The 115,343-nt window shown below is 62.3% G+C and carries 99 protein-coding genes, 5 tRNA genes, 6 pseudogenes and 1 other annotated feature (2 of these 111 only partly in view); of the genes and pseudogenes, 73 read left to right on the forward strand and 37 right to left on the reverse strand.

Going from position 1 to position 115,343, the window contains the following annotated elements:
* From ACSU1L_RS10320 to ACSU1L_RS10330, 3 genes are all read right to left on the reverse strand, one after another.
* Positions 1–908, reverse strand: partial view of a threonine/serine ThrE exporter family protein gene (locus ACSU1L_RS10320; protein ID WP_439255714.1) — the 5' portion only. Its footprint begins 493 nt before the window's first position; 908 of the gene's 1,401 nt are visible here — the first part of the coding sequence; the start codon lies at positions 906–908; the stop codon falls past the left edge of the window.
* A gap of 31 nt (positions 909–939) precedes the next feature.
* Positions 940–1,269, reverse strand: coding sequence for a hypothetical protein (locus ACSU1L_RS10325; RefSeq protein WP_438252988.1), 330 nt, complete (start codon positions 1,267–1,269; stop codon positions 940–942).
* Between the two features lie 75 nt (positions 1,270–1,344).
* Positions 1,345–2,151 carry a class II glutamine amidotransferase gene (locus ACSU1L_RS10330; RefSeq protein ID WP_439255715.1) on the reverse strand — a complete coding sequence of 269 codons (807 nt, stop codon included), beginning with the start codon at positions 2,149–2,151 and terminating at the stop codon, positions 1,345–1,347.
* A gap of 130 nt (positions 2,152–2,281) precedes the next feature.
* Between ACSU1L_RS10330 and ACSU1L_RS10335 the strand changes: the two genes are divergently transcribed.
* Positions 2,282–3,427 carry a carboxylate-amine ligase gene (locus ACSU1L_RS10335; protein WP_439255716.1) on the forward strand — a complete coding sequence of 382 codons (1,146 nt, stop codon included), beginning with the start codon at positions 2,282–2,284 and terminating at the stop codon, positions 3,425–3,427.
* Positions 3,428–3,605: 178 nt separating this feature from the next.
* Here the strand turns inward: ACSU1L_RS10335 and ACSU1L_RS10340 are convergent, their stop codons facing one another.
* Positions 3,606–4,277, reverse strand: coding sequence for a hypothetical protein (locus ACSU1L_RS10340; protein ID WP_439255717.1), 672 nt, complete (start codon positions 4,275–4,277; stop codon positions 3,606–3,608).
* A 63-nt stretch (positions 4,278–4,340) separates the two neighbouring features.
* On the opposite strand from ACSU1L_RS10340, the gene ACSU1L_RS10345 reads away from it, so the two are divergent.
* Together ACSU1L_RS10345 and ACSU1L_RS10350 are read left to right on the forward strand one after the other, a co-directional pair.
* Positions 4,341–4,562 carry a helix-turn-helix domain-containing protein gene (locus ACSU1L_RS10345; RefSeq protein ID WP_439255718.1) on the forward strand — a complete coding sequence of 74 codons (222 nt, stop codon included), beginning with the start codon at positions 4,341–4,343 and terminating at the stop codon, positions 4,560–4,562.
* Positions 4,552–5,835 (forward strand): HipA domain-containing protein, encoded by a 1,284-nt coding sequence (locus ACSU1L_RS10350; protein WP_439255719.1) that lies wholly within the window; start codon positions 4,552–4,554, stop codon positions 5,833–5,835. Before ACSU1L_RS10345 ends, ACSU1L_RS10350 begins: the two co-directional genes overlap by 11 nt.
* A 115-nt stretch (positions 5,836–5,950) precedes the next feature.
* Here the strand turns inward: ACSU1L_RS10350 and ACSU1L_RS10355 are convergent.
* The 3 genes from ACSU1L_RS10355 to ACSU1L_RS10365 all read right to left on the reverse strand — a co-directional run bounded on the left by ACSU1L_RS10355 (position 5,951) and on the right by ACSU1L_RS10365 (position 6,265).
* Positions 5,951–6,023 (reverse strand) — tRNA-Phe (locus ACSU1L_RS10355).
* Between the two features lie 72 nt (positions 6,024–6,095).
* Positions 6,096–6,169 (reverse strand) — tRNA-Asp (locus tag ACSU1L_RS10360).
* A 23-nt stretch (positions 6,170–6,192) separates the two neighbouring features.
* Positions 6,193–6,265: transfer RNA gene (locus ACSU1L_RS10365), tRNA-Glu, on the reverse strand.
* A 206-nt stretch (positions 6,266–6,471) separates the two neighbouring features.
* Here ACSU1L_RS10365 and ACSU1L_RS10370 point away from each other — a divergent pair.
* A complete protein-coding gene (locus ACSU1L_RS10370; RefSeq protein ID WP_439255720.1) occupies positions 6,472–7,911 on the forward strand; it encodes a M23 family metallopeptidase in 1,440 nt (479 codons plus the stop codon).
* Positions 7,912–7,982: 71 nt separating this feature from the next.
* Here the strand turns inward: ACSU1L_RS10370 and ACSU1L_RS10375 are convergent, their stop codons facing one another.
* Both ACSU1L_RS10375 and ACSU1L_RS10380 read right to left on the reverse strand, forming a co-directional pair.
* Positions 7,983–8,474 (reverse strand): inorganic diphosphatase, encoded by a 492-nt coding sequence (locus ACSU1L_RS10375; RefSeq protein ID WP_439255721.1) that lies wholly within the window; start codon positions 8,472–8,474, stop codon positions 7,983–7,985.
* Between the two features lie 44 nt (positions 8,475–8,518).
* The gene (locus ACSU1L_RS10380; protein WP_439255722.1) at positions 8,519–9,151 is read right to left on the reverse strand and encodes a TMEM175 family protein; all 633 of its coding nucleotides are present in this window, start codon (positions 9,149–9,151) and stop codon (positions 8,519–8,521) included.
* A gap of 64 nt (positions 9,152–9,215) precedes the next feature.
* Here ACSU1L_RS10380 and tilS point away from each other — a divergent pair, with 64 nt between their 5' ends.
* Positions 9,216–10,214, forward strand: coding sequence for a tRNA lysidine(34) synthetase TilS (gene tilS, locus ACSU1L_RS10385; RefSeq protein WP_439255723.1), 999 nt, complete (start codon positions 9,216–9,218; stop codon positions 10,212–10,214).
* Between the two features lie 5 nt (positions 10,215–10,219).
* Here tilS and ACSU1L_RS10390 read toward each other — a convergent pair whose 3' ends face one another.
* On the reverse strand, positions 10,220–10,795 hold the full coding sequence (locus ACSU1L_RS10390) for a DUF937 domain-containing protein (protein WP_438252999.1): 576 nt from the start codon (positions 10,793–10,795) through the stop codon (positions 10,220–10,222).
* Positions 10,796–10,882: 87 nt separating this feature from the next.
* On the opposite strand from ACSU1L_RS10390, the gene hpt reads away from it, so the two are divergent.
* The 10 genes from hpt to ACSU1L_RS10440 all read left to right on the forward strand — a co-directional run bounded on the left by hpt (position 10,883) and on the right by ACSU1L_RS10440 (position 19,328).
* The gene (hpt, locus tag ACSU1L_RS10395) at positions 10,883–11,434 is read left to right on the forward strand and encodes a hypoxanthine phosphoribosyltransferase (protein WP_439255724.1); all 552 of its coding nucleotides are present in this window, start codon (positions 10,883–10,885) and stop codon (positions 11,432–11,434) included.
* 104 nt (positions 11,435–11,538) lie between these two features.
* Positions 11,539–13,554 (forward strand): ATP-dependent zinc metalloprotease FtsH, encoded by a 2,016-nt coding sequence (ftsH, locus tag ACSU1L_RS10400; RefSeq protein ID WP_438253001.1) that lies wholly within the window; start codon positions 11,539–11,541, stop codon positions 13,552–13,554.
* Between the two features lie 2 nt (positions 13,555–13,556).
* Positions 13,557–14,165, forward strand: coding sequence for a GTP cyclohydrolase I (folE, locus tag ACSU1L_RS10405; RefSeq protein WP_438253002.1), 609 nt, complete (start codon positions 13,557–13,559; stop codon positions 14,163–14,165).
* Positions 14,162–14,962: a dihydropteroate synthase gene (gene folP / locus ACSU1L_RS10410; protein ID WP_439255725.1), complete on the forward strand. Its 801-nt coding sequence runs from the start codon at positions 14,162–14,164 to the stop codon at positions 14,960–14,962. The genes folE and folP overlap by 4 nt, the downstream gene beginning before the upstream one ends.
* 2 nt (positions 14,963–14,964) lie before the next feature.
* On the forward strand, positions 14,965–15,339 hold the full coding sequence (gene folB / locus ACSU1L_RS10415) for a dihydroneopterin aldolase (protein ID WP_439255849.1): 375 nt from the start codon (positions 14,965–14,967) through the stop codon (positions 15,337–15,339).
* Positions 15,339–15,890, forward strand: coding sequence for a 2-amino-4-hydroxy-6-hydroxymethyldihydropteridine diphosphokinase (gene folK / locus ACSU1L_RS10420; RefSeq protein ID WP_439255726.1), 552 nt, complete (start codon positions 15,339–15,341; stop codon positions 15,888–15,890). The genes folB and folK overlap by 1 nt, the downstream gene beginning before the upstream one ends.
* Positions 15,887–16,369: a DUF3180 domain-containing protein gene (locus ACSU1L_RS10425; protein WP_438253005.1), complete on the forward strand. Its 483-nt coding sequence runs from the start codon at positions 15,887–15,889 to the stop codon at positions 16,367–16,369. Before folK ends, ACSU1L_RS10425 begins: the two co-directional genes overlap by 4 nt.
* Positions 16,326–16,916 carry a PH domain-containing protein gene (locus tag ACSU1L_RS10430; RefSeq protein ID WP_438253006.1) on the forward strand — a complete coding sequence of 197 codons (591 nt, stop codon included), beginning with the start codon at positions 16,326–16,328 and terminating at the stop codon, positions 16,914–16,916. The genes ACSU1L_RS10425 and ACSU1L_RS10430 overlap by 44 nt, the downstream gene beginning before the upstream one ends.
* Positions 16,913–18,649 (forward strand): PH domain-containing protein, encoded by a 1,737-nt coding sequence (locus ACSU1L_RS10435; RefSeq protein ID WP_439255727.1) that lies wholly within the window; start codon positions 16,913–16,915, stop codon positions 18,647–18,649. The genes ACSU1L_RS10430 and ACSU1L_RS10435 overlap by 4 nt, the downstream gene beginning before the upstream one ends.
* Positions 18,639–19,328 carry a DUF2520 domain-containing protein gene (locus ACSU1L_RS10440; protein WP_439255728.1) on the forward strand — a complete coding sequence of 230 codons (690 nt, stop codon included), beginning with the start codon at positions 18,639–18,641 and terminating at the stop codon, positions 19,326–19,328. Before ACSU1L_RS10435 ends, ACSU1L_RS10440 begins: the two co-directional genes overlap by 11 nt.
* Positions 19,329–19,339: 11 nt before the next feature.
* Here ACSU1L_RS10440 and ACSU1L_RS10445 read toward each other — a convergent pair whose 3' ends face one another.
* Positions 19,340–21,151 (reverse strand): DUF2207 domain-containing protein, encoded by a 1,812-nt coding sequence (locus tag ACSU1L_RS10445; RefSeq protein WP_439255729.1) that lies wholly within the window; start codon positions 21,149–21,151, stop codon positions 19,340–19,342.
* Between the two features lie 105 nt (positions 21,152–21,256).
* Here ACSU1L_RS10445 and lysS point away from each other — a divergent pair, with 105 nt between their 5' ends.
* On the forward strand, positions 21,257–22,786 hold the full coding sequence (gene lysS / locus ACSU1L_RS10450) for a lysine--tRNA ligase (protein ID WP_439255730.1): 1,530 nt from the start codon (positions 21,257–21,259) through the stop codon (positions 22,784–22,786).
* Between the two features lie 16 nt (positions 22,787–22,802).
* Here lysS and ACSU1L_RS10455 read toward each other — a convergent pair whose 3' ends face one another.
* On the reverse strand, positions 22,803–23,912 hold the full coding sequence (locus ACSU1L_RS10455) for a DUF4192 family protein (RefSeq protein WP_439255731.1): 1,110 nt from the start codon (positions 23,910–23,912) through the stop codon (positions 22,803–22,805).
* A gap of 119 nt (positions 23,913–24,031) precedes the next feature.
* Between ACSU1L_RS10455 and ACSU1L_RS10460 the strand changes: the two genes are divergently transcribed.
* From ACSU1L_RS10460 to ACSU1L_RS10470, 3 genes are all read left to right on the forward strand, one after another.
* Positions 24,032–24,205 (forward strand): hypothetical protein, encoded by a 174-nt coding sequence (locus ACSU1L_RS10460; protein WP_438253013.1) that lies wholly within the window; start codon positions 24,032–24,034, stop codon positions 24,203–24,205.
* An 84-nt stretch (positions 24,206–24,289) separates the two neighbouring features.
* The gene (cls, locus tag ACSU1L_RS10465) at positions 24,290–25,744 is read left to right on the forward strand and encodes a cardiolipin synthase (protein WP_438253015.1); all 1,455 of its coding nucleotides are present in this window, start codon (positions 24,290–24,292) and stop codon (positions 25,742–25,744) included.
* A gap of 63 nt (positions 25,745–25,807) precedes the next feature.
* A complete protein-coding gene (locus ACSU1L_RS10470; RefSeq protein ID WP_439255732.1) occupies positions 25,808–26,566 on the forward strand; it encodes a hypothetical protein in 759 nt (252 codons plus the stop codon).
* Between the two features lie 18 nt (positions 26,567–26,584).
* Here the strand turns inward: ACSU1L_RS10470 and ACSU1L_RS10475 are convergent, their stop codons facing one another.
* On the reverse strand, positions 26,585–27,583 hold the full coding sequence (locus ACSU1L_RS10475) for a diacylglycerol/lipid kinase family protein (protein ID WP_439255733.1): 999 nt from the start codon (positions 27,581–27,583) through the stop codon (positions 26,585–26,587).
* Positions 27,584–27,641: 58 nt separating this feature from the next.
* On the opposite strand from ACSU1L_RS10475, the gene serS reads away from it, so the two are divergent.
* The 4 genes from serS (at position 27,642) to ACSU1L_RS10495 (ending at position 31,159) form a co-directional block, all read left to right on the forward strand.
* Positions 27,642–28,925: a serine--tRNA ligase gene (serS, locus tag ACSU1L_RS10480; RefSeq protein ID WP_439255734.1), complete on the forward strand. Its 1,284-nt coding sequence runs from the start codon at positions 27,642–27,644 to the stop codon at positions 28,923–28,925.
* Entirely contained in the window at positions 28,922–29,752 is an 831-nt protein-coding gene (locus tag ACSU1L_RS10485; RefSeq protein WP_439255735.1) for an HAD family hydrolase, read from the forward strand. The genes serS and ACSU1L_RS10485 overlap by 4 nt, the downstream gene beginning before the upstream one ends.
* A 44-nt stretch (positions 29,753–29,796) precedes the next feature.
* Positions 29,797–29,881: transfer RNA gene (locus ACSU1L_RS10490), tRNA-Ser, on the forward strand.
* Between the two features lie 54 nt (positions 29,882–29,935).
* Positions 29,936–31,159 carry an LCP family protein gene (locus ACSU1L_RS10495; RefSeq protein ID WP_439255736.1) on the forward strand — a complete coding sequence of 408 codons (1,224 nt, stop codon included), beginning with the start codon at positions 29,936–29,938 and terminating at the stop codon, positions 31,157–31,159.
* An 8-nt stretch (positions 31,160–31,167) separates the two neighbouring features.
* Here the strand turns inward: ACSU1L_RS10495 and ACSU1L_RS10500 are convergent, their stop codons facing one another.
* Positions 31,168–32,175 (reverse strand): LacI family DNA-binding transcriptional regulator, encoded by a 1,008-nt coding sequence (locus ACSU1L_RS10500; protein ID WP_439255737.1) that lies wholly within the window; start codon positions 32,173–32,175, stop codon positions 31,168–31,170.
* A gap of 153 nt (positions 32,176–32,328) precedes the next feature.
* On the opposite strand from ACSU1L_RS10500, the gene ACSU1L_RS10505 reads away from it, so the two are divergent.
* Genes ACSU1L_RS10505 through rhaS form a run of 4 tightly spaced genes read left to right on the forward strand, consistent with a single transcriptional unit; the run spans position 32,329 to position 37,029 of the window.
* Positions 32,329–33,858 (forward strand): sugar ABC transporter ATP-binding protein, encoded by a 1,530-nt coding sequence (locus tag ACSU1L_RS10505; RefSeq protein WP_439255738.1) that lies wholly within the window; start codon positions 32,329–32,331, stop codon positions 33,856–33,858.
* Complete coding sequence (locus tag ACSU1L_RS10510) at positions 33,855–34,877, forward strand: ABC transporter permease (protein ID WP_439255739.1); 1,023 nt, start codon at positions 33,855–33,857, stop codon at positions 34,875–34,877. The genes ACSU1L_RS10505 and ACSU1L_RS10510 overlap by 4 nt, the downstream gene beginning before the upstream one ends.
* Positions 34,874–35,926 carry an ABC transporter permease gene (locus ACSU1L_RS10515; RefSeq protein WP_438253025.1) on the forward strand — a complete coding sequence of 351 codons (1,053 nt, stop codon included), beginning with the start codon at positions 34,874–34,876 and terminating at the stop codon, positions 35,924–35,926. Before ACSU1L_RS10510 ends, ACSU1L_RS10515 begins: the two co-directional genes overlap by 4 nt.
* A gap of 53 nt (positions 35,927–35,979) precedes the next feature.
* Entirely contained in the window at positions 35,980–37,029 is a 1,050-nt protein-coding gene (gene rhaS / locus ACSU1L_RS10520; RefSeq protein ID WP_439255740.1) for a rhamnose ABC transporter substrate-binding protein, read from the forward strand.
* 123 nt (positions 37,030–37,152) lie between these two features.
* On the opposite strand, the gene ACSU1L_RS10525 is transcribed toward rhaS, so the two are convergent.
* The 5 genes from ACSU1L_RS10525 to ACSU1L_RS10545 are packed head-to-tail and all read right to left on the reverse strand — an operon-like array spanning position 37,153 to position 43,059.
* The gene (locus tag ACSU1L_RS10525; protein WP_439255741.1) at positions 37,153–38,580 is read right to left on the reverse strand and encodes a rhamnulokinase; all 1,428 of its coding nucleotides are present in this window, start codon (positions 38,578–38,580) and stop codon (positions 37,153–37,155) included.
* Entirely contained in the window at positions 38,577–40,613 is a 2,037-nt protein-coding gene (locus tag ACSU1L_RS10530; protein WP_439255742.1) for a bifunctional aldolase/short-chain dehydrogenase, read from the reverse strand. Before ACSU1L_RS10530 ends, ACSU1L_RS10525 begins: the two co-directional genes overlap by 4 nt.
* Before the next feature lie 37 nt (positions 40,614–40,650).
* Complete coding sequence (locus ACSU1L_RS10535) at positions 40,651–41,523, reverse strand: alpha/beta hydrolase fold domain-containing protein (protein WP_439255743.1); 873 nt, start codon at positions 41,521–41,523, stop codon at positions 40,651–40,653.
* A gap of 4 nt (positions 41,524–41,527) precedes the next feature.
* Positions 41,528–42,691, reverse strand: coding sequence for an L-rhamnose isomerase (gene rhaI / locus ACSU1L_RS10540; RefSeq protein WP_439255744.1), 1,164 nt, complete (start codon positions 42,689–42,691; stop codon positions 41,528–41,530).
* Positions 42,688–43,059, reverse strand: coding sequence for an L-rhamnose mutarotase (locus ACSU1L_RS10545; protein WP_438253041.1), 372 nt, complete (start codon positions 43,057–43,059; stop codon positions 42,688–42,690). Before ACSU1L_RS10545 ends, rhaI begins: the two co-directional genes overlap by 4 nt.
* 117 nt (positions 43,060–43,176) lie before the next feature.
* Here ACSU1L_RS10545 and ACSU1L_RS10550 point away from each other — a divergent pair, with 117 nt between their 5' ends.
* The gene (locus ACSU1L_RS10550) at positions 43,177–44,184 is read left to right on the forward strand and encodes a LacI family DNA-binding transcriptional regulator (protein ID WP_439255745.1); all 1,008 of its coding nucleotides are present in this window, start codon (positions 43,177–43,179) and stop codon (positions 44,182–44,184) included.
* A gap of 109 nt (positions 44,185–44,293) precedes the next feature.
* A tRNA-Ser gene (locus ACSU1L_RS10555) sits at positions 44,294–44,384 on the forward strand.
* A 563-nt stretch (positions 44,385–44,947) separates the two neighbouring features.
* On the opposite strand, the gene ACSU1L_RS10560 is transcribed toward ACSU1L_RS10555, so the two are convergent.
* From ACSU1L_RS10560 to ACSU1L_RS10575, 4 genes are all read right to left on the reverse strand, one after another.
* Positions 44,948–45,472 carry a MaoC/PaaZ C-terminal domain-containing protein gene (locus ACSU1L_RS10560; protein WP_439255746.1) on the reverse strand — a complete coding sequence of 175 codons (525 nt, stop codon included), beginning with the start codon at positions 45,470–45,472 and terminating at the stop codon, positions 44,948–44,950.
* Entirely contained in the window at positions 45,469–46,068 is a 600-nt protein-coding gene (locus tag ACSU1L_RS10565) for an FAS1-like dehydratase domain-containing protein (protein WP_439255747.1), read from the reverse strand. Before ACSU1L_RS10565 ends, ACSU1L_RS10560 begins: the two co-directional genes overlap by 4 nt.
* Positions 46,065–48,566 carry a CoA transferase gene (locus tag ACSU1L_RS10570; protein WP_439255749.1) on the reverse strand — a complete coding sequence of 834 codons (2,502 nt, stop codon included), beginning with the start codon at positions 48,564–48,566 and terminating at the stop codon, positions 46,065–46,067. The genes ACSU1L_RS10565 and ACSU1L_RS10570 overlap by 4 nt, the downstream gene beginning before the upstream one ends.
* Before the next feature lie 314 nt (positions 48,567–48,880).
* A complete protein-coding gene (locus ACSU1L_RS10575) occupies positions 48,881–49,504 on the reverse strand; it encodes a TetR/AcrR family transcriptional regulator (RefSeq protein WP_439255750.1) in 624 nt (207 codons plus the stop codon).
* Positions 49,505–50,161: 657 nt separating this feature from the next.
* On the opposite strand from ACSU1L_RS10575, the gene ACSU1L_RS10580 reads away from it, so the two are divergent.
* The 6 genes and pseudogenes from ACSU1L_RS10580 (at position 50,162) to istB (ending at position 57,676) form a co-directional block, all read left to right on the forward strand.
* Positions 50,162–51,703, forward strand: a complete 1,542-nt coding sequence (locus ACSU1L_RS10580; RefSeq protein ID WP_439255751.1) for an ABC transporter substrate-binding protein — start codon at positions 50,162–50,164, stop codon at positions 51,701–51,703.
* A gap of 24 nt (positions 51,704–51,727) precedes the next feature.
* On the forward strand, positions 51,728–52,669 hold the full coding sequence (locus tag ACSU1L_RS10585) for an ABC transporter permease (RefSeq protein WP_439255752.1): 942 nt from the start codon (positions 51,728–51,730) through the stop codon (positions 52,667–52,669).
* Positions 52,666–54,564: a dipeptide/oligopeptide/nickel ABC transporter permease/ATP-binding protein gene (locus ACSU1L_RS10590; RefSeq protein WP_439255753.1), complete on the forward strand. Its 1,899-nt coding sequence runs from the start codon at positions 52,666–52,668 to the stop codon at positions 54,562–54,564. Before ACSU1L_RS10585 ends, ACSU1L_RS10590 begins: the two co-directional genes overlap by 4 nt.
* Positions 54,561–55,394 (forward strand): ATP-binding cassette domain-containing protein, encoded by an 834-nt coding sequence (locus ACSU1L_RS10595; RefSeq protein WP_439255754.1) that lies wholly within the window; start codon positions 54,561–54,563, stop codon positions 55,392–55,394. Before ACSU1L_RS10590 ends, ACSU1L_RS10595 begins: the two co-directional genes overlap by 4 nt.
* A 240-nt stretch (positions 55,395–55,634) precedes the next feature.
* A pseudogene (istA, locus tag ACSU1L_RS10600) lies at positions 55,635–56,894 on the forward strand (IS21 family transposase).
* Positions 56,891–57,676: an IS21-like element helper ATPase IstB gene (gene istB / locus ACSU1L_RS10605; RefSeq protein WP_439255755.1), complete on the forward strand. Its 786-nt coding sequence runs from the start codon at positions 56,891–56,893 to the stop codon at positions 57,674–57,676. The pseudogene istA and the gene istB overlap by 4 nt, the downstream one beginning before the upstream one ends.
* Before the next feature lie 69 nt (positions 57,677–57,745).
* Here istB and ACSU1L_RS10610 read toward each other — a convergent pair.
* The 3 genes and pseudogenes from ACSU1L_RS10610 to ACSU1L_RS10620 form a co-directional block, all read right to left on the reverse strand.
* Positions 57,746–58,387: pseudogene (locus tag ACSU1L_RS10610) on the reverse strand (transposase); the annotation flags it as partial.
* Positions 57,954–58,088, reverse strand: a sequence feature (AL1L pseudoknot). Its footprint overlaps the pseudogene before it by 135 nt.
* A 62-nt stretch (positions 58,388–58,449) precedes the next feature.
* Entirely contained in the window at positions 58,450–59,337 is an 888-nt protein-coding gene (locus tag ACSU1L_RS10615) for an SDR family NAD(P)-dependent oxidoreductase (RefSeq protein WP_439255756.1), read from the reverse strand.
* The gene (locus tag ACSU1L_RS10620) at positions 59,249–59,914 is read right to left on the reverse strand and encodes a hypothetical protein (protein WP_439255757.1); all 666 of its coding nucleotides are present in this window, start codon (positions 59,912–59,914) and stop codon (positions 59,249–59,251) included. Before ACSU1L_RS10620 ends, ACSU1L_RS10615 begins: the two co-directional genes overlap by 89 nt.
* Before the next feature lie 62 nt (positions 59,915–59,976).
* On the opposite strand from ACSU1L_RS10620, the gene ACSU1L_RS10625 reads away from it, so the two are divergent.
* From ACSU1L_RS10625 to ACSU1L_RS10645, 5 genes are all read left to right on the forward strand, one after another.
* Positions 59,977–60,879, forward strand: coding sequence for a fumarylacetoacetate hydrolase family protein (locus tag ACSU1L_RS10625; RefSeq protein WP_439255758.1), 903 nt, complete (start codon positions 59,977–59,979; stop codon positions 60,877–60,879).
* Between the two features lie 82 nt (positions 60,880–60,961).
* Positions 60,962–62,173, forward strand: coding sequence for an FAD-dependent oxidoreductase (locus tag ACSU1L_RS10630; protein WP_439255759.1), 1,212 nt, complete (start codon positions 60,962–60,964; stop codon positions 62,171–62,173).
* Positions 62,174–62,251: 78 nt separating this feature from the next.
* Entirely contained in the window at positions 62,252–64,069 is a 1,818-nt protein-coding gene (locus tag ACSU1L_RS10635) for a thiamine pyrophosphate-binding protein (RefSeq protein WP_439255760.1), read from the forward strand.
* Positions 64,066–65,652: a GMC family oxidoreductase gene (locus tag ACSU1L_RS10640; RefSeq protein WP_439255761.1), complete on the forward strand. Its 1,587-nt coding sequence runs from the start codon at positions 64,066–64,068 to the stop codon at positions 65,650–65,652. Before ACSU1L_RS10635 ends, ACSU1L_RS10640 begins: the two co-directional genes overlap by 4 nt.
* A complete protein-coding gene (locus ACSU1L_RS10645; RefSeq protein ID WP_439255762.1) occupies positions 65,649–66,542 on the forward strand; it encodes a sugar phosphate isomerase/epimerase family protein in 894 nt (297 codons plus the stop codon). Before ACSU1L_RS10640 ends, ACSU1L_RS10645 begins: the two co-directional genes overlap by 4 nt.
* Here ACSU1L_RS10645 and ACSU1L_RS10650 read toward each other — a convergent pair.
* Positions 66,533–67,111, reverse strand: a complete 579-nt coding sequence (locus ACSU1L_RS10650; RefSeq protein ID WP_439255763.1) for a MarR family winged helix-turn-helix transcriptional regulator — start codon at positions 67,109–67,111, stop codon at positions 66,533–66,535. The genes ACSU1L_RS10645 and ACSU1L_RS10650 overlap by 10 nt on opposite strands.
* A gap of 926 nt (positions 67,112–68,037) precedes the next feature.
* On the opposite strand from ACSU1L_RS10650, the pseudogene ACSU1L_RS10655 reads away from it, so the two are divergent.
* The 11 genes and pseudogenes from ACSU1L_RS10655 to ACSU1L_RS10705 all read left to right on the forward strand — a co-directional run.
* Positions 68,038–68,157: pseudogene (locus ACSU1L_RS10655) on the forward strand (CoA transferase); the annotation flags it as partial.
* A 29-nt stretch (positions 68,158–68,186) separates the two neighbouring features.
* Positions 68,187–68,543, forward strand: a complete 357-nt coding sequence (locus ACSU1L_RS10660) for a CoA transferase (protein ID WP_439255764.1) — start codon at positions 68,187–68,189, stop codon at positions 68,541–68,543.
* Positions 68,544–69,135: 592 nt separating this feature from the next.
* The gene (locus tag ACSU1L_RS10665) at positions 69,136–69,954 is read left to right on the forward strand and encodes an SDR family NAD(P)-dependent oxidoreductase (protein ID WP_439255765.1); all 819 of its coding nucleotides are present in this window, start codon (positions 69,136–69,138) and stop codon (positions 69,952–69,954) included.
* A gap of 368 nt (positions 69,955–70,322) precedes the next feature.
* Positions 70,323–71,156: a mycofactocin-coupled SDR family oxidoreductase gene (locus ACSU1L_RS10670; RefSeq protein ID WP_439255766.1), complete on the forward strand. Its 834-nt coding sequence runs from the start codon at positions 70,323–70,325 to the stop codon at positions 71,154–71,156.
* Between the two features lie 138 nt (positions 71,157–71,294).
* Positions 71,295–71,768, forward strand: a pseudogene (locus ACSU1L_RS10675) (FAD-binding oxidoreductase); the annotation flags it as partial.
* Between the two features lie 111 nt (positions 71,769–71,879).
* Positions 71,880–72,722, forward strand: a complete 843-nt coding sequence (locus ACSU1L_RS10680; protein ID WP_439255850.1) for a BBE domain-containing protein — start codon at positions 71,880–71,882, stop codon at positions 72,720–72,722.
* A gap of 447 nt (positions 72,723–73,169) precedes the next feature.
* Positions 73,170–73,964 (forward strand): crotonase/enoyl-CoA hydratase family protein, encoded by a 795-nt coding sequence (locus ACSU1L_RS10685; protein WP_439255767.1) that lies wholly within the window; start codon positions 73,170–73,172, stop codon positions 73,962–73,964.
* A gap of 14 nt (positions 73,965–73,978) precedes the next feature.
* Entirely contained in the window at positions 73,979–76,123 is a 2,145-nt protein-coding gene (locus ACSU1L_RS10690) for an acetate--CoA ligase family protein (RefSeq protein WP_439255768.1), read from the forward strand.
* Positions 76,120–77,493, forward strand: a complete 1,374-nt coding sequence (locus ACSU1L_RS10695) for a 3-hydroxyacyl-CoA dehydrogenase NAD-binding domain-containing protein (RefSeq protein ID WP_439255769.1) — start codon at positions 76,120–76,122, stop codon at positions 77,491–77,493. The genes ACSU1L_RS10690 and ACSU1L_RS10695 overlap by 4 nt, the downstream gene beginning before the upstream one ends.
* Positions 77,490–78,368: an amidohydrolase family protein gene (locus tag ACSU1L_RS10700; protein WP_439255770.1), complete on the forward strand. Its 879-nt coding sequence runs from the start codon at positions 77,490–77,492 to the stop codon at positions 78,366–78,368. The genes ACSU1L_RS10695 and ACSU1L_RS10700 overlap by 4 nt, the downstream gene beginning before the upstream one ends.
* 33 nt (positions 78,369–78,401) lie before the next feature.
* Positions 78,402–79,556 carry an acyl-CoA dehydrogenase family protein gene (locus ACSU1L_RS10705; protein ID WP_439255771.1) on the forward strand — a complete coding sequence of 385 codons (1,155 nt, stop codon included), beginning with the start codon at positions 78,402–78,404 and terminating at the stop codon, positions 79,554–79,556.
* A 77-nt stretch (positions 79,557–79,633) separates the two neighbouring features.
* Here ACSU1L_RS10705 and ACSU1L_RS10710 read toward each other — a convergent pair whose 3' ends face one another.
* Together ACSU1L_RS10710 and ACSU1L_RS10715 are read right to left on the reverse strand one after the other, a co-directional pair.
* On the reverse strand, positions 79,634–79,996 hold the full coding sequence (locus ACSU1L_RS10710; RefSeq protein ID WP_439255851.1) for an integrase core domain-containing protein: 363 nt from the start codon (positions 79,994–79,996) through the stop codon (positions 79,634–79,636).
* Positions 79,997–80,009: 13 nt separating this feature from the next.
* Positions 80,010–81,038, reverse strand: a pseudogene (locus ACSU1L_RS10715) (IS110 family transposase); the annotation flags it as partial.
* A gap of 427 nt (positions 81,039–81,465) precedes the next feature.
* Here ACSU1L_RS10715 and ACSU1L_RS10720 point away from each other — a divergent pair.
* Positions 81,466–82,842 carry an IS30 family transposase gene (locus tag ACSU1L_RS10720; protein WP_439255772.1) on the forward strand — a complete coding sequence of 459 codons (1,377 nt, stop codon included), beginning with the start codon at positions 81,466–81,468 and terminating at the stop codon, positions 82,840–82,842.
* Here the strand turns inward: ACSU1L_RS10720 and ACSU1L_RS10725 are convergent.
* The 4 genes from ACSU1L_RS10725 to ACSU1L_RS10740 form a co-directional block, all read right to left on the reverse strand.
* Positions 82,801–83,175: an IS3 family transposase gene (locus ACSU1L_RS10725; RefSeq protein ID WP_439255773.1), complete on the reverse strand. Its 375-nt coding sequence runs from the start codon at positions 83,173–83,175 to the stop codon at positions 82,801–82,803. The two genes, ACSU1L_RS10720 and ACSU1L_RS10725, sit on opposite strands and share 42 nt — an antisense overlap.
* A gap of 137 nt (positions 83,176–83,312) precedes the next feature.
* Positions 83,313–83,624, reverse strand: coding sequence for a transposase (locus ACSU1L_RS10730; RefSeq protein WP_439255774.1), 312 nt, complete (start codon positions 83,622–83,624; stop codon positions 83,313–83,315).
* Positions 83,625–83,692: 68 nt separating this feature from the next.
* Entirely contained in the window at positions 83,693–84,964 is a 1,272-nt protein-coding gene (locus tag ACSU1L_RS10735) for an NAD(P)/FAD-dependent oxidoreductase (protein ID WP_439255775.1), read from the reverse strand.
* Entirely contained in the window at positions 84,928–85,125 is a 198-nt protein-coding gene (locus tag ACSU1L_RS10740; protein WP_439255776.1) for a ferredoxin, read from the reverse strand. The genes ACSU1L_RS10735 and ACSU1L_RS10740 overlap by 37 nt, the downstream gene beginning before the upstream one ends.
* 303 nt (positions 85,126–85,428) lie before the next feature.
* Here ACSU1L_RS10740 and ACSU1L_RS10745 point away from each other — a divergent pair, with 303 nt between their 5' ends.
* From ACSU1L_RS10745 to ACSU1L_RS10815, 15 genes and pseudogenes are all read left to right on the forward strand, one after another.
* A complete protein-coding gene (locus ACSU1L_RS10745; protein ID WP_439255777.1) occupies positions 85,429–86,511 on the forward strand; it encodes a cytochrome P450 in 1,083 nt (360 codons plus the stop codon).
* Between the two features lie 15 nt (positions 86,512–86,526).
* On the forward strand, positions 86,527–87,066 hold the full coding sequence (locus ACSU1L_RS10750) for a VOC family protein (protein ID WP_439255778.1): 540 nt from the start codon (positions 86,527–86,529) through the stop codon (positions 87,064–87,066).
* A gap of 84 nt (positions 87,067–87,150) precedes the next feature.
* Positions 87,151–88,119, forward strand: coding sequence for a cupin domain-containing protein (locus ACSU1L_RS10755; RefSeq protein WP_439255779.1), 969 nt, complete (start codon positions 87,151–87,153; stop codon positions 88,117–88,119).
* A gap of 264 nt (positions 88,120–88,383) precedes the next feature.
* A pseudogene (locus ACSU1L_RS10760) lies at positions 88,384–88,572 on the forward strand (hypothetical protein); the annotation flags it as partial.
* 473 nt (positions 88,573–89,045) lie between these two features.
* Positions 89,046–90,818, forward strand: a complete 1,773-nt coding sequence (locus ACSU1L_RS10765) for an ABC transporter permease (protein WP_439255780.1) — start codon at positions 89,046–89,048, stop codon at positions 90,816–90,818.
* A gap of 3 nt (positions 90,819–90,821) precedes the next feature.
* Complete coding sequence (locus ACSU1L_RS10770; protein ID WP_439255781.1) at positions 90,822–91,910, forward strand: ABC transporter ATP-binding protein; 1,089 nt, start codon at positions 90,822–90,824, stop codon at positions 91,908–91,910.
* An 80-nt stretch (positions 91,911–91,990) separates the two neighbouring features.
* Complete coding sequence (locus ACSU1L_RS10775; RefSeq protein ID WP_439255782.1) at positions 91,991–93,070, forward strand: ABC transporter substrate-binding protein; 1,080 nt, start codon at positions 91,991–91,993, stop codon at positions 93,068–93,070.
* A 63-nt stretch (positions 93,071–93,133) separates the two neighbouring features.
* Positions 93,134–94,402 (forward strand): acyl-CoA dehydrogenase family protein, encoded by a 1,269-nt coding sequence (locus tag ACSU1L_RS10780; protein ID WP_439255852.1) that lies wholly within the window; start codon positions 93,134–93,136, stop codon positions 94,400–94,402.
* Entirely contained in the window at positions 94,399–95,496 is a 1,098-nt protein-coding gene (locus ACSU1L_RS10785; protein ID WP_439255783.1) for an acyl-CoA dehydrogenase family protein, read from the forward strand. Before ACSU1L_RS10780 ends, ACSU1L_RS10785 begins: the two co-directional genes overlap by 4 nt.
* A 20-nt stretch (positions 95,497–95,516) precedes the next feature.
* Complete coding sequence (locus ACSU1L_RS10790) at positions 95,517–96,551, forward strand: CoA transferase (protein ID WP_439255853.1); 1,035 nt, start codon at positions 95,517–95,519, stop codon at positions 96,549–96,551.
* Between the two features lie 624 nt (positions 96,552–97,175).
* Positions 97,176–98,054 carry a MaoC/PaaZ C-terminal domain-containing protein gene (locus ACSU1L_RS10795; protein WP_439255784.1) on the forward strand — a complete coding sequence of 293 codons (879 nt, stop codon included), beginning with the start codon at positions 97,176–97,178 and terminating at the stop codon, positions 98,052–98,054.
* A 36-nt stretch (positions 98,055–98,090) separates the two neighbouring features.
* Positions 98,091–99,002: an SDR family NAD(P)-dependent oxidoreductase gene (locus tag ACSU1L_RS10800; RefSeq protein ID WP_439255785.1), complete on the forward strand. Its 912-nt coding sequence runs from the start codon at positions 98,091–98,093 to the stop codon at positions 99,000–99,002.
* A gap of 171 nt (positions 99,003–99,173) precedes the next feature.
* The gene (locus ACSU1L_RS10805; protein WP_439255786.1) at positions 99,174–101,498 is read left to right on the forward strand and encodes a CoA transferase; all 2,325 of its coding nucleotides are present in this window, start codon (positions 99,174–99,176) and stop codon (positions 101,496–101,498) included.
* A gap of 44 nt (positions 101,499–101,542) precedes the next feature.
* Positions 101,543–101,950 carry a Zn-ribbon domain-containing OB-fold protein gene (locus ACSU1L_RS10810; protein ID WP_439255787.1) on the forward strand — a complete coding sequence of 136 codons (408 nt, stop codon included), beginning with the start codon at positions 101,543–101,545 and terminating at the stop codon, positions 101,948–101,950.
* Positions 101,947–103,086 (forward strand): thiolase C-terminal domain-containing protein, encoded by a 1,140-nt coding sequence (locus ACSU1L_RS10815; protein ID WP_439255788.1) that lies wholly within the window; start codon positions 101,947–101,949, stop codon positions 103,084–103,086. The genes ACSU1L_RS10810 and ACSU1L_RS10815 overlap by 4 nt, the downstream gene beginning before the upstream one ends.
* 176 nt (positions 103,087–103,262) lie before the next feature.
* Here the strand turns inward: ACSU1L_RS10815 and ACSU1L_RS10820 are convergent, their stop codons facing one another.
* Positions 103,263–104,486 (reverse strand): IS256 family transposase, encoded by a 1,224-nt coding sequence (locus ACSU1L_RS10820; protein WP_439255789.1) that lies wholly within the window; start codon positions 104,484–104,486, stop codon positions 103,263–103,265.
* 327 nt (positions 104,487–104,813) lie between these two features.
* Here ACSU1L_RS10820 and ACSU1L_RS10825 point away from each other — a divergent pair, with 327 nt between their 5' ends.
* The gene (locus tag ACSU1L_RS10825; protein WP_439255790.1) at positions 104,814–106,091 is read left to right on the forward strand and encodes an IS110 family transposase; all 1,278 of its coding nucleotides are present in this window, start codon (positions 104,814–104,816) and stop codon (positions 106,089–106,091) included.
* 407 nt (positions 106,092–106,498) lie between these two features.
* Here ACSU1L_RS10825 and ACSU1L_RS10830 read toward each other — a convergent pair whose 3' ends face one another.
* Entirely contained in the window at positions 106,499–107,593 is a 1,095-nt protein-coding gene (locus ACSU1L_RS10830; protein ID WP_439255791.1) for a PQQ-dependent sugar dehydrogenase, read from the reverse strand.
* 198 nt (positions 107,594–107,791) lie between these two features.
* Here ACSU1L_RS10830 and ACSU1L_RS10835 point away from each other — a divergent pair, with 198 nt between their 5' ends.
* The 4 genes from ACSU1L_RS10835 to ACSU1L_RS10850 are packed head-to-tail and all read left to right on the forward strand — an operon-like array spanning position 107,792 to position 111,970.
* Positions 107,792–108,340, forward strand: a complete 549-nt coding sequence (locus tag ACSU1L_RS10835; protein ID WP_439255792.1) for a TetR/AcrR family transcriptional regulator — start codon at positions 107,792–107,794, stop codon at positions 108,338–108,340.
* Positions 108,337–109,923: an MDR family MFS transporter gene (locus tag ACSU1L_RS10840; RefSeq protein ID WP_439255793.1), complete on the forward strand. Its 1,587-nt coding sequence runs from the start codon at positions 108,337–108,339 to the stop codon at positions 109,921–109,923. The genes ACSU1L_RS10835 and ACSU1L_RS10840 overlap by 4 nt, the downstream gene beginning before the upstream one ends.
* Positions 109,924–109,965: 42 nt before the next feature.
* Positions 109,966–110,973, forward strand: coding sequence for an SDR family oxidoreductase (locus tag ACSU1L_RS10845; RefSeq protein ID WP_439255794.1), 1,008 nt, complete (start codon positions 109,966–109,968; stop codon positions 110,971–110,973).
* A gap of 10 nt (positions 110,974–110,983) precedes the next feature.
* The gene (locus tag ACSU1L_RS10850; RefSeq protein WP_439255795.1) at positions 110,984–111,970 is read left to right on the forward strand and encodes an aldo/keto reductase; all 987 of its coding nucleotides are present in this window, start codon (positions 110,984–110,986) and stop codon (positions 111,968–111,970) included.
* A gap of 22 nt (positions 111,971–111,992) precedes the next feature.
* Here the strand turns inward: ACSU1L_RS10850 and ACSU1L_RS10855 are convergent, their stop codons facing one another.
* Positions 111,993–112,967, reverse strand: a complete 975-nt coding sequence (locus tag ACSU1L_RS10855) for a serine hydrolase domain-containing protein (protein ID WP_439255796.1) — start codon at positions 112,965–112,967, stop codon at positions 111,993–111,995.
* Entirely contained in the window at positions 112,967–114,727 is a 1,761-nt protein-coding gene (locus tag ACSU1L_RS10860; protein WP_439255797.1) for a glycoside hydrolase family 35 protein, read from the reverse strand. The genes ACSU1L_RS10855 and ACSU1L_RS10860 overlap by 1 nt, the downstream gene beginning before the upstream one ends.
* Before the next feature lie 75 nt (positions 114,728–114,802).
* Between ACSU1L_RS10860 and ACSU1L_RS10865 the strand changes: the two genes are divergently transcribed.
* Positions 114,803–115,343, forward strand: partial view of an ABC transporter ATP-binding protein gene (locus tag ACSU1L_RS10865; protein ID WP_439255798.1) — the 5' portion only. Its footprint extends 1,235 nt past the window's final position; only the first 541 of its 1,776 coding nucleotides appear in the window; the start codon lies at positions 114,803–114,805; the stop codon falls past the right edge of the window.

Below are 115,343 nucleotides of genomic sequence, written 5' to 3' on the forward strand. Positions count from 1 at the left end.
TCGGTGGGCAAGGCCATGCTGAAACCGACGAGGCGGGCGAGTTCCAGTCCGATCAAGATGCCGAGCACGACCCCCAGGGTCTGCATCGTGAGGTCGAGGATCCGGCCGACCGCCGTTACCGCGAACCCGTCGATAGCATCCTGAGCGGCACCGACGACGGTGAGTCCGGAGAGCATCAGGACGATGCCCGATGCGACCATGATCGACGGTTGCACGTCAGCGAACGGCGTGATGTTCGCAGCGCCCAACGCTGACACGATGGTCGCGACGACGGTGATGACGAATGCGCCGGCAGTCTGGCTGAAGAACGACGGCACCTGAATGCGTGCCAGCCCCGCCTGGGTGAACGCGGCCCCGAGTGCTGCGATGAAGGTCAGCAGCATCATCAGCGGTGAGGCGCTGAACAGGAACGCGACGCCGACGGTGAGCAGTGCGCGCGAAACGATCACGACAATCGGGCGGTACAGGAATGGCGTGCGGCGGATGACACGGAATGCCAGGCGTGCTTCGCCGAGCTCCATCCCCTCGCTGATGTCGACCAGGAGCGCTTGCAGGCGCTGCAGTTTTGCGTGGTCGGGTGACGCGGCTTTGACCACGCGCAACAGGGTCGTGGGCCAGTCCTCCTCACCGCGGTGGTACGAGACGTTGACCGAGTTATAGGTGACGTCAACGTGCACACCGGTCAGGCCGTACACCTGGGCGACGCGGACGATGGCGAAGGTCACGTCGTGCGCGGAGGCACCGACCGTGAACATCGACTCACCGATCCGCAGCGCGAGGTCGAGGATCTTGACGACAACAGTCTCGTTGAGCACCGGATACGCCTCGGTGAGCGCGACCTCGGACGGATCGGACCGGATCACACGGCGCACGGTGCTCAGCAGCCGCCAGGGGTGTTCGCGAGGCATGTACCCATTCTCTCCGCGCGACGGCTGAACGTCACCCTTGCGGGACAGAGTCTGCGTTCTGGTTCGGATGAAGACGGATTCGACCACGGAGGAACGGCAGCGTCGGCGCCCGGTATTCCAGCGCCGGCCGGTCGTGCGGTTCGAGGGTAAAGTCCGCCTGTCCGAAGCGCCAGAGCCGGTTGAAGAGAAACACGCCCACTGTCACCGTTCGGTCGGACGGCACCTGCCACGTGCCCAGGCCCCACTGCGTCGGCTGTCCGCGGCCTTCGATGATCAGTGTTGGTCTGACGCCGGCGTACAGAGCGAACCAGGGCTTGTGTAAGGTCAGCTCGATGCGGCGACTCTCGTTGTCAGCGTTCACCTTTGCATCGACTCCCGGGGGTTGGATTGCGATCAGCTTAGCTGTGGCGCGGGGAGTCGCTCGTCCGTGCTCCGACTACGAGAGTGGCACGGGATGCAGCCTCGTCACCTCGCGAGTCGCGAGGTCGATCATCACTGCGCTGTCTTCGGGGACCGGTGTCCATCCTTCTGCATCGAGGCCGCTGGAGATCACGTGAACGGCGTCGACCGTGATGCGGTAGTTCATGGCGTAGTACTCGGTCGCGTGGCTGGCGGGCATCGCCTCGTCGGACTCGAAGAGCTCGCGTAGGGATTCGACGGGCGAATCGACACGGCTGTTGATATGAATCGCGAACAGCTTGCTCGGGGTCAGGAGAAGGGCGTTGAGGCTCGAGTTGGGGAACTCGCGAACCAGGATCTCAAGCGCACGAGTGACACCCTCTGCTTCATCGCCTGCAGCTTCATCGATGCATTGCATGACGAGACGGAAGTAGCGCTCGCTGTCGGTGTCGCCGATGAGTTTGTCTTGTGACGCCGTGCTGAGCTGTGATTCGAGGTGAGAGATCGGAGAGATATGTCCGTTGTGCGCGAATGCGTAGCCGTCATCGGTGAAGGGGTGCGTGTTCTCGGGCGACACGGGCAGCCCGCCGGTCGCCCAGCGCAGGTGCACGAGCCCGCAGCATCCGAGTTCCTGTTCTGACAGTGCCGTGTAATGCGGGTCGAGGGAAGCGTTGAGCGCGGACGATACCGCTTCGGTGTCGCCACCGAGCGCGCGATGCCATGCCATGCCCCACCCATCGCCGTGCACCTCGGTGAGCGCGGTGAACGTCTCGAAATCGTCGTGTCCGAGAACATCGACGATCGACGTCGGACGGGTGGTGACGTAGCCAAGCAGTCGGCACATGGGGCTGTTCTCCTCTCGTTGCAAGGCTGAGTTTCCCCTCTTCGACGCGTGCAGGCAACCCCGGCTCATCGGTTCCGCTCTCCGCGCAACCGCTTCTGCCGTTATCGAGTCGACCTGACACACTGGGCGCATGCGCACAGTCGGAGTTGAAGAAGAACTGCTGCTCGTAGACGCGGAGACGGGCCGGCCACGATCGGTTGCTGCGCGCACGCTGAGGTATGCCGAAGAAGTCGCGAACCCTGTCGAGCCTCCCAGCGGCGGCGCATCGGACGGCTTCGAGGAACCACCAGGCGGTTCGCTCGAGCATGAGTTGCAGCAGCAGCAGGTCGAGACGGACACGATTCCACACACCGACATGGTCGCGCTTGGTGATGATGTTCGGGCGTGGCGTGATCATGCGATCACCGCGGCACGCCGTGCGGGTGCTCGCGTGATCGCCTCAGGAACATCGCCACTTCGGGTCGAAGCTGCGATCGTCGGCAAGCCCCGTTACCTGCAGATGGTGGAGCACTTCGGGCTGACCACAACCGAGCAGCTCACGGGAGCATGTCACGTGCACGTCTCGGTCGAATCGGACGATGAAGGCGTGGGTGTGCTCGACCGCATTCGAGGCTGGTTGCCTGTGCTGCTCGCGCTGAGCGCGAACTCGCCGTTCTGGCAGGGGGAGGACACGAAGTACGCGAGTTTCCGCTCGCAGGCGATGGTGCGCTGGCCCACGGCCGGTCCCACTGAGACATTCGGGTCTGCGGAGAACTATCGCGAACTCGTCCGCTCGATGATCGCATCCGGTGCCATTCTCGATGAGGGCATGGTCTATTTCGACGCCAGGTTGTCGCACCACTATCCGACGGTCGAGATCCGTGTCGCCGATGTTTGCCCGGATGCGGCAGACACGGTGCTCATTGCAGCCCTGTGCCGGGGTCTCGTGGATACGGCTGCTGCGGCGTGGCGAGCGGGGGAGGAGCCGCTGCCCCTCTCTGTCTCGATGCTCCGGCTCATGAGCTGGCAGGCGGGACGATTCGGCATCGAAGGTGACCTGATCGATCCGGAAACGCTCAAGCCGCGGGCTGCGCGTGAGATCGTCACTGATCTCGTCGACCACATTCGCGCAGCACTGCGCGCGAACGGCGACGAGTCACTTGTCGACGAGCAGATCGAGCAGATCTTCACGCGAGGTAACGGCGCGATGCGCCAGCGCGCGATGCTCGAGAAGACCGGTCAGCTGAGCGATGTTGTTGCGGATCTCGCCCGCCGTACCGCTGATCTCGCCGGCTGATTCAGGCCGCGGGGAGCCAGCGAATTACGCGGTCGTTGAAATACTCCGGGCGTTGTAGAAGGATGCCATGGCCGCAGCCGTCGATAATCGAGAGTTCGCTGCCGGGTAGTACTGCGTGGATGATGCCGGCCGAATCGCGCATCAGGCTTGCGCCGCCGCGCTGGAGGACCCCCGCGTCTTAGCGCAGCACCGCGCGCGCAACCTCGAGTGCAGCGTTGCCGTCAAGTGCGGGCATCCCTTCCCAGCGACCGCCTCCGACTGCTACCTCAAAATCTGGCGTCCACACCACCGACTGGAGTGCGGCTACCGTTCCGGTACCCATCTCGACGACGTACGCGACACCGCCGAGTTCTGCGATCCACTTGTCCGTGATCTCGGCGGTTTCGGGAAAGACCTGTTGCAGTCCTGGAATGTCGGGCCTGGTCGACGCGTCGTAAACCGGTGTGACGCCGAGTGAGACCTCGCGGGCATTTGCCCAGTCAGTATTCTCTTCCGGCATCGTCCAGGTACAGCTCACGCCCCACTCGTTGACGCTGTTTCCTTCCATCTGAGTGAGTCCATCGATGTACGGCGCCATCGTTGATTCCAGGTCATCACATGATGAAATGTGGTCGATCGACAGTGTTTTGGGCACCGGCGGTACTGAGTCTGAAACATCGTTGCCCGGCGAGACGGTCTGGCCAGTGTCCTGAACGGGTTCGGGAGAAATTGAAGCCGCGCAGCCCAACAACATCACAGAGGAGACAGCCAATATGACAACAGACACCTGAGTTTTCACGCGTAGTAGCTTACCAAGCGACACCTGTTCGCCTCGTCGCTCGGCGGCAAAGGAGTGTGCGTTATAAGTCACTTTCTCTTGTGTGCGTTATAAGTCACATGTAGGGTTGTGCGTTATAAGTCACGGGAGGTGGAGATGGAAGTACGCGCTGCATCCGACTTCGGGGCACTCGTTGCGGAGCGCCGCGAAGGTCTGAGTATGTCTCAAGCTGAGCTCGCGCGCCGCGCCGGCGTCACTCGCGAGTGGGTCGTGCGGCTGGAGAACGGGTCCACAACCGTCACGCTCTTCCGGCTCATGCGCGTTCTCCGAGAGCTCGGCCTCGTCGTCGACGTCAGTGAGGTCGACGATGTCGAGTGAACTGTTCGCGTATCTCGATGGCGAAGCGATCGGCGTCGTCGAGCAGTCGGCTGGCGGCGCCTTGTCATTCACCTACGACGCTGACTACCGGTCTCGGCGCGATGCGACCCCGCTCTCACTCTCCATGCCGCTTGTGCGCTCCGGGCACAAGAACAAGCACGTGCGCGCTTTTCTGCAGGGGTTGCTTCCCGACAGTCCGGGCAGGCTCGCGGAGCTTGGACGCGAGTATCGTGTCAGCCCCAGTAGTCCTTTCGCTCTGCTTTCGCACATTGGTCGTGATGCGGCCGGTGCGGTGCAACTGCTTCCGCCTGGTGAGGCGAGCGCTGACGCAGCCGAACGTCACGGTGATGTGAGAGAACTCACCGACACCGACTTCGCGGAGCTCGTGGCGGATCTTGTCCGCAACGGTGATACCTGGGGGAGGCGTACGGATGACGCGCGCTGGAGTCTTCCCGGTGCGCAGCCCAAAGTCGCTCTGTTTCGTACCGAGAAGGGGCGATGGGCGGTGCCGCAGGATTCGACACCGACCACGCACATACTGAAGCCAGCGGTCGCGCCCTATCCGGACCATCACATCAACGAGTTCATGACGATGGCCGCGGCGCGTGAGTTGCGGCTTCACGTCGCTGACGATTTCTTGGTGACCACCGAGCGTGGACACGCGGTGTTCGTTTCCACGCGCTACGACCGCCGGCTCGAAGACGGGCGTTGGCATCGGCTCCATCAGGAAGACCTCTGTCAGGCGCTGAGCGTGTCGCCGGACATGAAGTATCAGCCCGAGGGCGGACCAGGCATCGCCGCGATTGCCCGCCTCATCAACTCCCTGCCTGACGCCGAAGACCGGCGAGGCAACGCAAGGCAGTTCTACGAGGCCCTTGTATTCTCGGTGGCGTCTCTCGGCACCGACGCGCACGCGAAGAACTACTCGCTTTTGCTGCAGCGTGATCGTGCCAAGCTTGCCCCGCTCTATGACCTCGGCAGCTACGCACCGTACCTCGCCGCCGACGGCGGTAACCCGAAGCTCGCCATGTCGATCGAGGGGGAGTACAGCGCCGGACGGATCAGCCTCGATTCGCTGGTCAGGGTGGCGGCGCGGGTCGGCCTCGACCGCGATTGGGCTGAGGTGCGCGCCCATGAGATCACGGACGGCATCGTGATCGCCTACGCTGCGGCGGCGGATGCTGCGCGAGCGCAGCTCGGCGACGACCCGTTCGTCGGGCGGATGGTCGACAGCATCCATGAGTATGCGTCGTCGCGTGGTTGGAACGCGTGACGACCGGCACAAAACCGGCACAAGCTCCCGGAGAGGGCGCATCAGGGCAAAGCAAAACCCCCGCCATGTAGAAGCTAGGCGAGGGTTTCTAGGATCACTGTAATGATGACCCCTGTGGCTCCGACGGGCGTCGATCCCGTGACCTCACGATTTTCAGTCGTGCGCTCTACCAACTGAGCTACAGAGCCATGCGGCACATCATAAATCTGCCGCATCCTAGACGAAAGGCCCTTACCGAAATAAGGGCCCGTCGCTTAGAGCGACCCTGACGGGACTTGAACCCGCGACCTCCGCCGTGACAGGGCGGCACGCTAACCAACTGCGCTACAGGGCCATGCATATTAAATTATATCGGAGTGACCCCAACGGGATTCGAACCCGTGCTACCGCCGTGAAAGGGCGGCGTCCTAGGCCGCTAAACGATGGGGCCGAGGCTGTCCCGGGGGACTTCCTTGCCGACGCTCAAGCATAAGCGATCTTTTGGGCAAAAAGCTAATCGAGGGCGCGTCCGCCGAACGCCCGGGCGTTTCGGGGAGAGGATGGCTCATATCCATGGCCTCCTGGCGCCCCGCGTGCTGTTGCGGATGTTAAAGATGTTGTTACTGTGGCATAAGTGAATTGGGTGGAAGGGGCCGTGTGAACGACGAGCAGTCCTTGATGGATGCTGCGCTCGACGCAGGGGACTCCTGTGGTTGCGCGCCCAGCATCGATGAGCGCCGCACCTTCTGGCAGAAGAACGTCCTCACCCGGCGCAACGCCCTCGGTCTTGGCGCACTCAGCGCCGTCGCGCTCAGCGCGTTCGGTATCGGCTCCGGTGTCAACGCTGCTTATGCCGCCAGCTACCCCACGTGGGAAGACGTCGAACGTGCGCGAAACAATGAAGCAGCCAAAGCCGGCGAGATCACCCGCATCGAGGGCTTGATCCAATCCCTCACCCAGCGCGTCGCTGAGACACAGGCGGCCGCAGAGGCAGCCGGCAATGAGTTCTTCGAGGCTCAGCAGGAATATTTCGCAGCGATCGCCGAAGCCGAGGCGCTTCAGTCGCAGGCTGACGCTCAGGCGAAGATCGCCGATGAGTCGGCCCGCAAAGCCGGCCAGGTCGCCGCACAGCTTTACCGCAACGGTGGCGACGACACCGCACTGGAACTCTTCTTCGCCGGTTCTGCGGCGAACGCGGATCAGCTGCTGTCCCGCCTGGGCACGATGGACAAGCTCCTGCAGTACAACCAGTCCGTTTACGACGACGCCGTCGCGGCTCGAAACTCCGCGCAATCGCTCAGCGATCAGGCCGTGGTGGCACGCGATGAGCGCGACCGTCTGCAGAAGGTCGCGGAAGAGAAGATGCGCGCAGCGCAGGACGCCGCAGCGGCCGCCCAAGCCGCTCTCGCAGAGCAGGCCGAACACCGAATCACGCTCGAAGCACAGCTGCAAGCCCTCAAGGGCGAAACTGCGAAGACCGTCGCCGACTACCAGGCGGGCGTTGCTGAAGCCAAGCGCATTGCCGAAGAGAAGCGCAAGGCTGAAGAAGCCGCACGCCGCGCAGCCGAAGAGGAAGCGCGACGCCGCGCTGAAGAAGAACGGCGACGTCGTGAAGAAGAAGCAGCCGCCGGTGGCGGTGGCGGTGGCGGTGGCGGCGGCGGAGAGAGTCCCGCTGCAGTCGGCAGCGGCGGCTGGGTTCGCCCGCACGGAGGCTGGCGCTCATCGGGCTACGGCCCGCGCACTGTGCAGTGCGGCAGCAGCTACTGCTCGAGCGGATTCCACTACGGCGTCGACCTCGCCAACGGCTGCGGCACACCGATCTTCGCGGCGCAGTCAGGAACCGTCGACTACGCCGGCTGGAACGGCGGCTACGGCAACTACGTCCGCATTCAGCACGGCGGCGGTGTGGGCACCGGCTATGCGCACATCAACTCCTTCGCCGTCAGCTGGGGCCAGTGGGTCAACGCCGGCCAGATCATCGCCTACGCGGGCAACACCGGCAACTCCTTCGGCTGCCACCTGCACTACGAGGTGTATATCAACGGTGGCTACACGAACCCGATCAACTTCATGGCGGCGCACGGAATCTCCGTCTGACGCCTCCCGCACACGAAGAAGCCCTCGGCCGCAATACAGCGGATCCGAGGGCTTCTACATAGGGGAACGGTTCAGTGACCGTTCTCGCCGAAGCGCACGATGGCTTCGTCGAGGATGCGCTGCGCCTCGGCAGCGTCACCCCACGCATCGACCTTGACCCACTTGTTGGGCTCGAGGTCCTTGTAGTGCTCGAAGAAGTGCGTGATCTCCTTCTTCGTGTACTCGGCGATGTCGTCGATGTCCTGGATGTGCGCCCAACGCGGGTCTTTCGACAGCACGGCGACGAGCTTGTCATCGCCGCCGGCCTCGTCGCTCATCTTCAGAACGGCGACGGGGCGGACCTCGACGACGACACCGGGGAAGAGCGCGTGGTCCAGGAGAAGCAGCACGTCCAGCGGGTCGCCATCCTCGCCGAGCGTGTTGTCGAAGTAGCCGTAATCGGCCGGATAGCCGAACGTCGTGTAGAGCACGCGGTCGAGGTGGACTCGTCCGGTTTCGTGGTCGACTTCGTACTTCACGCGGCTGCCGCGCGGGATCTCAATGACGGCGTCGTGTGCGCCCATGCGTGTACTCCTCAAGAAAGACGGTTGGGATGCCGCGGACTAGCCTACCCGCGCAGTCGCTCAAGCAACTTCTCCAGGGGTGTTGAGAAGACCAACAGCAGCAGAGCGAAGTAGCCGACCTCATGCACCCAGGCCGCGATCGGCAACGCGATGCAGAACAGGGCGATAGCTGCGATGTCGCCGATCGCCCCGTGCCATAGCCGTTGCGCCGTGAAGCCGGAAAGGGACGGATGCCGGATCAAATACAGCTTGCCGGCGAGGGTGGCGGCCTGCGTGAGGATCAGCGTGCCGATGTAGACCAGCGCCTGCAGCGGGTCGGTCTCCATCTGACCGAGCATCGCCGTCGGCACGGGCAGCCACACGATCGTCAGCATCCACGCGACGTTGATCCAGACGAGCGGCATCGTGACACGAAACACCTGATCGTACTGTCGGTGATGCTCCATCCAGAACATCGCGATCAGCAGAAAGCTGAGGATGAAGCTGATCAGCTGGCCCCGATGCGAGACCAAGAATTCCCACGTAGTAGCGCCGGTTCCGGCCTCATCGGAGATCGATTCGAGTAGCGGCAGGATCAACAGCGTCATCGCTATGGCAACGACCGCATCCACGAACGCCTTCAGCCTCTCCGGCGCCATTGTGACCGCTTCCTCGGCCGACTCCGACGATTGCGTCACGGGCCCAGAATATGACCGAGACGGATGCCGCGGTAGGGGCTCTTCGGTGTCGTACCGTTGTCGTGTGCCCTCTCTGTCACCCGCTATCGCTGAGCTTCGCCGCGCCGTGCGCACCGCCCTTCTCGACCTGCCCGACGACTCGACCGTCGTCGTCGCGCTCTCGGGTGGTGCAGATTCTCTGGCGCTCGCTGCTGCGACCGCCTTCGAAGCGCGCGCGCGGAGCATCCAGGTGGTGAGCGTCACGATCGACCACGGTCTGCAAGAACGATCGGCGGAGGTTGCGGCTTCGGCCGTCGCGAAGGCAGAAGGCCTCGGCATCCGTGCACTCAGCGAGCGCGTGCACGTCGCATGCAGCGGAACGGGGACCGGCGGGCCAGAGGCCGCGGCCCGCGACGCACGCTACGCGGCGCTGCGTCGAATCGCGATCGAGCTGCGCGCCCGCGCAGTGCTGCTGGGACACACGCTCGACGACCAGGCCGAAACGGTGCTGCTCGGGCTCGCCCGCGGCTCCGGAGCCGCCAGCCTCATGGGAATGGCGCCAGCACGCACCGACGACGAGGGCGTCGCATGGCTCCGACCGATGCTGGCAGTGCGGCGTGAAGTGACCCGCGCGTTCTGCGCAGCATCCGATCTCACACCCTGGGATGATCCGCACAATCTCCAAGACCGGTTCGCACGAGTCCGCGTGCGCGAACGCGTGCTTCCGGTCCTGGAAACAGAACTCGGCCCCGGCATCGCCGAAGCGCTCGCGCGAACAGCCGAGCAGCTGCGCGAAGACGCCGAAGCGTTCGACGAGATGATCCACGAGACGATCGAAGACATCGTCGAGCATGCCGAGGCCGGGATCTCTGTCAGCGTCGCGGCGCTCGCGGCGAACCCGGCTGCCCTTCGCAACCGCATCATCCGCCTCGTCGCGGACAGCGAGTTCGGGGCGAGCCTGACCCGCACGCAGACCGTCGAAGTCGCTCGACTGGTGACCGACTGGTCAGGTCAGGGCCCGATCGATCTGCCCGGGTGCACGGCCGCGCGGCAGGGTGGGCGGATCGTCTTCACCGCTCGATAAGCGGGCTACTTCTTCCCGCCGAAGAGTCCGCCCAGCAGGTCGCCGATGCCCCCACCGCCGGAATTATTGCCGCCGCCGAGAAGACCGCCGAGCAGGTCGCCGATGCCGCCGCCCGAGCTGTTCCCGCCGCCGAGGAGCCCGCCGATGACATCGCCGAGTCCGCCACCGGATTCTGCGTTGTTCGATGAAGACTTGTCCTTCGTCGCATTCGCGATCAGGCCCATGACGATCGGCGCGAGGATCGGCAGCAGCTTTCCGAAGTCGATTCCGGCGGTCTTCTCCGACGAGTTCAGCTTCGCGGTGACGTCCTTCTCAGACTCACCCAGCACGTGCTTGACGATCTTGCCGCCATCGGCCTGGTCGATGTCATCGAGCGAGGATGCCCCCGATGCGCCCTGGTGCTTCTTGAGCGCGTTCTGGATCGCCGCCGAGCCTTCGCTGCTCTGTGCATTCTTGGCCAGACCGCTCAGCAGAACGGCGCCGCCCTGCTCGACAGCCGACTTCGCGACGTCCGGGGAGACACCGAGCTTTGCCGCGATGTCATCGAGTGGTAGCTGCTTGAGGATGTCGTCGAGAGCCATGAGAAGTCCTTCCATCTGAGGGCGAACGCCCGCTTGATCATCACAGTAGCGGGGCACCCACAGCATCCGTCACCTAAAATGCAATACATGCGTGCGGCTGAAATTCAAGAAGACCTTGCAGACATCCTCGTCACAGAGGAGGAGATCATCGCCAAACTCGATGAGCTCGCAGCCCGAGTCACCGAAGACTATGCCGGCAAAGACCTGCTGCTGGTCGGCGTTCTCAAGGGCGCGGTGATGGTGATGGCCGACTTCGCCCGGGCGCTGCCCATGCACGCACCGATGGACTGGATGGCGGTGTCCAGCTACGGATCCAGCACGAAATCAAGCGGTGTTGTGCAGATCCGCAAGGACCTCGACACCGATCTGCACGGCAAGCACGTGCTGATCGTCGAAGACATCATCGACTCGGGGCTCACCCTCAGCTGGCTGCTGGAGAACTTCGAGTCGCGCGGACCCGAGTCGATTGAAGTGCTGGCGCTGCTGCGCAAACCCGAAGCGGCCAAGGTCGAAATCGACTGCAAGTACGTCGGCTTCGACATTCCCACCGACTTCGTCGTCGGCTACGGCCTCGACTATGACGAGCGCTACCGCAACCTGCGCGATGTCGCGGTGCTCGCGCCGCACGTGTACTCCTAAGTCGCGCGCCGCCCGGACGCTTTAACAAGCTCAGCGGTCGAAAGCGTACGCCGTGGGCGAATCACAGGGGACCACTAACCGAGGCGCGATACGCTGATCGCATCATGAACGTGAAGAAGATCACCCGGAATCCGCTGGTGTATGTGGCGCTGATCGGTATTTTGCTGTTCGGCGGGTTTTTGCTGATCTCGAACCTCGGCGCTCCGAAGACGATCACGACGCAGGAGGGCCTCGACCTTCTCTCCGGCGAGACCGTCACCGAGGTCACGAACACCGACGGTGATCAGCGTGTCGATATGACGCTGTCGAAGGCGTTCGAAGACTCCAAGAAGGTCCAGTTCTACTACGTGGATGCCCGCGCGGACGAGGTCGTCACCGCCATCACCCAGGCAGACCCGAAGGACGGCTTCAACGACGTCGTGCCGCGCGCGACCTGGTTTGACGGCTTCCTCTCTCTTCTTCTTCCGCTCGTCCTGCTGGGTCTGCTGTTCTGGTGGCTGCTGTCCTCGATGCAGGGCGGTGGCGGCAAAGTCATGCAGTTCGGCAAGTCCAAGGCGAAGCTGGTCAGCAAGGAGACGCCGACGGTCACCTTCGCCGATGTCGCCGGGGCCGATGAGGCGATCGAGGAGCTCGAGGAGATCAAGGATTTCCTCCAGGATCCCGCGCGGTTCCAGGCGATCGGCGCTCGCATCCCGAAGGGCGTGCTGCTGTACGGCCCTCCCGGAACCGGCAAGACCCTGCTCGCCCGCGCTGTCGCCGGCGAAGCGGGTGCCCCGTTCTACTCGATTTCGGGTTCTGACTTCGTCGAGATGTTCGTCGGTGTCGGCGCATCCCGAGTGCGTGACCTGTTCAACCAGGCCAAGGAGAACTCTCCCGCCATCATCTTCATCGATGAGATCGACGCCGTCGGACGTCACCGCGGTGCCGGCATGGGTGGCGGCAACGACGAGCGTGAGCAGACGCTGAACCAGATGCTCGTCGAGATGGACGGCTTCGACCCGAACGCGAACGTCATCGTGATCGCGGCGACGAACCGCCCCGACATCCTCGACCCGGCTCTGTTGCGCCCGGGTCGTTTCGACCGCCAGATCGGGGTGGATGCTCCGGACCTCAAGGGCCGACTGCACATTCTGCAGGTGCACGCCAAGGGCAAGCCGCTCGCTGAGAGCGTCGACCTCGAAGTCGTCGCACGCAAGACCCCGGGCTTCACCGGTGCAGATCTTGCCAACGTGCTCAATGAGGCTGCGCTGCTGACCGCGCGCTCGAACGCGCAGCTGGTCGACAACCGTGCGCTGGACGAAGCCATCGACCGCGTGATCGCCGGCCCGCAGCGTCGCACGCGCGTCATGAAGGATCGTGAGCGGCTCATCACCGCGTACCACGAGGGTGGACACGCACTGGCTGCGGCGGCGATGAACTACACCGATCCCGTCACCAAGATCACGATCCTGCCTCGTGGCAAGGCCCTCGGCTACACGATGGTGATGCCGCTGGATGACAAGTACTCGGTCACGCGCAACGAACTGCAGGACCAGCTGACCTACGCGATGGGTGGCCGCGTCGCGGAGGAGCTCATCTTCCACGACCCGACCACCGGTGCGTCCAACGACATCGAGAAGGCGACCAGCATCGCCCGCAAGATGGTCATCGAGTACGGCATGACGACCGATCTCGGCCCGATCAAGCTCGGCTCCGAGGGCGGCGAGCCCTTCGCTGGTCGCGACATGGGCCGCGGGCGCGAGTACTCCGAATCGGTGGCCGAACGCGTCGACAATCAGGTGCGACAGCTCATCGAGCAGGCGCACGATGAGGCCTACCAGGTGATCAGCGACAACCGTGACGTCCTCGACCGCCTCGCCCTGGCCCTCCTCGAGGAGGAGACCCTCGACCACAACCGGATCGCCGAGATCTTCAGCGATGTGCGCAAGCTTCCCGAGCGCCCGCTGTGGCTGTCGAGCAACGAGCGCCCGGTGTCGGAGCGTCCCCCGATCGAGGTGCCCAAGCGCGTGATTCCGGCGGATGCTGCAGCTTCCGTCGAGGGCGCGGCGGATGCTTCGGCATCTCTCGGTGCGACCGACGGCGCGCCGGCATCCGGACAGGCACGCCCGGCGACGGCCTGATCGTGGCCGTCGACAGGGAGCGTGTCGAGCGGCTGACTCGCGAGCTTCTCGAAGCGATCGGAGAGGATCCGGAGCGCCCAGGACTCAAGCAGACGCCGGCGCGGATGGCCGATCTGTACGCGGAGTTCTTCGCCGGAGTCGGTGAGGATGCTGCGGAGCCGCTGGCTCGTACGATCAGCGTTTCTCGCGGTCCGGCGCCCGAGACGCTGCCGTCAGGCGCTGTGATGCTGCGTGACATCCGTTTCCGCTCGGTGTGCGAGCACCACCTGCTGCCCTTCGCCGGCCGTGCGCACATCGCCTATCTGCCGGGTGAGCAGGTCGTCGGCCTCGGAGCGCTCGTCCGTGTTGTCGAGACTCTCGCCGCCCGCCCGCAGGTGCAGGAACGGCTCGGTGAGCAGATCGCCGACACCATCGCCGAGCACCTCGATACTCGCGGCGTGCTGGTGGTGCTGGATGCCACGCACGGGTGCGTGACGATGCGCGGCGGCCGCCAGAGTGAAGCCTCCACGCTGACGATCGCTGCGCGCGGTGACTACAGCGAGCCGATCGCACGGCAGGAACTGATCGCACTGATCGGTACCCTTCGACCGGCTCAGGGACCGGATCAATGACCGGCATCTGGGGCATCGTCAACGTCACACCGGACTCCTTCAGCGACGGCGGGCAGTTCATCGACCCTCAGCGTGCGATCGCCCACGGACTCGCACTGCGAGATGCCGGTGCATCCGTACTCGATGTCGGCGGCGAATCGACCCGTCCTGGCTCCGAACGCGTCGATCCGGCCGTCGAAGAGCAGCGAGTGCTGCCGGTTGTCGAAGCCTTCGCCGCCCGCGGCATTCCGGTGAGCATCGACACCATGAACGCCTCGACAGCCGCAGCGGCAGTTCGAGCCGGCGCCCGCATCGTCAATGACGTCTCCGGCGGTCTCGCCGACCCCGGCATGCTGGCAGCCGTCGCCTCATCCGGCGCCGACTTTGCGATCGGACACTGGCGGGGTCCTTCAGACGACATGTATGCGCACGCCGACTACCGTCGGGCGTCACGCGAGGTCGCCAGCGAACTGCGATCGCGCGTGGGGGCGGCGGCCGCCGCCGGCATCGCACCGGCACGCATCATCGTCGACCCGGGCATCGGATTCGCCAAGGCGGGGGAGCAGAACTGGGATGTGCTGCGCGGGATCGCCGATATCAAGGCGCTCGGGCATCGGGTGCTCATCGGTACCTCGCGCAAACGATTCCTGTCCGAGACGCTCAGTGGCACTCCCGCGGACGTCGACATCGAACGCCGCGATCTTGCCACCGCGGTCACCAGCGCTCTCGCAGCCCGTCACGGTATCTGGGCCGTGCGGGTGCACAACGTCGCAGCGACCCGGGATGCCCTCGCGGTCGCGCACGCCTGGGAGGGATGACGATGTCGACCGATGTGATTCAGCTCACCGGGCTCACGGTTTTCGGCCGACACGGCGTCTTCGAGCACGAACGCGAGAGCGGCCAGGAGTTCGTGATCGACCTCAGCCTGCATCTTCCGCTGACGGATGCCGCGGCATCCGATGATGTCACCGACACCGTCCACTACGGCGAGCTCGCCGAGAGCGTGGCGGCCGTTGTCGCCGGTGAGCCGGTCAACCTCATCGAGACGCTCGCCCAGCGCATCGCCGACGTCGCACTCGCGGACCGGCGTGTTCAGCAGGTGACCGTTACCGTCCACAAGCCGCATGCTCCGATCGCCCTGACTTTCTCGGACGTGTCGGTGCAGATTACGCGCACGCAGGCGGGGGAGGGCTGATGACGAGGATGCCCCCGTTGACCGCCCCGAACGCACGGTCCGGTCGCGAAAGCGTGAACGCGGTGGTCGCCATCGGGGCGAATCTCGGCGACCGCGAAGAGACGATCCGCCGTGCGGTCGAGCGCATCTCCCGGCTGCCGCTCGTCGAGGACGTGCGGCTGTCGCCGCTGTACGAGACGGTGGCGGTGCGCCTGGATGGACCGGACCCGGATGCTCCGACCTATGTGAACGCCGTCGTCGTGTTCGCCACCCGGCTCGCGCCCGAAGTCCTGCTCGGGCTGCTGCACGCCATCGAGGACGAGCACGGTCGGGTGCGACGGGAACGCTGGGGCGACCGCACCCTCGACCTCGACCTGATCACCTATGCAGACGTGACCTCGGACGATCCACAGCTGCTGTTGCCGCATCCGCGCGCCGCCGAGCGGCTGTTCGTCTTGGAGCCGTGGCTGAGCCTCGATCCGGATGCCGAAATCCCCGGAGTCGGACGGATTGATCGTCTGGTCGAGGATCTGCGAACGGATGCCGCGGGCAGCAGCCAGGGGCATCCGTGAAGCGCACATCTGCGGTCGCGCTGATCCTGCTCGCGCTGGTCGGCGGCGGAGCGGGGTATCTGCTCGACCATCTGCTGACGGTATCGGGACGCGCAACTTTCGCCCCATCAGGTTTCTTGCCCGTCCTCCTGCTGCTGATCGCGGCCGCCGTGCTCGCGCTCGCGTGGCCGGTACGGCGCAGCGTGCAGGGGCGCACGGCCGGACGCATCGATCCGTTCCGCGCAATCCGTGCGGCGACGCTCGCGCGGGCATCGAGCCTTCTGGGCGCGCTCATGGCGGGTTTCGGTGCCGGGTTAGGAGTGTTTCTCCTCTCGCGGCCGGTGACCGCACAGGTAGGGTCGATTGTGGCGATGGCCGCGCTCGTGGTGAGTTCGCTCGTCCTCGTTGCCGCAGCACTCGTCGCTGAACACTTCTGCACTCTTCCGAAGGAACCTGATGACCGACAGCCAGATCACACCGCCGGAGCCGACGGGCGCTGACCGATCACCGGCTGCGCAACCGGTGCTCGATGAGGGCACCTACGAGCAGATCCGCGAGCCTCGCGGGGCCGGACGACTGGCGCTTGATGGGCACTGGCACCAGATCTCGCCGCGCTACGTCGTCTCGCAGTTCGTGCAGGAGGGGCTGCTGCTCGCCCTGGTGATCATCGCGGCGCTTGTCGTCGGACTGGTCTTCGACCAGAAGTGGGTGTGGATTCCCGCCGGGATCATCACCGTGGTGATTCTGTTCACCCTGGTGATCCTGCCCCGCCAGGCGAAGGCTGTCGGCTACATGCTGCGTGCGGATGACATCGTGTTCCGCAAGGGCATTCTGTGGCAGCGCGTCATCGCCGTTCCCTACGGGCGCATGCAGCTGGTCGACATCACGCACGGGCCGCTCGACCGCGCCTTCGGCGTATCTCAGCTGAAGCTGGTCACTGCCGCGGCGACGACGGGTGTGCAGATTCCGGGACTGACCCAGGCCGCTGCCGAAGCACTTCGCGACACCCTCATCGAGGTCGCCGAGACCCGTCGGACCGGCCTGTGAGCACCCCTGCCGAGAGCACGCCAGCACAGAACGTTCCCGTGCCGAGCGCATCGCTCGCAGACGGTGAATGGCATCGGCTGCACCCGCTGACCCCGCTGTTCAAGGGCGGCCTGGTGCTCATCATCGTCGCCGGTGTTGTGCTGAATAACTTCCGCGATCGCATCATCTTCTGGGCGATCAACCTCTTCGCCCCAGAAGAGGTACATGTCGACGAGTACTACGGCGCCGGTGACCCCGTGGACTGGGTGATGGCGAACAACCTCATTCTGGTCGCACTGCTCGCCGTGCTCGGCGTTCTCATCGTGCTGATTCTGCTCTTCTGGATGGTCTGGCGGTTCCAGGAATTCCGCATCTCCGACGAACACGTCGAGGTGCGAAAAGGCATCATCTTCCGGTCGCAGCGTCGGGCGCCCCTGGACCGTGTGCAGGGCGTCAACCTGACGCGGCCCTTCCCCGCACGCCTGATCGGGCTGGCCAAACTCGAGGTCGTCGGTGCGGGAACCGACGCGAACGTGCCTCTGGAGTACCTCTCCACGTCCAAGGCCGAGGGTGTGCGCTCAGACATCCTCCGCCTCGCATCCGGAGCACGCGCGATGCGTCGTGGCGAGACCCCCGGTGCGCAGCCGGCAACAGCGTCGGCGACGATGCGCTCGCAGCTGGTCGGTTCGATGAACCACGGGGTCAATGACCTCATCGGCGGCGTTGACCTGGCAGACGTCGAGCCGGAAAGTGTTGTGAAGATCCCCACCGGCCGACTCGTCGGCTCGCATCTGCTGACCGGGGTTCTCTGGTTCCTGTTCTTCCTGGTGATCTATGCGGTCTCGCTCGGATTCACGATCCCCGTGATCCTCTCCGACGGTGACCCGGATGCCTGGATCGGCGTGGTGGCGATCATCTTCGGTATGGGGATTCCGTTCATCATTGCGACAGTCGCCATCACCTGGGGCCAGATCTCCAAGTCGCTGCGCTACTCGATCGCTCCCACCCCCGACGGTGTGCGCATCACCTACGGCCTGTTCACTACGGTGACCGAGACGATTCCGCCCGGCCGCATCTTCGCGGCTGAAGTGACGCAGTCATTGCTATGGCGGCCCTTCGGCTGGTGGGCGATCAAGATCAACCGCATGTCGGGAAAGAGCGCCTCACAGCAGCAATCCAGCTCGGCGCAGCAGTTCAACGTGGTGCTCCCGGTCGGCACCCGCGCCGACGTGGAGCGCGTGCTCGCGCTGATCCTCCCGAACCTGCCGGCGGAGGATCTGCCGCTGGTCTGGGAGCACGGCATCCTGGGCCCGCAGGCTGAGGATCCGTACACCTCACTGGAGCGGCGAGCATGGTGGCGCCGACCGGTGTCGTGGAAGAGGCATGGACTCGCCGTCACGGACTTCGCACTGCTGATGCGTCGCGGCCAGGTATGGCGCAAGCTCGCTGTTGTCCCGCTGGCTCGGCTGCAGGGCATCTCCGTCTCGCAGGGGCCCATCGACCGCGTCCAGCGGGTGGCCTGGATGAAGGCGCACAGCGTCGCCGGGCCGATCCTCGGCGAGGTCGTCGGAATCGACAGCGTCACAATGATGGCGACGATGCACGATATCGCGCAGAAAACCTACGCCGCGACTGGGCGGGATCAGAGCCACCGGTGGGCGCAGCACGTTCACGTGGTGGAGAATGCTGCGGGCGGGGGCCCTTCGACAGGCTCAGCGGCCGCGGACGCAGACGGGGAACCGCGTGAAGCGTGACGGACGCCTCGGTGTCGGCATCGTCGGCGCCGGACGAGTCGGGCCGGTGATCGGTGCTGCGCTCGCCGGAGCGGGGCATGCGATCACGGGGATCACGAGCGGGTCCGACGACGATCGCGTCGCCGGGATCCTTCCGGATGTTCCGGTGCTTGACGCCGCCGAAGTGCTGCGGCGCAGTGAGCTGGTGATCCTGGCCGTGCCGCATGAGGAACTGCCGGGCCTCGTCCACGGTCTCGCCGAGGTCGGTGCTTGGCAACCCGGACAGCTCGTGCTGCACACCGACCCGGCGTATGGGATCGGTGTGCTCGAGCCCGCGCAGCGTTCGGGCGCGATCCCCCTGGCGGTGCACCCGGCGATCTCATTCACCGGAACCTCGATTGATCTGCGCCAACTGCAGGTGAGCTTCGCTGCTGTCACAGCCCCCGCTCCGGTGCTGCCGATCGCGCAGGCGCTCGCCGTTGAACTGGGGTGCGAGCCGGTCGTCGTCGATGAAGACAACCGTGCGGCCTACGCGGAGGCGATTGCGACGGCATCCGAATTCTCTCGAGCGATCATCGGACAGTCGACGTCGTTGCTGCGGGGAATCGGCGTGGAGAACCCGGGCGGGTACCTCTCTGCGCTCGTGCAGTCGACCGTCGAACGGGCGCTGCGCGAGGCATCCGACCCGCTCCTACCCTGACGCCCTGGCCGTCAGCGTCCGCCGGAGAACCCGCCGCCGCCTCCGCCGCCGGAGAAGCCTCCACCCATCGACCCGCCGGCGCTCGATGAACCGCTGCTCGGGGCTGTGTAGGTGGACGACGTCTGGGTGACCGACGAGAAGATCAGCATGCGGGTGACCAGGCCGTAGTGGGAACCGTTGACCCATTCCGGGTCTTGCTGCGCGGCGCCGTAGGCGACTTCGAGCACCTTGCCCCATTCGCGCTCCTGGCCGAACAAGATCGCATAGGGGAGCAGCTTCTCGTAGACGTGGATCACATCGATGCTGCCGTCGCTGCGCCGCTCTGCGCCGGTGTACGACTGCAACATCTGTAGCCGGTCGGCTTCGGCGACGCGAATGAATTCGCGCACGCCCTCCAGATACTCCAACTGCAATGCACCTTCCCTGGTGAGGACGGTGTGCTTTTTGAAGGCCACGACGCTGGAGATGAGCACGGCGATGCCGCACAGCAGCGTCACGAAGAAGACCGGGCCCGCCGACGCGCGTCCGGTGAACATGCCCCAGCCCAGCAGAAGCAGCATGCCGGCGAACACCACCAGAGCGAGGGTCTGGATGATGCGCGCCAGCGTGCTGCGGGCCTTCGTCGTGAATCCGCGCTTGTCCGCTTCCTTCGGCGCCGCCGCGAGCAGCTTCTGAATCCGTGCCGCAAATGACGAGCTGTTCTTCGGCATCTTCATGACGACGCCCAATTCGGTGCTGCCGAACAGTGCCTTCAGTGACCGTTCATCGAGCGGATCGGGAATCGGTGCCTCGAGTCGGCGCAGGCGTGGCCGACGCTTCTTCTGACCTTCCTCCGGGAGTTCCTCCACGCGGAGCAGGCCCTGCACGGCGAGGTGGATGATCTGGGCGCTGAGAGCGTCCTTCGCCTTCGGGACGATCGCACTCGCCAGCAGAGGCGGCATGGAACCGGGCACGTCGTACTGTGCGACGATGATGCCGGTTCCGCGTCGGCGGGAGCGAATCATGGATCGAGTGGCGAACCACCCGCCGAGCGAGAGCAGAAGAGCACCGCCGCCCACGGCGTACGGCAGTACGTCGGTGGCAGCGTTGGGCTGGCGCGCGGACGGCTGAGTCACCGTGCCCGAATCGAGGCCGATCGCGACAGTAAGGCCTTCGCCCGCAGGGACATCACGCGCGGCGACGCTGAACGCCGCGCCGTCGATGGTGATGTCGCACGTGGCGGTGGAATCCTGCTCTCCCTGGTAGCAGGAGGAGGCGCTGCCGGTGAGATGTTCGGCCAGCTGATCATCAAAGCGGATCTCCGCGTGGAAGGATGCAATGTCCTGAGTGCTGTCCAGGGGCAGAAGGTTCCAATAGAACTCGTCGAGCCCGCTCTCGGTCGCCGCGAGGATCACATCGCGCATCTCGTACTCGATGACGTACGTCGTCGGGCCGTGCACATAGTCGTCGTTGCCCGTGAGTACATACAGGAAACCGTCGTCGTCATCGGTCTCGTAGGGGACGTCGTCGCCGTTCTCATCGCGCACGGAGAGGATCCTCGTGTCGATGCTGGCGCCCTCGAAAGAAGTCGGGTAGCCGGCGACGATTCCGCGGTTTTGGTCGAAGTCGGGGAACCCCGCAACGCGGGTCTCCTCGACGTGCATCTTCGCTCGTCCCTCGTCATCGAGGCTGATCTCGAACGTGGAATCCCACGACGAGAAGTCGAAGTCGTTGACGTTCGTCGACGCGGCAACAGCCGCTGTTGCGGGCGCCGACCCGAACAGCACCGCCCCCACCGCCGCGGCGAGAAGAGCGAGAATACGGGGAAGGCGACTCGGAGTCATGCTTCGAGCGTAGCCACGCGTGCTGCGGCTACCTGGACGAAGCCCCCAGGGGAAGGGGGCGCGTGCCCAGCCCGGTAAACTGGGACAGACTTTCAAGGAGCCGCTATGACCCCCGCGCCTGACGCGCCTGCATCAACCCCCGACGACGCCTCCGCCGAGGACATTCACGAGCAGAAGGCCGTGCGTCTCGCCAAGCGAGAGCGGCTGATCGAACAGCGAGCGGATGCCGCGGGCGGGGCGTTCCCGGTCGCTGTTCCCGTGACGCACACCATCCCCGCGCTGCGCGCCGAATACGGCGACCTCGATGCCGGGGCCGAGACCGGCGTCGTTGTCGGTGTCGCCGGTCGTGTGGTGTTCAGCCGCAACACCGGCAAGCTCTGCTTCGCCACCCTGCAGGCCGGCGATGGCTCTCGCATCCAGGCGATGGTCTCACTGGCAGAGGTCGGCGATGAATCGCTTGCGGGCTGGAAGGAGTTCGTCGACCTCGGCGACCACGTCTTCGTGCACGGCCAGGTCATCTCCAGCCGCCGCGGCGAGCTGTCGATCATGGCAGATGACTGGACGATCGCATCGAAAGCGATCCTGCCGCTGCCGAACGCCTACGCCGACCTGAGCGATGAGAGCCGCGTGCGCAGCCGTTACCTCGACCTCATCCTCCGCGAGCAGGCGCGCGTTACCGTGCGTGCACGGGCCGCGGTCAACGCGAGCCTTCGTGCGACGTTCTCCTCGCACGAATACCTTGAGGTGGAGACGCCGATGCTGCAGGTGCAGCACGGCGGGGCATCCGCTCGTCCGTTCATCACGCACTCCAACGCCTTCGATACCGAGCTGTACCTGCGCATCGCGCCCGAGCTCTACCTGAAGCGCGCGGTCGTCGGCGGTCTCGAGCGGGTGTTCGAGATCAACCGCAACTTCCGCAACGAAGGTGCGGACTCGACGCACAGCCCGGAGTTCGCCATGCTTGAGGCCTACCAGGCCTACGGCGACTACAACCAGATGGCGGAGCTGACCCAAGAACTCGTGCAGAAGGCGGCCATCGCCGTTTCTGGTTCGACGACGGTGACGTGGGCTGACGGCACCGAGTACGACCTCGGTGGCCAGTGGGATCGCGTGTCGATGTACGACTCGCTGTCCGAGGCGACCTCGCGCACATTCACGACCGAGGATGCCGTCGAAGACCTCATCGCCTTCGCAGAGAAGCACGGTGTGGATGTGCCGCCGCACGCCACGCACGGCAAGCTCATCGAAGAACTGTGGGAGCACTTCGTCAAGGGTGATCTGACCCGCCCGACCTTCGTGATGGACTTCCCCGTCGACACCTCGCCGCTGGTGCGCGAGCACCGCTCGATTCCGGGCGTCGTGGAGAAGTGGGACCTGTACATTCGCGGGTTCGAACTGGCCACCGGCTATTCCGAGCTCGTCGATCCGGTCATCCAGCGGGAGCGTTTCGTCGAGCAGGCGAAGCTTGCCTCCCGCGGAGACGTCGAGGCGATGCGAGTCGATGAGGAGTTCCTCCGTGCCCTGGAGCACGGTATGCCGCCATCGGGCGGTATGGGGATGGGCATCGACCGGCTGCTCATGGCGATCACCGGCCTGGGCATCCGCGAGACGATTCTGTTCCCGCTCGTCAAGTGACCATCAGCGCGGGGGCTTATGCGCCCCCGCGCTGGAAAACCCACTCGGGCAGCACAGCAGCGCTCGTCATGACATCGATCAACCGTGCCATCGAGTACGCCGGGTCGATCTCGGCGACGGCGTCGAGATAGCGGGCGGTATGGGTTGAGCGACCCAGCGCCCACGACAGCCAAGCTGCGAGAGTGAGGGGCGCCGGACGCGCGGCGCGTGGTGCTCGCGCGGCAAGGTGCTGCGTCAGGGCCAGCGCTGCCTTGAGCCGTTCAGGATCCGGCGCGATGCCGCGACCGAGCAGTACCATTCCGAGCTCATCCGAGATGGTCTCCGCCTCGTGCGCATAGGCCAGCTGCGCCGCCAATGCGCGAACGCCGGTAGGCAGATCCGTCGCCCATTGCAGCAGCGCGGAGTCGCGGAACGGCGGCAGGTTCAGACACCACAGCAGCCCGGCCGCGGCGTACGGCGGCATATTCTCGGGGTCGTCGAGAGCGTCTTCGAAGAACTGCGGCAGATCGTCGAGCATTCCGGATGCTTCGATGGCCTGCGGATTGATGCGCTGGTTGCGCGGCTCCTCATCGGCGGAGAGGAATGCGGTCAGATCACGCAGAGCCCGGGCGACTCGTTCCTGCTCGAACACGCCGATCTTCGGCAGCTCCGCTCCGGCATCCTGATCGGTGTCGACGTCGAGTTCCGGGGGCGCTGCGGGTTCGGGAATGACGTCGAGCGGCTGCAGGACCGGGTCGTCATCCAGATAGCTCGACCACCCCTCCGGGGTCACGCAGAGGGCATCCACGATGCGCAGCCCCAGATCATCGACCACCTCGAGGAGATTGTCGACCAGCACGCACGATGGCAGAACGATGCCGTCGGGGGTGTGCTGCGGGTACTCATCGGTGTAGACCACGACAGCGATAGCGTTCATCCCATCGACCCGAGTGATCAGCTCTACAGCGGTGTCGACGTAGGTGTTCAGGTCAACGTCGGGGCGGGGCAGATCGATGCGCATGGCGCCGTGAGTGCGGGAATCGTGAAAGGGGAGCAGGACGACGCTCTGTCGGGGTCTGAACCCGGCAAGGGTGGGCACGATGCCGAGGAACTCGGCGGAATCGGTGGCTCGAAGGACTGTGTTCATGTCGAAAGTGTGCCGCGGTTCGAGCATCCGAAACCGAACTCACAGGCACATCTGTCAGCACCTCGATTGTGGAGGACAAGTCGTGCCGCACCCCAGGGTCGACAGCGTACGATGGAGGGATGGACAACTTCTGGGTCGCTGCGGCGTGGTCGCTCCTGCCGACCCTTGCTGTCGCGTTCGTGTTTTTCTTCGTGCTGCGCGCGATCTTGCGCTCCGATCGCACGGAACGCAACGCTCGTGCCAGGGTAGAAGCCGAAGAGCGAGCCGTACGCGGTTTGCCACCGCGCCCCTGACGGGCGATTTCGACTTACCGGCTACTCTGATCTCAGACGCCGAATTCGGCAGGTTCTGACAGGTTCTTACCGGGGGTGATGGGCGTGGTTGGATGGCCGTGGTGGATTCTTGCGATCGCCGCCGTCATCGACATCACGATCCGTGTGATCGCGATCATCGTGATCCCGCGCAACCGCCGGCCTACATCCGCGATGGCCTGGCTGCTGGCAGTGTTCTTCATCCCGTACGTGGGCGTGCTCCTTTTCCTCGTCATCGGCAACCCGAGGCTGCCGCGTGCCCGTCGGCGTAAACAAGACCAGATCAACGCGTACATCAAAGAGGCCAGCGATCAGCTGCACTTCGGCACGCTGCGCCCGAACGCCCCGGAGTGGTTCCCCTCGCTGGTGGCGATGAACCAGAACCTCGGGGCTCTGCCGATCTCCGGTGATAACGGCGCGCATCTGATCAGCGACTATCAGGAATCGTTGGACGCGATGGCGGAGACGATTCGCACGGCGACGGACTACGTCCACGTGGAGTTCTACATCCTGCAGTCCGACGACTCCACTGACAACTTCTTCCGCGCTCTCGAAGAGGTCGCCGCGCGCGGGGTCGAGGTGCGCGTGCTGCTGGATCACTGGGCGAACCGCTGGAAGCCGCGTTATCGCAAGACCATCAAGCGGCTCGATGCGATGGGGGCCGACTGGCACCTGATGCTGCCCATGCAGCCTTTGAAGGGGCGGATGCAGCGCCCTGACCTGCGCAACCACCGCAAGCTTCTCGTGGTCGACGGCAACGTCGGTTACCTGGGTTCGCAGAACATCACCGATTCCACCTACAACCTGCCCAAGAACATCAAGCGCGGGCTGCACTGGGTTGACCTGATGGCACGCGTCGACGGTCCGATCGTGCTGAGCCTGAACGCGATCTTCCTCAGCGACTGGTACAGCGAGACCGACGAGATCCTTTCCGAGATCGACATCACCCAGGCGGAGATCGGCAGCGCGGACCTGGACTGTCAGATCATCCCCTCCGGCCCCGGGTTCGAGGTCGAGAACAACCTGCGGCTGTTCCTCGCGCTGCTGTACGCCGCCCGCGAGAAGGTCATGATCGTCAGCCCGTACTTCGTGCCGGACGAAGCTCTGCTGTTTGCCGTCAGTGCCGCCTGCGACCGCGGCGTGCATGTCGAGCTTTTCGTCTCGGAGGAGGGCGATCAGGCGGTCGTCTACCACGCACAGCGAAGCTATTACGAGGCGCTGCTGCGGGCCGGTGTCCGCATCTGGATGTACCGCAAGCCGTACATTCTGCACACGAAGAGCCTGACGATCGATGACGAGATTGCGGTCATTGGTTCGAGCAACATGGACATGCGCTCGTTCGGTCTCAACCTCGAGATCTCGATGCTCGTGCGCGGCGAGGAGTTTGTCGCCGAGATGAGAGCAGTGGAAGACAAGTATCGCTCATTGAGTCGCGAGCTCACGCTCGAGGAGTGGATGCAGCAGCCGCTGCGCTCCACTGTCCTCGATAACCTTGCTCGGCTTACCTCTGCACTGCAGTAACGACTGCGTCAATATCGGCAGGGCTCTCTGCCGCTGACGCGCGTCGAGCGATACTCTGAGCGCATGACTTCCTCTTTGCGTCTTGTGATGTCGGCAGCGGCTGTGCTCGCCACTGCTCTGCTCGTTGCCGGTTGCACGACTTCGCCGGGATCGTCCACACCGAGCACGTCGAGCGCCCCGACTCCGGATGACTCCGGATCGTCGACGGTGCCGGTAGCTGAAGATGACTTTGAAGCGGCATGGCTCGACGATGGGCGTCTGTTCGCCATCGTGACCTGGGGCTCTTCGATGTGCGTTCCGGTTGTCGATGAGGTCACCGCGAGCGGGCAGACGGTCACGGTCGCTCTCGTCGGTGCACCCAGCGCAGACGGTGCGGAGACGGCCTGCACTGACGACCTCGTTCCTCGCGCGAGCATCGGTGGAGTTCCTGAGGGCGTTGATCCGAAACAGGACGTCGAGTTCATCGTCACCGTCGGTGACGTCACAGACGATATCGATCTTGACGGGAACGCCGCCCTTGCCGGCGCCCCGGGTGAACCGTCTGACTTCCTGCCCAGCGCGGGCTGGTTCGACGACGAAGGCGTCGTGCTGCTCACCTGGGGATCGTCGACTTGCCCTCCGGTCGTGGAAAATATCGAGGAACAGCCGGGCGGTGCGACGGTGACATTCAAGCCTCATGACGGAATTTGCACCATGGACATGGCGCCTCGAGCGACGATGCTCGGATTCAGCGATGACAGCGATGACAGCGACGAGGATGACTTCATTCTGACCCTCGTCGGTGACAACCTCGACGGCACAGTCACCGTGATCGGGAGCTGAGTGATCGAGGGTTGATCCTCAGAGCGCGTCGGTGCGATGGCCCTCGGGCAACGTCACCAGCAGGGCGCCGGGGTCGACCCGGCACTCGATGCGCACGGCCAGACCGAACCCGTCGCCATCCAGTTCGATCGGGGTAGGTGCGACGGCAGCTGCTTCAATGCTCTGTGCGCGCAGATAGCGCACCGAAGCATCCTTGCCGCGCCGCTGCAGAACCAACCGTCCGGCGCGGAACCGGCGCAGCACCGAGTTGTCCCACCAGATCTTGCGCCATACCCCGAGCCAGCCGAGCGGTCCGGTTGGCTGGATGATCGCGATATCCATTTCGCCGTCGGTGATGGATGCCGAGGGGATGAGGGAGATTCCCGCCGGCAGCGTGCCGCAGTTCGCGAAGAGCACGCTGTGCACCTTCGTGGAGTGCAGGCGAGATTCGTCCGCCTGGTAGACGATGCGAAAGGGCTTGGCATTGGGCAGTGAGCGTGCCGCGCCGTCGACATACGCCACCCAGCCCACTGATTTCTTCAGATCCGGCCGCGTGTTCGCGATCATGTCGGCATCCAGGCCCATGCCGGCCAGCACCACGAACGCATGCTCTCCGGTTTCGCCGTTGGCACGGGTCAGCTTCGCCCAGCCGATATCGATGGGATGCCGGAACCCGCGCAGCGCCGCGCGAATCATTGCGTCCGGATCCAGCAGGGGAAGACCGAGGTTGCGAGCGAGCAGATTGCCGGTACCGCTGGGCACGATCGATAGCGGCACCCCGGTGCCGGCCATCTCCTCGGCCACCGCGCGCACCGTGCCATCGCCGCCGGCGACGAGCACGACGTCCACGCCGCGATCCAGGGCCTCGCGCGTCATGCCTTGCCCAGCATCCATGACCGTTGTGGGGTAGAAGGCGGGGTGCGCCCAACCAGCGGTCCTCGACAGTTCACGGACGGTAGCACGCAGGCGCTTCTCGTCGACCTTGATCGGGTTGTAGATGAGAGCGGCCTGGCGGTGCTGCGAGCTGCTCTGCGTCATGCCGATCACTCTACGGCCAGCATCCGCTCGCGCGTGTCACGCCAACTAGACTTGTCGAATGATCGACCTTGCTCTTCTTCGCGACCAGCCCGACCTCGTCCGTCGCTCGCAGGCAGCCCGTGGCAACGACGAAGCCACTGTTGATGCGGCTATCGAGGCCGATCGTTCCCGTCGTTCGGCGCTGACCGCGTTCGAGGATCTGCGTGCCGAACAGAACGCTTTCGGCAAGCAGGTGGCGAAAGCCCCCAAGGACGAGAAAGCGGCTCTTGTCGCGCAGGTGAAAGAACTCGCTGAGCGGGTCAAGCAGGCGCAGCAGGCATCGAACGAGGCATCGGATGCCGCGGCATCCGCTCTCGGGCGCATCGAGAACGTGATCATCGACGGCGTCCCTGCCGGCGGCGAAGCGGACTTCGTTGAACTGCGCCGCGTCGGCGAAGCGCCGACATTCGACTTCGAAGCCCGCGACCACCTCGAGATCGGTGAGATCCTCGGCGCCATCGACATGGAGCGCGGGGCGAAGGTGTCGGGCTCGCGGTTCTACTTCCTGCGCGGCATCGGCGCCCGCCTCGAGATCGCACTGATGAACATGGCGCTCGATAAGGCTCTGCAAAACGGCTTCGTGCCGATGATCACCCCGACGCTGGTGCGCCCGGAAATCATGCAGGGAACCGGATTCCTCGGCGAGCACGCCGACGAGGTCTACCACCTCGACAAGGAAGACGACCTGTATCTCGTGGGCACGAGCGAAGTTGCGCTCGCCGGATACCACAAGGATGAGATCGTCGACCTGTCCGATGGTGCCCTGCGCTACGCCGGCTGGTCGACCTGCTACCGCCGTGAGGCCGGGTCGTACGGCAAAGACACCCGCGGAATCATCCGCGTGCACCAGTTCAACAAGCTGGAGATGTTCGTCTACACGACCCTGGAAGACGCCGAAGCGGAACACCTGCGCCTCGTCGCCCTGCAGGAGGAAATGCTGACCTCGCTTGGGCTGTCGTACCGGGTGATCGACGTCGCGGCGGGGGATCTCGGATCCAGCGCTGCGCGCAAATTCGACATCGAGGCCTGGGTTCCGACGCAGGGTGCGTTCCGCGAGCTGACTTCGACCTCGAACTGCACCACGTTCCAGGCTCGCCGACTCGACGTTCGCCACCGCCCGGCAACGGAGGATGACGCGCCCGCCAAGACGCAGCATGTCGCCACCCTGAATGGCACGCTGGCGACGACGCGCTGGATCGTCGCGCTGCTGGAGACCCATCAGCAGGCGGACGGCTCGGTGATCGTTCCTGAGGCGCTGCGGCCGTATCTGGGCGGGTTGGAAGTTCTGGAGCCGCAGGCATGACCGCCGCTTGGCTTGTCGGCCTCGACGTCGACGGAACGATTATCCTCCAGGACGAGACGATGAGTCCCGGCGTGCCCGAGGCCGTGGCCCGGGTCCGAGATGCCGGAAACATCGTCACGATCGCCACGGGGCGCAGTTGGATGGCCACCGAGCGCTGGGTCGACGAGCTGGAGCTCACTCCTGAATTCGTGGTCTGCTCGAACGGTGCGGTCACCATGCGCCGGGTGGGCGACAGTTGGGAGCGGTGGAACGTCGAACTGTTCGACCCGACAACCGTGCTGGCGCTGCTCACCGAGCGGCTCCCCGAGGCCCACTACATGGTCGAGTTGGAATCCGGGCAACGGCTGTTCACCGGTGAGGTCGATGACTGGACGCTCGCCGGCGGTCGCCAGGTCACGCTGGACGAGTTGGGTTCGCGTCCCGTCTCGCGCGTGGTGGTCGTCTCGCCCGGGCACGACGAGGAAGACTTCCACCGACTGGTTGTGGATGCCGGACTCAACGAGGTTTCCTACGCGATCGGCTGGACGGCCTGGCTCGACATCGCTCCGCACGGTGTCGACAAGGGCACCGCGCTCGCACGCGTTCATTCCGAACTGGGCATCGACGGCGGCAACGTATTCGTCGCCGGTGATGGCCGCAACGACATCGGCATGTTCGAGTGGTCGCTACGCATCGGCGGACGAGCCGTTGCGATGGGACAGGCGCCGCCCGAGGTGAAGGAAGCCGCGGGCGAGGTCACCGCTGACGTCGAAGACGGTGGGCTCGCGCTCGCGTTGGATACCCTGGTGAACCATCCAGCGGCTCCTCAGGTCGAAGCGCGAGAATGAAAGCGACTAGACTCGACCACTGATCAGCAGATTCATCTGTTGATGGAGGGTTGTCCGAGTGGCCGATGGAGCTGGTCTTGAAAACCAGTGGGCAGAAATGTCTCGTGGGTTCGAATCCCACACCCTCCGCAGAAAACTGACTGCGGTACTTCGTAGCACTGCAGTCAGAGTGAAAGGCATCGAGTGAGCGAGAAGATCCGCCGCCGCAGAACCGTCGCGCGCCATGGTCAGTTGCGATCGCCGGGACCTGTCGCGCAGCTGCTCAAAATGCTCGGCGTCGGGCTGACCGTCGTGCTGGTGAGCGCGCTGAGCATCGGTGCTTTCGTGGTGACCGACCTCAGTAACACCGTCAGCGCGAACGCAGTCGAACTCGAGGGGCAGGAGGCTGCTCCGCCGAACATCAGCGAGTATGAGGGCGGGTTCGACCTGCTGCTGGTGGGCACTGACTCGTGCGAAGTGGAGTACGCGCATCTGTTCGGCGACCGGTGCGCGGGGCCTGATTCCGAAGGCAACCTCAACGACGTCAACATCCTGCTGCACGTGTCGGAGGAGCCGCGCCGGCTCACCGCGGTGAGTTTTCCCCGTGACCTGATGCTCCCCATCCCGTCGTGCACGACGGAAAGCGGCGGCACCACTTCGGCGATGAGCAAGCAGCCCCTCAACAGCGCCTACATGTACGGCGGTTTGAACTGCGTCGCCAAGACGATCACTGAGCTCACGGGCCAGGACATCGAGTTCGCGGCATCCGTGACCTTCGGCGGTGTGATCGAGATCACAGACGCGATCGGCGGCGTCGATGTCTGCCTCGCGACCCCGATCAAGGACCACCACACGGGTCTTGACCTGCCGGCTGGTATACACACTGTCCAGGGGATTCAGGCACTGCAGTTTCTGCGCACCCGGCACGGCGTCGGCGACGGCAGCGACCTCGGTCGTATCGGAAACCAGCAGCAGTACATGTCGAGCCTGGCGCGCAAGCTCATCAGCGATGAAGTGCTGGGCAACGTGCCCACGATGCTGCGACTGGCGAACACCGCACTCACCAACCTCGAGGCATCCACGTCGTTGACCAACCCGATGACGATCGCGCAGATCGGGCTCGCGGTCAAGGACGTACCGTTCGAGGACATCGTGTTCCTGCAGTACCCGACCTTCGGTGACCCAGCCGACGTGAACAAGGTCGTCTCCAACACGGCGGACGCTCAGCTGATGTGGGACGCGATCAATGCGAACCAGCAGCTGCAGGTGACCCATGTGAACACCGACAATGAGGGTGTCATCGTGGAAGAGCCGGCGGCCCCGGTCGACCCGGAAGCGGTGCCGGATCCCAGCGTGTACGCGCTGCCCGACGCCATCAAGGGCAACTCGGCGGCTCAGGCGACATGCTCGAACGGCAACGTTCGGTAGAGCAGGCCTCAGCCGGTCGTCGACCTGCGGATGACGAGCTCGGGCGGGAACACCGTCTGACGCGGGATGCTGGATGAATCCGCTGCTTCTTCCAGCAGAACCCGCAGCGCGGTGCGCCCGATCATGCGGCTCGGCTGGCGGATGGACGACAGCGGAACAGCCGCCGCGGCAGCGAACGGGTTGTCGTCGAAACCGATAATGGCGATCTCGTCCGGGACGAGCATCCGCCCATCGATGACCAGGGACTGCAACAGGCCGAGCGCCAGCAGATCGTTGGCGGCGAAGATCGCGTCCGGCCAGTCCCGTCGTGAACGCCCCAGCACGCGAGTGCCGGCGGCAGCGCCCTCCTCCACCGTCATGGCGGCCGTGGCGATGACCTCGAGATCGACGGGGACGGCGGCGTTCTCTGCGGCAGCACGCGCGCCTGCGAGGCGGTCGGTGACCTGGCGCATCTCGAACGGGCCGCCGACGAAGGCGATTCGGCGTCGTCCCGCCTCGATCAGGTGATCGATTGCGAGCCGTCCGCCTGCGACGCTGTCGACCGAGACGGATGAGAACCCGCTGTCGGCGCTGAAACGGTCGACGAGAACAGTCGCGATGCCACTGGAGCGGAATCGACGCAACTGCGTCATCACATCGCCGTACGGTGCGATGAGGAGTCCGCGAACCTGCTGTTCGCGAAAAAGGTCGAGGTACACCTTCTCCCGGGAGGGATCCTCATCGGTGTTCCCGTACAGGATCGCGATTCCGTGGCGGGTGGCCTCGTCCTCCGCTCCGCGGACGACGTCGTTGTAGAACGGGTTCTGGCCGTCGAGCACGACGAACCCGACCGTCGAGCTGACCCCGCCGCGCAGTTTTCTGGCCGCGTCATTGCGCACGTAGCCGAGCTCTTCGATGGCCTGTCCGACTCGTTCGACCGACTCTGCAGACACTTCGTCGGGACGGTTGAGCACATTCGAAACGGTGCCGACGGAGACGCCGGCACGCTGGGCGACATCGCGGATACTCACCGACATTCTGCATTCCTTTTGATTGATCGGGTCACGATTAGGTCACCGTGGGGTTGACGTCCTCGGGTTGTTTCATACACTAGCCTGAACGCTCATGAATCGATTCATGTAGTTTCAAAACGAAGCATCCGGATTCACCTCAACGGAGAGGACGCGCCAATGGCCGTCGAAGACGACAATCCCCGTTTGCGCAGCCCCGCGCTGGAGCTGCATCGTGTCGTGAAGTCTTTCGGGCCGGTCATAGCGCTGCGCTCGGGCAGTCTCACGCTGCGGCCGAACTCGATCCACGCGCTCATCGGCGAGAACGGGGCGGGTAAATCGACGCTCGTGAAGATCATGGCGGGCCTGTACCGCCGCGACTCCGGCGAGTTCCGATTGCACGGTGAAGCGGTCGATTTCTCTAGCACCGCACAGTCCAAGGCTTCCGGAATCGCCGTGATCTACCAGGAGCCCACGCTGTTTCCTGATCTCTCGGTCACCGAGAACATCTTCATGGGGCGCCAGCCCACGAACCGGTTCGGGCGCATCGATCGCAAGGCGATGCGCCGAGAGGTCGAGCAGATTTTCGATCGCCTCGGCGTCGCCCTCGATCCCGACCGTCTCACCGAAGGCCTGTCGATCGCGGACCAGCAGATCATCGAGATCGCCAAGGCAATCTCCTTGGATGCCAGTGTGCTCATCATGGATGAGCCGACTGCTGCGCTCAGCGGCGTCGAGGTCGACCGGCTCTTCGCCGTGGCCCGAAGCCTGCGAGATGAGGGCCGTGCCGTCCTGTTCATCTCCCATCGGTTCGATGAGGTGTTCGCCCTGTGCGACACCGTCACCGTGATGCGCGACGGCGCGTACATCAGCACGACGCCGATCGCTGAGACCACCTCCGACGAGCTCGTACGGCAGATGGTCGGGCGCGATGTCACCGAGTTGTTTCCCAAGCAGATCGTTCCCGTCGGGGACCCACTTCTCGAAGTCTCGGGCCTGACGAGCGCAGGCATCTTCCACGACATCTCGTTCACCGTGCGTGCCGGTGAGATCGTCGCGCTCGCCGGACTCGTCGGCGCTGGTCGCAGCGAGGTCGCTCGAGCCGTCTTCGGCGTCGACCCCTACCGAGAGGGCGAGGTACGGATGCTGGGAAAGACGGTGCCGCACCGTAGCCCCACGGACGCGATGCGGGCAGGCCTCGCCCTGGTTCCCGAAGACCGGCGCAAGCAGGGGCTGGTGATCGAATCCGGGGTGGGCAGCAACATCACCCTGGCGATCCGCGGCCGGCTGGCGAAGCTCGGCCTACTCACAACCGGCATCGAGAACCGCGCTGCAAAGGAATGGGCCAGCCGCCTCGAGGTCAAGACGCATGCGCTCGACTCAGTGGCATCGACTCTGTCCGGCGGCAACCAGCAGAAGGTGGTCCTCGCGAAGTGGCTGGCGACGAAGCCTCGCGTGCTCATCATCGACGAGCCGACGCGAGGCATCGATGTCGGCACGAAGTCTGAGGTGCACCGCCTGCTCTCGCAGCTTGCCAGCGAGGGGATGGGCATTCTCATGATCTCCTCCGAACTTCCTGAAGTGCTGGGCATGGCCGACCGCGTGCTCGTCATGCGGGAGGGGCGTATCACCGCCGAGATCGACCGCGCCGAAGCCACCAGTGAGAACGTCATGTTCGCCGCGACGCACGCAACGGAGATCCACTCGTGACCACCATTTCGGCTCCGCGCGCAGGGCTGCGCAAGTCATTCGGCGGCGTCGGCAAGGCGCGAGAGGTCGGCATCCTGATCGCCCTCGCTCTCGTGGTGATCGCCGCAACCGTGAAGAACCCGAACTTCTTGTTCAGCGCTGACGGGTGGCGCGACCTGCTGCTCACGCCGTCCATCCTCATGCTGGTGGCAGTCGGACAGGCGATCGTCATCATCACCCGTAACGTCGATCTCTCGGTCGGGTCGGTGATGGGCCTGACCGCCTACCTGACCGGGCGACTGTTCATCGACATTCCCGGTATCCCGATCATTCTTGTCGTCCTTGCCGCGGTCATCTTCGGCGGACTGCTCGGGCTGATCAACGGCGCGATCGTGGCTCTTGCCAAGGTCCCGGCCATGGTGATCACCCTCGGCACGCTATATGCCTATCGAGGAATCAACGTGCTGTGGGCCGGGAGCGACAGGGTCAACGCATCCGACATGCCGAGGGACTTTCTCGCGCTCGGAACAGCCCAGGTGATCGGGATTCCCGTGCTTGCCATCGTCGCTCTGATCGTTCTGGCCGTCGCCGCCTGGTACATGCGCAACACCCGGGGCGGTCGTGAGTACTACGCGATCGGCTCAGATCCCGCTGCGGCAGAGCTCTACGGGCTCAAGGTCACGCGGCGCGTGCTCTCGGCTTTCGTCCTGTCCGGTGCTCTCGCGGGGCTCGCTGGTGTCTTCTATGCGGCCCGCTACGGCTCGGTCAGCTCACAGGCCGGTGCGGGATGGGAACTGGATGCGGTGGGTGCCGCCGTCATCGGAGGAATCGCCATCATGGGCGGCGTCGGCTCTGTCTGGGGCGCGGCGATCGGCGCGATGCTGCTGATGACCATCAACCGCGCCCTGCCGATTCTGGGGATACCGGACTTCTGGCAGCGGGCCGTCGTTGGCGCGCTCATCATCGGAGCCATCGTGCTTGACCGCGTACTTGCCGTCAGACAGAGACAGCAACTGATCGAGGCGAGGGATCAATCATGACGATGACAACAACCACGGGCTCGATCCGTGTGATCCGTGACCATGATCGTTCCCTCTGGCGCAGGATTCTGCTGACCAGAGAGGTCGCGATCATCGCACTCCTCGTCCTGGTCATGATCGTCGCTGCCACGTCGGTGAAGGGCTTTGCTCAGCCGATCACCGTGAACTACCTGCTGCTCGATGTCGCACCGATTCTGCTCATCGCCCTCCCGATGGCCCTGGTCATCGTCACCGGCGAGATCGATCTGTCCGTGGGCAGCATGGTCGGCCTCGCCAGCGTGGTGACCGGCGTACTCACGCAGGCCGGTGCTCCGTTCGAGGTCGCGGCGCTCGCGGCGCTCGCCGTCGGTGTGATCGGCGGCGCGGTCAACGGATTCCTCGTCACGGTCGTCGGGCTTCCTTCGCTTGCCGTGACGATCGGCACACTTGCGCTGTTCCGCGGCCTCGCCGTCGGCCTGCTCGGAACCACCGCCGTTACGGACTTCCCCGAGCAGTGGACGGCTCTGGCTAAGGCGAAGATCGCCGGGACGACGATCCCATACATCGTGATTCCGTTCCTCATCCTGCTGGTGATCTTCGTCGTGCTGCTGCACTTCACGCCATTCGGTCGTGGGATTTACGCGATCGGCCTGTCGAAAGAAGCAGCTCGATTCTCCGGGGTGCACGTTGAACGGACGAAGTTCATTCTGTTCGTGCTCTCCGGTGTCGTGGCGGCGTTCGCCGGGATCTTCTTCACCCTGCGCTTCGGGAGTGCGCGTGGCGATAATGCCACCGGACTTGAGCTGCAGGTCATTGCCGCTGTCGTGCTCGGAGGCGTCTCGGTGTTCGGTGGACGCGGACAGCTGCACGGTGTCGTCGCCGCGGTGCTGCTGATCGGAGTGCTTTCCAGTGCTCTGCGCCTGGCCAACGTGACCTCTGACGTGATCAACATCATCACCGGCGGACTGCTCGTCCTGTCTGTGGTGGCGGCAAGCCTCCTCAGCTGGGCGCACCGGGTTCGAGCCAGGCCGACTCCAGCGCTTCGACGAGCGGTCACCTCGACCAGCTGAGATCTCCGTGCCGCCGGCATCCGTCTGCGGCAGCCCCAACGAAAGGAAGAACAATGAAGTTTGCACGCAAGCGTGTCACAGCATTCGCCGCTGTCGCCGTTGCCGCAGCCCTCGCCCTGACCGGCTGCGCTGACACCAGTGGTTCGACGGGTGGCGGCGACGCCGGAGGGTCGGATGGCGGATCATCGGACAATCTGTCGATCACGTTCCTGCCCAAGAACCTCGGAAACCCGTACTTCGACACCTCCAGCACGGGCGGCAAAGCCGCTGTTGAAGAGCTCGGCGGCACGTTCGCCGAGGTCGGACCGGCCGAGGCTACCCCTGACGCCCAGGTGAGCTACATCAACACCGCCACGCAGCAGGGCGTCGGTGCGCTCGTCGTCTCGGCGAACGACCCGAAGGCGATCTGCGATGCACTCAACGAGGCTCGCGACGCCGGAGTGAAGGTCGTCACCTTCGACTCCGACACCAACCCCGAGTGCCGCGACCTGTTCATCAACCAGGCCGATGCTGCCGGTATTGCCAAGGTGCAGGTCGACCTCATCGCCGAGCAGCTCGGCGGTGCGGGTGAGATCGCGGTGCTGTCGGCCTCTGCCAACGCCACCAACCAGAACGCGTGGATCGATCTGATGAAGGAGTACCTCGCCAGCGACTTCCCCGACATCACTCTCGTCGAGACTGTGTACGGCGACGATGATGACCAGACGTCGTTCGACAAGACGGCGGCACTGCTGCAGACGCACCCCGAGCTGAAGGGCATTGTTTCGCCCACAACGGTCGGCATCGCGGCTGCTGCGCGCTACCTGTCGACCTCGGACTACAAGGGCACGGTTGCGATCACCGGTCTCGGCACGCCGAACCAGATGCGCGAGTACGTCGAGGACGGCACTGTCACCGCGTTCGCGCTGTGGAACCCGGAAGACCTCGGCTACCTCTCGGCATTCGCTGCGGCGGCGCTGATCTCCGGTGACATCACCGGCGCTGAGGGCGACACGTTCGACGCCGGCGACCTGGGCGAGTTCGAGGTCGGTGCTGACGGCACCGTTCTGCTCGGCGAGCCGTTCGTGTTCGACGCAGAGAACATCGGTGAATTCGACTTCTGAGTCGACTCGCCCGGTTCGCAAGAACGCACGAACCTCGCAGGAATCTCAGGATTCTCTGCGAGGTTCGTGCGTTTCTGCGTAGTTTGTGCGCGGCGGCGTGCCGACCTGCAGACGAGGCTGCGCTCAGCGCGGGGCGTAGCGCTCAGGCTCATGCGTACGTGCGACGAGCGCGCGCAGCTCCTCGAGCGTTGCGGGCGCTGCTCCCAGCGCACGGGCCTGGACGAGTACGTTGCCCAGGGCTGTCGCCTCGACGGGGCCGGCGAGCACCGGCAGACCGGTGCGGTCGGCTGTGGCCTGGCAGAGGAGCCGGTTCAGTGAGCCGCCTCCGACGAGATGGATGCTGTCGAGCTCACGCCCCGACAGCACAGCAGCCGTCTGCACCGCGGTGGCGAACGCGGCGGCGATCGACTCCACGATCGTCCGCGTGAAGGCCGCACGATCCTCCGGAACCGGAGAGCCGTGCGCGCGAAGGACCGCGGCGATCCGGGCTGGCATGTCGCCGGGAGCGCTGAGCGAAGGATCGTTGGCATCGAACACCACGATGTCTCCCGCGACAGCGGCCGCGGCATCCAGCAGCTCGGGCAGATCGATCGGTGCGTCGTCCTCTGCTTCCCACGCCCGCACGGTCTCGCTCAGCAGCCAGAGTCCGGTGACATTGTGCAGGAAGCGGTAGCGGCCGTCGACACCGAGCTCATGCGTGAAGTTCGCTTCGCGCGCGGCATCGGTGAGCACCGGCTCGGTTAGTTCTACGCCCACCAAGCCCCACGTGCCGCAGGAGATGTACGCCGCATCGGGCGAACTCAGAGGTGCGCCGACAACAGCGGATGCCGTGTCGTGCGAGCCGACCGCGATCACGGGAAGCTCCTTGCCGATGCGTGCGGCGAGTTCTGGGCGCAGCATTCCGATCACCGTGCCGGGGTCGACGAGCTCGGGCAGAAGCGTCGTCGGGATGCTGAGACGTTCGGCCAGCTCCGTGTCCCACTCGCCCGTTCGCACGTCCAACAGCCCGGTTGTCGAGGCGTTCGTCCGCTCAGCGACCCGCGCACCCGTAAGCAGATGGGCGATGAGGTCGGGGATCAGCAGTGCGCTGTCGGCATCCGGCATCCGTCCATCGACGCGGTACTGATAGAGCGTGTTGAACGGCAGGAACTGCAGGCCGTTGCGTTCATACAGCTCCGCGAACGGAACGATCTCGTGCACCTCGGTGACGCCGCGCTCAGAGCGTGAATCGCGGTAGTGGAACGGTTCGGCGAGCAGCTCTCCGTCCCGCAGCAGGCCGTAGTCGACCGCCCAGGAGTCGATGCCGATGCTCTCGATCGCAGGTTCCCGGCGCACGGCCTCGGCAAGTCCATCGACGATGTTCGTGTACAGCGCGTCGAAGTCCCAGTGCAGGCCGTCGGGACCCTCGACCGGGCCGTTCGGAAAGCGAGTGACGAGTTCGAGTTCGAGCGTGTCCTCGCCTACTCGTCCGATCATGACCCGCCCACTGGTCGCGCCGAGATCGACGGCGGCGACGGTGCGGGTCGGACCCTGAGCCTGTCGAAGGGTCATCGCAGGAACGCCGCGGCGACGCCCGAGTCGACGGGGATGTGCAGGCCGGTGGTGCGGCTGAGCTCCGGACCAGTCAGCACGTACACGGCATCCGCGACGTTCTCAGGCACGACCTCGCGCTTGAGGATCGTACGGTTCGCGTAGAACTGGCCGAGATCCTCTTCGTTGACGCCGTAGGTGGCCGCACGGTTCGCGCCCCAGCCGGAGGCGAAGATGCCCGAGCCGCGCACGACGCCGTCGGGGTTGATGCCGTTGACGCGGATGCCGTACTCGCCAAGCTCCACAGCCAGCAGTCGCACCTGGTGCGCCTGGTCGGCCTTCGTTGCCGAGTAGGCGATGTTGTTCGGGCCGGCGAAGACGGAGTTCTTCGACGAGATGTAGATGACGTCGCCGCCGAGCTTCTGGTCGATGAGCACGCGGGCTGCGGCCTGGGAGACGAGGAACGAGCCCTTCGCCATGACGTCGTGCTGCAGATCCCAGTCCTTCTCGGTGGTCTCCAGCAGCGGCTTGGAAAGCGAGAGGCCAGCGTTGTTGACGACGAGGTCGACACCGCCGAAGGCAAGGACGGCTTCGTTCATCGCGGCTTGGACTGCTTCGGCATCCGCCACGTTGGCGGCGATGCCGATCGCGACGTCGGTGCCTCCGAGCTCGGCCGCTGCGGCCTGTGCCTTCTCGCGGTCAAGATCCGCGACGACGACGCATGCACCCTCGGCCGCGAGACGGGTGGCGATGGCCTTGCCGATTCCGGATGCGGCGCCCGTGACGAAGGCGATACGGCCCTGGTGAGACTTCGGCTTCGGCATGCGCTGAAGCTTCGCCTCTTCCAGTGCCCAGTACTCGATGTTGAACTTCTCAGCGTCTGAGATGGGGGAGTAAGTGGAGAGCGCCTCCGCGCCGCGCATGACATTGATCGCGTTGACGTAGAACTCGCCGGCGACGCGGGCGGTCTGTTTGTTCGCGCCGTAGCTGAACATGCCGACGCCGGGGATCAGGACGATGAGCGGATCCGCGCCGCGGATCGCCGGGCTTTCCGCGGTCGCATGCGCGTCGTAGTACGCCTGGTAGTCGGTGCGGTACTCGGCGTGCAGCTCGTGCAGGCGAGCGATCTGCTCCTCGGCCGACGCCGTTGCGGGCAGGTCGAGGATCAGGGGCTTAACCTTGGTGCGCAGGAAGTGGTCGGGGCAGCTCGTGCCGAGAGCAGCGAGCGCGGGAGCCTTCTCGGATGCCAGGAAATCGAGCACCACGTCAGAGTCAGTGAAGTGGCCGACCATGGGCTTGTCGGTGGATGCGATGCCGCGGACCGTGCCGGCAAGAGCCGCTGCGCGCTCACGCCGCTCGGTCGGGGCAAGGGCTTCGAGACCGGAGCGCACGCCGCCGAAGGGCTGTGCCTTACCGTTCGCCTCGATGTAGGCCGCGGCCGTGTCGATGATCCACAGCGAGTTCGTCTCGGACTCTTCCGAGGTGTCGCCCCAGGCAGTGATGCCGTGGCCACCGAGGATGCATCCGATCGCCTGCGGGTTCTGCTTCTTGATCTCGGCGATGTCCAGGCCCAGCTGGAACCCGGGGCGCCGCCACGGCACCCAGACAACCTTGTCGCCGAAGATCGTGGAGGTCAGCTCTTCGCCGTCAGCGGCGGTCGCGATGGCGATGCCGGAATCGGGATGCAGGTGGTCGACGTGCGCAGCATCCACCAGGCCATGCATGGCAGTGTCGATCGACGGGGCGGCGCCACCCTTGCCATGCAGGCAGTAATCGAAAGCGGCGACCATCTCGTCTTCGCGGTCGATGCCCGGGTAGACGTTCACGAGCGCGCGCATGCGGTCCAGACGCAGCACCGCCAGGCCCTGCTCCTTGAGCGTGCCGAGGTCGCCGCCGGATCCCTTGACCCACATCAACTCGACCGGCTGACCGGTGACCGGGTCGGTCTCGGTGCCCTTGGCGGAGGTGTTGCCGCCGGCATAGTTCGTGTTCTTCGGGTCGGCGCCGAGACGGTTCGATCGTTCGATGAGAGATGCTGCGGTGGGGTTGGTCATGGGGATTCCTTGTATCAGTGGATGCATGAAAGCAAGATCACTCGCGCGCGGCGAGAGAAGGGGTGGACAGTCGGTGGATGCGTGCGGCGAAGCGGTCGATGGATGCCGCTGCTGCTGGTTCTTCCGGGCGGTTCAGATGACCGTGCGTGGTGCCGGGCTCAGTGGACACGTCGATGTCGACTCCGGCTTCTGCCAGAGCACGGGCGAAGAACTCGCCGGAGACACGGAGCTCATCGGACTCGCCGTTGATCATGATGGTCGCCGGGAAGCCGGCGAGCTGGTCGGGTGCCGCGGTCCCGGGGAGCGCGTAGACGTCGGCTTCAGAAGCCGGACCGCCGAGGTAGTTCTCGTACATCCCCAGCACCGTCTCCGGGCGGAAGCGATCGGCGGTCGGGTCCGCATCGAGCAGCGCGCGCAGCGCGGCATCCGGAGCATCCTGCACGGCCTGCAGCGTCGGATAGGCGAGTACCGCGAGGTCAGGAACGGTGCCGCCGTCATGCGTGAGCCGTAACGCGGCTCCGGTGGCGAGGTTGGCGCCTGCACTTGCTCCGCCGAGCGCCCACGCTCCGTCTGTGAGGCCGGATGTCGCGGCCCAGCGGAAGGCGAAGATCACCTCGTCGTGGGGGACGGGATAGTGGACGCCGCTGCTGCGGTCGTCGGAAGCCTGTGCCCCCTCCAATGGTGCCGGCGCGAGGCGGTAGTCGACCGAGACGACGAGGATGCCGCGCTGTGCGAAGGCGCGGCTGACCCAGTCGGCCTCGGGCATGTCGAGGTCGCCGCCCGCGAATCCGCCACCGTGCACCCATACCAGTCCGTGACCCGAGGGATCGGACGGTGTGTAGGTGCGAACGGTGAGCGGACCGTGCGGTCCATCCAGGACCGTATCGGCGACCTCGACAGGGAGACTCATGCGCTCAGGCGCCCCAACCAGCCTGGACGCCGCCGACTCGGTCGGCAGCGATCTGCTGCTGATATCCAGATGCTGCATACGCTGCCATCGGGTCGGCGGTGAGGCCGCGGGACTCCCGCCACTCGGCAAGTGCCGGGCGGACGTCGGTGTAGAAGGCATCCATCATCACGGCATTGGCCGCGAGAACGTCGCCGGAGCGCTGGGCTGCGGTGAGGGCATCCGTGTTGACGAGCAGCGCGCGGGCGGTCATCTCCTGGACGTTCAGCACCGAGCGGATCTGACCGGGGATCTTGTCCTCGACGTTGTGGCACTGGTCGAGCATGAAGGCCACATCGGGGTTGTTGAGCCCGCCGCCGCGGACGACCTCGAAGAGGATGCGGAACAGCTGGAACGGGTCGGCAGCGCCGACGATCAGGTCATCGTCAGCGTAGAAGCGCGAGTTGAAGTCGAACGACCCGAGCTTGCCGAGGCGCAACAGCTGCATGACGATGAACTCGATGTTCGTGCCGGGGGCGTGGTGACCGGTGTCGAGGCAGACAAGTGCCTTGTCGCCGAGCGCGCTCACCTGCGCGTACGAGGTACCCCAGTCCGGAACGTCCATGTGGTAAAAAGCGGGCTCGAAGAACTTGTATTCCAACACCAGACGCTGGTTCTCGCCGAGGCGCGCGTAGATCTGCTGCAGTGACTCCTGGAGGCGGTCCTGACGGCCGCGCATGTCGGCCTGGCCCGGGTAGTTCGAGCCCTCCGCCAGCCAGATCTTCAAGTCGCGGCTGCCCGTGGCATCCATCACGTCGATGCACGCGAGGTGGTGATCGATGGCCTTTCGGCGCACGGCAGCATCCTCGTGGGTCAGGGCACCGAACTTGTAATCGTCATCCTGGAAGGTGTTCGAGTTCACGGTGCCGAGGGCAACGCCGTGATCTTCGGCATGCTTGCGCAGATCATCGAAATCGCACATGTCCCACGGAATGTGCAGGGCGACGACAGGAGCGAGCGCGGTGTACTTGTGCACCTGCGCGGCATCCGCGATCTTCTCGAACGGGTCGCGGGGCGTGCCGGGGGTGCCGAACACCTTGAAGCGGGTCCCGGAGTTTCCGAACGCCCAGGACGGGAGTTCGATCGACTGCTTCTCGAGCTCGGTCAGCTGATCGGGGGAGAGGATGCTCATGTTGCACTGCTTTCGTTGTCGGATGCTGCGGCGGAGAGCTGCTCCGCCAGGTTGAAGACTTCGGTGAGTGGTGTCGCGGCCTGATCAGGACGGCCGTCGAGGCCGACGAAGAACCGAGCCATTTCGGATTCCCAGCGCGTGGCGACTGCGGACTGCGCGAGATACGCCTGAGCGGCAGCGTCGTCGTCGGTCTCGTAATAGCCGATCAGGCGACCGCTCTCGCCCAGGAAGAGTGAATAGTTGCGCCTGCCGGATGCTGCGATCTCGGCCAGCATCTCGGGCCAGACGGGGCTGTGCCGCTCAAGGTACTCTTCGAGCAGCTCGGGGCGGATTTGAAGCTGGAAGCAGTAGCGGGTGGCGCTGGTCATCGTCGTCCGTTCATGAATCGTTTCAACACACAATGCTACGGAGTTTTCACGGGTCACGTCAAGTGCGAGAGCTGTTCCCGGATACACTCGCGTCAGCATGGATGCGAGGAGTTTCGAATGACGGTTAGCGTACGAGATGTCGCAATAGCGGCAGGTGTATCGGTCGGCACGGTCTCGAACGTGATGAATCGTCCGGATAAAGTCGCACCGGCCACCGTGGCGCGCGTTGTCGCAGCCATCGAGGAGCTCGGGTTCGTCAGGAATGATGCCGCTCGACAGCTACGGGCCGGGCGAAGCCGCAGCATCGGCATGATCGTGCTCGATGCGAGCAACCCCTTCTTTGCTGCGGTCGCGCGCGGCGCCGAGGCGCGTGCCGAGGAGGACCGGTTGTCGGTGCTGCTGGGAAACAGCGACGAGGATCCCGCTCGAGAAGAGGCGTACATCGACCTGTTTCGGGAGCAGCGGGTGAATGGTGTGCTCATCACTCCGACATCGACTGCTACCGAGATGCTCGCGCGTTTGCGTGACGCCGGTGTTCCCGTCGTGCTCGTCGACCATGAAATGCCGAACAGCCAGTTCTGCTCGGTGTCGGTCGATGACGTTGAGGGGGGCCAGCTGGCAACAGAACATCTGTTGCAGCAGGGGCGGCGGAGGCTCGCTTTTGTTGGCGGGCCAGCCTCGATCCCACAGGTTGAGCATCGTCTCGAAGGCGCCCGGCGCGCGGTCGCCGAGGTGCCTGGAGCATCGCTCGAAGTGATTGAGATGCCAGCGCTGACGGTGCTCAACGGGCGAACTGCCGGAGAGGTCATCTCGCGACGCGAGCCTGCGCAACGACCGGACGGTGTGTTCGCGGCGAACGATCTGCTCGCCGTCGGCCTGCTGCAGGGACTCTCGATATTCGGCGGCATGCGAGTGCCCGAAGATATCGCCTTGATCGGATACGACGACATCGACTTCGCTGAGGCGACGGTGGTGCCGCTGAGCTCCGTGCGTCAGCCCGCGCAGAAGATTGGGCACACTGCAGTGGAACTGCTGCTCAAAGTCATCGAGAACCCGGACGGCGAGTACGAACGACGCGTGCGCTTTCGGCCTGAGCTGGTGGTTCGTCGCTCGTCTGGCGGCTGAGCTGGGGGCCAAATCGGGCTGCCGACGAGTGCGGTTCGAGCTCGGTTCGTCGCTGGTGTGGGAACCAGTTATGATGGACGAGCGCATCCGAGTTTTGGCCTGGATGCCTGGAGACGTCGCATAGTGGCCTAGTGCACCACCCTGCTAAGGTGGAGTCCTCTCTAAGGGGACCGAGGGTTCAAATCCCTCCGTCTCCGCCATGCCTCATGGCCCGCGATCCTTTGTAAACACTGGGATCTCGGGCCATAGCTTTTCGTAGAATCCGGTTTTGCGTAAGAATTGCGTAAAACCGTGCGAAACAGGGCCGAGCGGCTCGTTGGAAGCGCCTCTAGAGATTGCCACTTGCGCGGGGTGGTTCAGTCGGCGAAGAGCTCGCGTGCGAGGCAGGCAAGTGGGCTGCCTCAGCTGATCAGAGGGATTTCGTGTTCCCCGTCGGGCTTGGTGGAAGGTGAATCGAATCAGCGGTCTCATTCAACGAACGTGCACGAGCGGCCGATGCCGCTTTGTTGAGAGCAGCAGAAACCTCGTCCAGATCGGTGTCGAATAGGTCGGAGTACACGTCGAGTGTCATGGCAGCCGACGTGTGCCCTAGCATCCGCTGGATAAACGCCAGCGCCTGCGACGACTTCCGCCGCCGGGTCCACCTGACCAACTGTTCCCGCTCTTCCTCGGACAAAATCAGAGCAGCCTTGGGACGTCCAGTCCGAGCCATACTCCATTCTACAACTTATTGAATGAATTTACGGCGCGCTACCATAGCTACTTAGGGGGCAGGTAGACGTGGCTCTTCTTCTTGCGGGGGAGTTGGACGCCTCGAATTGGGTTGGAGCTGAGACGTCGGTCTCGCACAGCGTCCGTCGTGAAGTCGCACTTCGACGACCCCCGGCCCGACGGTGATGCCGTGGTCGTCAGTGGTCGACACCTCGATGACCACTGTGCCGTCGCTCGTAATATCAGCAACTAGGGCGTTCACCGTCACGGTCGATCCGACGAGATTGAAGCGCTGCATCCGAAAGCGGCGAATCGCGGTGATCCGTCCTCGAGGCCCCATCCAGTCCCGAACGGCGCGCTCCCACATTCCCATCAGGAACATCGTGTTAGCGTACATCTCGGGCGCACCAGTTGCCCTCGCGTACTCGGTGTTGTGGTGAATAGAGTTGAAATCTCGGCTCGCCCCGGCCCACATCACCAACCGGTACAAACTAAGCGGAAACTTCACCAGCGGCAGCTCGTCGCCTACCTGCACCTCGTCGAAGTGCAGGTCTCTCCGGTCATCGGTATTCGTCATCGTGCCGCTCTGTCCCTCATGATGGGGTCGTACACGAAGATACTGCTCTTCATCCGCGCCACCACGTCACCCCGGTCGGACACGATCTCGCTCTCGTACTGTAGAAACGCTCCGTGCCCCACAGACGTCTCCTTGAGGTCGCAGGCGATGAGCTTGCGCCCACGCCTTCCCATGCGTTCTCCGACGGTGACGGGGCGCACGAAGTCGATCTCGAGGTCGGTCGCGAAGAAGCCCTTCACTGGTGGCAACGGACCGGAGTTCTCGTTCTGGATGGGACTTCGCACCGGCTGACTGTCCCTGGCAGCGTCGACGAACAACGGCGGCTCGCCCGGCGCCCACATCGCAGGTATCGTGTACGACATCACCGCCGTCGCCGGGGCAATGATGTCGTCGTACCCAAGCGAACGTGCGACATCTCCATCGTGGTGGATCGGGCTGTCGATCTCCAACGGTTCGACGTATCTCCGGATCGTCGCTGGTTCGACGATGTCAATTCCCCAACGAATCTCCGCATCAGCGAAATCGGTGCCAACCGCGCCCTCCATGGGCGCCCACTTCTCCCTCCAGTCGGACACACTCTCCTGCTGGATGCTCATCTCAACACTCCTTCGTTTGTTAGGGGGTCGATCTCCGCCTGTTGGTATTCGAGGATTTGGGCCAGAACCAGTTCATTGTCGCGACCCAGCGTGGGGGCCGCCCGCTCCGGGGCCCCGGGGGTCGCCGATAGGACATAGCGGGGTCCCTCCACGGTGACGCTGCCGAGCACTTCATGTTCAAGCTCGACCAGGTGTCCGCGGTGTAGCAATTGCTCATCGGTGCAGAAGTCATGGCTGTTCGCAGAGACGTGGGCCGGCACACCGCGAGCCTGCAACTCCCGTTCCACCTGTACCGCTGACATCGAGCGGACGGCGTTGCCGATGATGTCGTCCAGATTGGCCTGCCGCGCCCTGCGTCCGCCGGCGGTCGCGAGGGAGTCGTTATTCGCGAGATCCTGGCGACCGAGCCATTCGGCTAGCCTCAGCCATTGATCGTCCGTTGTGACCGCAATTGCAACATAGCGTGCTGGGTCATCGGTGTTGGACGAGTCGTCCTGTGTTCGGTAGACGCCGTGCGGGGCATACTCTAGGTCGGCATTCCCGCGACGTTGGGCAACGACTCCCTCCGAGAAGTAGGCGACCATCTCCGGCGCCTGGAAGTAGACGCCCGCCTCGGTCTGCGAAATGTCGATGTACCCGCCTTCGCCGGTTCGGCTCCTGTGGTCGATTGCGGCAAGAAGGATGGGCAGCGCCAATCGCGGCGCAACGAAGTCTGTGTATGGGCCGTTAGGCCCAAGCGGTGGACGATCGGCAACGCCGACGATCTCCTGGAAACCGGAGAGTGCGGAGCCGACGTTCCCGAAGCCTGCGAGTTGTGAGACTGGCCCGGTTTGTCCGTTGAGTGAGCTGCTCACCATGATCAGGCTCGGGTTCTCCGCGGAGAGCGACTCGTAATCGAGCCCCCATTTTTCCATCGTGCCGGGGGAGAACGCCTCAAGCACCACGTCCGCCCACTGGGCGAGTTGGCGAACGATCTGTCGTCCGCGTTCGTCCTGGAGATTTATCGTCATGCCGAGCTTGCCGGCGTTCCAGGTTGCATACAGGGCAGACGATTCCACGGAGACGTTTCCTCCAACGAATGGAGGCATGAGCCGGGCAGTCTCCACACGCGTTGACGATTCAATACGCACCACCGTCGCACCGAAGTCTGCGAGCGCCCGGGTGACCACCGGCCCGGCGACAACCCAACTGAGATCGACAACTTTCAGACCGGACAGCGGCTTGAGGACTGCTCCCCCGTTCAAGATCGGGGGAGCAGTCCAAGGCTCGGAGGAACTCCACTGCTCGAGAACCTCGGCGGTGTGCTCACCGAGCTCTGGTGCCGGACGCGTTAGAGCGAACGCGTCTATCGAGGTCTTCGCTGGCAGACCGGGAATCACATCCTGATGACTTCCGTTCGACAGAGTGTGATACAGGTTGCGGGCGTTCAATTGCGCGCTTTCCGCGAGATCAGCCGAGGTGTAGATCGGAACGGCCACCAACCGGTTCTTCACGGCCGCCGTCAGCACTTCCTGCTTGGTCTTGCGGCTAAGAAAATCACCGATCACCGTCCGAACTTCCTCGATTTCTTCGTCGGTAAACGCTCCCGATTTGATCAGGGCGGGGACGGTGCGCCAGTCGATATCGACGTATTTCTGTACAGGTTCTCCCTCGGAGAGCATCCAGCGGAAGAAATTTTGAGTAAATCTCCCCGAGGCGGGACCGAGGCCAATATGGTATTCGATCAAACCATCCTTGGCCCGCCACTTCTTGGAATCCGGTGGCGAACCTGCGCCGCTTCCCGATTGGTCGACCCGCTTTCTGGGCGCAAGCTGCAGCCCATCGCCGAAGGCTCGTGGCTGATCTCCGACCGCGTATGCGAGCACGCTGCCGATCGTGGAGATTCCGAGCGCAGCCTGCACCGAGACGTCGACGAGCTGACCACGACCGATCTTGTCACGCGCCAGGAGCGCAATGATCGCTCCGGCGGCTGCATCGGCGGATGCTTGACGGTATGCTTGCGGCACGGAAGGCCGCACTGGAGGAAGCCCACGGTCGCGGTGCGGATCCAACGGGCCACCAGCTGCCCAGAGGACGAGGTCCGAATCGGCGTAGTCGGCCTTCGGTCCCGTGCGCCCGAACGGTGTGATGGAGACATACGTCAGGTGCGGGTGCCGCTGTGTGAGCTGTTCCCAATCGACTCCGAGCGCGGTCATCACCTTTGGGCCACTGCTCTCGATCAGCACGTCCGCGCGCGCGAGCAGATCGTCGAACTGGGTTGCACCTTCATCGGTCTCCAGATCGAGGACGATGCCACGCTTATTCGCGGCGTAGGCTCGCCAAAGGTAGGAGGAAGAGCCGGCGCCCGCATCCTCCAGGGGAGTCCGCCTCCGCGCATCGGAGCCTTTGGGAGGCTCGACTTGTACGACATCGGCACCGAGATCAGAGAGGATCCGGCCAGCCATCAGCCCCCGTCCGTCAGAGAGGTCAAGGACTCGGTATTTAGAGAGATAAGCCACGGAAAGCTCCTCGGTAGGACGTATTTGTTGGGTTGCACGTCCACACGTCTTATTCGGACTTAACCGGGACTGTCACGAAGTCGTGCGTCCTGGAAGTGCGAGTTCAACGGAGGATGTGAGTCACGCTCTTTGTGATCAAGCGAGCCTCGCTAAAGAGCCGCACTTAGAGCACCGTTCAGGGGTCCAATTCATTGCACTGTACATATAATCTGGTCCGGAAACAACTGTTCTACGTGCCCCAGTCCCGACCCGATGTCGGTGGTCAATCGCGCTGGCGGACGTTGACCCCGACGCGCAGCTGGAATTCGCCGCGATCAGCGCGATCGCGCAAGTGTGCGAACGACGCCGATGTAATAGTCTGCAAGAAGCTCTGCCTGCTTTGCATCGTCGGTTCTGGCGATTTCGTCAGCACATTCCCTCAACAACGCGAGTATCACTCGTGACGAGGTGTCCGGCGTCGGCGGGGCACCCACAACTAGCCCGCGCGCGCCACGCATGAGTCGCGAGCTGATCTCTTTCTGCTGATCTACGTAGCTCACGGGCTGATTGTTGCCGATGAGAGTCCTGCTGAAGTCGCGATGTGTCCAGTTATTGAGCAGATATGCGCGCGCACCCGCTAGGAACAATTTGACTTCGTCACTCACACCGGCATCCCTGGCGTTGGCGACCGCGTCACGCGAGGCGCGTGCATTTTCCAGGGAGATGACGCGCGCGATCTCGTTGAAGATCTCGGCTTTGCCGCCGATGTGGTGATAGATGCTTCCAACGCTCACGCCCGAGCGTGTGACGATTTCGCTGATGCTCGTGTCTTGATAGCCCTGCTCACTAAACAGGTCGCGTGCAGAGTCGAGAATCTGTTGGTGAATCACCTTTGATGACGGCCAGACGCGAGATGCCTGTCGGGAACCGGTTCGTGTCGTTGCGGGGATTCGGGCCATCTCGTCAGTCCTTCCTGTGGTTCATTGTATCGTCACGGTGCGGTGCCTCGCCTGTTGCGAGCGCGGGGCTCGCGGTTCATTCGGTCGGTTGAGTCGACGGATCGACGCTTGGGACTGCTGCACCGGTAGGTGACAGTTCTTGTCACGACGCAAGTGTGGCGGTCGTGTTCATGATGGCTTCGAACTCCATGGGCGTCAAACGGCCGAGTGCGGCTTGCCGCCGGCAGCGGTGGTAACTTCACTCGATCCAGGTCGCAATCGCGATGCGTGGGTGCTCGCGCGTAGTCCAGGAACTGCGGTCAACGACGTTCTTTGCGACGCCCACCAAGGTGGCGTTGGGTGGCGCCCCATCCAGTTCCTCCCCGCAACCTCCTCAGGGACCCGATCCTCATTCAAGTTCGACGCTTCCCGGGGCACGTCCAACAGTTGATTCCGGGTCAGATTATATGTATAGTGCAAGGAATAACGACACCCGAACGGCATTCTAAGTGCGGCTCGCTAGCGGGGCATGCTTGACCACAATGAGTGTGGCTTGCATCCTCGGTTGAATCGACACTTCCGAGATCGCAGGGCTTTCGTCAAAGATCCCGGTAATGGCTGAGTATGGCCAGGTGGACACATAGCCCAAACAACGACGTTTACGGAGAGGTACCACGAATGTTTCAAGGAAGACGAATCAGCACAGCACTGGCGGCGGCCAGCCTCAGTGTGTTGCTACTCGCAGGATGCGCGGGTCCGGCTGAGCCTCAGCCGGACGGATCCGGGGAAGGCGCGGCGAGGGCTGATCGGCTCACCCTCGTCAGTTCATACCAGATCCTCAGCTTGGACATCGCGGCAGGAGTCACGCCGACCACAAAGCATCTGTTCGAGCCAACCTTCGACACGCTGATAAAGATCGGAGCGTCAGGTGATTACGAGCCGATGTTGGCAACAGCATGGGAGCTCAATGACGACCGTACCGAGGTGACACTCTCACTGCGCGATGACGTGTCGTTCACGGATGGGGAAAAATTCGACGCCACTGCACTAGTGGAGAGCCTCGAGCGTTACCGTGATGGCACCTCGCTAACTGCAGCTGCCGTGAGCGAACAGGAGTACGCCGTGCTCGACGAGTACACAGTGACGATCACGGTGCCCGCCCCGGATCCGAATGTTCTCCAATCCCTCACGAATGCGTACATCGCGTCTCCGGAATCGTTCGACGACCCAGATGTCGGCACCAATCCGATCGGTACCGGACCTTATATCCTTGACGATTCGAGCGTAGTCGGCACGACCTACAACTACACGGCGAACCCTGACTACTGGAATCCGGATGCTATCTACTACGACAATCTCACGATTAAAGTAATTCCCGACCGCGTCGCTGCGCTGAACGCGATGACGGCGGGCGAGGCCAACGTGGGGCGTTTGGATGACGCTGAGATGCGCATCGGGGCGGAAGCGGCGGGCTGGACCGTAGAGACGTTGGATATGAGGTGGCAAGGCCTCAGCATGGTGGCGGCTGTCGATGGACCGGCGTCGCCACTGTCAGATGTGCGCGTGCGGCGCGCCATCAACATGGCGTTTGACCGGGAAGCACTCGCCGCAGCGACCAACCCGGGCGTCAACGAACCGATTAGTCAGTTGTTTGTCCCGTCCAGCGTGGGCTACCTCGAAGACCTTGAGGATGCCTACCCATACGACCCCGACGCGGCGAAGGCGCTCCTCGCGGACGCAGGCTATGCGGACGGGTTCTCCCTCGACCTCCCGAACGCCCCCATCTTTAAGGCTCCGCTCGAGCTTGTTCGCCAGCAACTAGCCGACATTGGTATCACCGTGAATATCGTCGATCCGGGCCCGGGGGGCTTCGTGGCTGCACTCACGACCGGACAATTCCCCACGTTCCTTGCTCCCGTTGGCGAAGCCACAAGCTGGGAAGCCCTCCTAAGCAACGTTTCTCCGGAAGCACCTTTGAACTCGACCAGCACCCAGGACGATAAGGTCGATGCGCTTATGGAGATCGTGCGAGTTGGGTCAGAGGAAGAAGCAAAAGCTGCGTTCGAAGAACTCAACACCTACCTCGTGGAGCAGGCGTGGTTCGCACCTCTGTATACCACCCCTGGCGTGTTGGGGCTCGATCCCCAGACTGAAATCACGCATTGGGTCTTCACTGGAGCGACGTACCCGTCGATCCTTGCAATCAAACCCAAGAACTGACACGACCGGAAAGATAAGTCATTCATGCTCGGCTTTATTGTTCGCCGGTTGCTTTCGGGTGTCGTGGTCGTGGTGGTGATCTCCTTCATCGTGTTTAGCCTGCTCTATCTCGGTGGGGGGGACACTGCGCGAACGATCATGGGCGAGCATGCTACCGCGGAGCAAGTTGCACAGAAGGCGCAGGAACTAGGCCTAGATCATCCGTTCATGGAACGGTACTGGAACTGGCTGGTGGCGGCATTCAGGGGAGACCTCGGAAGCAGCTGGTATACTAGTCAGGCCGTGGCTTCAGCGTTGTCCTCGCGGATAGGGGTGACGCTGTCGTTGGTGATTGGCACGGTCATCGTTTCGGCGATTGTGTCGGTCGTGCTCGGAGTTCTGGCCGCCCGAAACGGTGGCGCCATCGACGGGAGCATCCAGGTGCTGACGTTGCTGGGTCTCGCGATCCCCGGCTTCGTGCTGGCGCTTTATCTCGTTCTCATATTCGCCATCAACCTCGGCTGGTTCAGAGCTACAGGGTACACGCCGATGTCGACATCGTTTGCAGGATGGGCGTCGTCTGTGACGCTGCCCATCATCGCTCTATCGACGAGCGTCATTGCGACCGTGGCGCAACAGATCCGGGGCGCGGTGATGGATGCGATGACGAAAGACTTTGTGCGCACGCTAATAGCGCGCGGGTTGCCGACGAGGTCGGTGGTGTACAAGCATGTGCTGCGCAACGCGGGAGCTCCAGCGCTCGCAGTATTGGCGGTGCAGTTTGTTGGATTGCTCGGGGGCACGGTCATCGTTGAACAGATCTTCGCTATCCCGGGCCTTGGCCAAATGACCGTCCTCGCGACCGTGCAGGGCGACATCCCGTCGGTGATGGGCGTAGTGATCGTCTTCGCGGTTCTCGTGGTGGCTGTCAACATTGTTTTCGACATCGCACAGGCCGCTTTGAACCCGAAGGTGCAGATGCAATGACCGATCTTTATGCTCCTGTCGACGTGTCGACGGCGCCGGTACGTGTGGCCTTGATGCGTCGCGTGTTACGACGACCGTTGGCCGTTCTCGCGCTCGGCTTGTTGGCGATCGTCACGATCGTCGCGATCATCGGTCCAGCAATAGCTCCACACGATCCGAACTATAAAGACATCCGGGCGATTCTTCTTCCGCCAGGCCCTGAGCACATTCTCGGCACGGACGGTTTGGGTTATGACGTGTTCTCACGCCTTCTCGCCTCGACACAGACGAGCGTCGCGGCGGCTTTGGTCGCGCTCGTGGTCGCTTTCGTCCTCGGGGTCACCGGGGGACTCATCGCTGGTTATTATCAGGGGCGGTTCAACTCGGTTGCAGCATGGGTGACTGATCTGAATATGGCGCTTCCCGGAATTGTTCTGCTACTCGCGGCGCGTGCCGTAATCGGGCCATCGATCTGGATCGCAATGGCGATATTCGGCGTACTGCTTGCTCCCTCATTTTACCGGCTCGTGTACGCGTCCGTGACTGCGGTCCGGGCCGAGTTATACGTAGATGCGGCGCGGGTCTCAGGGTTGGGAGACGCTCGCATCATAAGCCGACACGTGCTCACGGTCGTGCGCGCGCCAATCATCATCCAGACAGCGATCATCATTGGAATCACGTTGGCGGTCCAGTCTGGCCTCGAGTTTCTTGGACTTGGCGAGTCCGACAACCCCACGTGGGGGTCGATGCTCAGCGACGGGTTCCGTTATGTGAATCAACAACCATTGCTTCTGCTCTGGCCGTCCCTCGTGCTCGCCTTGAGCTGTATCTCCCTCGCGCTTTTGGCTAACGTGATGCGAGATGAACTGGAACGTAGCACGACCAAGGCTCGTCGCAGGGCAACCACGCGCCGGACAGTGGTGACAACCGACCGCGGCGGCGTTGTCGCGGTCACGACCGCGGTACGCACGCACGGGGGGCGCACCAAGAAACGACTCACGAACCGGGCCGTCGCGACACCGACACCGCCCTTAACTGAATCAAGTCCAACCACGATTATCCATCCCGACTCATCCGCTGACTCGTCGGTCATTCTTGAAGTGAAAAACCTTCATGTTGGGTACGATCAGCCGGACAGCTCACATATAGAGGTTGTGAAGGATGTTTCGCTGGGGGTTCGTAGTGGTGAGATACACGGTCTGATAGGAGAATCTGGATCAGGGAAGACACAAACAGCCTTCGCTATTCTCGGACTGCTGCCCAAGGGCGGACATGTAACTGGCGGAGCCATCCTTTACGAGGGGACATCCCTCGCTGGGGCTTCAGCGAAGGTCTACGCCTCCGTGCGTGGTAAGAAGATCGGGTACATACCTCAGGAGCCCATGAGCAACCTGGACCCTTCGTTCACGATTGGATATCACCTCACGGAGCCCCTCCGTTGGCATCTTCAACTCTCTGTGAAAGCAGCCAAAGAACGCGCGCTGGAACTCTTGGCTCGGGTGGGCATTCCCGACCCGGCGCGGACTTTCGACGCGTATCCGCACGAGATTTCAGGCGGCATGGCGCAGCGCGTTCTGATTGCAGGTGCTGTCTCTCTCGACCCGGACCTCATCATCGCAGATGAGCCAACGACCGCGCTCGATGTGACTGTGCAAGCCGAGATCCTCGACCTGTTGCGAGAACTGCAGAAAGAGCGAGGCCTCGCGATGCTGCTTGTGACGCATAACTTCGGCGTAGTTGCGGATCTATGCGACCGCGTCACGGTGATGCAAAATGGTCGATTTGTCGAGCAGGGCCCGGTGCGCGCAATCTTCCACGATGCTCAACATCCCTACACTCGCGCGCTACTAGGTGCGATTCTTGAGGGTGGTCCGGCCAGGCCAAAACTGGGAAGCCCTACGGAGGCTACATCATGAACGCTCCCGTACTGGAGGTTAGCGACCTGGTTGTCGAATACCCGGGCAAGGGATTCCGGAAGCATTCATTCCAGGCGCTAACGGGCGTATCCCTGGATATTAAGCCCGGGGAGACCGTGGGGCTGGTCGGAGAGTCGGGATCCGGAAAGACCACATTAGGGCGTGCGATACTCGGGCTCGCGCCCGTAGCGGGCGGTACTGTCCGATTCGACGGGCGTGAAATTACGCACCTGTCACGTCGACGACGCAGGAAGATGAGTGGCGACATCCAGGTTGTGTTCCAGGACCCGTACTCATCGCTCAATCCGTCAATGACCATCGAGCAGACCCTCACGGAACCCCTCACAGCCACCGGGACTGCTAAAGAAATAGCGAAGGCACGCGTGAGAGAGTTGCTCGATCTCGTGGGGTTGCCTTCAGACTCACGGGAGCGTCTCCCACGTGAGTTCTCGGGTGGGCAACGCCAGCGTGTGGCAATCGCACGCGCGCTGGCCCTGGAGCCTCGCCTTATCATCTGCGATGAGCCCGTTTCCGCGCTTGATTTATCCACCCAAGCTCGCGTGCTCGACCTGTTCATTGACATTCAAAAGATGACCGGCGTTTCCTACCTCTTTGTCACCCATGACCTGGCTGTCGTCCGTCACATTAGTCATCGCGTGGCGGTCATGTATCGCGGTGAGATTGTCGAAACTGGTGATGCTGATGACGTCACGTCTCGGCCTGAGCACCTGTATACGAAGCGATTGCTCATGGCAGCACCAATGCCCGATCCAGACAAGCAAATCGAGCGTCGTAACGCACGGAAGATTTTCCTGGCATCTGCTGGATGAAACATTCACACGTCGATTCCAAGTGGAATCGAGCTTTTGACAGCTCGTCGATAATCGGTGACACAGAGCCGGTTCGGGGCGGCCGCGGTGAACTCCCGGTTGACGAGATCCGGGTGCCGCGCGGCGGCCGGATCAGACCTCGTCGTCTTGACACGCTTGCTGCGTGTCATGTGTCGACGACGCGTGAATACTGACCCCTGAGCGTCGGGGAATTTTGACCCCCTCCGACACTCTTGAAGGGTGATCAATTTGGAGCAGTGGGCAGAGATCAGGCGGTTGCATCGGGCGGAGGGCGTGCCGATCAAAGAGATCGTGCGTCGTTTGGGCGTGGCGAGAAATACGGTGAGGTCGGCGTTGGCGTCAGAGGCGCCGCCGTCGTATCAGCGGGCCGGGAAGGGGTCGCTGGTCGATGCGGCCGAGCCCGAGATCCGCAAGCTGTTGGTGGTGGACGCACGGATGCCCGCGACGGTGATCGCGGAACGGATCGGGTGGGAGCACTCGCTCACGATCTTGAAGGACCGAATCCGGATGATCCGGCCGGAGTATGCCGGGGTGGATCCCGCGGATCGGCTCGTGCACCGGCCGGGCGAGAGCGCGCAGATGGACTTGTGGTTCCCGGAGCCGCGGATCCCTGTCGGGCATGCGCAGGCGTTAATGCTGCCGGTGTTGGTGATGACGTTGACGTTTTCGAAGTTTCTGTCGGCGGTCATGATCCCGTCGCGGCAGGCGGGTGACATTCTCGCGGGCATGTGGCAGCTGATCGCCGGTGTCGGCATGGTGTCGAAGACGCTCGTCTGGGATCGGGAGGCTGCCATTGGTGGGAAGGGCACGGTCACGCAGGCAGCGGCCGCGTTCGCGGGGAGCCTTGCGACGAGGATCATGCTTGCTCCTGCGCGGGATCCGGAGTTTAAGGGGATGACGGAACGCAACAACGGGTTCCTGGAGACGTCGTTCCTGCCGGGGCGGGCGTTCGCGTCACCGGGCAGCTTCAACAGCCAGCCGGGCGAGTGGCTGCCGAAGGCGAACAGCCGCACGATCCGATCCCTCGGCGCACGCCCCATCGATGTCCTGGGGCAGGATCTGGCCGCGATGACGATGCTGCCACCAGTCCCGGCAGCGACGGGGCTGCAGACCCGGGTCCGGTTGGCGCGGGACTACTACGTCCGTGTCGACGGCAACGACTATTCCGTTGACCCGCGGATGATCGGACGCCTGGTGGACGTGACAGCCACCCTGACCCGCGTGATCGTGATCTGCGACGGGCGCACGGCCGCTGATCATGAACGCTGTTGAGCGAAGCACGCGACGATCATCGATCCCGGTCATGTCGAGATCGCGCGAGGGCTGCGCTCCACGTTCAGAGCCGCGAAACGTGACCGGGAACGTCAACCCCGCGCGAGCGCTCTGGGCGGAGGCGTGATGTTTCGGGAGTTGCCCGAGTACGACGAATTGTTCGGCGTCGACTTCCCCGTCGATCCCCGCACCGGAGAAGTGCTGTGAACGCGCCCGGCAGTGAGACCGCTGGGACGATGGGCTACCTCGCCCGAGCGTTGAAGACCCCCACGATCGGACGCGTCTGGGAGGCTCTGGGCACGCAAGCACGTGAGGAGGGATGGTCGCACGAGGAATACCTCACCGCGGTCCTGCAACGACAGGTCGCGGATCGCGAAGTCAACGGCACCAGCCTGCGCATCGCCGGCGCTCACTTCCCTGCGGTGAAGACCCTGGACGACTTCAACGTTGATCACCAGCCGTCGCTGCGCCGCGACGTCCTCGCTCACCTGGCGACCACGACGTTCATCCCGAAGGCAGAGAACGTGATCCTCCTCGGCCCGCCCGGGGTCGGAAAAACACACCTCGCGATCGGGTTGGGCATCAAAGCCGCTCACGCCGGCTTCCCGGTCCTTTTCGACACCGCGACAGGCTGGGCCACCCGGCTACAGACCGCGCACACGGCCGGACGGCTACAGCACGAGCTGAAACGCTTGCGCCGCTACCTGCTACTGATCATCGATGAAGTCGGCTACCTGCCCTTCGATGCCGACGCCGCGAACCTGTTCTTCCAACTCATCGCGTCCCGTTACGAACAAGGCTCGATCGTGCTCACCAGCAACATGCCCTTCGGACGTTGGGGCGAGATCTTCTCCGACGACATCGTCGCCGCAGCAATGATCGACCGCCTCGTCCACCACGCGGAAGTCCTCACCCTCAGCGGGGACTCTTACCGCACGAGAGCCCGACGCGAGCTCCTCAAGACCCCCGCGACAGGCGCGGGCAAGTAACAAAACCGACCCCGAGGGGGTCAATATTCAACGACGATAAGGGGTCAAATATTCGGCCGACGTTGACATCGCGCCCTCGATGCCCGCAGCACGCATAAGCCGGCCGGTCTGATCCCGGCCGATGCCTATGCCGGCACGACGGGCGGTCTTCCAGAGCTTGCGGACCCCATCGACGCAGTAGTTGTCCTGCCAGAGCCTGACCAGCGTCGGAGTGAGGGCCGCGTCGCTGACAGCCCGCGCTGACGGGGGCACGGTCTTTCGCGGCGTAGTAGGTACTCGGAGCCACCTGCAAAAGACTGCAGATGGGCTCGACTCCGAGCGGGCGACCCTCGACGACGTCGTTCTTGTTCGCGTCGATGAAAGCGATTACTTCCGGTGTTGGCGGTCGAGCTCCGCCCCGAAGAAACTCGCAGCCCTCTTCAAGATCTCATTGGCCCGACGCAGCTCCTGGACCTCCTGCTCAAGCTCCCGCACCCGACGCGTCTCCGCGGTCGTCACCCCGGCGACGTTCCCGTCGTCGACATCGGCTTGCTTGACCCACATCCGCACCGACTCGACCCCGTAACCGAGTTGTGTCGCGACGCGATGGACTGTCCCATGCTCGGTCCCCAGCTCGGCGCGCAGCGTTCGCACCATCCGGACTGCTGCAGACTTCTCCTCCGGCGAATACCGACGCGTCGTCGGCTTCCCAGATCCCTGATTCAACACCATGATTCCATTCTCGTTTCCAAGATCAGGAGTCTCCAACAAACTCAGGGCGCTTCATTGAGTCATTACTCGCCAGCTGGTCTCGTTCTGCCACGGCGGGAAGCGTTGATCGCAGTCATGCCAAGCACGGCCTGCTGATTCAAAAATGTCTCGTCGAAAGCCTTTACGACCGCGTCGTACGTCCATTCATCTGACGAAGAAGGCTCCGGTGCCAAGAGGGTCGGATGCATCATGAGAGACAGGTCGTCTCCATCGATCCGAACTACCTGACCGTTTAGGTTCGAGCTACGATCAGACATGAGATAGCCTGCCACAGGAGCGCAAGATTCGGGCGTGAAGCGGGGCGTGCCGGCTGAAGCCGGCTGGTTTCCTAGGCCACGAACGAAGTCGGTATGAATAACAGACATCGCGGTTTGTGCGCGCGGCGACATTGCGTTGACTCGAACTCCATACTTGAACAATTCCATGGCCCAGGTACGGGTTAGCGAGACGAGGGCGGCTTTGCTCGCCCCATACGCACCCATATCGGCTTGTCCTAGGTGTGCACCCGAAACAACGTTCACAATCGATCCTGTCCGTCGGTCTGACATGTAGTGCGCAGCCCGTTGCGCGCAGTACGATGCCCCAAAAACGTTTACTTGGAACGTCTTCTCGAGTTCAGATACTTTCATTTCGGTAAGTGATGCCGGGGTATAAATCCCTGCATTATTGAGCAGGCCATCGATGTGGCCGTAGGAATGGACCGCTCGGTCAATGAGCTTCGCGGCATTTGCGGCATCGGAGATATCCGAAACGGCGGCGATTGCTTCCCCGCCCGCGCGCACGATCTCGTCAACAACCTCTCCGGCGCGCTCGTCGCTTACATCATTGATCACAATCGCGGCTCCACTGCTGGAAAACAACCGCGCGCAGGCGGCTCCGATACCTTGTCCAGCACCGGTGATTACGATCACCTTTCCAGCTAGCTCCATCGCTGTGCTCATGTTGAACCTCCGATACGTCGTGAAATCTTTGTCGGACATTGCCGCGACTATCTGACGCGCGGCTTTTGGATTCACAAGCACCGTCATCGAAACTTGCGAGCAAACTCACCGATCCTATTCGACCGTAGCACCCGGGTAAAGATGTTGATGAAACGCTATCGCTTGCCTCGACTGCTTTTCTTCGCGAGTCTTCTTGCTTGAGCGCGTCGGTTTCGGCTACGTCGATGCGGATGAGTTGGGTCTGAATGCCGGTCATGCGGCGGGTGAGCCCGGCCAGGTTGGTCGCTTCGAAGATGGCGTCTAGGCGACTTCGTTTCTCGTCGGTGAGGATGCCGCCGAGGTCGTAAATCGCGTGGATCGCCGCGAGCGCCCACTGAACGTCCAGGCCCAGATCGATCTCGCAGAACCCCGTTCGCTGCTCGTGCTCGTTGCTGGCTTCGCGGACCTGGATCGCGTTGCGCTGCAACGGGCCGGGTGTAGCACCGCACGCCTCTACACGCGTGGTTCTGGCGAGGGGTGGCGCCAATTGGATATATGTATGCAGCACGCGTATAGTGTATGTATTGCGACGGTCGACGCTGCGACCGACCCGACGGATGGGATCAAAGTATGAAGTTAGTCAGTTATGCCGACTACCGCATCGGTGCGGTGACCACTGGCGGGATTGTCGATCTTTCCTCGGTCCTCCCGGACAGTGTGAGGTTTACACCCTGGGGCATGAACTGGCTCATCGAGAACTTTGAGGAAGTCGGTGACCAAGCTCGAGACATAGAGAACACAGAGACTGCGGGTTCCTCGTTGGAGGAGGTCTACTTACGTTCACCCGTCCCCAGGCCGACTAACGTATTCGCGGCACCAATGAACTACGAGGATCATGTGGACGAAACGGTCGCGACTGGGCGTTTACGAACTGAAGATGTCCGACGAACTGTCGATGACCTAGGATTCTTCTTGAAATCAAGTAGTTCGGTGATCGGACAGTCGGACACGATCTTGCTGCCGCAGATCGAGGATCGAGCATTTCACCACGAGCCGGAACTGGGTCTTGTGTTGCGCACGACCAAGGCACCTGTTGCTCCTGCTGATTGGCGAGATGCGGTCTTTGGATACACGTGCATTCTCGATATAACGCTTCGAAACACACTGACCCATACACTGGATCGGTCGTTGCGAAAGTCTTTTGGAACATTCACTCCGGTTGGCCCCGTGATCGTGACTTCCGATGAGATTCCCGATCCCGGAAATCTTGACGTTCGGCTGTGGGTCGATGACCAACTCAGGCAACACGCAAATACGAAAGACCTCATCGTCGGTATTCCGGAACTAACGTCGTTTATTACGCGCGTGGCATCCGTACAGTCGGGCGATCTCGTGGCGACTGGTACGCCGGGCGGTGTAGGGCCCATCGTCCCAGGAAACCAGCTAACGATGGAAGTTGCTGGCGTCGGAAAGTTGTCTCTTCCGGTGGGCTCGCGACCGTGGTTCGCGCCGGCGGGCGGGCGTCTCGTCTAACCATGCGTGGTCAATCTGAAAAGAACAACGTCAATGCGAGCTTTGACTCCGTACGTCGCCGTTTTGCGAGAAGGAACTAAACATGGAATTTGATCGTGACGTCGTGATTGTGGGCGCTGGTCCGGTCGGCATGTCCTTGGGGCTGTTGCTCTCAAAGTTTGGTGTGTCAAGCTACATACTGGAGCGAGAGCCGGATCATAAAAAGGACTACAGAGCTTCGACGTTTCATGCCGCGACATTGCAGCTTCTTGAGGGCACTGGAATAACCGAGGCGCTGCTGGATATGGGGATTAAGTCACCAGTGATGCAGTACCGCGGTTGGGGGGAGGGAGTCGTTGCCGAGTTGGACCACGCCGTGATCGCGGACGCGACGAGTTTCCCGTTTCGGCTCCATTGTGAGCAGTACAAGCTCTCGCAATGGTTGCGTAGCGAGATTTCAAAGACCACGAATTGCTCGATCGAGTTTGGAGCGACTGTCGTTGATGTCGATCAACGGGATGGCATGGCCTGGGCACAGGCCGAATCTGCAGCATCCGACTCACGGTTAACAACGTACCGTGGGCGGTACGTTGTCGGCGCGGATGGAGCCTCATCCGTTGTTCGTAAGACACAGAACATTCAGTTCGAGGGGTACACGTATCCCCAACGGATCCTAGTAATGGGTACGCAGCATGATCTCCGAGAAGAGATTCCCGACCTTGCGAACATCAGCTATGTCTCGGATGGACAGAACTCTGCTCACATCATAAGAATCCCTGATCTCTGGCGGATGAGCCTGCCGCTGGATGATACCGTTTCCGATGAACTTGCGCTTAGCGATGAATACATCCATTCTCGCTATTCTCAAGTTCTACCAGATCTACCGATCGAATCCGTCGAGGTTCGAGGTGTCTACAGGGTGCACCAAAGACTGGCTAGTACCTTCCAGAACAAACAGGTGTTTCTTGTCGGCGACGCAGCCCATGTGAATAATCCTAAAGGTGGGTTTGGCTTGAATTCGGGCCTCCATGATGCCGTGTGGCTTTCGCACAGTATTGCTGAGAAGATCACTGGTCGTCCCTCAGCGTGGAAACTCGAAGAGTATAGTACCAAGCGCCGCAACATGGTTGACGAGGGTGTGCTCGCGCATACTGCAGCAACCGCGGAGGGCTTGCAACTCCAGGATGAAGATCAAAGGCAGAAACTCTTCGATGAATGGAGGACGATGGCGAGCGACAAAAACCTCGTACGTGAGCATCTCCTGCGAACGTCGATGATAGGCATCTTGACGGAGGGTGGGATGCTCACCCAATGAGTGGTTATTTGACAGCCAAGACCGAGCATAAAACTATCGGCATTGTCGAGCTCATGCCGCTGCATAAGGAGTACAGAAATGAATGAAGTCAAGAACGTACCACAGGAAACCAAAGACGTGCAGACGCGAGACGGTGCGGCAGCGATTGCCGAATCACTGAAGAATTGTGGAGTTGAGTACACGTTCGGCGTGACGGGGGGAGGAACCACCTATCTCCTTAAGTCTTTGCTTGACGAAGGCATCTCTACTATCGCCGCGCGGACGGAGATCGGTGCAGGCTGGATGTCGTACGGGTACAACCGTGTAAAGGGGCGTTTGGCATCGTCGACGCTCTTCCACGTGGTTGGTGCGCTGCATGCTAGCCCCGTAATGCTGGCAGCAAAAAAAGACTCTACTCCCTACCTGTCTGTCACTATCAATTTGGCATCGGCACTGGATTACCGTGAAGCCCTACAAGACGGGCGCGAACTCTTCGCTTCTTTGGAGCCGCTCACAAAATATGCTAGCCGTGTCACGAGCGCCGAGGACGTCCCCCTCGCTGTTCGTCAGGCGGTCAGCGCTGCGAACACGCCCCGGTTTGGGTCGAGTCTTCTTGATGTTGCATATCAAGTCCTCGGCGAGGAAACGAGCTGTCCGCCCATGTCTTATACACCTCCCGCGGCGCCCGCGGCTGATGCGGAGACGATTGCGCGCGTCCTTGAGGCCTTGAAGCAGAGTAAGCGACCATGCATTGTCGCCGGCGCGGGAGTGCATCTTTCCCAGGCCGGCGATGAGTTCGTGGAACTCGTTGACGCGCTCGGCATTCCCGTCGTTTCGACTGTCTGGGGTGGACGAGGGATCTTGCCCGATGATCATCCGCTGTATGCCGGCCCCATCGGCTCCTTCGGTTGGACATCTGCGAACCAGGTTGTTCAGGACTCAGATCTTTGGATCGTGCTGGGTGCATCACTTTCGCAAATGTCAACAGCCGCATGGACCCTGGATCTTCCGGAAACTATTGTCCACGTTGACATCGAGGCTGAGCAGCTCGGCAAGATTGTGGAGCCGACCATTGGTGTCTGGTCTGACGCGAAGGCTTTCTCAACCGGCCTCGCGCGCTTGCTCGACGAAGACGTCACCTATTCTGCGGAGAGGTGGGAAGACGTTGTTCATTCCGCCCAGGCTGAGAAGGAGAAGTGGCTAGACCAAGTCCAGGAATTGACCGACGGAACTGAAGTTCCGATTAGTCAGCATCACCTCATCAATGTCCTTAACGAGCTGACGCCGGATGATGCCATCATGGTCACGGACTCAGGTTCGCATGCCTTTATGACGTACAGAGGCTACAAGTATAAGACCGCGTCAGCCATAAAGGCGCAAGGTTCGCGCTACCAGTCCCTGGGCTCTGGTATCCCGATCGCTATTGGCGCCAAACTCGCAGCGCCGGAGCGGGAAGTTGTGTGTGTTCATGGCGACGGCGGGCTTTACTACGACCTTAACGAGCTTGCCACTCTGAGTCGCGAAGGCATCAAGATTATCCTCGTGATCGACGACAACGGCTTCTTGGTGTCGAATAGAGCCGGTGCGCGACGGCTCTTGGGAATGGATACGCCCTGGGTGGAGAACCCCAAGGGGACAGACTTTGTTGAATTGGGCAAGTCACTCGGTATCGCTGGCGAGCGGGTAGAGGACCCCAGTATGCTCAGCGCCGCGTATGCGAGGGCTCTGGAGTCTGACACAACGTATCTGATCGATGTCATCACTGACCCGGACACAAGGCTCAAGCGGTCGGTGAAGGACGTCATCCCGATCCACTCGGATCGGCACCCCGCTCAGCTGACCTCGCGCGCAACGGCTACGACTAACCACTACGGATTCCCGTTGGATGGAGTTTGGCCCCGACGCGGGAAGCAGTGATCGCATTGTCGAGCGACGGGGAACCCACATCTTTTGACGTCATTGTCTTAGGAGCTGGTGCGGGAGGATGCGCGGCCGCGGCTCGGCTGTCGGATGCGGGATTGAAAACTCTGCTTATCGAACGCGGTGACGTCCCCTCCGGGGCGCAGATGATTCCGCGGGATGTTCTCGATCCATCGAGCATCGCAATGCTTTCTGCCGACAGCCGCTACAACGCTCCGGTCGGCGGGCAGCTTTTTGACGGTCGGAAGATCTCGGTCGCCCAGGGTAATTACCTGGGCGGCTCGACCGCCATTAATGGCGCCTACTTCGCGCGATACACTAAGACTGACTTCGCGCGATGGTCCAGGGACGGACTTTCCGGGTGGTTGTACGAGGATGTCCTTCCGTATTACTCGCGCAGCGAAACAGATTTGCAGTTTGGCGCAATGCCTGGACACGGGGCGAGCGGCCCGGTCGGCGTCGGCCGAGTGGGCAAAGAACAGTTCCATGAAGTGTCGGACGCCTTCATGAATGCCGCTTTGAAAATGGGCTTCCCCGAACACGTCGACATCAATGATGGCAAAGATGAAGGTGTCGGGCCTTTACCCGGCAATATCGTGAACGGCATCAGGCAGAATATGGGCCTGGCATACATCCTTCCGCGTACGAACGTTGGTTCCGGACTTACCGTGTGGGGCAATACCTCAGCGGTGAAGCTGCATCTGGTCAATAAGCAGGTCGCCGGCGTCGACGTGATTCGAAACGGACAGGAGCTGCGTATCACATCGTCGACAGTCGTCGTGAGTTTAGGTGCGTTTTGGACGCCCAGACTTCTTATGGCGTCCGGGATCGGACCTAAGGAGGTGCTGGACCGCCTGAATGTGCGACCGAGCGCTGTCTTGAACGCCGTTGGTCGCGGTCTAACGGATCACCCCCGTGTGCGAATTCCGTACACGTCGGAGGCTCCGCCACGGTCGGAGACAGGTTGGCCACGTTACGAGACTGCGCTCCATTTTTGTTTGCATTCTGGCGAAGACGATTACCCTGACCTGCTGGAGCTCATGCCGTCTTCCTTCCCGGTGTCACCACAGGCTCAGCATCGCGCGGACAGCAACCTCGATTATTCGCTTGTACTCACAATCATGCGCTCGGCCGAATCGGGCAGTGTGACGATTCGCCCAGACGACGTGGGTCGCCCGGAAGTTAATTGGAACTTGTTCAGGTCAGCGAGTGTCCTGACGCAACTCCGGGAGGGCGTTCGGATAACGATGGATTTGATGTCACAATCGTCGGTGACGTCTTCTCGTCCCCCGCTGAAGGGCTTAACTGCGCGAGTTGCTCTGGATGATTCTGCTCTCAACGATTGGATCTTGTCTAATGTGTTCAATCCAACGCACGCCAGCTCAACCTGCCGGATGGGCACCAGTCCGCTAGACAGCGTGGTAGATGAGCATGGACAGGTGTGGGGAGTGGACGGCTTATTCCTTGCCGATGCGTCGGTGCTGCCACCCTTCAGCTCACGGGGGCCGTCAGCGACGACAGTGATGGTCGGCGAGAAAATCGGTGAAAGTCTTGCCTCTCGTCTGTCGAGGTCATCATGATGGCGGAAGTATTGGCTGACAATGGGCGCAAGAATCCGATTTCGTTCACCACGATAAGCACTCCCTACAATTCGTGGAAGCAGGACATCCAGCAGGCTGCTGCCGCGGGCGCAAACGGAGTCGGTGTTTGGATGAAGAAGTGGCAGGGGGTTCCTGCGGACCAAGCATCCGAAAGTATTGCGGAAGCGGGATTGCACGTTACTTCGGTTCTTCCGGAGGTGTTCAGCCTGACTGCCCGTGCCGGTTCTGCCTTTTCTGGGCCGAGCGCGCCCTCGGAACGAGCAAATGAGATCGTCAAGGCTATTCCTTATGCCCGCGACCTAGGCGCGCAGTATTTGCTCGTTGCGCTGGGTACGCATCCGCATGGCGAAGATTCTGCGCCGCTACGTCAGCTATCGGCTGGGCTTCTCGACAATATTTGTGCCGTGGCGGCGGATTATGGCGTACATGTGGGCGTGGAACTAATGGCGAAGAGACGCGGTTCGTTTACGCCGACGTTAGATTCGATGGTCAGTTTTCTGGACTCTTTAAAACATGAGAATATCGGTATCGTCGTCGACACGTACCACAGTTTTGACGACGTGACGTTTGAGGCCAGTGTGAAACGTCACGTGCATCGAATCGTGGCCGCGCAGGTCTGCGATGTCCCCGATCTCCATGCCGGACCGTATGACCGAGTGTTGCCAGGCGGGGGACTATCTGTCGCCCCGCAGTTCGTCCACCAACTTCTCGATGCGGGCTACCGGGGCTGGCTGGAGCTGGAATTGCTTTCAGATGACGGGATACTCAGCTCCCCGGTGCCGAATTCTCTGTGGGCATCGATGTCCCATGAATCAATGTTAGCTCAGGGCGTTGCGGGCCTGCGGTCTATTGTGGACGCCTACCGTTGAAGTGCAGTCGGTCGTGTCCGAACTTGCCGCCAAAAGCTGTCCAGCATTGAGTTCATGAGGTCGACGAATGCGTGGAGCTCGTCCCCACTCCAGTGCTGAGTGAGTTCACCGAGGAGAATGCGTCGCTCGGATGTCGCGCGCTCCAGGCAGCGCTGACCGGTAACGGTGAGTTTCAACTGCATCCGCCTTCTATCTTGCGCGGAAGGAGTCCGTTGTAGCAGACCGAGCTCGACGGTTCGATTGACCATCCGGCTTGCGGTCGACGGGTCAATCCCGAGTGCATCAGCGATTGTCCCCACGGCGGGAAGAGCTTCGTCCGCTCTTTCCACAGCACGAAGGACACGAAGGGTCCCCAGTTCGATGGCATCGTCCAGGGCTCCGAGCAATCGATCGCGATAGTAGGGGTGCTGTAGCATTCGACGCAATTGAGCGAGTGAAGAATCCAAGTCTTCAACATCTCGTTGAACGTAGCTCGGGGAAGCGGATGTTGCTGATTTCGTGGAATCGGCCATTCTCTTACCTCTTAAGTCGTCGCGGAGCATAACCTGGCAGGGTATGCTTTCTGGCATAAAGTGTACTCTACATATAGTCTCAGTCTTGTAACCGCAACCAATTTCCACCAGCGATCTGCCACTTAGCCCCCGTCGATCGCGTCACGAAATGGACTGAGATCGCGGACGCTTTTGCGGCTGCTGACGCCAGCGATCGCGTGCAAGTGGCGTGCCATCACCAGGGTGGTGAACGCTAATCGTAAGATGTGCTTGGATCGAGTCGTGCACGTGGTGAAACATCTGCCTCGGCAGCAGTTCAGGCTCGCCATCCGGAACGATGCTTCTCCTTGGCGCAACGAGTGGTGAGTCTCGGCGACCTCGCGTCCGTAAAGGCGAAGGGACGGGGCGCTGGAGACGTGGTCTTTCAAGCCGACGACGTGGGGCGCGGTCCACGAGCGTCTCGAAGTGGTGGTGACGGCGCTCAGCGAGATTCCCCAGTTCTGCTCACCGAAAGTCCCCTGTTATGTCTCAGGACATCACGTCACCGAAAGCCCCCAGGTCGCGTGGTCAGGTTAGCGCAGATTCGTGCCGGTGGTGACGCGGCGTAGTTCCTCAACGGCGGTGGCGTGGTGAAGGAGCCGGTTGGACCCTCCGTCGACGGTGATCACGACGGAGCGGTGCAGGAGTGTGAGCGACTCTGACTCACTGCCGTGTGTGATCGACTGTTTATAGGCCTGTCACGGCCGTCAAGAATGCCCATGCGCTCATGCCCAGAATCCCCGCGACCGCGACCGCGACCGCGACCGCGACCGCGACCGTTGACCGACTCCTTTACCACACACACAACTGCCAAACCACGGGCGGGTGCAGGTTCGACGACACTGAGAAGACGCGCTTCTCGTAGGCCGCATCAACGAGCCGGTAGAGGCCTTCGGCGGCATCGGCGCCCACTTCGAGCAGCCCGATATCGTCGACGACGATGAGGCTGGGTACTCGGTCGGCATCGTCTGGCGTATTCCGACCTGGCCAGGATCAACCCGCGCCTTATCATGATGTCCACCTCGATCAACGGTCAGAGCGGACCCCGCGCGTCGTTCTCGGGCTTTGGCACCGACCTGGTGGCCACGTCGGGTTTCGGGGGCAGTCGCGACCCGTGCCGGCAACGGCCCCGTCCACCCACCGCACGGCGTCTACCGCTGCGCCGACCGCGCGGGGGCTCCACGGTGGGTGGCTATCACAGTGGAGGGCGACGAGCGGTGGTGCGCGCGAGGCCCGCTTCACTCACGGTGATCACCGTAGAGCCCACGTGGAAGAGCTGGATGCCGCCCTCGCTGACTGGACTTCCAGCCGCACCGCGGAAGAGGTCGTCTCGGCACTTCAGCCGAGCGTGCCGGCGGCGGTCGTACAGGACGCTGCTGATCTGCACGAAGATCCCCGGATGGCTCATCGTGAGCATTTCGTCGACCGCGAGCACACCGTGATGGGGCGTTCGACGTGCGAGAGCTCGTAGGTGATTCTGTCGTTGACGCCCCCGCACCCCCGCAAGGCGGCACCGAAGCTCGGCGAGGACACGGATCGCGTGCTGGGTGAGTTCCTCGGTTACGACGCGACCGAGATCGCGGAGCTGATCGGCGCGGTCGAGCGCGCTGCACCTGATTGTCACTCGGGCCGCCTTGCGCGATTTCGGTCTGGGGCACCGCAACGCGGGCGCGGGTACGTGAATCTCGTCGCAGGCCGTCTTCTCGAGACCGAGCACACTCCGCCATAAATCACGCACGTCGTTCTCCTGACCCTGGATTCTGATGCCTTCGACAGCTCGGAATCTATACACGCAGCGGCGTGTTACCCGCTCAGATCAGTCAGGAGCGCCGCGAACCAGGGGAATTTCAGCTAGCGCCGTCAGTGGACGACTCCTCGCTCATGTGCGTTCTCTTCGGTGCCTATCAGCCACTTCGACTCGAGAGCGTCCGTACGGCCCTGAGCGAAGTGCTCGAACAGGTCGTAGAGGGCCTTCAAAGCAACCTTACTGGGATAGCATGTACGATACATATAGTCTGATTTTCGCCTTCACGTCGCTACCTAGTTCTAGAAAGCCGAGTCATATGAACGATGCGCTATCACGAGAAACCGGGCCCTACGACTATTTGTCACGGGGGCGACTTGATGGGAAGCGAGTGCTTGTCATCGGTGCCGGAGATGGTATCGGTCGAGCAACCTGCCACGCGCTGAGCCAGGCCGGTGCGATTGTAATTGCGCTAGACAAAGATGGTGAACGTGCGCGATCCGTGGCGCAAGAAGTCAGCGGAGTAGCGATCTCTGCTGATGTCGCCGTCCCGGGTTCTCTTGAGCGCGCGATCTTCTCGATCCGAGATAGCGGACTGCACGGTGTTGTCGACGTCGTGGGAATGGCGCGGTCGGGACCTCTCGTCGAGATAGATCATTCGACCTATGACTGGCAATTCAATATCGTGACGCGTCACGTATTTGAGCTTCTCCGCGTTGCACCTGAAATCATGGTTGCGGACGGCACTGCAGCGATCGCCGTGGTCGGATCGATGGCCGGTTTGACTGGCATCGCTGGGCAAGCCGCATACGGTGCGGCAAAAGCTGCAATGCACCATCTTGTCAAGGTGGCGGCAATTGAGTTCGGTCCTTTGTCCATCAGAGTGAACGCAGTCGCACCGTTCTACGTGCAGACGCCGCGATTGAAAGCGGCGTTGAGCGAGCACGAGTGGGCACAGATTGCTGCGCTGACGCCGATGGGTAGGCCTGCGATGGTCGAAGAAATCGCGAGCTGTCTTCTCTTTCTGTTGTCCGAGCAGTCCAGCTACGTCAACGGCCATGTTTTGCGCGTCGACGGGGGTGGGTCCGCGGGGATGGCTTTGCCGACGGTGCGGTGGAACGCGGCACCTAGCACCTAGCACATAGCACGAGCTTTTCTGTCGTCGCATTCGGCATCCTACGTATCTTCCTGAGCCGGTTCCCTCGGCGAAAATTGACAGTGCTTGCATCGCGGTATAACCTGCAGACTACACACATCTTTATTTGAGGAAGAAGCACGAGCTATCCACTTCGGGCAAGCATCGCCACCGCCCGACCCCCGCTCGCATACGACTTTGGCTAACTGCTCTCCCTGAGGAGGGTTTGGGGGAGAATGTGACGCTCGGCGTCGCGACTCGATCTGATAACAGATCTACGGGTAGATCGGGGACTAGTCTCACGGCTCTGGTCGGTTCCGGCTCACGCCAGGCTATATCGCACCGATCATGATTTAAAAGGGAGTTGTTCAGTGTTGAACGGACGAGTGCAGGGCAAAGTCGCTTTCGTGACGGGAGCGGCGCGGGGACAAGGGCGTGCTCACGCGCTCAAACTGGCGAGCGAAGGCGCCGACATCATTGCCATCGATATCTGCGATCAAGTCGCAACTGTGCCGTACCCGATGCCCACAGAGGAAGACCTCCGGGATCTGGCTCGACAAATTGAACTGCTGGGCCGCAGGGCGGTCGTAGTGAAGGCCGATGTCCGAGACGCCGCTCAGGTGGCGCGTGCGCTTGATCGCGGCGCGGCAGAACTCGGTCGGGTTGATATTGTCAGCGCTAACGCCGGCATACTTTCCGTGGGGAGCGTGACGGAACTCAGCGAGGACGCCTGGCGCGACATGATCGACATTAGCCTCACTGGGGTGTGGCACACAGTGAAGGCAGCGGTGCCACACCTTATCGAAGCAGGCGGCGGATCAATCATTCTCACGAGTTCGATGAACGGTGTAGAAGGCGCTCCAATGTACTCGCATTACGTCGCGGCCAAACACGGCGTGGTCGGGTTGACGCGCAGCCTGGCCATGGAACTCGCTCCTCAGCAGATTCGCGTCAATGCATTGCTTCCGGGTGGCGTCGCTACAGGGATGATTAAGGGTTTCAAAGGCCTTCGAACGCCGGTCGTCACCTACGACGCGAGTTTGACGGATGAGGACCTGCGCGCGAAGCCACGTCTCGACCCGTCCGACATTAGTGACGCACTCTTGTTTCTGGCGTCGCGCGAATCCCGTTTCGTTACGGGGCTTCTCATGAACATCAACGGACACGGTTTGATCGCGGCAGCTCGCGCCGCTGCAGCGGTTTGAGCAGCGTGTGAGCCGGGCTTGACCAGGGTCTTCGAACTCAGTCGGCATGAGGGGGCTCTGCACACCCCCCGCAATCGAGAAAAGAAATGGAGCGACATCTTGGCAACTACCACCGCTTACTCTGCATTGGGAGAGAGCATGCGTGGACAGGTCATTCTTCCTGGCGATGAGTCGTACGACAAGCACCGCGCTGTTTGGAATCTGGACGTTGATCGGTACCCACGGGCGATTGCGCGATGTGCGGATGAGGAAGACGTCCGCGCGGCTGTGCGATTCGCCGCTGATGCCGGTGTGCGTGATATTGCCGTTCGTGGTGGCGGCCACAGCTATCCAGGGTTGTCCACTTGTGATGACGGACTGATCATCGATCTGAGTCCTATGCGACGGGGGAGGGTCGTTGAGGACAATCGTGTGATCCTGGAGGGTGGTGCCCAGCTCAGGGACCTAGATGTTCTCACCGACGGAATCGGAACTGCTGTGCCGGCGGGTGTTGAACCTACCACAGGCCTTGCCGGGCTGGCGCTCGGCGGTGGCGTCGGGGCTCTACAGCGGAGATTCGGTCTCACTTGCGACAATCTGACAGCCGTTCGCATGGTTACCGCGAGCGGCGACGTCGTCAGCGCGAATGACACGAGCGAGCCGGACCTCATGTGGGGTCTGCGTGGCGGTGGTGGCAATTTTGGCATCGTTACAGAGCTCGAGTTGCAAAGTCACCCAGTCGGAGTGCACCAGTCGAACTTCGTTGTGTTCCCACTGGACAAGCTGCAGGACTTCGCACCGTTTTTCGACGAGTTCATCGCCAATCTCCCGAAGGAAGTTGCATCGTGCCGCATCATCCCGAGGTTGACACCGGAGCGTGAGGAAGCGATGCGCGGCGTGGGTTCCGCATCACTGCCAGTGGGATCTGAATGGAAGGCGGAAGGCGAGTTCTTCGCCGTGTCGGCGCTGTGGGTTGGCCCCCCAGAAGAGATGGCTGCAGTGCTTGATCCACTCAGGGCCTGGGGGCCGGTTGCGTTCATCACTCAGCCGATAGGCCACCTTGCGATGCAATCGCTACGTCCAGAGCTTTCCGTTCCACAACACCGCTATGTTCGGGGTGGGTACCTCGAGGCGGTCGGCACGGGTGTTCTTTTGCGATGCGCAGAGCTGTTGAATGAGGACAAGCCTGCGGTAGCAGATTTCGTCTTTTCGTCGCTCGGCGGCGCTGTGAACAATGTGGCCGAACAGGACTCCGCGTTCAACGGTAGATCCTCGGCGTATCTCTTCGCTATCGAAGCCTCTTGGAAGACACCGTCGGAACGGGAATCGACGATCACGTGGGTGCGACGTGCTCACGAGATCATCGAGCAGTACACCTCCATAAGCGCTGCTTATACGAACACCGTTACGGATGAGGGATCGCCCGACGCGCAGGGCGTGGGTGGCGCGCCGCCGAGTCTGGAGCGTGTGCGTCGTGCCTACGGCGACGAGAAGTTCGCACGTCTTCAAAGTCTTAAAGGTGCCTGGGATCCGACGAACTTCTTCCACCTCAACCTCAATATTCCGCCCGCTGAGTCGAGACATTAACGAGTAGACGGTGTTTCCGATCTAACTCGTGAGTTCGAAGAAAGCAGGAATGACCCCAATTCGCAGTCCCCGAGTTGGTCCAACTGGGGGACTGCAGCCTGGCCGAGACGGAGAACGGTGGTGCCGTTGAAGCCGTTCATGAAGAACTGCTGGAGGATGCGTGGAACGGTGCGCTTCGTGGGGGAGCGTCACTGGTTGGGCATTCTCAAGTGAGGCACCGGAGGTGCTTCGCGGGCGCTTCAACTGACTATCTCCGCACTGTTGACATACAGTGCAGGCGTGAATAGTATGTATGATACATATATCGGGTCAAACGTAGATCTGGCTCGGAGTTGAGCTGCTGGGCCGCCATGATCAATACCGTTGCGAGATAGCGCGGCCGCGTGGGCTCGAATCTGCTCATCACCCGGGCATCCTGCCCGTTCGGTCCACAGAAAGTAGAGTGTCATGGAACAGGGAGAGATCACCCTTGAGTTCGACGGCGATATTGCCCTCATCGGCATCAATCGGCCTGATAAGCGCAATGCGCTTCACAGTGCGATGTTCGTTGAGATCGGTGAGGCAATTGAGGCCGCGGGCCTTGAAGCAAAAGCCGCCGTCATCTTTGGGGTAGGAAACCACTTTTCCGCGGGCCTTGACTTAGCGCAGATTCGCAACGCCATCGCCGAGGACCCGGGGCGTCGTCTGCAGATCGGGCCACACCCCGCGCACGTCGCTTTTGACCGCATCCAGCGCGGACGAATTCCGGTCGTGGCCGCGCTTACGGGTGCGGTTATCGGAGCCGGCCTCGAGGTGGCGGCATCAGCACACGTACGGGTCGCCGATGAAACGGCCTTCTTCGGGTTGCCAGAAGCTCAGCGTGGGATCTTCGTCGGCGCTGGTGGGTCGGTACGCATTCAGCGACTCATCGGTACGGCGCGGATGACCGACATGATGCTTACAGGGCGCATCCTTTCGGCGGATGAAGCGGTCGCTCAGAATCTGGTCCAGTACGTCGTGGAGCCTGGGGGGGCGTTAGAGAAGGCCAAGCAACTCGCCCTTGCGATGGCATCGAACACCGCAGAGTCCAATTGGGCAATTACCCAAGGTCTGAGCCGGATCAACGATCTGTCATATGACGACGGCTTGTTCTTCGAAACGATCGTCGCACGCAGCGCGGTATCGGCGTCCTCGCACGGCCGCCTCACGGACTTCGTCGAGAAGCGGTCTGCGCCGCTCGCCCGACCCACCACAACGAACTAGATGGAGAACACACGATGACCGACACACTCGTCCAGGCTCACCCGGTCTCGAGACTCCTGAATCCCCGCTCAGTCGCCATCATCGGTATGTCGACTAAGTCTGGCAGCTCCAGTCGCAACCTCCTCGGACATCTAGAAGCGCACCGCTTCGCAGGCGACATCCACCTCGTTGGCCGCGGGGGCGGCGTGTTCGAGGGGAGGGCCGTTCACACTGAGATAGGCGAACTCCCCGAGGATATTGATCTTGCCCTGATCGCCTTGCCAGCTCCGGCCGTCGCAGACGCCATCAGCGAGCTTGCTGCGCGCGGTGTGCACACTGGCATCATTTACGCATCCGGTTTCGCGGAGTTCGGCGAGGAGGGGCGCGCGGCCCAAGAGAAGATTTCCCGCATCGCGCGGGAGTCCGGCATGTACCTCGCGGGCCCGAACTGCATCGGCTATAACAATTACGTCGATGGCATGCGCACGGTGTTTTTGCCGGGAGGGTCTCCAGTCGATACTCTCGCCCAGGGCACTACCGGTGCACTGGCGATCCTCGCTCAGAGCGGTGGAATGATGGGTCTCGTCCGAGCTGGCTTGGAAACAAGACAGGTACCTGTCTCCTACGCCATCTCGACTGGTAACGAGGCCAGCCTCACTCTCGCGGATTACCTTGACTTCTTAGCCGAGGACGAATCCACTGGTGGCGTCGTCATGTATATCGAGGATATTCGAGACCCCAGCGGCTTTCTCGCGGCCGTGCGGAAATGCCGTCAGAATGGCAAGAATGTCGTCCTGACGCACGCTGGACGCTCCGAACGTGGCCAACAGGCCACGGCTTCCCACACAGGAGCCCTTGCTGCCGACTATGGCGTCATGAAGACGCTTGCCACACGCGCAGGCGCGTGTGTTGTCGACTCGATCGAAGAGCTCATGGATGTCGCGGAGATCCTGACCCGTTATCCCTCGCTGCCTGTCGGCGGTGTGGGCTTCGCTACGACGTCGGGTGCATTCTGTGCGCTCGCGCTCGACGCAGTTACGCCATTGGATGTCGACGTCCCTGCGCTGTCGCCGGAGATCACGGAACGCATGAATGACCGTTTGCCGTCGTACATGTCCGCGGCGAACCCTCTGGATCTCGGAACCCTTACTGCGGTCGACCCCGATCTCTACCACGATGCGGTGAAGGCCCTGATCGATGACGAGCGTATCGGCATCGTTATGCTGGGCGTCGGCTATTCTCCGAATGATGAGATCAACCTGGTGATGCTTCGACAAGTGGCGCGTGCTGCCGCGGGGAGTACCAAGCCCGTTACTGTGGGGCTCCTGGGCGATATCGCTCCGACAACCCCTGCACTCCGGGCTCTCGCAGCCGAGAACAATATCATTCTCTCCAGTTCGCCCGAGCGATTGATCCGTAGCATCGCAGCGGTGTTCCACCATGCTCGGACCGTCAGTTCTTCCGAACGCGTCGAGGACATCGAGCTCTCGACAGCAGCCCTCGACTTTGGACGTGAGGCCTCCGTGGAATGGAATGCGAAACAGGTAGCCGCTGGAATCGGCATACCCGTTCCGGAGGGCAGCCTGGCGACGAGCATGGATGAGGCCATCGCCATCGCCGATCGGATCGGATACCCCGTCGTCGCAAAAGCGCAGGCTGCAAAACTCATGCATAAAACTGAAGCTGGCGGTGTGGTCCTGGGGATCGCCGATGAGGCCGCCCTGCGCACGGCATACGACGACCTGTCCAGCCGCGTGGGCGCGTTGGTCGATGGGGGTCTGGACGGCATTCTGGTCGAGCAGATGACCGGCAACGGTGTTGAACTAATGGTTGGCGCCAAACGTCACCCCGCATGGGGTCCGGTCGTCGTAGTTGGCCTTGGCGGGGTGTGGGTAGAGGTGCTGGGAGACGTACGAATCCTTCCGCCCGATCTCCCGATCGACGACATCATCACCGAGCTGGGTAGTCTTCGTTCGTCAAGATTACTCGGCCCCTTCCGTGGCCGTGAAGCGCTGAACCTGCGAGCCGTGGCCGAAACCGTCTCACGCGTCGGACAGCTGATGCTTAGTCGTCCCGACATCGAGGAACTTGATATCAACCCGCTCCTGACCACTCCATCAGGGGTCACGGCGCTGGATGTCCTCGTGTCTTTCGGCCCCGAGAGCGAGGTGCAAGCGTGAGTGTTCGGCCGGCATGGTTGAGTGCCGACGTCCTGCGCCTCCCGGACCCCGCCGTCGGCACTGAGCACGCGCTTGCGGCGCAAGAGGCTGCCGCCGACTTCGAAGCGCTGCCCCCTCTGCATGAATCATGGAGGCCACGCAAAGTCGGCATCGTCGGCGCGGGAACGATGGGTGGTGGCATCGCCATGGCGTTCGCCAACGTCGGTGTGCCGGTCGTGCTGGTCGACCGAACCAAGGCTGATGTTGAGCGAGGGATCGATCGCATTCGGGCGAACTACAACCACAGTGTTCTACGCGGCCGATTAGATCAAACGGTGGCGGATGAGCGTCTCGCACTAATCTCTTCGTCTGACCAGATGGAGGCGCTCGCGCAGGCTGATATCGTCCTGGAGGCCGTCTACGAGGACCTTGACCTCAAGCGTCAGGTCTTCGTGGAAATCGATCAGGTGGCAGCAGCTGACGCGATCTTGTGTACCAACACTTCTGGTCTGGACATTGACAGAATTGCCGGTGCCACAGGTCGGCCGGATGCTGTGATCGGAACGCACTTCTTCAGTCCCGCAAATGTGATGAAGCTACTCGAAGTCATCTCGGGCAAACTTACATCACCAGGAACGTTGGCCAAGGCACTGCGGATCGGCAAGCTGATCGGCAAAGTCACGGTGCCATCGGGGAACGCGCCGAGCTTTATCGGCAACGCCATGCTCGCCGACTACCGTCGGGAGACTCACTTCCTTGTGGAGGAGGGGGCGTTCCCTAGCGACGTTGATGCCAGGTTGGAGGATTTCGGCTTCGCGATGGGGCTGTACAAGGTCGCGGACATGGCTGGACTGGACGTGGCGCTGGATGCCCGCCGGAAGGAGATGCTCACGCGGCCGAGAGATCGACGGTACTCGGACCTAGGATTCGTCCCGGTCGAGATGGGTCGCTTCGGACAGAAAACTGGCGCGGGCTGGTATCGCTACGAGCCTGGGTCGCGGACACCGATTCGTGATCCTGAGTTGGATGTTGCGTTGATCGAGCACTCGAAGCGACTAGGGATCCCACGCCGCGAGATCGGAGCGGAGGAGATCGTCGCGCGTTGTCTCTATGCTCTCGTCAACCGCGGCGCGTGGCTTCTTGAGAAGGGAGTCGCTGCCAAGCCGGGAGACATCGACGCAGTCTATGTGACAGGTTACGGTTTTCCTGCTGCTGTCGGGGGCCCGATGTTGTGGGCTGATGAGGTTGGCCTAGCGGCCATCGCCGATGACATTACACGGCTTCACGATCAGTTCGGGTATTGGTGGGAGCCGGCACCGCTCCTGCTTGATTTGGCTGCCACCGGTCGTCGATTCGGAGATCTCAATACAAGAATGGAAGTCGCCCCGTGACCACATACCGACCCGCCGTCGATGTCGACGCCATCGTCGCCCTCGACATGCACACCCATGTGTCCGCTTCCATTACGGCCGAACCGCGCGTAGCCGATGCGCGCCGCGCTCAAATGGCGAAGTTCTTTAAGGTGGAGGATCTGGGCTCGGGAACGCTGCCGGATCTCGCGGAATACTACCGGTCTCGAAACATGGCGGCGGTCAGTTTCAATGTCGATAAGGATCCAGACGACGCGCCGGAGCTGACCGACGACGAGATCCTCGAACTGGCGAACCGTGAGAACGACACCATCATCCCGTTCGGCAGCATTCATCCCAGACGCGGTGAAGCTGGAGTTCGCCGAGCAGAAGCGCTCATCGCCGCAGGCATTCGCGGATTCAAATTTCATCCCAATGGCCAAGCGTTCTTTCCCAATGATCGGATCGCGTACGACCTCTATGAGGTGCTCAACGCACACCGCATCCCCGCTCTATTCCACACCGGTCAGAGTGGCGCCGGGGCGGGGGAGCGAGGAGGTGGTGGATTTCGACTGAAGTACTCGAATCCGCTACATCTCGACGATGTCGCAGCCGACTTTCCGGATATGCCCATCGTTCTCGCTCACCCTTCCTTCCCATGGCAAGACGAAGCACTGGCGGTTGCGATGCATAAGCCGCAGGTGTACATCGAGCTTTCTGGATGGTCACCGAAGTACTTCCCGCCGAACCTCGTCCACTACGCGAATACGATGCTGCGCGACAAGGTGTTGTTCGGTAGTGACTTCCCCCTAATCACCCCCGACCGCTGGCTACGCGACCTTGACGAAATTGGGATCCGGGACGAGGTGCGTCCGGGTCTGCTTAAAGACAACGCGATTCGATTACTCGGTCTTTGACTCGAGTAATTCACTTCAGACCTAGGAGCCACAATGATCGATTTTTCGCTCTCCGACGAGGAGCGTGCCGTCCGCGACACCATTCGACTTTTCGTCGACAAAGAACTGCGCCCTCTGGAAGATAGTGTCTTGAAGAACGAGCGGGAGGGACGTCCGTCCTTAGACCCTGGAGTTCTCAAAGCTCTGCAGGAGAAAGCCAGATCATTCGGGTTCTGGGGGGTAACAACACCAGAGGAGTACGGTGGGATAGACCTCGGCGCGGTGATGCACGCGGTCGTTGAGATGGAACTCGGACGCACTTTCGTCCCGTTCAACTTCGGTGGCGCCGCGGATAATATCCTCTTTGCCGCTTCGGATGAGCAGAAGGAAGAGTATCTCTACCCGGTTATCGCGGGTGAAAAGAAGGCATCATTCGCACTCACAGAACCGGACGCAGGCTCCGACGCGACAAATATCCGTACGTTCGCCCGTCGCGACGGAGATGACTGGATCATCAACGGTGAGAAGACCTTTATTACTGGCGGCTCGGAGGCCGACTTCTGCATATTGTTCGCATCGACCAATGAGGGTATCACCGCCTTTCTCGTTGACCGAAGCATGGGCTGGGAGTCCTCGCCGATCCCGCTGATGGGTGATTGGGCGGCCGCAAGCCTCTCGTTCGACGACGTTAGAGTACCCGCGCGGAACGTACTGGGCGAACCGGGCGAAGGAATGAATCTGGCGCTCAGTTGGATCGGGCAAAAACGTTACATCATACCGGCGCGTGCAGTCGGAGCCAGTGAACGACTCCTAGGTATGGCAATCGAGTATGCGAAGATTCGAAAGTCGATGGGGCACTTCATCTCGGATTATCAAGCAATTCAATGGCAGATTGCCGATAGTCAAGTCGAGATCGAAGCGACGAAATGGCTCACCCTTTACGCAGCCTGGCGCTCCCAGCAAGGGCTGGATGCGCGCCACGCAACTTCAATCGCGAAGCTGTACGGTGCGGTAACGGCCAATGAGGTTGTCGATCGAGTGCTCCAGATCCACGGCGGCCTCGGGTATGCGAAGGAACTGCCGATTGAGCGTTGGTACCGAAACGTGCGGGTGTGGCGGATTTTCGAGGGAACGGATGAGATTCAGCGCCGCAACATCGCTCGCAACCTGCTGAAGGGTCACGCGAAACTAGGGACGATCGGCGAGTGAGTCTGTTTTAAGGCTGCGTTAGTAGTTCGGACATGACAAGGACCTCCGGTCAAGAGTGGAGCCGTTCAGGCTCCGTCTCATCGGCCGGAGGTCCTCACGTCGCACGCTAAGACGAACACAATCCGCTGATGCGGTATGCGTTCGTGCACACCGTCATCGACTTGGCAGTCTGAACCGTCCCGGGTTTCATGCCGCTGTTTTGTTAGTGGCTCCACCGGTTGATGGGGCGTTGATTCATCGTAGTAGGCGGCTTCGAATTCCTCGGGCGGGATGTTCCCGAGCGCGCTGTGCAGTCGCTCGTTGTTATACCAGTCGACCCAGTCGAAAGTGAGTTCTTCGACATCAGCGAGTGTCTTCAACGGACCCGTCCAGAACGGTGAACCCTTTTGGGTCGCTTCGTTCTTGTAGAGGCCCATCACCGTCTCGGCAGCGGCGTTGATGCTCCTATATCTGTCAAGCTGCTATTTGGAGGGTTGGTCGGGCTTCGCGGATGGGACGCATTGCGGCCCAGAGTTCGCGGGCGAGAAGTCGTTTCAGGCAGCGAATGATCTCGGACTTTGTCTTGCCTTCGGTGGTGCGGCGGGCGACGTAGGCCTTGGTCGGTTCATGATGCTGCATGCGGACGATAACGACGCGGTAAAGAGCCGCGTTCGCTTGCCGATGGCCGCCGCGATTGAGTCGGGGGCGCGTCGTCATTCCTGAGGACGCCGGGATCGGGGCGACTCCGCAGAGTCTGGCGAACGCGGCTTCCGAGTGGATTCGTTCAGGGTTGTCGCCAACGACGATAAGCATTTCGGCGGCGGTATCGGGTCCGACCGCGAAGGCCTTCGCAAGGTCGGGAGCGATTTGCGCGGTCAGCTCGGCGAGGATTTTCTCGTGTTCGGCGATCTCAACGTTGAGGGTCTCCCATCGTCTTGCAATCGATCGCAGCGTGTGTTTCGTGGACGCGATGATCGTTGTTACCATCCCCGGACGAAGTGCCGCGCATCGGTGGATGAGTGCCATCTTCGAGAGAGGTTGCAGTTCCTGACGTAGGTCGTCGGGAGCGTTCACGATGACTTGCTTGAGGCTGATCATCGCGGAGGTCCGCGCCTTGACGGCAACGTCCTTGGCAACCTTGATCTGGCGAATCATCTCCACGACCCCGTCTGCCGATTTCGGGACCGCCGTAGCCAGGCCCGCCAGGACTGCCCTGGCCGCGTTCTCGGCGTCGATGGTGTCAGACTTTCCTCTCAGGCGTCGGTCACGTCGGTCCGTTCGCATCACCTCGAGCGCGCCGACCCCGCGTCGCCTGACCGCGCCGGCCAAGCCCGCACCATACGAGCCCGTGCCTTCGATTCCGAGGGTGAGTTTTCCACCGAAGGAATCAGCCCAGTCGATCAGCTGGCCGTGGCCGCCGGAATCGGCGGCGAACGATCGACTGTCCAGAACCGCGCCGAGTTCGTCGATCGCGACGGCGACATGGACATATTTGTGGGTATCGACGCCGACGACGACTCGACGGTAAGGGGGGACTTACTGCATGCTCATAGTGCTCGCTCCAACCAGCTTAGGAAAGGGTGAGTGACGCTGGCCGGTCGGGTGGACGGGACTGTGATGGGACTGTTGCGATCAGGCTCCTATGAGGTCACGCCCGCCCGGTCAGCACCACGAGGGTGATGCGCCTCCTGACGGACGACAGATCAACAGCAAGGACACCCAGACTTCGAGGTCAGTCGTCAGCAAGAGTCAGGCCGCCAGGAGGTACTTGACACTCTCACAATCATACGCGTCGCCCACCGATCCGATCGAGGCGACCAGGCCCTCCAGCGCGACGGTGTCGGTGAATCGGATCGATGTGTATTGATTGGGCTCAACCGGTGGAAGCAACACTTGATCGGAGGGTGTTGTGGGACGACCATCGGATTGGATGAGGGAAGTGACCGGGCGGGCATCGATGCGCTCGCCTGGACACCCGGGTCATCCGCGTGCCAGGGAGCGGGAGTTCTGGGCGAAGATCAGCACGGGGTTACTCCCGACCGAGGCTGGCGTCGCGCTCGGCGTGGCTCCCGTCGTCGGGTCGCGATGGTTCCGACAATCAGGAGGTATGTCACCGTATTCGTGGCCGGCGCCGTCGGGTCGGTATCTGTCGTTGGCTGAACGCGAGGAGATCGCGATCCTGAAGGCGACGGGGACCGGGGTGCGGGCGATTGCCAAGGCACTGGGGCGTAACCCCTCGACGATCTCTCGAGAGTTGCGTCGTAACGCGGCGACGCGAGGCGGGACGTTGGACTACCGGGCGTCCGTCGCGCAGTGGAAGGCCGAACTGTTTGCCAGAAGACCGAAGGTCGCGAAGCTGGCCGCGGACTCTCGACTGCGCAAGTACGTGCAGGAGCGCCTCTCCGGTCAGATCCGCCGCCCGGACGGTTGCGTTGCCCCGGGCCCGCAACCGCCAAGATGGACGGGGCAGAACAAGCCTCACCGGAAGGACCGGGGCTGGGTGCTGGGGTGGAGCCCCGAGCAGATCGCGAACCGGATCAAGCTCGACTTCCCCGATGATGACAGCATGCGGATCAGTCACGAGGCCATCTACCAGGCGCTGTTCATCCAGAGCCGTGGGGCGCTCAAGCGCGAGCTCATCCTGTGTCTTCGCAGCGGGAGAGCACTCCGCATGCCCCGAGCGCGGTCGAAACGGGTGCCGTGGGCTCACGTGACCGCGGATGTCCTCATCAGCGAGCGGCCCGCGGATGCTGAAGACCGCGCCATCCCCGGCCACCACGAAGGGGACCTCATCATCGGCATCAACAGGTCCGCGATCGGCACCGTCATCGAACGGACGACCGGGTTCACCACGCTGGTCCATCTGCCGCGAGAAGATGGCTGGCGGGAGCAGCCGATCGTCAAGAATGGCCCGCCGCTGTCCGGCTATGGTGCGCTCTCGATGAACCGCGCACTTGCCAAAGCAATGAGCACTCTGCCAGATGAACTCAAGCGCTCCCTGACCTGGGACCGAGGGAAGGAGATGTCAGCGCACGCACAGTTCACGATTGACACCGGCTTGAAGGTCTACTTCGCCGACCCGCACAGCCCCTGGCAGCGCGGCACGAACGAAAACACGAATGGACTGCTCCGGCAGTACTTCCCGAAAGGCACCGACCTCTCACGCTGGTCCGAGGACGACCTCGCCGCCGTCGCCCACGCTCTCAACACCCGGCCCCGCAAACGCCTCGGATGGCGCACCCCGGCAGAGGCGCTCAACGAGCACCTACACTTGTTGCAAACAAGCGGTGTTGCGACGACCAGTTGAATCCGCCCCGGACCAGGGCGGCACATAGGTGAAATCCGTCACCCAGGCATGATTCGGATAGGGCGAGCTGAAGTCCCGGTTGAGGAGATCCCCGGCACGGCGGCCGTCCTTGCCCGGAATGGTGGTGCGAGTGCGGCGGCCACGCACGAGCCCATTCATGCGCTCTTGACGCATGAGGCGGTCCACCGTGTGCTTACTGATCCCGGTGAAGCCCTTCCGACCCAACCACGCCGTCATCTTACGCCGACCATAGAGGACTTCGGGTTTCTGTCGTCCTTTCTTATCCCGTGCACGCAGGCCACGAAGGACACCCACAATGGCGGCATCATCCATCGTGCGCGCCGCAGGGGCGCGGCGCTTCCACGCACGATACGACCGTGAAGAGACCTGCACACCCTGCTCACGCAGAACAGCGCAGACCGACTCGACTCCGTGGCAGTCAGCTCTCATCTCATCGATGAACTGGCAGATCAGCGATGGCGAGGGTCGAGTTCCCTCGCGAAGAAAATTGAGGCTGCACGCAGGATCTCGTTCGCCTCTTTGAGGTCCCGGACCTCACGCTTGAGAGCCTTGACCTCGTCGAGCTCCGCACTCGACGCACCCGGCTTATCTCCGGCATCGGTCTGAGCCTGGAGCACCCACCGGCGCAACGACTCAGCACCCACATTCAGCTTCGGCGCGAGCGCTCTCGCAGCCTTGGACACCGAATCGTACTCACCGAGCCTGTCGAGCGTCATCCGCACCGCACGCTCACGAACTTCGAGAGGATATTGCTTGGGCATAACCGAATCCTTTCACCAGAAAGAACGCGGCATGAAACCCGGGACGGTTCAGTCTTCCCAGATGCAACTCAGTTGATGGCCTGTCTCAGCTCCGACAGTGCTCGGTCCCAATTCGCAGGGAACTTCATGTGACGACGAACCGTGAGCATCTGTCGAGGACAAGCCCATCCGGCGATTCCCGTTAGTCGACCACTGGAACCGTAAGCCACCAGTGCTCGATCGCGAGAAGGATCACTCCAGATGACCTCGATTTCGTCAGCGCCAGAGCACTCGCCGACCGCCTGAATTCGGATGCCATGCTGATCTGACCAGAAATACCCTTGCCGCTCGAAAGGTGCTGGCTGTCCCAGGATGCGCCTGGCAACAAAGCGACCCTGATCTATTGCATGGGTCTTATCTTCCGCTCGAGTACGGATTCCGTCGCGATCAACCCAGGATGCGACGTCTCCCGCGGCATACACTTGAGGCGCCGCCTCATTCCATTGGTTGCCGTCCACGCCGTTTGAAAGGCCAAGCCCGCTCGACTGCAGCCACTCTACGTTTGGGGTTGATCCCACGGCCAGAACCACAAGAGCCACATCGAAGGTCTCACCAGAGGTAAGTGTCACGCTCGTGACGAGATCATTTTCGATCACCATCTTGTCGACCTGGGCGCCGAGCCGGAGATCAACGCCCATCCCCTCGTGCAACCCGACGAGCCGTTCCCCGATCCATGGGCCGAACTGGCGAGCGGATGGCAAAGTGGTCGGGTCGACCATAAGTGTCTCAACGCCGATCGCACGCGCACTGGCGGCGATCTCACAGCCCAGGACACCTGCACCAATTATGAGCGCCGTGCCGCTTGACTCCGCTACGTCTGCGAGTGCGGTATGGAGCGCGTCAGCGTGCTCGACGTTACGAAGTGTATGTACATTCGCGGCCGTCGAGAGTTGCGGTAACGATCGGGGCTTAACCCCCGTTGTGATGACGAGGGAGTCAAAGTCCACCTGAAGACCCGAGGCGAGACCGACCGAGCGGTGGTCGATGTCGAGACTGACAGCACGGGTACCTAAATGGAGCTCGGCATCCAACGAAGCGATGACCTCCGGCGGACGCAACGCCAACGCGGACCGCAGGGGACCATCAACAAGGCCGATCTTCGACAAGGGAGGACGATCATACGGAAGATCGTGCTCGTCGCCGATGATCTTCAACGACCCCGAAAAACCCTCTGCACGAAGCGTCTCGGCCACGGCGAGGCCGGCGGCCGAGAATCCAACGATGACGACGGTAGACGGTTGGTTGCGGTTATCCACGTCGCCGACTACGAAGTCTTTAGCGCGATCGCGGCTGCCGGACAAAGCACGATCGCTTCGTCGATGTTGATCTCGCTGCCAGGGCGGACTACGTCGTCAAGTAGAACGACAAGACCGTCGTCATCGCTGAGGTCGAAATAGTCCGGCGCGGCTACCACGCACTGCCCACCACCCACGCATTTTTCGCGAGCAACGACGATTTTCATGTAGAACCCACTTCCTGCGTGCAGCTGATCACGAGATTGACTACAGCCCGACTCGCAGTTAGCATAGCATGTGTGTGACGCACACACAAAAATGCGTCTCCAGAAGGGGTAGTAATGTCTGATCTTCAAGAGACAACCGGGCCCACGTGGCCCGGTAATGCCGTGTACCCGGTCGAACGTCCGGACCCTCTCAAAATTCAACCCGAGTTCTTGAAGCTCTTAGAGGGTCCTCCGGTTACGCAAGGGCGCTGCCCGGCTGGATGGGACACGCATGTCGTCTCGCATCACGCTGAGGTCCGCGAGATGCTGCTCGATCATAACCGGCTAAGCAACGATCTTGCTCCTTCCGCACATTTCTCAGCATTAAGCCGCGCCCGTAGCGAGAGCGGTCCAGCCGATGAGAATCCTGGTTTCTTTGGCCGGTTGGACGGGCCCAAGCACGTCGAAGTGCGGAAGCTCATCGCCGCCGACCTGGGCCCGAGCCGACTCAATCGCATACGAGAGGACATTCAGGACCTCGTTGACGACTTGCTCGATGACTTCGCCGGGCGTGGCGGGCCTATTGATTTTCAGACCGAGCTCGCAGCGGTAGTTTCTTCTCGGTCGATCAGTATGCTGCTCGGTATTGGTGAGGAGGATCGTGTCGACTTCGCACGGTTTGTACACGCTATCGACAGCGATGACACAGTCGAAAACCGATTGGCTGCCGAGGCCGGACTGATCGAGGTTCTGCGTGGCACGATTCGAGCGAAGCGCAATGGTAACGACAATGACCTGTTGACGCGACTGACCACAAAAGATGATGCATCATCTGAACCGCTTGGGGATGCTCAACTCGGTATCCTCGCCCGATTACTGTTTAATGCCGGACACCTTACGACCACGCGTGCCCTAGGCATGAGTTTACTCATGTTGCTCGAGCATCCTGAGCAATACGAACTGCTCAGAAATGACCCGGGCCTGATGCCGAGCGCCATCGAGGAACTTTTTCGATGGATCAGCCCTGTCCAATTCGGTCTGCCGCGGACAGTACGGGAAACTCACGAGATCGGCGGCCAGACCGTCCTTGAGGGCGAAGTCGTGGTGGCATCCCTTGCTCCCGCGAATTTTGACCGAACCGTTTTTGAGAACCCAGAGGTATTTGACGTCACGCGTCCGCGAAAAGACAATCCCCACGTTTCATTTGGGTATGGTCCTCATCAATGCATTGGACAGCACTTGGCTCGCCTGGAGCTCACAGTTACGCTCGAAACAGTTCTTCGGCGGATCCCGACGCTCAAGACAGTCGAGCCCCTCGAGACGAGCAAATTCCATTTCAACAACTTCATCTACGGCGCTTCGCGCATCATGCTCAGCTGGGACGCAATCGAGCCACGACATGCGTGAATCTTGGAGGCTATTGTGAATCGACTTTCTCGTGGGAAGGGCGAATTAGCGCAGCTCATCACTGGTTCCGGCTTTTACAAGCTCGGTTATGTTGCGCGTGATCGGGAGGCGGCGATTCGCACGCTCAGCGACCAGCTTGGGTACCAGTCCTGGAAACGATTTGATCCTTCGATTCAGGTCCGGGTCCCAGACGGATCTGTGCAGTCAGCCCGCTTGCACTGTGCCTTCTCCATGGGGCTCCCTACCGTCGTGGAGGTCATGGAACCAATTGACGGTGCGATTGAAATTTTTGAGGCGGCGCTCAGGCCCGTGGGGAGTGAAGGACTAGCGTTTCACCACGTAGGTGTTCTCGTCGACGACTTCGAAGCGGCGACAGCAACCCTCGCGGGACACGGGATTCTACCGGCGTGGACAATGCACGCCCATGCGTCGATGAAGGTCTCTTACTCCTGGGTCAGCAGTTTGGGTCACTATCTTGAGCTGGTCCAGTACGACGATGATGGGGCTGCACTTCAGCGAGATGTGCGTTCGCCGACTAATGGCCAGAATTTCTGAGTGAATCGTGCGTTGCTTCGAGCGTGATGGCATGGCACTTTACAACAACTCGTTTTGTGAAAATTGATTGTGAGGAAAGAGTCTATGAGTAATACTGCGCATACCAAGGATGCTTCGCTGTTTACAGGTAGAAACCTAAACGAAGTGAATGACGTTGCTCGTGATCTGTCGATGATGGCTGGCTGGGACAAAGACGAGCCATCGCTGTGGCCGTATCCGAAAACAAACTTCCGGGCGCACGCATGGTCCTACCTGGTAGCGCATGAGGGGCTCAACGTCGCAGGAGGATTAATTACGGCTGAACAAGCTGAACGGCGAAACTTTTTCCTCGTTAACCCGCACGAAGGCAGCAATTATGCAACAGTGCGGTCACTCGTGTGCGCATATCAGATGATTTTGCCTGGCGAACGGGCACGTACACATCGACACACACCGAATGCCGGTCGTTTTGTGCTCGACGTCGACGATGATACCTACACTGTTGTAGATGGGGTTCGCATTGACATGAAGCCTGGCGATGTTTTGCTCACACCTGGGTGGAGCTGGCATGGCCATGGTAACGAGGGTAATAAGCCCGGGTATTGGTTCGACTTCCTCGATGTGCCTTTGGTGCATCTACTTGAGCCGATGTTCCTGGAATGGGCAGATGGGCTCCAGGAAATTGAGTCAACTACGAGAGAGTCCCCATTCGTTATTTCTTGGGACGAGTCGATGGCCGGGCTCGACGCGACGGCCGAGAACAATGGACGCCATCGCTTCGTGCTTCCAACTCCATCATTGCCGACGATGTCATTGACGATGGAAGCACTAAAGGTGGGCAAAGCTACACCGCCGCATAAGACGACAGCGAGCAAGCTGTGTCTATGCGCTAGCGGAAGCGGCCGCACAACTGTCGACGGACGGGTTCTCGAATGGTCGCGCGGAGATGTGGTGGCGATTCCTTCGTGGAGTGAGTACGTGCATGAAGCATCGTCTGTAGACACCGTTCTGTTCGAGGTGTCCGATGAGCCCGTAATGGAGCGGTTGGGGTTCCTGCGGCAGGACTCTGCTTAGTACTGTGTCGTCCAATGAGTGTGCATCGCCTCGCTCATTGGACGACACTGCGCCAGTAGCATGAGGGAAATCTGTTGCCTCATGTCAAGATGTCCGATTGGTTTGGTTCGTTGACTGCCACGCGACGCTCGGCCGCCCAGGAGACACGATCTGCCCCCGATACGCCCGGACCTGCTTCTGCCTGTCCCACACGCTCATCCGATACTCCGATTCGCCGGTGTTGCGACGACCGGTTGAATACGACGAGCAACTCTGGGGCTTTCGATGAGCGCCATCACCGTTGTTATCGCTGCGATCAGTCCGGAGCGTGGAGAGCATCGCCGGCGTCAGAAGGAACTCATGGATCAGTTGAAGGCGTTCGGAGCGATGGATGAGATCTTCGCGAAGATCGATGCCGGCGAGTCGCTTACCGACGAGCAGGGGCTGCTGGGCGGGATTCTGAAGGCCGCGTTACTGGAGTCTGCGACAGTCGTTATCGAGAATCGCCGCCTCAAGGTTTGTGTTCGACGACGGCGCACGTGGCGCAGAAGCCGACCAACTCACTCAGCATGGCTATCACAGTCGTTCGTATCTGACGCGGCCAGAGTTTGAGAGTTCCCGCTACTGACTGATGTCAAGTGTGACCCAACCGGACAGCACGGGAGTCTCATGAGACGGCTACCCCTGCGACGGGCGCCCACCGAGTTCGAGAAGTCAGTCTTTGCTGCCACAGGCGACGTCCACCCTGAGCCAACGGCGCCGATTGACAGAATGCCATCGCGCATCTAATCTGTGGACTACACACATTCTTTTGTGGGGAGCAACGTGTACCTAACGCAAATGAGCGACGACGTAGCCACATGCGACGGTCATCAAAGATTCCGTTCTGCGCTGAACCGCAGCCCTCGGGGCTTAGAAGGCTCGTGCATGATGGAGGTCTCAGGCGCATGAGGAAATTGCTGTGGCGCACCCGGCCCCTGACGGTGATTCTTGCTATTGCCTGTTCTTTTCTCTTCGTTGCGCCGATCGTTGCTGTCATCGCCACAGCATTCCGCTCCGACGGAGAGTGGACGGGTGCGGTCGTCGAGGAAATCTACACGGCGCGCGCGACCTATGTGGCTCTGGGTAACTCGATTCTCTATGCCTTAGTTTGCGCTGCGGTAGCTACCGTAATCGGCGGAATTCTGGCATGGCTGGCGACGCGCACGAACTCGCCATTTCGCCGTGCGCTTACGCCGACAATGCTCCTGTTGATTCTTGTACCGTCGGTTTACTACACGCTTGCCTGGGGCTTGCTTGGCCATCCACGCATCGGCTCGATCCACGCCTTTTTTAACGCAATGTGGGGGATCGACGCACCCGGGCTGGATATCTACAGCATCCCCGGGTTCTATTTCGTCACGATCCTCAGACTGCTTCCGCTCGTGTACTTTCTGCTCCTAGGTCCGGTGTCCGCTATGGACTCTGCTCAGGAGGAGGCCGCCACCATGGCGGGAGCGCGACGGATGCGGATTCTGTTACAGGTGAACGCGGGCGCTCTCCGGCCTTCGCTCCTTGGCACATTCCTCCTTTCCATGGTGTTGACCTTGGAGTTCTTGGAAATACCCCTTATCCTTGCTGCTCCTATGCGGCACGAGGTGACTGCCACCTATATATACAATTTCCTCACCGACGACAGCGGCGAGAACCATCCGCCGGCCGCAGCCGTTGCCCTTGCGCTCATCGGTCTGGTGGCTGTGTTGCTCCTCTTGAAGGAGGCAGCAACGCGGGGGCGTGAGTACGTCACCGTCGGTGGGCGGAGCCGCGCCGCAACTCGTGTGGACCTCGGTCGGTCCCGGTGGATTGGGGGGATCCTTATCGCCCTTTTCGTGGCGGTCGCTGTCGTCTTGCCGCTGGGCCAGTTGGTGGTCGCATCGGCGCAGCCCTTCTTCGGTGTGTACGGGGCGCCGTCCTTGGAGAACTACGAGGCGCTCCTCGCCGATCGAGTCGCAATCGCAGCGGTGCAAAACACTTTGATCGTCGCAGTAGTTGGCGGCTTTGTCGCGATGGCTTTGGCCGTGTCGATAGGTATCGTCGCACGCAACAACCGGGGTCCGCTCGCGAGATACGTCTCCTGGACGACGTGGCTGCCGTGGGCGGTTCCAGGCACTGCTCTCGTTGTCGGAATGCTCGCGACATACCTTGCCTTCCCGCCGACTCGTGCCTTCTACGGATCCATCGCGTTCATGTTCATCGGGCTGGTCGTCGCGGTGACCCCTGTTGCGGTTCGTGCTGCGGAAGGTGCGATCACCCAGGTGAGTGCCGAACTGCAGGAAGCTGCGTGGGTCGCCGGTGCACCGCCTGCCCGCGCGGCGCTGCGAATAACGATTCCGATCATCGCCCGGAGCTTCATGGGTGGTTGGTTGCTCGCGGGCGTGGTGATCGCCGGCAATCTCACAATTCCGCTACTCATGGGCTCGCCTACCGAGCCGATGGTGGCTTCCTACGCCTACCAGGCGTACCTGCGGGGGGCCGCGCCCGAGGCAGCAGCGCTGTTCGTCTCCCTGGCAGTTGCTTTGACCGCTGCCTATCTGCTGTTGGTGCTCATCAGCGCAGGCCTTAAACGTCGGCGCCCGCGCCCGCCTCGAACTGGCGGCATTCCCTCCCCCGCGCCTGCGATCGCTGCGAACCAGCTCGGAGAGCTATCCGAAGTGTCGGCGCTTGAACGGAAAGGTTCTTGACCTATGTCAACTATCACCATTGAGAACCTCCACAAGAGCTTCGGCGGGGTTGGAGTGATCAGAGATCTATCCGTCTCCATCGAGCACGGGGAGTTCGTAACTCTGCTGGGTCCCAGCGGGTGCGGGAAGACGACCACTCTGCGATGTCTCGCCGGGCTGGAAGTGCCTGACGCCGGCAAGATCACTGTCGACGGTCGCACATTGGCGCACCCGGAACAGGGGGTTCTCGTCCCGCCTCACGACCGTTCCATTGGCATGGTGTTTCAGAACTACGCACTTTGGCCCCATATGACAGTAGGACAGAATGTCGCATACCCTATGCGGCTCCGCGGAGTTTCGAGAACTGAGATCCGTTCACGAATTCACGAGCTCCTGACGAAAGTCGAGCTCTCCGGGCTCGAGGACCGTTACGTCCACCAACTCAGCGGCGGTCAACAGCAACGCGTGGCCCTGGCGCGCGCACTAGCCCACGGGTCCACCCTCGTTCTCTATGACGAGCCGCTGTCCAACCTTGACGCGAAACTCCGAGACAGCATGAGGCGGGAGCTTCGCGGCCTTCACGAAGAGCTCGGAGCTACATCAATCTTCGTCACCCACGACCAGGAGGAAGCGCTTACGCTGTCCGACCGAATCATTGTGATGGACAAGGGAAGGATCGAGCAGGTCGGTACGCCGGAGGACGTTTACCTCAGGCCGGCGACCGCCACAGTGGCGGACTTTATGGGCTTCGAGAACATCTTGACGGGTACCGCATCCGTCGACGACGATGGCTGGCTCGTTCGCATCGACAATTCCAGCCTCACGCTGCGTGTCGAAGAAGCCACGCCGGGGCCGGTCACTGTAGCGTTCCGATCCGCAGGGGTTCGCGTCGGGGATCAGGTTCGCCGCGGAGATGGAAATGAGCTGACCGGCCAGGTCCTCGGATCCTTTTATCTTGGTCGACGTGTGGAGATCGACCTAGATGTGGGCGGAGTGCGCGTTTTGGCCGCCGTCTCGGCACTCGGCCGAGACGGCGTAAGGCCCAAAAGAGGGGACAGGCTCCAGGTCCAGATTGATGCGGAGCACCTCGCCGTTTTCCCGAACACTCGGTGAAGACAAAATATGTTCTTGACAAAATATGTCTCTGGCATAGTGTGAATACAGCACACATCGCTGACACATTGGAGTGCAGAATGCGAATTAAGCGGTTCCCCGTCGTCCTCATTACTTTGGCTCTTGTAGCGACCGCGACTGGATGTGCATCATCGAGTCAGGGTCCCGAAGGCTCGGCAAGCGAGGGCGCTCACGCGACCCGGCCTGCTGAACTCGACGCGTTATACGACGAAGTGGTCGAGTCGGGCGAGAACGTCGTTACGGTTTACGCCTCTGGGGCTGACATGCTCGCTCCCGTCTCGGAGAAGTTCACGGATGCCTACGGGATCCGCGTAGATCTGGTTCAGATGGGGCCGTCGGATGTTGGCGTCAGGCTCGAGCAGGAAGCATCCACCGGGCAGTGCGTCGCTGACCTAAACTTCGCGCCACCGTCATCCGCAACAGTGCAGCCGGGAGTTTACGAGACCCTGTACGCGAGCAGGACGACTCCTGTCAACGTCGACAGCTACGTGGATGGGTTGTTCGACGAGTACCCGGAGCTCGCTCCGGTGTACCTCGAGCCGCTGGGGATCGCGTATAACACGACGCTCGTCGACGAGCCGCCGCAGACGTGGGACGACGTCCTCACCGGTGACTTCGCGGGTGGGGTTGGCACTCAGGACTTGACCGCGCCGTCAGCAACGAGTCTGCTCGTCACGCTCGCAATGGGGGCTGGCGCCGTCGACAAGGCGTGGCTTGAGCAGTTCCTCAGCGAGACGGACACGTCACTGTATGCACGAATCTCTGACCTCCATACGGCGGTGGTGAACGGTTCGTCGGCCGTCGCGCTAGGGGACAAGCTGTCGAGCGTGCTTGAGAGTAGCGCGAAGGGAGCTCCGATTGACATGGTGCTCACGATCGACGGCGTGGCTTACCTGACCCCTGTCGCGGCGGTCACGACAAAGTGCGCGCCGTCACCCGCGGCTGCCGAGCTGTTTGTCAACTACCTCTTGACGACCGACGGTCAACAGGAACTCGCTGGCTTGGGAATGCTCCCAGTTATCGAGGGCGTAGAGGGCGTAGATCCTTCGTGGCCCACGTGGAACGAGGCAGCACCATACCCGAGCTCGCTGAACTACGATTCCCTGACGTCGCTCGCCGCGGAGATCCTGGACCGCTAGTGGGTGACGAGGCTTCTGTCGCGCATCAGGCGCAGGTGTCGACCACAGGGTCACACCACTTTGATGGCAGATCGGGTCCTAACGACCACCGGATCTGCCCGATACGAAAGGAACACGTGCATGGGTACTCGTGAGGAGCAGCTCAGTCCGGAAGAGTTCGGCATCGCCGCAAGACGCTGGCTCTCGGAACGTCTTGGAGGGCAACCGGACACGGGCGATTTGGATGCCATTCAGGTGGCTCGTTCGTTCCAGGCGGACTTATACGACGCAGGATTCGCTGGCATTACCTTCCCCGCCGAGTGGGGTGGACAGGGGCTCTCGGCCGCTTACCAGCAGGCGTTCGATGAGGAGGCGGCGCACTACGAGCTGCCAAACTTCGTGTTCTTGGTAGGCCTGGCCATGTGTGGGCCGACCCTAGTGGACCTGGGTACTGCGACGCAGAAGCGACGCTATCTCCGCAGCCTCTTGCGAGGTGAAGAGATCTGGTCGCAACTGTTCTCGGAGCCTTCAGCGGGCTCGGATGTCGCCGGCCTCCGTACTCGAGCGGTCCGCGATGGAGACGACTGGATAGTGCAGGGACAGAAGGTATGGACGTCTCGAGCGCAGTACGCACGCTTTGGTGCTCTTCTCGCCCGTACCGACCCTTCCGTCCCGAAGCACCAGGGGCTGACCATGTTCATCCTTGACATGCACGCGCCCGGCGTCACGGTTCGGCCGCTTACGGTGATGTCCGGACGTTCGCCGTTTAACGAAGTGTTTTTGGATGAGGTCCGCGTGCCGGGCGACGCGGTGCTCGGTGCCGTAGGCGACGGTTGGACGTCAGCTCTCACGATGCTCGATCATGAGCGACGGTCTGTGGGATCACCGAGCTATGGCGGCGATACGAGGCTGAGCTTTAATAGCCTGAAGCTCTTCGCCGAGAGCATGGGGGCCGCCGGTGAGGCTTCGGTGCGCAGGAGCCTTACCGAGTTGTTTGCCACCGAAAGAGCCGTATCACTTCTCACTGCACGGTTGCGCGAAGAAAAGCGAGAAGGCCAGGACCTCGGCGCGCGAAGCTCTGTCGCGAAGCTTACGGGGGCACTACTGCTGCGGCAAGCGACAGCCGCGTTCACGGAGATGGCCGGTCCGAGTGACCTGGCGTGGAGCGCCGACGATGAGAGGCACGTAGCTATCGACTCGGCGATCAAAGCGGCGCCGTCCGTCGGCATCGCCGGCGGCACGAACGAGATCCAACGGAACATCATAGGCGAACGCATCTTAGGGCTGCCACGCGAGCCGTCCGTGGAGAGAGGCAAATCGTTCGCCGAAACGCAAGGGAGCGGCGAAGAGTGAAACTTACATTAACGGACGAACAGCGGGAGCTGCGGCACACGGTCCGACAAATTCTCGCTCCGTACTCAGACTCCAGAGCTCTACGTTCAGCGGCAGCGTCACCCGACGGGTTCGATCGGACCTTGTGGGAGAGCCTTGCGAGCGCGGGACTTGTAGGAATCTCGATTCCAGAGGAGTTGGGTGGATCCGGGGGCTCCACGATCGAACGATCGATCGTCCTCGAGGAGCTGGGGCGGTCGATGGTGCCGCATCCATATATTTCCACCGCCGTCATGGCGACGGATGTGTTGGCTTCCTCTTCGGATCCGGAGATCTCGCGCAAATTCTTGCCGAGTATCGCCGATGGGTCACTCCTCGCGAGCGTTGCAGTCAGCGAGGGGCGCCAGCCGTGGCCGACGACGGGCGGTGAGACGGCGGCGACACGGCACGGTTCGGAATGGACGTTGACGGGGTCGAAGGATGCTGTGATCCACGCCGACACAGCTGACCTTCTTCTGGTATGGGCATCAACGGACGACGGCCCTGCGTGGTTCGTTGTAGAGACAGATGCTCCGGGAGTCGAATTGTCCGCGTTGAAGTCTATCGACACGACGCGACGTTTTTCTCGGGCGACGTTCGCGAGCGTGTCCGCTCAATTGGTAGACGGAGCTCAACTCGCCCCCGCCCGTGACCTCGCGACCATCGCTCTCGCCGCGGAACAAGTTGGAGGACTTGCACGTATCCTCGAGATGACAGTCGACTACGCAAAGTTGCGAGTTCAATTCGGTCGACCGATCGGCTCGTTTCAAGCGGTAAAGCATGGCCTGGCAGATGTACACTCCAGCCTGGAACTGGCCGTGTCGGTTCTACGATTCGCGGTATGGGTTTCCGCCCATAAGCATGAAGAATTGCCTCTCGCCGCGGCGTTGGCGGGAGCGTACGTGCCGGGGGCCTTTTTTGCGGGAGCCCAGGCGGGAATCCAATTTCACGGAGGGATAGGTTTCACGCTGGAGCATGACGCACACTTGTATTACTCACGCGCGAAGGCAGGTGAGATGCTCTTCGGCGGCGCAGGAACCCGGATGCTGGCTCTAACGGGTCAGGTGCTTCAGTGAACGCGGAACCACTCGACGGCGTGCGTGTGTTGGAGTTTCCAGCGATGGGTCCGGCGCCCGAAGCTACTCGAATACTCGCCGGACTAGGCGCCTCCGTCACATCGATTCTTCGTCCAGGGCCCCCGGACCTGAACGATCCGGGGGCGCACTCGCGGCACGTCTATACTCGGCTGGACTTGCGTTCCGTCGAAGGCATCAGGGCCGCGGGCGAGCTCATCTCGACACACGACGTCGTCATCGAGGGGTTTCGCCCGGGAGTGATGGAGCGGCTGGGGCTGGGGCCCGCGGCTGTACTGGGCGACGGGGCGCCCAGGGTGTTCGCACGACTCTCTGGGTGGGGTCGCAAAGGAGGCCAGGCTGAGACGGCCGGGCACGACGTCAACTATCTTGCGCTCACGGGAACGCTAGGGGCGATGCAAGATCCGCTTTCGGCGCCCGTGGTGCCTTTGAACGTCGTCGCAGATGGGGGAGCAGCCACGCTACTCGCCGTGGGAGTATTGGCAGCGCTGTACGCCACGCGGGGCGACCGTAGGCCCCGACTGGTGGACACCAGCATTGTGGATGGCGCTTTGCAAGCGTCCGCGCTGATCTGGCGGCTCCGGGGTGCTGGGGCATGGGCTCCGACGCCGCGCTCCAACGAATTGGATGGTGGGGCCCCGTACTACAACTTGTACGAGTGTCTCGACGGTCGACAGATGGCAGTCGGCGCGCTGGAACCCAAGTTCTACTCCCAGTTGCTGGCTGTATTGCAGCTCAATCCTGATGATCTGCCAGACAGGGACGACCGATCACAGTGGCCGGCGTTGAGAGAGGCATTGGCCACGCGCATCCGAACGCGCACACAGGCCGAGTGGGGTCAGCTCTCGCGAGGAACCGATGCGTGTTTCACTCCCGTACTCGACTTCGACGAGGCCGCGAGCGATGCGCAATTGACCGATAACGACTGCTTCGTAGGAGCAGGGGGGAGCGAAACTCCTCGTGGAGTGCCCTCGGTGCGTGTATGGCACCCAAGTCAGCGTAATGACGAGGCGGCTGACGCGAGCATGCGGGGGTAAGCGGGCACGGTGTCGCCGTCCGGGAAGGCTCGGGCGATTAGCTTGCCGGCGGTGGCGGGACAGGGCAGGGCCCGTGCGGGTGAGGATGCGTCAGATCACGACGATGAGCGACTCGGCGGCGCTCGAAAACTGGGCTGTAGTGGTGAAAGTGCTCAGAATCGGAGCGCCGCCGACAGAGCAAATAATCGATCGTGACGACCGCGCGCATCCTTTGAGATGTGTATTCACAGGTAACGTGCGCACGTCCTCGGCGTTCCCGGCGGATTCGTGCTGCCCAGGACCAACTCCAGCCAGGAGACGAGGTGTGCGGGAGTGTCGAACGCAGCGGCCATTTCGGCATCGGTTTCAGTGAAGGTGTTCTCCGCGCCGGTTGCACTGTTCCCGTGCCGACACTAGCGGTTTCCGCATCCTCATCAGCGTCTCGTTTCGGTGAGGAGCACCGAACCTTGCGCAATCCATTTGACTCTCGTCGTCGAGTAGCGCCCAACAGAGTGTGAGAAACCGGGACGAGTGGCGTGTCGGTGGGGTGAAGCCGTTGCGTTTCTTGGCGCGTGATTCCGCAGTGAAAAAAGAAGGGAAAACTGCACCTTCTTTTTAGAGCGGCATACTAGTAAGCTCTTCTATGTGGAACTTACGACGCTCGCAGACATTCAGATCGGTGTCCCTCTCAGCATTGAGGGAAGCGTGTCCTGGACAAGCCGAGACGCGCTTCTGTACGCGCTCGCTATTGGGGCGGGGCAGCGTGATCCCGCCGCCGAACTTGCGTTCACGACAGACAACACTGCGTCGAACCAGCGGGTTCTGCCCACCTTCGGCGCGATCTTGTCTGGCAGATTGGGGATGGAAGCGGTTCTCTCTGCCATCGGTGGGATTGTCGACACGACGAAGATGCTTCATGGTGATCAGTCCTATGTGCAGTTTCAGGAACTGCAGCCTGAAGGGTCGCTAACAGCGGTCACCTCCATCACCGGAGTGTGGGACAAAGGTTCAGCCGCAGTTGTTGAGATCGACACAGAGTTCGCGGATACTGCGGGAACGGTGCTGGGTCGCGGAGCGCGTTCCTTGTTCTTCCGCGGCGCCGGAGGCTGGGGTGGAGACCGAGGGCCTTCGGCTGACAAGGCCCCATCTAGCGATGGGCGCCCGGATCTCACTATCCAGGTACCCACTCGGCCAGATCAGCCGCTACTTTACCGATTGACGGGCGATAACAATCCAATTCACACGGATCCGGAGGCGGCCAAGAATGCCGGCTTCAGTCGCCCGATCATGCACGGAATGTGCCATTACGGCATGATCGGCCGAGTGCTACTCAACGAACTGGCGGGTGGGGATCCCGCCCGGTTCGTTTCCTTGTCGACGAGATTTAGTCGACCGGTGATGCCCGGCGACCAATTGACGCTCGACGTCTGGGCGCAGTCCAACGGGCGTGCACGATTCACAGTTACCGACCCGGCCGGAGAGAAAGTGCAGACTGGCGGGGTTTTCGAGTTCGCCGGCATCTGAGTCGCGGGCTCCCAGAATACAAGAAAGAAGGAACACATGGCAGGCTGGCTGGACGGAAAAGTTGCTATCATCACAGGCGGTGGCAACGGAATCGGAGCGGCGATCGCCCGCAAGTTCGCGGATGAAGGCGCCAAGCTCATTATCAATGATCTCGGAGCGAGTCCGGACGGGGTTGGGGACGATGAGGGCCCTGCCAAGGTGATGGCGGAGGAGATCATCGCTAAGGGCGGCTCCGCTCAATACGACGGCGGTGATATCTCAAAGTTCGAGACAGGCGAACGTCTCGTTGCGAAGGCGATCGACGCGTATGGCCGCCTTGACGTTCTCGTTAATGTCGCCGGCATTCTACGGGACCGGATGATCTTCAACCTTGAGGAGAAAGACTGGGACGCGGTCATCAACGTGCACCTCAAGGGGCACTACAACACGATTCGTCCGGCTGCAGCCTACTGGCGGGGGCAGCGCAACCCTAACGCTAACTACCGCATCATCAACTTCAGCTCGATCGCAGGTCTTCATGGGTCTGCAGGTCAGCCCAACTATGCCGCGGCGAAAATGGGCATCGTCGGACTCACCTATTCGACGGCGAATGCCCTGAGCAAATACGGCGTGACGACGAACGCCATCTCTCCGCGTGCGGCATCGCGACTGACCGCGATCATCCCCGATCACCTCAGGACGGGCAATGAGTCGACCGAGGAGACAGCGGGCGCCCGTCACATCGCACCGATGGCGACGTACCTCGCGAGTGACCGGTCTGGGTGGCTCAACGGCCGTGTTGTCGGTGTCCGAGGCAACTCGGTAGAACTGTATAACATCCCCGAACCGATCCGTGAGATCAGCTCGGCCGAGGATTGGGATCTGGAAACTCTTGCCGAGATGGCCGAACGCTCCTTCGCAAGCCCGGCGAAGGTCAAGCTTGTTGCCCCGGGTTTTGAACGCGACTGAGTATCACTGGCCTCAAAAGCAGAACCCCCGGGAGTCATTCTCGCTAACGGGGGTTCTCACCACGCCGATCTGGTTCGCGGATGAGAACGGAGGACTGTCGGAAGTAACCCGAATCAGATTCTAGTATCGTGCTCTATGTGCCCGTATTCGATATTGAAAAGGAGACGCCGCTTGAACGACGAAAAATCGCAGACCCGGTTGCTCGAAGATGTGCGAGTGCTCGATCTCTCCAATGATGGGGCCGCAAGCCGGGCGGCCTCGCTGCTCGGAGACTATGGTGCCGATGTCATGAAGGTCGTCACCACAGATCCCCGCTTACGGCCATCAGACGCACAACGCCTCGCTGACTGGTTGGTGAATAATCGGAGCAAGCGCATCGCGATCGCAGATCCTGGTGACAGAGCGGACCGCGAGGCCGTGGATAACCTGGCTAAGACTGCGGAGATTATCGTTGCCGGCACGGTTGAGCGCCTCGTTGCTTTCGGGCTCGACGTCGATTCGCTGGCGACTCAGCGAATCGTTCTCTTTACGCCTGCTTACCTTCCCGAAGGAGCGCCGTGGTTCGGTGAGAAGGAGTCTGCCGAACTTCTGGAAGCTATCACAGGACTTTCGACATATCAGTCGTCTTACTCCGGAGACCCGGTCACCTCGGTTTATCCTTTCCTTGAACGAATGCAAGGCGTTTGGGCGGCGACGACGGCAGTGGCGGCCCTTATCGAGTCCCGCGAGAGCGGGGCCGGACAGTCCGTCTCCGTCAGCGGATTCCAGGCGGCTCTCATCTTCGGAAACTCGCAGTTCACCCGACCCACCGACGCGCCCGATCCTGATCGGGCGGTAGGACCGGGGGGGCTCAACCCGGTTTACACGCGATACGAATGCGCTGACGGGCGTTGGATCTTCGTCGGGGGGCTTGGACCTAAATTCGCCCGCGCCGTCGTCGATGCTACAGGCATGCATACCCTCCTCGAGGATCCGCGGATAGGTGGTCGCGTAGAGCGCCTATGGAGTCAGGAGAACTCGAGTTGGGCTATCGCCGAGTTCGCGGCGCGTTTTCGCCAACGGCAGGCCAGTGACTGGGTCGAAGCTCTCGAGGCAGCGGATATTCCGTGCACCCAGCTCCTTCGTCGGGATCAGTGGCTCGAATCCGAACAGATGCAGGCGATGAGCCAGCGAATCACACTCGCCGACCCGGTGATCGGCGACGTGGTCGGTCCCGGTGCAATCATCGATTCACTCAGTGCGCCCGCAACGATCGCTCCTGCAACGGCCGCCGTTTCGGTATCCGGCATGACCTGGCTCGCGCCGGAGCATGAGCGCATCTCATCGCGCTCTGCAACGCGCACCGGGGGGCCGCTAGCCCGATTCACGGTCGGTGTACTGGGTTCCTTCGTCGCGGGCCCCTATGTCGGCTGCTTACTCGCGTCGCTCGGCGCGAACGCGATCAAAATAGAGTCACCAGAGGGAGACCCATGGCGTGTGCAAGGATTCGGAGTGAACCGAGGCTACCGCGCTCTCGCTGTTGATCTCAGACAAGATGCCAGCCGCGATGCAATTCTTTCCGTGCTGTCGACGTGTGACGTGGTCGTCAACAATTTCCGTCTCGGAGTCATGGAGCGACTGGGGATCGGTGATTCGCAGCTCAGGTCACTGAACGATCGCGTCGTCACGGTCGCCGTTACTGCGTACGGTGAACGGGGTCCGCTGTCGAAACGCCCCGGGTATGACACGGTTCTCCAAGCTGCATCAGGAATGATGTACGCACAGGGCGGCGATGAAGAACCTGTCGTGTATTCCATGCCGGTTAACGACCTGACTACGGCTGTGTGCGGTGCGTTCGCCGCCGTGCTCGGACTCCACGCCGTGGCCTCGCGGGATGAAGGGCTCCATCTCTCGACCGCGCTCGGCACGACAGCGGCTTTCCTTCAAGCACCGGATGTGCTCGACTACCCGAATCGCTCCGCGGGACGCTCTGGAGGTCGTGATTTCGTGGGCACTTCGCCCTCGGACCGGTACTACCCAGTCAGAGATGGGATCGTGCGCATCCAGGTGCCGACGATCGAACATGCGAAGTGGATTGCAGCCGGCCTGCTGGTCGACCAGGAACAACTCCGTATCGACCCGGTGACCGAGATCACCCGCGTGCTGGGACAATTGCCTCGTCACGAGGCATTGTCCCGGCTGAAGGCGGCGGAGGTTCCCGCTGTGCCCGCGCGGAAAGTGAGCGAGGTAGCGGCGGATCCAGTGTCGAGTGCAGTCGGTGTGATCTCATCGTTCACAACTTCTGATTCGGTCGATTTTTTCGCTCCTGGAGCTCTTGTCGACTTCGACCGCACGATGGTGCCGCGACTCAGCATTACGCCGGGAATTGGGGAACACAGTGTGGAGCTCTTACGCGAGAGCGGTGTGCCAGAAGTGCAGATCGACGCACTACTCGAAACCGAGGCCGTGGTTCAAGGAGGACCCATGGACATTGTGTATATGCCGCCGTATCGCTGACTAGATTGACGATCGCGACAAGCCAGAACGATAGAAGGAGAACAATGGATCAGGCGCTGCCAGTTCCGACGCCCGAGACCCAGTTTTATTGGGACAAGGTTTCCGAGCGCGAGTTGTGGATCCAGCGATGCCTTACGACTGGAAAGCATTTCTTCTACCCGAAGCTCTACTCGCCGTTTGTGCTGGGTGGGCCAACGGAATGGGTGCGTGTGTCGGGGAAAGCGACCCTTCATTCTTACAACATCATGCACCGGCCCTCGCCGGGATTTGAAGAAAGGTTGCCGTATGCAATCGCGGTCGTCGAACTCGCAGAGGGACCTCGGATGATGACGAATATCGTCGGTGTTGAGAACACTCCGGAAGCACTTCAGCTTGACATGGAGCTCGAAGTGGCGTTCGAAGAACGCGACGGGGTCGTGTTGCCCGTGTTCCGCCCGGCGGTGATCGCATGAGCGCCACTACTGCGATCGTCGGTGCATCGGAGACGAGCGAGCTGGGGGTGATCCCGACGATGTCGGGACTCCAACTTAATGTCGAGGCATCGGTACTTGCTATTCAGGACTCCGGACTTGATGTCAGTGAGATCGACGGCATCTCGGCCACGGGTGCCAACGCGCTTCGCATTGCCGAGGCGCTAAGCATCCGCCCGCGGTGGATAGACAATACGAGCATCGGCGGATGCTCGTTCTTCCTTCACCTCCGGCATGCAATCGCAGCGATCGAGACCGGTCGGGCCAGCGCGGTCTTGGTCAGTCACGGACAGTCTGGTCGTTCACGAGTAGGCGAGGACCGCTTGGCGTTCGGACCCGCTTCACCGAGTGGTCAGTTTGAGTCGCCGTATGGAACCGGGCCGTTCTTCTCGTTGTTCACCATTCCCGTGCTGCGGTTCATGAAAGAACGCGGAGTCACCCACGAACAGCTGGCGTCAGTCGCGGTCACGCAACGAACCTGGGCTGCGCTCAACCCGCGGGCGTACGTGAAGAAACCGATTACAGTCGACGATGTACTCGGTTCACGGTTCATCGCCTACCCATTCCACAAAGACGAATGCTGTGTGGTCACGGATGGGGGAGGAGCATTCGTTGTCACCTCTGTCGAACGGGCGAAGGATCTCCCCGGTCGGCACGCCTACGTTATAGGTACGGGAGAGAGTTGGGAGCACACTCTCGTCTCACAGATGCACGATTTCTCGAGCTCGAGAGCATTCCGCGATTCCAGTAGCGCCGCGTTCGCTGAGGCAGGCGTGACTCCGAAAGACATCGATCATCTAGAGGTGTACGACGCGTTCGCGCATGTTCCTCTCTATGCCCTCGAGGATCTCGGATTCGTCGGCCGCGGCGAGGCAGGAGCGTTTGTTGAGGACGGCAACACACTGCCGGGCGGCTCGCTTCCACTCAACACCAATGGGGGAGGACTCTCGTACACACACACGGGCATGTACGGTATGTTCGCGCTTCAGGAGTCAATTCGGCAGATTCGCGGCGTCGCTCCGGCGCAGGTCGAGAACGTCGAGCTCGCGTTCTGCCAGGGCGTCGGGGGGATGTTCGAAGTGGCCGCATCCGCGATCTTCGCGACGTCGCCGAAATAGCGCCGACCGCTGAGACCGCTGCCCTGGGACGAACGGTTGGGAGACCAAACTGAGCAGAAATGTTAAGGTGGCGTCAACGGTATTGAGCCCGTGGTAACACTCAGCCGAACTGCAACGTAGGTGACGTCCCGCTGTGTGGTGGAGTTTCTCGACACCGTGCGGGTCAGTGCTTTTGATTATGCCGCGTTGAGTTCGGGGATCGCCACCTCCTCGTCGGTGGCGGTGAGGAGCTTCATGGAGTGCTCGCTGAAGTAGCGGCGGTCGGCGCCGTCCCATTCGTCGTGTTGCTCGATCAGGACGTGCCCGGCGAGGCGCAGGAGCGCGGCGGGGTTCGGGAATGTGCCGACGACATCGGTGCGGCGTTTGATCTCTTTGTTGACGCGCTCGAGCGGGTTCGTGGACCAGATCTGTCGCCAGTGCTGCTGCGGGAAACCGCAGAACGCGAGGATGTCGTTCTTCGCGTTCTCGAGCATGTCCGCGATCTTCGGATGCGACCGGGTCAGCATCCGCACGACCTCGTGGAACTGGGTGAAGACATGCTCGGTGTCGGGTTGCGCGAAGATCGTGCGGATGATCGACGCGACCATCGGCCCCGACGCTTTCGGGACGTTCGAGAGCACGTTGCGCATGAAATGCACCCGACACCGCTGCCAACTCGAGCCCTGGAACACGGTCTCGATCGCGGAGATTAGCCCCGTGTGAGCATCGGAGATGACGAGCTTCACCCCGTCGAGCCCGCGGGCTTTCAACGAGCGCAGGAAGCTCGTCCAAAACGGCTGCGACTCGGTCTCTCCGACTTCGAACCCGAGGACTTCCCGCCGCCCGTCCGCGGCGACGCCGATCGCGACGACCACGGCCTGAGACACGACCCGCCGGCCGACCCTGGCCTTGCAGTAGGTCGCATTGAGGAACACATACGGGTAGCTCGTGTCCGTGAGAGGCCGGTCGCGGAACGCGGCAACGTCCTCGTCGAGATTCGCGCAGATGCGTGAGACCTCGGATTTCGAGATGCCGGTGTCTGCGCCGAGCGCTTTCACGAGGTCATCAACCTTCCTCGTGGAGACGCCGTGAACATACGCCTCCATCACGACCGCGAACAGCGCCTGATCGACCCTGCGGCGCCGTTCCAACAGTGACGGGAAGAAGCTTCCCTGTCGCAGCTTCGGGATCCGCAGGTCCAAGTCCCCGGCCGTCGTAGTCAGAGTGCGCGGGCGGGTCCCGTTGCGTTGTGTTGTCCGCTCCGGGGAGCGTTCGAACGGGGCCGCGCCGATGAACGCGGCCGCTTCCGCATCGATCAGCTCCTGATACAGCGTTTCGGTCGCGACACGGATCCGGTCGGTGACATCGGTGAGTTTCAGTTCCCCAAGGAGCTCGAGGAGGGCAGACTGGTCAAGAGCCATCGTGCGTTGTGTCCTTACGTTGAGATTCCTAGACAGTTCTCACTGACCATCGCACGATGGCTCACCCACGTCTACGACGCAGACAACCCCATCCGAATCTCCACAGAGATACTGGATATGGCTCTGGTGCGGGGTGACTCAAATCTCCACCGACACCTCTCGAGGTTGTCTTTGAGTGGATCTGTCCGCCGTGTCAGAGCCGCTAGCGCCGATTGATCGGTGGGGCATGACTTGAAGGAGCCTGACCTCCAGTCTCATCTCTGTGCTGTCTGCTTTTCCTGATCAACGGCGATACCCCTTCAACGAAGAAACGGGAGCATCGAAGTCATGGCAGCGAACGCATCACCACGAAGGACCGTCTCGGGCGGGGATTCGCCTACCATTTTCGCGGGTGTCGATACCCACAAAGACACCCACCACGTTGCCATCGTTGATGAGCTCGGCCGGCCGATCACCGACCGAGAGTTCCTGGCGGTCGGAAGCGGATACCGCCGAATCGTCGAGTTCCTCCACGAACACGGCATTGTTGAAGCGATCGGTGTCGAGGGCACCGGGTCCTACGGTGCTGAGCTCACTCGCGTGCTGACGAGAGCCGGCATACGTGTGCTCGAGGTTGCGCACGCGAACCGGTCGGAGCGTCGGCTACGCGGCAAATCCGATCCCCTCGATGCATGGCAGGCAGCGCTTGCCGTCGCCGTTGGGAAGGGGATCACGACACCAAAACAGCGTGATGGTGATGTCGAATCAATGCGGGTTCTGCTCGCGGAGAGGTCCTCCGCCACCAAGGCACGAACCGCGAGCATCAATCAGATTCACTGTCTGCTTGTCAGTGCACCTGAGGATATCCGCAAGGACTTTCGCCGTTACAACGGCGACAAGCTCGTCAGTGCTCTCGTTCGCTCTCGTCCGTCAGCGGGGACAAGCCCTGTTTCGATGATCCGAGCCTCAGCGAAACGACTTGCGCAGCGCCATCAAACGCTGACAGCAGACATCACCCAGATCGATCGCCAGCTCAGTGCTCTCACTAGCCGTCAGAACCCCGCGCTCATGGCCGCGAGCGGAGTGGGCCCTGTTGTCGCCGCCCACCTGCTCGCTACCATCGGCGACAATCCTGGCCGCGTCGCCACAAAGGCGCAATTCGCAGCGCTCTGCGGTGTCGCACCTATACCGGCATCCTCCGGAACCAGGCAACGCTTCCGACTCTCCCGCGGTGGAGACCGGCAGGCCAACGCTGCTCTGCATCGCATCGTGCTCCTACGTAAACGCCATAAGGAGGCCCGGACCATGGCATACATCGCCAGGCGGACCGCCGAAGGCCTCTCCGACCGTGACATCGTCCGTTGCCTAAAGCGTCATGTCGCCAACGAGATCTTTGCGCTCCTCACCGACCCCGACGTCGCCCTACCTAACGGTCCGCGCCTGCGCCAACGCCGTCAAACCCTCGGGGTCGTACTGACCGAGGCCGCGAATCAACTCAACGTCCCATACCAGCGCCTCCGCCGATTCGAAATAGGGCAACGAGCAGACCCCGCCCTGGAGATGACTTTCAGTACCTGGCTCGACACCCGATCTCGACAGCATGAATCAAAGCAAATCGCTGCTTGACATCAATAGGAGCATCCACTCCACGGGACGTCACCCAAGAATCAACCCCGCTGAGACGGGTTGAGCCCAGATTTTCCAGATCCTATAACCGCGTAGATCCAGCGTTTCTGACTGGTTCGGGTCGAGACCGGATACGAAAGATGGGGTTCAAATCCCTCCGTCTCCGCCATAAAAACCCTGGTCAAAAGCTGTTTTGCGGGGTTTTTTCCACACATTCTGTGGGCCCCTGTTCAAATCCCACAGTCTCTGACTCCACGGGCAGTCGTAGTCAAATGGCACCTGCGGCACGCCTCTCGCCGCAGGCCTGATCGAGGGTCATGCAGGATGATGTGTTCGAACCGCTTCACCTCTAGCGTCACCAATTAGTTCAATCTTGCGTCGACCACTCATCGGTCAGCGGGATGGCGCTATCCCCAGGTCGCTTCGATGAGGCGATCATCGTCGGCATCGGGTTCGCCTCGTCCGTCAGTGTTGTTCGTGATGAACCAGATGGTGCCGTCTGGTGTGACGGTGACGTCGCGGATGCGGCCGTACTCGCCGCTGAAGTAGTCGGTTGACGCCGTGGGGTCGGCGACGGGAACTGTTCGGAGTACTGTTCCGCGGAGGTTTGCGATGAACAGAATGCCATCAAGATGGGTCATGCCGCTGGGGCTGGCAATGCTCGGTTCCCATTGCTGCACGGGATCCGTGAAGTCGTCGTTGTTCGCGATGCCTTCTACTGTGGGCCATCCGTAGTTGGCGCCGGGGGTGATGATGTTCAGCTCGTCCCAGGTGTTCTGCCCGAACTCGGTTGCGAACATGGTGCCGTCGTCCGCCCAGGACAGCCCTTGGGGGTTGCGGTGTCCGTAGCTGTACACGAGCGACCCGGCGAACGGATTGTCGTCCGGGACTTCGCCGTCGATGGTCATGCGGAGGATCTTGCCGCCCAAGGAATCCAGATCTTGGGCGGCGCTGCCCTGACCAGCATCGCCGGTGGTGGCGTAGAGCATGCCGTCGGGGCCGAATGCCAGGCGTCCGCCATCGTGGTAGCTCGCAGAAGGTATCTCGTCGAGGATCGTCATGGCGTCGCCCAGCGCGAGTGATCCCGGTGCGCCAGTCACGTCGTAGCGTTGGATTCGGTTTCCGTCCGTCCCGGTCGAGTAGACATAGAGCCGCCCGTCGCCCACGGTCATGCCGAGGAGCCCGCCCTCGCCGGCATGGTCGATGCCCGCCACCGTTCCGATCTCGCGTGTGCTGCCATCGTCTGCGAGTTCAAGGATGCGGCCGCTGTCGCGCTCGCTGATTAGTGGGGTGCCGTCGAGGAAGACAACTGACCATGGTGCGTTCAGACCGGTAGCGACCGCGCGTGGTGTCCCGAACGGTGCGTCCGCTTGATCCGTCACCGCGTGGTCGCTCGCCGGGGGAGCGGATGCTTCTGGTGTCGCGGTGGTGCAGGAAGTGAGAAGGATGCTGAGTCCGATGGTGGCGGCAAGCGTACTGGCGGTGCGGTTCATGCTTCTCATGGGATGACCTCAATCGTGACGAATCGGTAGCGGGCGTCGTTTTGCTTTGGTCATTCCGTCAGCCCGCTGCACTGCATAGTACGTGACCTGCATCTCGTGCATAATTGCAGATCGTGCAATAATGCGTACGTGCAACAACCAGAAGGTCTGAGAGCCCGTAAGCAGCGGCAGACGCGAGATGCGATCCATCGAGCGGCCGTGGACCTGGCTTTCGAACTCGGGCCAGAAGCGGCGACGGTCGCCGAGATCAGCGCGCGCGTTGACATCTCGCCGCGCACGTTCTTCAACTACTACCCGACCAAAGAAGATGCGTTCGTCGGCCTGCACGAGGGGCTGCCGAGCGACGACGAACTCGACGTGTTGCGCTCCGGAACCTCCGACGATCTCATCGGCGACATTCTGACGCTCATGCTCGGAGTCTTCACGCCCAGCGACGAGACACTGCTTGAACAGCGCAGAGCACTGATGGCGCAGCATCCGCAGCTCCTTCAGCGGCAGTGGGCGCGAATGATCGGCGTCGAGCAGCGCATCGCCGGTGCTGTTGCCGACCGAATGCGGACCGGAGGCACCTTCACTGCACTGTCGGAGATCGACGATGCAGCGCGTGCTCTGGTTGTGACGTGCAATGCGGTGCTCCGCCTGAGCATCCGAAAGATCATCGAGGGGCACACCTCGGCCGCTGACATCCGACCCCAGGTCGACGAAGCTCTGCACACCCTTCGAGAGGTATTGCGTACGCTGCCATGATTGTTTCCTCGACCAATCCACGGCCCCGCTCGCACGAGTCGCGGCGGGGCATCATCCTGCTCTTCATCGGGCTGGTTCTGGCCATGCTGCTCGCCTCGCTCAGCCAGACAGTGCTCAGCGCCGCGATGCCCACGATGGTGGGTGAACTCGGCGGCGTCGATCAGATGCTGTGGGTGATGACCGCGTACATCCTCGCCTCGACCATCATGATGCCGATCTACGGCAAGATGAGCGACCTGATCGGTCGTAAAGGGCCGATGATCTTCGCGATCGTGACGTTCATGGCGGGCTCCGTGATCGGTGCGCTCGCCCCCGACATGACGGTGCTCATCGTCGGACGAATCGTGCAGGGGCTCGGCGGCGGCGGACTCATCATCCTGTCGCAGGCGATTATCGCCGATGTCGTTCCGGCGCGCGAGCGCGGTAAATACATGGGCATCATCGGCGCTGTCTTCGCTGTGTCGTCGGTGGCCGGCCCGCTCCTTGGCGGCTGGCTCACCGAAGAGGTCGATTGGCGTTGGACCTTCTGGATCAACATCCCCCTCGGCGCTCTCGCGCTTGCGGCGGCGATCACTCTGCTGCATCTGCCGAAGGGCACGAACTCGAAGCCGAAGATCGACGTGTTCGGGATGATGACGCTCGCGGCGGCAACGGCGAGTCTCATCCTGGTCGCCTCCTGGGGCGGCAATGACTACGAATGGACGTCCCCGGTCATCCTCTCGCTCATCGCGGCAACCGTCGTGTTCGGTGTGCTGTTCGTTTTCGCGGAACGGCACGCCGTCGAGCCGATCATCCCGCTGGTCCTGTTCCGGCACCGCAACTTCAACCTCGCCACCGCCGCGGGCCTGCTCATCGGCGTCGCGATGTTCGGCGCGATCGGGTATCTGCCGACCTATCTGCAGATGACATTCGGTGCGGATGCCACGATGGCGGGCATCCTTATGGTTCCGATGATGGGCATGATGCTGATCACCTCACTGCTCAGCGGTTGGCTCGTGAGCAAGTACGGGCGCTACAAGTGGATGCCGATCGTTGGGGCGGCTTTGGTCGCGCTCGGACTGGTTTTGCTGGGCACGATGACGCCCGAGACCCCGCTTTGGCGTTTCTGCATGGACGTGGGCATGCTGGGAATGGGCCTGGGCATCAACATGCAGATTCTTGTGCTGATCGTGCAGAACACGTTCCCGAACCGGGTGGTGGGCACAGCGACTGCCGCGAACAACTTCTTCCGTCAGATCGGCGCCTCGCTGGGCAGCGCGGTGATCGGGAGCCTGTTCGCCGTGAGGTTGGTGGACATCATCGGGACTCGGCTTCCCTCCGGTGCTGCGGCAGCCCAGGTCGGAGATATCGCCTCGCTCACTCCGCACAGTGTGCTGGAGCTGCCGGCATCCGTGCACGAGGTCGTGGTGCACGGATACAACGACGCGCTGACCCCACTCCTGCTCGGCATGGCGCCTCTTGCGCTCGTCGCGGTCGTGTTGCTGTGCTTCATCAAGGAGGTGCCGCTGAAGACGACCATCGAACGCGATATCGCGCCGGACGCAGTCGGCGAGGGTCAGCTCATCACTGATGAAGGGGTGTGAGCCGCGCGCGCGTTCAGCAGCCCGCATCGATAGAGTGCAGACATGGCTCAGATGAAGGTGCTGTTCATCGGCGGGACGGGGATCATCTCCTCGGCAGCAAGCGCACTCGCGGCGCAGCGTGGCATGGAGGTGACGCTGCTCAACCGCGGGCAGTCCCGCCGTGCGCCCGCGGAGGGCGTCGAGGTCCTGACAGCTGATATCTCGGATGCGGCGGCGGTCGATGCCACGCTCGGTGGCCGTGAGTACGACGTCGTCGTGGACATGGTCGCGTTCACACCCGACCAGGTGCAGCGCGATATCGATCGCTTCGAAGGTCGCACGGGGCAATACGTCTTCATCAGCTCAGCATCCGCCTACCAGAAGCCGATTGCACGCCTGCCGATCACGGAATCGACGCCGTTGCGCAATCCCCACTGGCAGTACTCTCGCGACAAGATCGCATGCGAGGAGCTGCTCGCTCGGGCGTATCGCGACCGGGCGTTCCCGGTGACGGTGCTGCGCCCATCGCACACCTACGACAAGTGGACGATCCCCGCATTCGGTGGTTGGACGGCGATCGACAGAATCCGGCGCGGCGAGGAGATCGTCGTTCACGGTGACGGTACGTCGCTGTGGACGCTCACGCATGCGAGTGACTTCGCGGTCGGATTCGTCGGACTCCTCGGCAACCCGCTCGCTTATGGCGACACATTCCAGATCACCAGCGATTTCGTCTACACATGGAACGAGATCTACACGATCCTTGGTCGAGCAGCAGGGGCGGAACCGAAGCTCCGTCACGCCACCAGCGCCGAGATCGAGCAGGCAGCTCCCGAGCGCGCAGGTCAGCTCACCGGCGACATGGCGCACTCCGTGATCTTCGACAACACGAAGATCCGTCGAGTGGTGCCCGACTTCAACCCGACCGTCGCGTTCCACCTCGCGGCTCGGGAGATCATCGGATGGCATGACGCCCACCCGGAGCTGCAACGCGTCGACCCCGCTGTGGACGCGCTCTTCGCTGAGCTGTTGTCTCGCAGTCCGGGCCGCGCTCACCCCGGTTCACCGTAGACTCGGCCCCATGCAGCATCGCTCCCTGGGTCGCACTGGCCGCGACGTCTCCACCATCGGTCTCGGAACCTGGCAGCTCGGTGCCGATTGGGGCGAGGTGAGCGAAGCTGACGCCCGTGCCGTGCTCGATGCGAGTGCGGAATCCGGAGTCACCTTCTTCGACACAGCCGACGTCTACGGCGACGGACGCAGCGAATCCATCATCGGACAGTGGCGACGCGACAACGCGGATGTCGAGCTGACCGTCGCCACCAAGATGGGCCGCCGCGCGGAGCAGATCCCGGCCAACTATGTGTACGAGAACTTCCGTGAGTGGACCGATCGCAGTCGCCGCAATCTCGGCGTCGACACGCTCGACCTCGTGCAGCTGCACTGCCCGCCGACGGCGGTGTACGCCGACGATGCTGTGTTCGACGCGCTCGATCGCCTCGTCGAGGAGGGGGCTATCGCGAACTACGGTGTGAGCGTCGAGACGACTGCCGAAGCGCTCGCCGCGATCGCGCGCCCCCGCGTCGCGACGGTACAGATCATCCTCAACGCATTCCGGTTGAAGCCGCTCGACGAGGTCCTTCCGGCAGCGCGCGAAGCCGGTGTCGGCATCATCACGCGAGTGCCGCTGGCAAGTGGACTTCTCTCGGGCCGCTACTCCCGCGACACGGTCTTCGCCGCGAACGATCACCGCACCTTCAACAGGCAGGGTGAGGCCTTTGACCAGGGGGAGACCTTCTCCGGCGTCGACTACGACGAGGGCGTGGAAGCGGCGCACGAGTTCTCCACACTCGCCCAGAACGTCGGGCTCGAGCCGGCCACAGCCGCCCTCGCGTGGGTCTCACAGCTCCCGGGCGTCTCGTCTGTCATTCCGGGTGCTCGCAGCGTCGCGCAGGCCCGATCGAACGCGGCGGCGGGCTCGGTGCCGGAACTCGACGAGGCCTTCACCGCGTCCGTGCGGGAGTTGTACGACCGCCGCTTCCGCGCCGCCGTCCACCCGCGCTGGTGACGGGGCAACCCCCTGAACGATGTCAGAAGGCCGCGATGATCGCGTTGTCGAGCTGATCGAGCTCGACTCCATCGCGCATCGCGCGGTTCGTCAGCAGAACCCAGGCGAGTCCTGCAGTCGGGTGCACCCAGAACTCCGTGCCGGCCCAACCGCCGTGGCCGAAGACGTCGCGATCGATAAGACCGGGAGCGCGCGTGCGCAGGTTCCAGGTGAATCCCCAGTCCTGCCCGCGCTCGGCGATGTACGGCTCCAGCCGGGGGATGTCGCCGGTCAGCGGGCGGCGCATCATCGCCAGGGTCGACGGATGCAGGATGCCACCCCGCTCGCCCGTGCCGATCCGCAGGAGCGCGGAGCCGAGGCGCAGCAGATCATCAGCGCGTCCTGCAAAGCCTGCGCCGGGGGAGCGTTTGAGGGCAAAGCGTTCCATGTCGACGCCGGCGGCGGAGGCATCCGCAACGGTGTGCGCGTCGGACAGGTCGAGACTCAGCCCATCCGCGCCGATCTCGGCCGCCCAGGCACTGACCTCGGCGTCCCAGGTGCCGCCGGTGGCCTGCTCGATGAGCGCGGCGATGCCCTCGAAGGCGAGCGTCGAGTATCGCGAAGCGGTACCCGCAACGAAGTCGCGGCCCTGCGCGAGCAACTCCTCCCGCATCGGACTCACGGAGTCCATCGGGGGCTCGCTGATCCCTGACGTGTGACTGACAAGATGCCGCAGCCGCACGATGTCATCGCGTCCGGCGCCGAAACCGGGCAGTGCCGCGGTCAGCGGGGTGTCCGGGGTCAGCAGGCCGCGCTCGATCGCACGAGCCGCGGCTATGCCGGTGAGCGGCTTCGTGATCGAGAACAGTGGGTAGCGGTCGTCGATCCGAGCATCGCCGAACGCCTCCAGTGCGACTGTGCCATCGGCCGTTGCTACGCCGAGTACGGCGGTGGGAAGGCGTTCGGCCTCGACGTGTCGTCGGACCCAGTCGAATGCGGCGTTGAATGCGGGGGCCATCACTCGACCTCGTGTCCGAGATCGGGGCGGGCGAGGAACCGGGCCGTCGCGTCGGTCACTGCTTCGAGTTCGACGATGACGACCTGATTGTCTCCGGCACGCGTCACCGGCGCAGGCACGTACAGGGTCCGTTGCGGGCCGCGGCGCCAGTACCGTCCGAGGAAGAAGCCGTTCACCCAGGCGTAGCCCTTGCCCCAGCCGCGGGTGTCGAGGAAGAGGTCCGCCTGCTCGTCGAGCACGAACGTGCCGCGCAAGCCCACAGGACCGGAAGCGCGGCCGTTCACGATCAGCGCGGCATCGGTCGCGGCATCCGCCACTGCCCGGCCGAGCGCCGACACGTCGATCGTGCGCACCTGCCACGGGCCCGCTACGGGTTCACCGTCGATGCGCGGGGTGTCGATGAGGCCCTTGGCCTCACCGATCCGGGTGTCGTAGTTGACGCGGCCGGTCTCTTCGACGAGAAGCTCCAGCCGATCGCCGGCGGGAAGCATCAGGCTGTCGTCGCCGATGCTGCGCTGCAGGCGACCGACCGGCTGCGCGTCACGCGAGACCCACGCGTAGTCGCGGATCTCGGCCTCGAGCACCCCGGGGCCCGAGGTATGAGCCGAAGCCGAGTACTCCACGAGCACGACGTCCGCGCCGAGCTCGTCCATCGTCGCAGGCGTCTCGAAGGCGCCGCGATCGGTCGCAGTCAGCTCCAGCGGATCGGCGACCGCCTCGAACGGGACGGAGAACGTCGGGGCATCCGCCGGCGTCGTAAGCGGCAGATCGGGAACCGGCGCGTGCTTCGCGATAACCTCGCGGAAGGCGTGGAACTTCTCGGTCAGATCGCCTGATTCGGTGATCGGCGAGTCGTAGTCGTAGCTGGTGACCATCGGCAGGTAACGCCCGGAGTCGTTCGCGCCCGCGGTGAGACCGAAGTTCGTGCCGCCGTGCACCATATAGATGTTGACGGATGCTCCGGCGGCGAGCAGCCGGTCAAGGTCAGCGGCGCTGTCGGCGAACGCGGTGGTGTGATGCTTCTCGCCCCAGTGGTCGAACCAGCCGCACCAGAACTCCATGCACATCATCGGCCCGGTGCTCTGGTGTTCGCGCAGGGTTGCGAGACGCTCCGCGATGCGTCCGCCGAACGAGCCGGTCTTGTGCAGCGCGGGGTGCGCGCCGCCGGCGAGCATGTGCGGGATGGGCTGGTCGACCTGAGTCAGGGGCACGCTGATGCCGCCAGCGCGGGTGGTGGTGACGAGGGTGTCGAGGTAGGCGGTGTCGGATCCGTAGGCCCCGTACTCGTTCTCGATTTGCACGAGGATGACGCTGCCGCCGTTGTCGATCTGGCGGGGCGCGATGATCGCGTTCACCTTCTCGAGGTACGCGGTGACCTCGGCGAGGTAAGCAGGGTCGGAGCTGCGCAGCCGCAGCGACTTGTCGGCGGTCAGCCACGTCGGAAGTCCGCCGTGGTGCCACTCCGCGCAGATATAGGGTCCGGGCCGCACGATCGCGTGCATCCCTTCTTCGGCGATGATGTCGAGGAACCTGCCGAGGTCGACGTCTCCGTCTTCGCGCCACTGGCCCTTGACCGGTTCATGCGCGTTCCAGGGAACGTAGGTCTCGATCGCGTTCAGCCCCATGAGGCGCGCCTTGCGGATGCGGTCGCGCCACAGATCGGGGTGCACCCGGGGGTAATGCATGGCGCCGGAGATGATCTGGTGCGGCTGGCCGTCGAGTAGGAAGTCGGTCTCACCGATGAGGAAGCGCGAAGTCACGCCGTCAGCCTACCCCGCTCGGGCAAGCGCTTTCCAAATGGCGGGATGCTGTGCTCGAGGGGCTAGCATGGACTCGTGACACGGAGAGCGCTTTCCCGGATTCCCGACCTCATCGACGGGTCTCACCCGACGCGGTCGGTGCTGAGGCTGCTCCGGCGCCGGCCAGGACGGATGCTCGTCGCTGTTCTCGCCTTCACGATGAAGGAGGTCCCGCTGTGGTTCCTGCCCGTCGTCACAGCAGCCATCATCGACATCGTCGCAGGACGGGGCGAGGTGTCGGCAGTGGTGTGGTGGTTCGTGCTTGCGTCCGTCCTGCTGCTGCAGAACTACCCGAACCACATCCTCTATACCCGCAACTTCATGACCGTCGTGCGCGATACCGGCGCCGACCTGCGTAATGCCCTGGCCGCCCGGTTGCAGAGTCTGTCGATCGGGTACCACACGCGAGTCAGCTCTTCGATCGTGCAGACCAAGGTCGTCCGCGACGTCGAGAACGTCGAACTCATGCTGCAGCAGGTCACGCATCCGCTGCTGTCCGCTGCGATGGTGATGACCGGTGCCCTCGCGATGACGGCGATCGCCGTGCCGCAGTTCCTGCCGGTATATGCACTGGCCG

Source organism: Microbacterium sp. A94 (assembly GCF_051842855.1).
GTDB lineage: Bacteria > Actinomycetota > Actinomycetes > Actinomycetales > Microbacteriaceae > Microbacterium.

Bases quoted from the DNA above. Each gene is read 5' to 3' on its own strand.
- ACSU1L_RS10330 (WP_439255715.1), bottom strand. From the start codon at position 2,151: ATGTGCCGACTGCTTGGCTACGTCACCACCCGTCCGACGTCGATCGTC.
- ACSU1L_RS10335 (WP_439255716.1), top strand. From the start codon at position 2,282: ATGCGCACAGTCGGAGTTGAAGAAGAACTGCTGCTCGTAGACGCGGAG.
- ACSU1L_RS10345 (WP_439255718.1), top strand. From the start codon at position 4,341: ATGGAAGTACGCGCTGCATCCGACTTCGGGGCACTCGTTGCGGAGCGC.
- ACSU1L_RS10350 (WP_439255719.1), top strand. From the start codon at position 4,552: ATGTCGAGTGAACTGTTCGCGTATCTCGATGGCGAAGCGATCGGCGTC.
- ACSU1L_RS10375 (WP_439255721.1), bottom strand. From the start codon at position 8,474: ATGGGCGCACACGACGCCGTCATTGAGATCCCGCGCGGCAGCCGCGTG.
- ACSU1L_RS10390 (WP_438252999.1), bottom strand. From the start codon at position 10,795: ATGGCTCTCGACGACATCCTCAAGCAGCTACCACTCGATGACATCGCG.
- hpt (WP_439255724.1), top strand. From the start codon at position 10,883: ATGCGTGCGGCTGAAATTCAAGAAGACCTTGCAGACATCCTCGTCACA.
- ftsH (WP_438253001.1), top strand. From the start codon at position 11,539: ATGAACGTGAAGAAGATCACCCGGAATCCGCTGGTGTATGTGGCGCTG.
- folP (WP_439255725.1), top strand. From the start codon at position 14,162: ATGACCGGCATCTGGGGCATCGTCAACGTCACACCGGACTCCTTCAGC.
- folB (WP_439255849.1), top strand. From the start codon at position 14,965: ATGTCGACCGATGTGATTCAGCTCACCGGGCTCACGGTTTTCGGCCGA.
- folK (WP_439255726.1), top strand. From the start codon at position 15,339: ATGACGAGGATGCCCCCGTTGACCGCCCCGAACGCACGGTCCGGTCGC.
- ACSU1L_RS10430 (WP_438253006.1), top strand. From the start codon at position 16,326: ATGACCGACAGCCAGATCACACCGCCGGAGCCGACGGGCGCTGACCGA.
- ACSU1L_RS10445 (WP_439255729.1), bottom strand. From the start codon at position 21,151: ATGACTCCGAGTCGCCTTCCCCGTATTCTCGCTCTTCTCGCCGCGGCG.
- lysS (WP_439255730.1), top strand. From the start codon at position 21,257: ATGACCCCCGCGCCTGACGCGCCTGCATCAACCCCCGACGACGCCTCC.
- ACSU1L_RS10455 (WP_439255731.1), bottom strand. From the start codon at position 23,912: ATGAACACAGTCCTTCGAGCCACCGATTCCGCCGAGTTCCTCGGCATC.
- ACSU1L_RS10460 (WP_438253013.1), top strand. From the start codon at position 24,032: ATGGACAACTTCTGGGTCGCTGCGGCGTGGTCGCTCCTGCCGACCCTT.
- ACSU1L_RS10470 (WP_439255732.1), top strand. From the start codon at position 25,808: ATGACTTCCTCTTTGCGTCTTGTGATGTCGGCAGCGGCTGTGCTCGCC.
- ACSU1L_RS10475 (WP_439255733.1), bottom strand. From the start codon at position 27,583: ATGACGCAGAGCAGCTCGCAGCACCGCCAGGCCGCTCTCATCTACAAC.
- serS (WP_439255734.1), top strand. From the start codon at position 27,642: ATGATCGACCTTGCTCTTCTTCGCGACCAGCCCGACCTCGTCCGTCGC.
- ACSU1L_RS10485 (WP_439255735.1), top strand. From the start codon at position 28,922: ATGACCGCCGCTTGGCTTGTCGGCCTCGACGTCGACGGAACGATTATC.
- ACSU1L_RS10500 (WP_439255737.1), bottom strand. From the start codon at position 32,175: ATGTCGGTGAGTATCCGCGATGTCGCCCAGCGTGCCGGCGTCTCCGTC.
- ACSU1L_RS10505 (WP_439255738.1), top strand. From the start codon at position 32,329: ATGGCCGTCGAAGACGACAATCCCCGTTTGCGCAGCCCCGCGCTGGAG.
- ACSU1L_RS10515 (WP_438253025.1), top strand. From the start codon at position 34,874: ATGACGATGACAACAACCACGGGCTCGATCCGTGTGATCCGTGACCAT.
- rhaS (WP_439255740.1), top strand. From the start codon at position 35,980: ATGAAGTTTGCACGCAAGCGTGTCACAGCATTCGCCGCTGTCGCCGTT.
- ACSU1L_RS10525 (WP_439255741.1), bottom strand. From the start codon at position 38,580: ATGACCCTTCGACAGGCTCAGGGTCCGACCCGCACCGTCGCCGCCGTC.
- ACSU1L_RS10530 (WP_439255742.1), bottom strand. From the start codon at position 40,613: ATGACCAACCCCACCGCAGCATCTCTCATCGAACGATCGAACCGTCTC.
- ACSU1L_RS10535 (WP_439255743.1), bottom strand. From the start codon at position 41,523: ATGAGTCTCCCTGTCGAGGTCGCCGATACGGTCCTGGATGGACCGCAC.
- rhaI (WP_439255744.1), bottom strand. From the start codon at position 42,691: ATGAGCATCCTCTCCCCCGATCAGCTGACCGAGCTCGAGAAGCAGTCG.
- ACSU1L_RS10545 (WP_438253041.1), bottom strand. From the start codon at position 43,059: ATGACCAGCGCCACCCGCTACTGCTTCCAGCTTCAAATCCGCCCCGAG.
- ACSU1L_RS10550 (WP_439255745.1), top strand. From the start codon at position 43,177: ATGACGGTTAGCGTACGAGATGTCGCAATAGCGGCAGGTGTATCGGTC.
- ACSU1L_RS10560 (WP_439255746.1), bottom strand. From the start codon at position 45,472: ATGACGAATACCGATGACCGGAGAGACCTGCACTTCGACGAGGTGCAG.
- ACSU1L_RS10565 (WP_439255747.1), bottom strand. From the start codon at position 46,068: ATGAGCATCCAGCAGGAGAGTGTGTCCGACTGGAGGGAGAAGTGGGCG.
- ACSU1L_RS10575 (WP_439255750.1), bottom strand. From the start codon at position 49,504: ATGGCCCGAATCCCCGCAACGACACGAACCGGTTCCCGACAGGCATCT.
- ACSU1L_RS10580 (WP_439255751.1), top strand. From the start codon at position 50,162: ATGTTTCAAGGAAGACGAATCAGCACAGCACTGGCGGCGGCCAGCCTC.
- ACSU1L_RS10585 (WP_439255752.1), top strand. From the start codon at position 51,728: ATGCTCGGCTTTATTGTTCGCCGGTTGCTTTCGGGTGTCGTGGTCGTG.
- ACSU1L_RS10590 (WP_439255753.1), top strand. From the start codon at position 52,666: ATGACCGATCTTTATGCTCCTGTCGACGTGTCGACGGCGCCGGTACGT.
- ACSU1L_RS10595 (WP_439255754.1), top strand. From the start codon at position 54,561: ATGAACGCTCCCGTACTGGAGGTTAGCGACCTGGTTGTCGAATACCCG.
- ACSU1L_RS10625 (WP_439255758.1), top strand. From the start codon at position 59,977: ATGAAGTTAGTCAGTTATGCCGACTACCGCATCGGTGCGGTGACCACT.
- ACSU1L_RS10630 (WP_439255759.1), top strand. From the start codon at position 60,962: ATGGAATTTGATCGTGACGTCGTGATTGTGGGCGCTGGTCCGGTCGGC.
- ACSU1L_RS10635 (WP_439255760.1), top strand. From the start codon at position 62,252: ATGAATGAAGTCAAGAACGTACCACAGGAAACCAAAGACGTGCAGACG.
- ACSU1L_RS10645 (WP_439255762.1), top strand. From the start codon at position 65,649: ATGATGGCGGAAGTATTGGCTGACAATGGGCGCAAGAATCCGATTTCG.
- ACSU1L_RS10650 (WP_439255763.1), bottom strand. From the start codon at position 67,111: ATGCCAGAAAGCATACCCTGCCAGGTTATGCTCCGCGACGACTTAAGA.
- ACSU1L_RS10665 (WP_439255765.1), top strand. From the start codon at position 69,136: ATGAACGATGCGCTATCACGAGAAACCGGGCCCTACGACTATTTGTCA.
- ACSU1L_RS10685 (WP_439255767.1), top strand. From the start codon at position 73,170: ATGGAACAGGGAGAGATCACCCTTGAGTTCGACGGCGATATTGCCCTC.
- ACSU1L_RS10690 (WP_439255768.1), top strand. From the start codon at position 73,979: ATGACCGACACACTCGTCCAGGCTCACCCGGTCTCGAGACTCCTGAAT.
- ACSU1L_RS10705 (WP_439255771.1), top strand. From the start codon at position 78,402: ATGATCGATTTTTCGCTCTCCGACGAGGAGCGTGCCGTCCGCGACACC.
- ACSU1L_RS10720 (WP_439255772.1), top strand. From the start codon at position 81,466: ATGAGGGAAGTGACCGGGCGGGCATCGATGCGCTCGCCTGGACACCCG.
- ACSU1L_RS10725 (WP_439255773.1), bottom strand. From the start codon at position 83,175: ATGGATGATGCCGCCATTGTGGGTGTCCTTCGTGGCCTGCGTGCACGG.
- ACSU1L_RS10730 (WP_439255774.1), bottom strand. From the start codon at position 83,624: ATGCCCAAGCAATATCCTCTCGAAGTTCGTGAGCGTGCGGTGCGGATG.
- ACSU1L_RS10740 (WP_439255776.1), bottom strand. From the start codon at position 85,125: ATGAAAATCGTCGTTGCTCGCGAAAAATGCGTGGGTGGTGGGCAGTGC.
- ACSU1L_RS10745 (WP_439255777.1), top strand. From the start codon at position 85,429: ATGCTGCTCGATCATAACCGGCTAAGCAACGATCTTGCTCCTTCCGCA.
- ACSU1L_RS10755 (WP_439255779.1), top strand. From the start codon at position 87,151: ATGAGTAATACTGCGCATACCAAGGATGCTTCGCTGTTTACAGGTAGA.
- ACSU1L_RS10765 (WP_439255780.1), top strand. From the start codon at position 89,046: ATGAGGAAATTGCTGTGGCGCACCCGGCCCCTGACGGTGATTCTTGCT.
- ACSU1L_RS10770 (WP_439255781.1), top strand. From the start codon at position 90,822: ATGTCAACTATCACCATTGAGAACCTCCACAAGAGCTTCGGCGGGGTT.
- ACSU1L_RS10775 (WP_439255782.1), top strand. From the start codon at position 91,991: ATGCGAATTAAGCGGTTCCCCGTCGTCCTCATTACTTTGGCTCTTGTA.
- ACSU1L_RS10780 (WP_439255852.1), top strand. From the start codon at position 93,134: ATGGCAGATCGGGTCCTAACGACCACCGGATCTGCCCGATACGAAAGG.
- ACSU1L_RS10800 (WP_439255785.1), top strand. From the start codon at position 98,091: ATGGCAGGCTGGCTGGACGGAAAAGTTGCTATCATCACAGGCGGTGGC.
- ACSU1L_RS10810 (WP_439255787.1), top strand. From the start codon at position 101,543: ATGGATCAGGCGCTGCCAGTTCCGACGCCCGAGACCCAGTTTTATTGG.
- ACSU1L_RS10815 (WP_439255788.1), top strand. From the start codon at position 101,947: ATGAGCGCCACTACTGCGATCGTCGGTGCATCGGAGACGAGCGAGCTG.
- ACSU1L_RS10820 (WP_439255789.1), bottom strand. From the start codon at position 104,486: ATGGCTCTTGACCAGTCTGCCCTCCTCGAGCTCCTTGGGGAACTGAAA.
- ACSU1L_RS10825 (WP_439255790.1), top strand. From the start codon at position 104,814: ATGGCAGCGAACGCATCACCACGAAGGACCGTCTCGGGCGGGGATTCG.
- ACSU1L_RS10830 (WP_439255791.1), bottom strand. From the start codon at position 107,593: ATGAGAAGCATGAACCGCACCGCCAGTACGCTTGCCGCCACCATCGGA.
- ACSU1L_RS10840 (WP_439255793.1), top strand. From the start codon at position 108,337: ATGATTGTTTCCTCGACCAATCCACGGCCCCGCTCGCACGAGTCGCGG.
- ACSU1L_RS10845 (WP_439255794.1), top strand. From the start codon at position 109,966: ATGGCTCAGATGAAGGTGCTGTTCATCGGCGGGACGGGGATCATCTCC.
- ACSU1L_RS10850 (WP_439255795.1), top strand. From the start codon at position 110,984: ATGCAGCATCGCTCCCTGGGTCGCACTGGCCGCGACGTCTCCACCATC.
- ACSU1L_RS10855 (WP_439255796.1), bottom strand. From the start codon at position 112,967: ATGGCCCCCGCATTCAACGCCGCATTCGACTGGGTCCGACGACACGTC.